Below are 112,443 nucleotides of genomic sequence, written 5' to 3' on the forward strand. Positions count from 1 at the left end.
CCTCGTTCACGTCCACACCAACGACCGTCCGCGAGTCCTGCTTGTCTCGAACGGTCTGTTCGGTGTTGGTGACGTTGACGTGCAACTCGGCGTTGTCGTTGTGGAATAGGGCTTCTGCTGTCCCAATCTTCCACTCGTCACTTTCGAGCGCGGTCTTGAGAATGTCGAGGTGAGCGTCACTCCCTTTGAGAACGCCCTTGACGTGCTTGTAGGGCTTCGCGCTGATTCGGAACGTCACGTCACCGTCGTCGGTGAGCGACAGGTTGTACCCTTCCTCGTAGTTCGCTCGAAGCGGGTACGCACCGCCCTTTGTGTGGCTCGGCTGGCCGAAGTCGTCGTACTCGTAGTAGTTCTCCATCGCGCCGAGAGCCTTAGCGACGACACGCTGGGTCGTGTTCTTCACGAGGTTAGCGTCGGCGGCCACGCGGTCAGGAATCACATCCCAGTCCACGCCTTGTTTAGCGAGGCGGATGCTTTCGTTGTACACCGAGCGGGCTTCGAGCGTGGCGTCGTACAACAGACCCTCGTTGTCACTCTGAATGTCGAGTTGGAAGTCAAGCGTCTTGACGAGGGTCTGAGTGTCGGTCATTCTTCGGAGTCGTTGAGCCAGTCGTTGACGAGTCCACGCACTACGTCGGACTTGGTTTCATCAGCCTCGATGCATTTCTTCGAGAACTCCTTGTACACGTCGTCCTCGAAGTCCACAGACAGTCGTTTCGTCATCTCACACCCTTACTCAGATACTGAAATACTTAAGACTTGTCCACGTACTGTCTGTATGGGTGAGAAGCGGTCGAACCACACGGTGTACAACGTCAACTACCACTTTGTGTGGTGCCCGAAGTACCGCCACGCGATACTCGAACCAATCGAGGAATCGCTGGAAGCAAGTTTCCGCGACGTGTGCAACGGGTACGGCTACGAGATACTGTCGCTAAACATCTCGCCCGACCACGTGCATCTGTTCCTCTCCGCTCACCCGAAGCACGCGCCAAGCAAGATTGTGCGGACGGCCAAGAGCATCACGGTGCGGGAGATGTGGGAACAGCACGAACCATTCTTGGAGGAGTATCTGTGGGGTGGTGGGTCTTGGGAGGAATCGTACTACGTTGGGACAGCAGGCGATGTTTCGACTGACACGATTGAGCGGTATATCGAGCGCACGGAACACGTTTAGCGGAGCGTACGGCCTTCACCCTCGGAGTCAAGCCCCGAGGCACTCGGCCTGCTCCGCCCGTAGATCCCGGCCGGGTATGGCGAGTCCGAAAGGAAACACCCTTAGTGACCCCCCCGCTACAGACGGGTGCAAAGCGCGCGCCGGTGTCCAGTCGGGCACTGGTGAGCAGAGTGAACGAGTGCCGGTGGTGAGCAAATCCGGAGGATTTGCGAGCCTCGGCGCACGAGCGAACAACGTGAGCGATGTGCGCCGGTGTTGAGACGGACGCAGTCCGTCGATGCACGGCGTGATGTGAACGAAGTGAACGAGCGCCGGTGGTCTAGTGGTATGACAAGGGCCTTCCAAGCCCTCGACCCGGGTTCAATTCCCGGCCGGCGCATTTCTGGCGCTTGCAAACCCGCGAGCGCCGAATGCGTTTTGAGGGAATTGAATTACGGCAGACCGAACGGAGTGAGGTCTGGCATCGGGTTCAATTCCCGTAGCGAGTTTCTCCGGCATGCCGCCAGAGACGCGGTGAACATCGGCGATGGTGATGGAGGCGATACACCTTTTCGACAACCATCCGTATTGTAGTTATGGCAATTGAAGCGACGTTCACTGCGACTGACGGTGAATTTCCACTAGCTGCCGTCTTCGCGGAGTTTCCCACCGCCGAAATAGAACTAGACCGCGTCGTTCCGACGGATAAATTCATCATCCCGTATTTTTGGGTTCGGGATGTCGATATCGAGACCATCTCGATGGAGAACGTCACGCACCCGGGCATCCACGATATTCGGGCGGTCGATAACGTGGACGGGGCTGCGTTTATTCGCATCGACTGGGACTTGGCCTACGAGAGCGTCTTAACCGCAATTATCGAAACCGACGTAAACCTCATCTCCGCGCTCGGGAGAGAAAACCGATGGTCGTTCGAATTTCGGGCTGAATCACGACAGGCTCTGGCCGACTTCCAGTCGTACTGTCGAGACCACGACATTCCGCTCGAACTGACGCAACTTCACGCCCTCTCGCCGCTAGAGTCGGGCCAGGAGTACGACCTGACCGACGCACAGCGCGAAGCAATGACAGTCGCGTACACGCTGGGCTATTATGATTCTCCACGAGAGGCGACTCGACAGGACGTAGCGAACGAACTCGGTATTTCACCGCAGGCTGTTGGGTCTCGGCTTCAGAGAGGAACTCGACGATTGATCTCAAGCACACTTAAGCGCCACGATGAATAGTATAAAAATACATTTCTAGCGAAAAAGTCAGTAGCATCCCGCCGACCCTCATATTCAAGGTATGGAATATACACTGAGAGGTGGCGATGAAGAGGAAGAGTTCGAGGACGAGGATCTGATATACAAAATTATCCATCTTATTGCTGAAGAGACTGATACGGATATCTGTGAATTACCCCCCGTGTACGAAACCATCGATCCAGACGCTCTCAATGCATTTCTCCGATGCTCGGACAGCTCCGACACTCGTCCAAAGCGGTCGGTCGAGTTCTCGTACTGTGGCTATCGCGTTATGGTTGATTCGACCAGACAGGTCACACTCCACCCGGAATCTGGGCCCACGGATTCAATACCGGCTATCTGAGGCTGAGACAGATCCATGTCTACAACAGATGCCAGAAAATTGTACGCCGAGGACGAAATCCTGCTGAAATTAGAGAACGCGATGGCAGAGGCGTCAGGTGCAGTTAAATCTGACATCCAAGCTGCAATCGAAGAGAGAAAAAAGGAACTACGCGATAACTGATGCCACCCTCGTCCTCTCAGCAAACCGAAGAAGGAACGTTCCGCGTCCTTCACGTCGATGATAAGCCCGATCTCTTGGAGATGGTCAGTATCTTTCTCGAGCGTGAAGACGATCGATTCGAAATCGTACAGGCGACCAGCGCTAGCAACGGTTTGGACCAACTTTCCGAGCAAGCGTTCGACTGCGTTATTTCCGATTACGATATGCCCAGCTGCAATGGGATCGAATTCCTTCAAGAGGTTCGAGAGGATTCTCCTGATCTCCCATTTATTTTGTTCACTGGGAAAGGCATCGAAGAGATTGCGAGTGACGCGATTTCGGCAGGAGTCACCGATCTCCTCCAGAAGCAAGGGGCTACAGATTGTTATACCGTCTTGGCGAATTCCGTTTCGAACGCCATCGAGCATTACCCGGACACTCCAGACAATCCGACACCGTGAGGAACAGCTTCAGGCCGTCATCGGGCGCGTAACTGATGCAATCGTCGAGGTGGATGCGAATTGGCGTTTCATTCTCGTCAATCAGCAGACTGAGTAACTCTACGAGATGGACGAGGAACCCCTCCTTGGCCGGAACTTCTGGAGGTCTTCAGCGAGGTGCTCGACACTCGATTCGAAGATGAGTATCGACAGGTCATGGAAACACGAGAACTTACCTCGTTCGTCGAACACCGAAGCGGCGCGTACACCGCTGACGACTAACCGCTATCGCACGGCGTCCGTCGCCGCGTCCATAATCTCGATCGCTTCCTTCAGGTCCTCCATCCCGGTGGCATACGAGATGCGGGCGTAGCCTTCGCCGTGTTCGCCGAAGGCGTCGCCGGGGACGACGACGACGCCGCGGTCGATCACTGCATCGACCCAGCCATCGGGAACCTCCGGCATCGCGTAGAAGGCACCCTTCGGCGTCGGGTACTCGAGCCCCATATCGTCTAACCCGTCCAGCAGCACGTCACGCCGACGCTCGAAGGCCGCGACCATCTCCCCGACGGCGTCCTGGGGTCCCGAGAGTGCGGCCTCGGCGGCGTACTGTGCGGGCGCGCTGGCGCAGGCCTGGGCGTACTGATGGACCCGGAGCATCCGTTCGATCCGGTCGGTACTCCCGGTCACCCAGCCCAGCCGCCAGCCGGTCATCGAGTAGCTCTTCGAGCAGGCGTTGACGACGACGACGTTGTCACTGTCTGCAAACTCCATCGGCGAGCGGTGTTCGCCCTCGAAGACGATGTGTTCGTACACCTCGTCGGAGATGCAGAGCACGTCGTGTTCGTCGGCGATGCGGGCGAACTCCCGCATATCCTCGGGCGACTGGACCGCACCCGTCGGATTTGCAGGGCTGTTGACCACGAACGCGGCGGTGTCGTCAGTAATCGCCGCTTCGACTGCGGCGGGGTCGAGCGTCAAGTCATCGCGCAGCGGGATCGGCTTCGGCGTTCCGCCGGCGAGGTGGGTCAGCGCCTCGTAGGAGACGAAGCCCGGATCCGGGAAGAGCACCTCGTCGCCCGCGTCGACGTGGGCTTCCATGGCGATATGTAGCGCCTCGCTCCCACCGGAGGTGGCGATGACGTCCCCGGGGTCGACATCAAGGTCGTTGTCTCGGGCGTGCTTCTCGCTGATGGCGTCCCGGAGCTCCGGAGTCCCCTTGTTGGAGGTGTACCCGTCGGCTTCGCCCGCACGGATGGCCTCGACGGCGGCCTCGCGGGCGTGTTGGGGCGTCGGGAAGTCCGGCTGTCCCAGTCCGAGGTTGATCGCGTCCTCGCTTGCGGCCTCGAACACTTCGCGGATCCCCGAGATCGACACCTGTTCGACTCGCCGTGAGAAGTCGGTCATATCTCCGTTCGAGAGTCCAAGGGCGATAACTATTGATGATCGCGTCTACGAGAGTTCCCGGTCCGGCTCGCGGTCGTCGGCTGTTGTTCCGCGATCCGACGCGGTACGGGATCGGTCCTCGACATCCTCAAGCGTCTCCGTTTCGAGCAGTCGTTCGACCTTTCGCTCGAACTGCTCGTCCGTGAGTTCCCCGCGGGCGTATCGCTCCCGGAGCGTCTCCAGCGCGTCGAGTTGTTCGTCGGTGTGCGCGTCCGTCGTCGCCTCGACCTCGTCATCGTCGTCCCACCACTCCTCGATATCGTCCTCGTCGCCGAACAGGAGCGCAGTCAGCGGGACGATGACGACGTATCCGACCAGCATGAACGGGAGCCACCAGCCCTGCCCGGTGAACATCGCAGCGAGCCAGACGCCGGTCACAAGTACGGAGACAATTTCGGTGAGGTTCTCCCGGGCACGTCCCAGCGCCGAGCGCTCGTTCATAGGCCGGGATTCGGCGACCACCGACAAAAATCCTACAGTTCGTCCTCGATGACCGCGCGCAGTTCGGACACCTCGGTCGCGTCGACGGCCAGCGACGCGTCGCCGGCCTCGATCGAGAGCGTCCCGTCGGCAGTCGCCTCGCCCAGTTTCCGGACGGGTGCGATCCCGTCGAAAGCGTCCCGGACTGCCACAGGGTCGGTCGTCTCGACGACGACCTGCCCGGGCTGTTCGTCGAAGGCCGCGAGCGGACTCTCGACGGTCACGTCGGCGCCGGCGTCGTGCGTGACCATCTCCGCGAGTGTGACCGCGAGCCCGCCGTGGCTGACGTCGTGGGTCGCCAGCGTGCTCTCGAAGTCGGCGACTGCGGCGATCGTCTCGATCAACTCGCCCGACGATTCGGGGAGTGCCGGGAAGCGATCGCTTCCGCCGAGTCGGGCGAGCAACTCGGAGCCACCCAGCGCCGGTTCGTCGTCGGTCCCGCCGACCAGCACCACCGTCCCCTCGCCGGAGAGGGTCATCGACGGGGCGTCGTAGCCGTCTTTCGTTCCGATCATCGTGAGCGTCGGCGTCGGCGGAATCGGCCCCTCGACGGAATCGTTGTACAACGAGACGTTGCCGCCGATCACGGGCACGTCGACGTCCCGGCAGCCGTCAGCGAGTCCGTCGACGATCGCCTTGAAGTTCCCGTAGACGTCGGGTTTCTCGGGGTTGCCGCCGTTGAGACAGTCCACCGCGGCCAGCGGCGTCGCGCCCTTGGCGGCGATGTTGGTCGCGTTTTCCAGCCCGACCGCTCGGGCCCCCTCGTAGGGGGCGGCGCTGGTCCAGTTGGGATCCGCGCCGGCGGAGATCGCCAGGCCCTGCTCCGCCTCCCTGATGGCCAGCAGCGCCGCGTCGTCGCCCGGAGGCGTCGCCGTCCGGACCTGCACCTCGTGGTCGTACTGGCGGTAGACCCAGCGCTTGCTCGCAGTGTTGGGCGACCCGACGACGGCCTCGAAGGCCGTTTCGAGATCGAACTCCGGCAGGTCACACTCGGGCTGGTCGGGCTGGACGTACTCGAGGTCGTTCATCGGCGCGCCCTCGCCGAGGAACTCCGCGTCGGCTTCGACGACCGTCTCGCCCTCGAAGGTGCAGTGGTAGATCCCGTCGTCGGTGGTCTCGCCGATGACCGAGGCCTGCAGGTCGTAGCGCTCGGCGATCTCGCCGACGCGGTCGACGTTTTCGGGCTCGATCTCGTAGACCATCCGCTCCTGGGATTCGGAGAGGAGGATCTCGGTCCCGTTCATCCCGGGCTCGCGCTGGTGGACCTTCGAGAGTTCGATCTCGGCACCGAGGTTGCCCTTCGCGACGAGCTCCGAAGACGCGCCGCCGAGTCCGGCCGCTCCGAGGTCACGGGCCGACTCGACCAGGTCCTCGTCGAGCAGTTGCTCGTTGCACTCGATCAGCAGTTTCTCGCTGTAGGGGTCGCCGACCTGCACCGCGGGCCGATCCTCGGTCTCGGCGTCCTCCGCGAGGTCCTCGCTGGCGAAGGAAGCCCCGCCCATGCCGTCCCGGCCGGTCTCCCGACCGACGAGGACGAGCTTGTTGCCCGCCTGTTGGGCCTCGGCAGTCACGAGCCGATCGGCGTCGGTCACCCCGACGCAGGCGACGTTGACCAGGGGATTGCCCTCGTACTCGTCGTGGAAGGCGACGCTGCCGGCGACGGTGGGGACGCCGATGCTGTTGCCGTAGTGGGAGATCCCCTCGACGACCCCCTCGAAGAGATAGCGGGGGTGTTCGTCCTCGAAGGGACCGAAATAGAGGCTATCGGTCAGCGCGATAGGGTAAGCGCCCATCGAGAGGATGTCCCGGACGATGCCGCCGACGCCCGTGGCCGCGCCGTCGAACGGGTCGACGTAGCTGGGATGGTTGTGGCTCTCGATGCCCATCGCGATGTACGTGTCCTCGCTGCCGTCGGACGACGGGATCGCCACGACACCGGCGTCGTCACCGGGCGGGACGATCACGTTCTCGCCGTCGGTCTCGAACGCGCCGAGTAGCGGGCGCGAGGAGCGATACGCACAGTGTTCGCTCCAGAGGTTTTCGAACAGGGCTGTTTCGGCCTGCGTCGGCTCGCGACCGAGGTGCTCGGTCACGAGCTCGTGATCCGAGTCGCTGAGGCTCATTACCGGACCCTCGCGCAGGCCCACCAAAAGCGCTTTCTATCCCCTCACGCGTCCTCGACGACCTCGACGCGTTTGGCGACCACTTGCGCGACCGGCTGCCCGCGGTACGTCCCGGGTGCGGTTGCCACGACAGCGCGTTTGATCCGGTCCTCGAGCGTCCGGATCCGGAACTCCACTTCCGGGACCGACTCGTTCGTCTCGAAGAGCGTCTCGAACCGCTCCAGGGCCTGTTCGCGGTGGATATCGTCGACGAGATCAGGCATCCTGACCTCGTCCAGGACTTTCCTCTCGTCGGCGTCGAGGAACTCGACCGCCGCGTCGTTGGCATAGACGATGACTGCCTCCCGATCGAACAGCAGAATCGGCACCGGTGACGTATCGACGAGGTTGTGGTAGCTGCGGTCGGCCGCGGCGGCCGCTGACTGGGCGCGCTGGCGTTCGACGACGTTCCGGATCTGGTTGGCCAGGACCGTGTACTGTTCGGTGTGTGTCTCCTTCTGGAGGTAATCGTCGACCCCGGCGGAGATCGCCTCGCTGGCGATCTCTTCGCTGCCCTTGCCAGTATACAGGATGAACGGCAGATCCGGGTGCTCCGCTCGAACGTCCCTGAGGAAATCGAGACCGTCCAGACCGGGCATGTCGTAGTCGCTGACCACGCAGTCGATACCGCCCGCGCGGATCCGTTCGAGGGCGCTCTCGGCGTCCGGTGCCGTCTCGACGGAGAGCCACTCGTGTTCGCGTTCCAGAAACGACGCGACCAGATCGCACAGTTCGGGCTCGTCGTCGACGTGGAGGACGGTCACGGGCGCGGAGCGATCCCGCTGCATCGTCCGATATGGGACGTTCCAGACCGAAAGCCCTTCCGCCAGCGGAAATCCGGACGCAGACCTCGCGTGCTCGATAGCGGGTCGACCGATCGCACCTGCAGCGTCCGGTTCGGGACGATCGGCGTCATCGAACGCGACTGGCCGCTCCCGGATTTATGTCTCCGGAGCCCCTCTCTCCGAGTATGGAACTGACGCTGCGTTTTTTCGCTAACTTCCGGGAGGTCGTCGGGCAGAAGACGATCGTCCGGAAGTACGAGGGCATCTCGACTGTCGGGGACGCCCTCGCGGAACTCAAATCGGAGTATCCCACTCTGGAACTGTACGACGAGGACGGCTCACTCCGGGAGTACATCACCGTCATGCGCGACGGGAAGGACGTGATCCATATCGAGGGGCTGGAGACGGAACTCGCGGGCGGGGAGACGCTCAGTCTGTTCCCGCCGGTCGCAGGCGGGTGAGTCCCGGCGACCGTCGGAGGTGAATGGGGACCGAATCTGAGAGAACGATCGCCGTACGTCGCTGCCGAAGCTATTTGACGCCGCCGGCTGTACCCCCAGTATGGATACCGTTTCCCTCGGCGTACCCCAGCAGATTCTCGAAGCGCTCCCGGAGGAAGGCGTGGATGCAGGTTCCGATATGAAACGCGTCGTCGCGTCCTGGCAAGAGCGGATCAACGAGGCAATCGAGACGGCCGATTCCGACCGAGATGCCGCAAGTAGCGTCGCCGACGCCGTCGAAGCCCTCGAAGACCGTCACGAGCGCTACGACGAACACGTCGTCGAGCTGCGCGCCTGGGGCCAGTCGCCGATCTACGCGATCGCGTGGCGAAACCTCTATGCGGATCTGGTCGCGCAGCTGTACGACCACGACGAACTCGCCGATCGGATGAATCGCGAGCGAAACGCGCGGCTCGTCGAGGACGGGATCCGGTTCAACGGGTAACACTCTCAGAGACGATGGAACGGATCGAACGGTCTTTCCGCGGCATCTCCGCCCGGCTGGCGCGTCACTACCTCTCGGGGCTCGGCGGCGAGGTTCTCGACGAGACAACCGTCGAGGGGTCGGACTGGACGGCGACACTTTCGACGGAGACGGTCGAGATCGGTCCCTCGATCGAACTCACCGAAGTGACCGTCGTCGTCGAAGGCGACGAGGAGACCGTGCCGCCGCTCGTCGAGTCGTTCGCGCAAAAGGCGATACGAGCGGGCGGGTGACCTCCTCCTCGCCGTAAACGGAGAGGGATCGAAGATCCCTCAGGCAGCGGGCTACGCCCGACGACGGCGAGGCTTCCCGAACCGCACCGCAAGCGTTGGGAGATTTACTGGTTTGCAGACCGGTCGGCACGACCAGTCTGCTGGCGGGGCCAGACCGCCGTTACTCCTATCCCTGATATGGGATTCAGAGTTACCGTACTGTTGGGAATCCAGCGACCCGAAGGTAATTCCTTCGAATGTAGATTCTCGTGAATCCGATATTATCCGTTTAATTGGGCGAGCAGACCGCCTCGGTGTACATTATAATATGTATTCAAGAAAAATAAATCTTAGGATGGAGAAAGAGTAGTGAATGGTTCCTGAAGTGGGCGCGATTCACGCCCGCCGTGAACAGAGAGGAATCGAAGATTCCTTAGGCAGTCGGCCGTAGGCCGACGACAGCGTGGCGTCGAAGACGCCACGAGCAGACGGCGCGAAGTGCCGTCGACGACGGGATTCTCTCGCTGAATCAAGATAGGTGACGATCGACGCGGCCCTCGGCAGCTGAGCGAAACGCGACGACGATCCCGATCAGTCGTCGGCCGACGCGCCGGCCGAGACGCCGGTCCCAGGACCGATCGCGATGCCGAGTTCGTCGAGGCGCTCGTCCGGGACGACACCGTCGACCCACTGACGGGCCTCGTAGTACTCGTCTTTGAGTTGATCGAGCTCGACGAGCTGTCCCTCGGCGGCCCCCATGCCGGGGATGGCGTCCTCGTGCCCTTCGACGAATCGGTCCGGCAGCGAGTCGTCCTCGCCGTCGAAGCCCACGAGATTGTTGTAGTACCGTTCCAGCGTGTAGATGCGCTTGCCGGCCTCGATGAGGTCCTCTTCGCTCACGTCACGCCCAGTCATCCCGTTGTACTGCAACACGTACTCCTCGATGCCCTCCGCGAAGGCGTTGAACTTGCAGATGTCGAACGAATCGGAGATAGCGTGCAGGTCCTGGAAGGTGACCTGCAGTTCGCCCTTGCCCTCTGGATCGGCGGGATCGACGGCCTCCGGGATGCCGAGGATCTCGGCCGCGGGCGTGTACCCGCGCAGGTGACACGCACCGCGGTTGGAAGTGGCGTAGCCGATAGCCATACCCTTCATCGAACGCGGGTCGTAGGCGGGGATCGTCTGGTTTTTGACGTCCAGCCGGGAGTCCTCGGCGTCGAACCGCTCGGCCGCGCCCGCCGCCCCCTCCGCGAGGGCGTCCGCGAGTTCGCCCTCGCGTTCGGCGATCTTGCGCAGCATCTCGTACATGGCGTCGTGGTCGCCCCAGTCGATGCCGTCGTCGACCTGCCCCTTCTCGGTCATCTCCATGGCCATCGCGAGCATGTTGCCCGACTCGATGGCGTCGATGCCGTACTTGTTACAGCGGTCGATCAGGACCGCGGTCACTTCGGCGTCGTCGTTCATCGAGTTCGACCCGAAGGTGAAGGCCGGCTCGTACTCCAGCGATTCCATCCGGACGCTCTGTGTCTCGCCACCGAGTTCCGTCTCGACTTCGACTTCCTTCTTGCAGGCGACCGGGCAGGAGTGACAGGTCGGCTCGTCGACCAGAATGTTCTCCCGGACCCACTCCCCGGAGGTGTTCTCGGCGTCGATGTTCGGCTCGCTCGGGTCGTCTTCGCGTTCCGCGGACGTCGAGGTGTACCGGCCGTTGCGGGTCGGCAACCCGTCCATCTCCTCGGTCAGGTTCGTCAGGACGTTGGTCCCGTAGACCGACAGTCCACCCTCGTTGGGCGCGGTCACGTCCGATTCCTGGATGACCTTCATGGCCTGTTTGTGGCCCTCCGCGAACGTCTCCTCGTCGGCCGGTTTCGGCATATCGGTGCCCGACTTGACCACGACGGCCTTGAGGTTCTTCGAGCCCATGACCGCACCCGTCCCGCCGCGGCCGGAGGCGCGGTCGTCCTCGTTGATGATACAGCCGAACCGGACCTCGTTCTCGCCGCCGGGGCCGATCCCCATGAAGCTCAGGCTCTTGCCGTACTCGCCGTCGAGTTCGTCCTCGATGATCTCGCGGGCCTCGTGGGTGGTCTTGCCCCACAGGTGCGAGGCGTCCCGCAACTCGACCTCGTCGTCTTCGACGTAGGCGTAGACCGGCTCGTCGGCCTGTCCCTCGAACAGCAGGGCGTCGAAACCGGCCCACTTGAGCCGGGCGGCCGACCAGCCGCCGTGATGGGAGTCGGTCACTGTATTGGTCAGCGGCGACTTGGTGACGACGGCCATCCGGCCGCTCATTGTCGTCTGTGTGCCCGTCAACGGGCCGTTCATGAACGCCAGCAGGTTCTCGGGGCCGAGCGGATCCACGTCCGGACCCTGCTCGAAGACGTACTTGACGCCCAGGCCACGCCCCCCGATGTACTTCTTGGCGTCCTCCTCGTCGATGCCCTCGTACTGTACGTCCCCCTCGCTCAGGTCGACGCGTGCGACGCGATCGCGATAACCGCCGAGTTCCGTCATGTATATCCCTCATGATTAAATACGGTCGCCAGCGAGTTAGCTCTACGTCCGTCGATGTAATCGTCATCGGTTACGGTCGCGCTGGTTCGATCTGTCTTGCCGATCCCATCCGGAGCCACCGACGCCTGTGGACGGTACGTTCTTGGGGACGGGCAGCGAACGTCTCGAAGATGGCGTCACAGGAGTCCGAACCTGCCGTGACGGTCGCGGGAGACAGCGAGGTCGTGCTCGCTGACACGCCGGCGACCCGCGAGCGGTTCCCGTGGCAGACCCGCGGGTTCACAATCAACTGCCACTCCGGGCGCGAGATCGAGGGGCGCTGGAGCGGGGTCCCGATCGCGCCGGTGGCCGAAGCCGCACAATTCCCGCCCGAGACCACACATCTGCTGCTGACCGCGGACGACGGATATCGAGTCTGCATCGACGCCTGGTTCGGCCTCGATGGGTTCGTCGGGTTCGTCTGCGAGGAACTCACCGTCGAAGGTGGCGAGGCGTACGCCCTGCGTGAGACGCCGCGGTTTCTGGCCCCGGAGATCGACTCCTCGCGGACGATCCGGAACCTCTCGGCGATCAAGGCGACCAAACTGCAACCCGGAGAGGACGCTCGTGACTACGAGACCGGTCATTGATCGGTGTCGAGGGTGACCGATCAGTAGACCAATTCCCCTGCAATAAACTTCCGGGTGCGCGGATCCGACGGCTCCTCGAAAATCGTCGCCGTCGGGCCGACCTCGGTGATCGTCTCGCCGAGCAGGACCGCCACCCGGTCGGCGACGCGCTCGGCCTGATGCATGTCGTGGGTGGCCACGACGACGCCGATACCTCGGTTTCGCGCCTCGGCGATCGCCTCCTCGATGACGGCGGTGTTTCGCGGATCGAGGTCGGAGGTCGGCTCGTCGAGCAACAGCACGTCGGGGTCGTACGCCAGCGCGCGGGCGAAGGAGACGCGCTGGGCTTCCCCGCCCGAGAGCGACTCCGCCTGCTGGTCGGTCTTGTCCCGTAACTCGACGACGCCGAGCGCTTCGTGGACGGCCTCGGCGGTCCCGTTGGCACTGAGTATCGACTGCAGGCCAGCACGGACCCGTTCGGACCAGGACCGGCGGACTCGAAGTCCGTACTCGACGTTGCGGGCGACCGAAGTGTCGAAGAGATTCGCCTCCTGAAAGACCATCCCGATGCGCCGGCGCAGCGAGAGCCGTTCGGACGTGCCGACGCCCCAGGCCTCGGTCCCGTCGAAGGTGACAGTCCCGGCGTCCGGCTCGAGCGCGAGCGCGAGCGTCCGCAACAGCGTCGACTTGCCGACGCCCGAGGGCCCGATGACAGCGACGACCTCGCCACTGCCGATGGCGAGTGAGAGGTCGCGAAACACCGTTTCGTCCCCGTAGGACTGGGCGAGGTCTGTCGCCCGGAGCGTTGCGTTTCGCGTGTGTGACTGTACGCGTTCAGGTTCCCGGAGCATCATCGGACCCCCTGATCGCCGAGTCGGACGACGACGGCGTTGATCACCAGCACGAGCGCGAGCAGGATCGCCCCGAGCACCATCGCCGTCTCGTATTTCCCCTGCCGGGCCTCGAGCTGGATGGCGGTCGTCAGCGTCCGGGTCTTGGAGACCCCGTCCGCGCCGGTGATGTTGCCCCCGACGATCAGCACGGACCCGACCTCGCTGATCGCGCGGCCGAACCCGGCCAGGATCGCCGTCGCGATCCCGTAGCGCGCCTCCTTGAGAACGACCAGCGCCACGTCGAGGCGCGTCCCGCCGAGGACGTGGGCGGCGTCGCGAACGCGATCGTTCACGCCGGTGATGGCGGCGAGGCTGATCGCGGTGATCGGCGGCGTCGCGAGCACGAACTGCGAGATTATCATCGCCTCCTTGGTGAAGATCAGCTCCAGCGATCCCAGCGGTCCCTGATTGGAAACGAGAAACAGCACGGCAAGTCCGACGACCACGCTGGGAAAGCCCATACCAGTGTTGATCACCGATTTCACGAACTGTCGACCGGGGAACGCAGAAAACCCCATCACGATCGCAACCGGGACGCTGACCAGCGTGCTCAACGCGACGGCGGTGAGGCTCACGTACAGCGAGACGTAGATGATGCTCCAGACATAGCCGTCTCTGAACGGGAGATCGAAGACGGCCGCCAGCGGATGTTCGATCAGTTCCAGTAGCACGATCACTCCTCGGTCGAGTCGCTGCTCCACCCCTCGGGAACGTACTGCTGGAAGTTCGGGTTCTCGGAGATCGCCTCGGGATAGAACAGCTGTTCGCCGTTACTCTCGTAGTCCGAGATCGCGTCCTGTGTGTCGGGGCTGGTGAGCCAGCCGATGTAGGCCATCGCGAGGTCGTAGTTGGCGTTGTCGTGGATCGCGGGATTGACCGCCATGACGCCGTAGGGATTGGCGAGGATCTCCGGCCCGTCCTCGATGGGGCCTTGCACCAGAATGACCAGGTTGGTATCCGCGCGCCGAGAGAGGAAGGTCCCGCGGTCCGAGAGGGTGTACGCGCTCTGCTGGTTGGCGATGTTCAGCGCCTCGCCCATCCCGGACCCGGTCTCCTGATACCAGCCCCCGCCGGGTTCGGTCCCGGCGGCTTCCCAGAGGTTCAGCTCCTTGGTGTGGGTGCCGGAGTTGTCCCCGCGCGAGACGAACGTCTCCCCCGCCTCGGCGATGGCGGTGAGCGCCTCGGTCGCCGAATCCATCCCGTCGATCCCCGCCGGATCGCTCTCCGGGCCGACGATGACGAAGTCGTTGAACATGAGGTCCCGACGGTTGACGCCGTACCCGTTCCGCATGAACTCGTCTTCGAGGCCGCGGGCGTGGACCATCACAACGTCGGAGTCGCCGTTGCGGGCCGACTCGAGCGCGGCTCCCGTCCCCTGTGCGACCGGGTCGACCTCGACGCCGTACAGCCCCTCGAAGTCGGGGTGGATCGCATCGAGCAACCCCGTGTCGTAGGTGCTCGTCGTCGTCGTGAGCGTCAGGGTTTCGCCGGCGACACCCGGCCGGCCAGTATCGTCATCAAGTCGGCCACAGCCGGCGGTGATCGCCACGGCGCCTGTACCCGCCGCCGCGAGAAACTCCCGGCGGGTGTGCTCGTCGTGACTCGTGTGCTCGGCACTCATTACTGTCTATCGTTATGTCTAACACGACATAACTATTGCTGTTCATTTTTACTGATGGATGGGTGGCGCTGGCGGTCTGTTCCCGACACATGTCGAAAGGCACTTTTCAGGTCCCGAACAGAGTTCGGGTAGTGAGTCGCACTGTCGGTCTCGTGGTTCCGGCATACGAACCGGATGTCGATCGGCTCCGGGGGTATCTCGAATCGATTCGGGAAACGGGGGTTACGGACGAGATTCACGTCGAGCTGGACGATCCGACCGCCTCGACGCCCGAGATCGGAGTCGCAGACAGCATCAATCGGGTCAGCGAGCGGCGCGGCAAGGGTGCCGCGATCGCCGCGGGTTTCGACACGCTCTCGACGGACGTGCTTGCGTTCGCCGACGCCGACGGCGCGACGGACGCACCGTCGCTCGTGGACGTCATCGAACCCGTCCGGGACGGGTCGGTCGGTCTCGCGGTCGGCTCCCGTCGCCACCCGGACGCGACGATCACGTCCCACCAGACCGTCATACGGCGACGACTGGGTGACGTGTTCGCGTGGCTCGCCCGCCGGCTGTTGGCGGTCCCGTTGTACGATTACCAGTGCGGTGCCAAGGCCGTCGGCGCCGACCAGTGGGACGAGATTCGGACGCACATGCACGAGAGCGGCTTCGCGTGGGACCTCGAGTTCGTCGCGGTCGCGGACGCGCTCGGATACGATATCAGGGAGGTGCCGATCACGTGGGACGACAGTTCGGACTCGACGGTCGATCCGATCAGGACGCCGATCGAGATGGCTATCGCGATGGGTCGGATCCGACGGCACGTCAAGCCACTCCAGCACCACCAATCCGGATCACAGACTGCTACCTCGTCGGAAAGCGAGAGCTCGACACCCGTCGGTGACAAGTGATGCGGGCGGTGCTGAGAGCCCTGCTGTCGCCGCGTCGGATCGCGCAGTTCACCTCTGTCGGCGTCGTCGGCGCCGTCAGCGAGACGCTCGTGGTCGCCGCGCTGACGGCGTGGGGAACGGCCGACCCACTGCTGGCGAAGGCGGTCGGCGCCGAAATCTCGATCTCGCTGATGTTCGTGTTCAACGACCGGGTGACCTTCGCGACGGAGGGCGTCTCGGACCTCCGACATACTCTCTATCGCTGGGGGCGCTCCCATCTCGTCCGGAGCGGTGGGATCAGTATCGCCTTTATCGTCCTCTGGGTGCTGACGACGCAGACCACGATCTCGCTGGTCGTCGCCGGCGCGAACCTGTGGCCGACCGTCGCGAATCTCATCGGGATCGGTGTCGGCCTCTCCGTCAATTACGTCGCCGAGAGCGTCTTCACCTGGCAGGTCCATCGGTGACTGTCTCCGCTGTGGCACACGGATTGACGCTACCGGTGGCTCTTTTCCGATCGAAGCCGAAGGCCATCTATGAACGAGAAAGCGGGCGTCAGCGATCGCTACCTGATGGCCAGTCCCTGGCCGGTGTTCGTCGCGCTCGGCTTCGCGTTGACCGAGGTTGGACTCGTCCTGGGGCTGTTCCCGGTCGCGGTCGGCGGCGGGTTGCTCTTCGGTGCCAGCGTTGCCGGGATCCTCACTGAAGCCGACTACGTCGCCAGCCTCTGGCAAACCACGGCGTACATCGGAGTGGCACTTGTGGTCGTCGGCGCGGGGCTGATGGCACTCGGCGGCCAGATCGGGATCGATCTCGTCGTCGCGTCGATCGACCGCCCGAACGTCGCCGGACACCGACTGCTCAGCCGCGGGCTAGCGGTTGCCGTCGCGGGCGTGCTGCTGATCGCGACCGGCCTCGCCGGCCGGTTCGGCCAGCACCCGACAGCTTAGCCGGTACCAACAATCTATTTAGCGCACTACCCCACATCGGTGGTATGACAGAGCGTATCTTCGACCGGGACACGCTGCTCGATCTCACCGTCAACGTCATCCCGCTGGCCATGCTCGGCTTTTTCCTCGTTGCCTTCCTCGTCTACGCGCCCGGCCCCTTTGCGTTCGATTCGGTCCTCTCGACCGTCCAGCTGGCGATCGTGTTCACGACGTTCGTCCTGCTCGCCGTGCTCACCTACTACGCCGGGAAGGCCATCGCCGGCGCGGAGAAAAAACACGGCATCCACGCCGAAACGGCGACCGTCCAGCCCGACGAGGACGACGACTCCGGCACAGCCTAGCGGTCCGCAACTACTCTCGAAATCGACCCGTCCAGTGCGGCTATTTTAAACCACCCACTATATCAGGGGTAGTGTTTCAAGGCAAAACCGGAACTGACCCTAACATTTCTTTACCCCCCAGTCCCGAATAGCGAACATGGCAAGCGGACAGATCGCGATCACCGTGCTCATGGGGATCTTCCTCGTCGCCGTCACGGCACTGCTCACGCGTATGGAAAACTGGCGCTCGTATGCGCCGGCGTCGAGTGGGGCCAGTGGTCTCACCGGTGAGGAGACGTCCTACGGACACAGCGAGAAACCAGGTGGCATCGCCCGCTGGCTCACGACAGTCGATCACAAGGACATCGGGATCCTCTACGGCGCCTACGCGCTCGTCGCGTTCGCCGTCGGTGGGATCATGGTCATCCTGATGCGGACGGAACTGCTGTGGGCGGGCGAAGACATCATGTCGGCGTCGATGTACAACTCCCTGTTAACCAGCCACGGCATCACGATGTTGTTCCTGTTCGGGACCCCGATCATCGCGGCGTTCGGGAACTACTTTGTGCCGCTTCTGATCGGGGCCGACGACATGGCGTTCCCGCGAATCAACGCCATCGCCTTCTGGCTGTTGCCGCCCGGGGCGCTTCTGATCTGGGGCGGCTTTTTCATCCCGGGTATCGAGGCCGCACAGACCTCCTGGACGATGTACACGCCGCTATCGGCCGAACAGCCGATGATCGGCGCGGACCTGATGATCCTCGGGCTGCACCTCACCGGCGTCTCGGCCACGATGGGGGCGATCAACTTCATCGCGACCATCTTCACCGAGCGCGACGAGGAGGTTACCTGGGCCAACCTCGACATCTTCTCCTGGACGATGCTCACCCAGTCCGGGCTGATACTGTTCGCGTTCCCGCTTCTGGGGAGCGCGCTCGTGATGTTGCTGCTGGATCGCAACGTCGGGACGACCTTCTTCGCGACCGAGGGCGGTGGTGCGATCCTCTGGCAGCACCTGTTCTGGTTCTTCGGCCATCCCGAAGTGTACATCCTCGTGTTACCGCCGATGGGGCTGATAAGCTACATCATCCCGCGGTTCTCGGGCCGGAAACTGTTCGGCTTCAAGTTCGTCGTCTACTCGACGCTGGCCATCGGTGTTCTCTCATTCGGCGTGTGGGCACACCACATGTTCTCGACGGGTATCGACCCACGTCTGCAGGTCTCGTTCATGGCGGTATCCTTAGCGATCGCGATACCATCCGCAGTCAAGACCTTCAACTGGATCACGACGATGTGGAACGGCAAGGTCAGGCTGACGACGCCGATGCTGTTCTCGATCGGCTTCGTCGCGAACTTCATCATCGGCGGCGTCACCGGGGTGTTCCTGGCGACGATCCCCGTCGACTACCTGCTGCACGACACCTACTACGTGGTCGGGCACTTCCACTACGTGATCATGGGCGCGATCGCGTTCGCGGTCTTCGCCGGGATCTACTACTGGTTCCCGATCTACACCGGCAAGATGTACCAGAAGGCGCTGGGCAAGTGGCACTTCTGGCTGACGATGATCGGCACGAACCTGACGTTCTTCGGGATGCTCATCCTCGGCTACCTGGGGATGCCACGCCGGTATGCGACCTATAATCTGGTCTCGGTCGGTCCGATTGACCTCTTCACGATCCTCCACCAGTCGGCAACCGTCGGGGCCTTCATCCTGCTTGCCGGCCAGCTCATCTTCGTCTGGAACGTCGTCTCCTCGTGGCTGTACGGACAGCGCCTCACCGACGGCGATCCGTGGGACCTCAAAGACGACGGGCTCTACAGCCGGGAGTTCCGCTGGCACGATCGCCGGATGGACGACGATCTCGTGCTCGCGGACGGCGGGGAATCCGGCGACGAGTCCGACGAGCAGTAGCGGCGCGTTCCCCATACCTAGTTTTTTCCGGTCGACAGCTGTAGATTCAGGGCATGTCCGGGCAGCAGCCGAGCGATACGATGCGCGAGCGGGCCGGCGAGAGCTCGCGGCTGCTCTTGGTGTTACTGGACGCCAACCGCTGGCTCGTCACCGCCTTCCTCTCGGTGGTCCTGTTCGCTTCGATCGTCGTCGGTGGCGTTCTCGTGCCCAACCCGGGTCTCTCGACCGGCGATCCGATCGAGACGCTCTATCAGGCACTGATCACCTCGACGGTGACGGGCGTGACGCTCGTGTTGACGCTGAGTCAGCTGGTGCTCTCACAGGAACTCGGTGCGGTCGGCGACCAGCGCGAGCGGATGGACGGCGCGATGTCGTTTCGCCGTGACGTGGCCCAGGCGATCAACACGGACGTGAGCCCGGCCGAACCGTCGGCGTTTCTCCGCGTGCTCGTGACAGAGACACGGGACCGCGCTGTGGCAGTCGACGACGCGCTCGCGAACGGCGACCTCGAACCGGACGTCCGTGATCGGGTCACCTCGTATCTCGACGCCGTGATCGAGAACGCCGACAGCGTGATCGAACAACTCGATGGTGCCACCTTCGGCGAGTTCGACGTCATTCGGGCTGCGCTGAACTACAACTACTCCTGGAAACTCTACGAGGGGCGGTCTATCACCGAGACGCAGGGTGACGACCTCTCAGACGGGGCTGTAGCGGAACTGGACTCGTTGCTCGCCACTCTGGAACTGTTCGGACCGGCACGCGAACACTTCAAGACGCTGTCTTTCCAGTGGGAGCTGTCAGACCTTTCGCAGGTGTTGCTGTACACAGCGATCCCAGCGCTGTCGGTCGCAATCGCCTCGCTGCTGTTTCTCGACCCGTCGACAATCAGTGGCACGAGTGCTGGCCTATCCCACGCGCTCGTTCTCGTCGCCGCGACGACGACGGTATCGCTACTACCGTTCACCATTCTGCTAGCGTACATGCTCCGGATCGTGACGGTGACGAAACGGACGCTCTCGATCGGGCCGTTCATCCTCCGAGAGACCGATCGATCGGGTGGACAACCGTAGCCGGATCTAGCCGATCACGAGCGCGAACCCGGCGGCGAACATCATGATCCCGACTACCGCCAGCACGAGCAGGAGCAATTCTTTCTCTGACATACCCCGACGTTATCGCCGGAAGTGAAAAGCATAATCGCTCCCGGCACCAATCGAGGGTTGTGCCACGACGCTGGTCCGGGCGGCGGGTGATCTACGCCGTCTACGCCGTAATCGTCTCGATCGCCGCGCTCATGGGGTTCGTCCTCGGCGCGATCAACCCCGAGGGGATGGACCCGACGTTGTTCTTCGTCGTCGACTTACCGGCGACACCGGTCGGGATGGTGATATTCGGCGTCTCGACGATCGGCGTGGGTCTGGGTGCGCTGCTGTTGCTCGTCGCGTATATCGCGGATCGATACGACGACGCCGCAGTATGACATCCTCCCCGTCGGAGACAATTGTGCGTTTTCGCCGGGAGTTGTCACACGTCTTCGTCGCTTTCGTCCATCCGTTCGGTCGTCTCGACCAGCGGGTGGCGGGCGTAATCGACGATCGTGATGTCGCCGATCGACTGCAGGCTTTCCGATTCGGCGGTTTTCGCCATCTCGAGGTCAACACGCTTGTCGACGCTAATGACGTACGCCTCCATCTCCTCGATGCCGAGCTCGTTGGCCGCGGTCGTCCGGTGGTGGCCGTCGACGAGCAAGAGCTCACCGTCGTTGTCGACGACGACCAGCGGTTCCGCCAGCCCGCGTTCCAGTTCGTAGCTCCGCCCTTCGAGTTCGTCGGCGTAGACGCGGGTCTGAGTGGGGCGAAGTTCCGATAGCGGGATCTGTCGGCGGTCCCGCTCGGTCTCGGCACTGTGGACCTCCTCGATCGTCTCCTGAAGCTCCTCGACTTTGTCCGGCGTGGCCCGTTCGATCTGACTGCGGATCACGTCCGTGTTCGAGATGATTCCCACCAGGTCACCGCCGTCGTCGACGACGGGCAATCGCTGGATCCCCGACCGCAGGATGACGCGCGCGGCGTCGTCCAGGTCCATATCGGGATGCGCGACCAGCAAATCCGAGCTCATGACGTCCCGAATCGGCGTCTCGTCGTCGGCCAGCAGGAGATCGCTCGCGCTGACGAACCCCTTGACGTGGCTGTCGTTGGTGACCGGGAGTCCACTATGGTCGTCGCTGTCCGCGATCCGCCGGGCGACATCTCCGACTGTCGCCGTCGGCGTGACTGTCGAGACCTCGTGGGTCATGTACTCCTCGACCGTCAGCGACTCATCGGAACTGGCCATCAACGACAGTGACGGCGCCGTGATTGAAAAACCCCACGTCAGACGACCACTCGTCCCGACGGTGCGCGTGGCTCATAGTGATTCTTGTAGCGATTTACCGCTCCGACTGACGCTTTCGTGCGTCGATGCGGAACAGACCTACAAGCATCACTATCAGTCGTCGATCGATTCGCCTTCGGGCGGGAACACGAGTACGTCGCGGTCGCTCGGTTCGCCTTCGATCCGATACTGATCGCCGGAGTCGGCCCGGATCGGTCGGTTCCAGCGCGCCTCAAGTACGTTGAGAAACCTGTTCGTGATGACTTCGTCGACGATCTCGACGAGCGGTCGACCGTCACTTTCGGAGCCGCCGTACTCGAAACTCCCCGCTTCGATCTGCGCGCCGGCCATGTCGGCGTGGCCCCCCGCGCTACCGATCGGCCCGAACGCGTCCCGGAGCGCCTCCCCGATGTCGAGATCGGCACCGCGCGTCCGCGCGGACACGTGGATCGTCCCGTCCTCGATCCCGTAGACGACCGTCGTCGTCACGTCTTCGATGTTCAACAGCCGGTCGGCCGCCTGGGCCAGCGCGTCCCGACTCCGCAATCCGTCGACGCCGGTGATCACGACCGGGCCGTGTCGGGCGCGATTTCGAATCGCACAGCCGATCGTCTCCAGGGTCTCCGGGGACATGCTCGGGTTCTCGATCCGCTGGAGGGTTCCGAGGTTCGCGGCCGGAAGCAGGGCCGCAGCCGCCTCGAAATCGGTCTCACAGACCTCCCGCCGGAACTCGTCGGTGTCGACCCGGATCCCGAACAGAAGCGCCGTCGCGACGGTCTCGTCGATACGGAGCGCGGACTGTTGCAGATACTCGACCAGCAGGGTGCTCGTCGCGCCGACGTCGCTTCGGAGGTCGACGTACGCCGCCTCGACCGGTTCCCGGGGCGGATGGTGGTCGATGACGATGTCGATCGGCGTGTCCGCGGGCAACTGATCGTTGACGCCGGGTCGGGAGTGATCGACCAGCGCGAACCCCCCGAACTCCGAGAGGTCTGCCCCCGATTGCAGGTTCGTCAGTTCGATCCCGAGGAGGTTGACGAACGCGCGGTTCTCCTGGTGGGCGATCGAGCCGAAATAACACAGCTCCGTCGAGATATCGGCCAGATCCGCGAGCCGTCCGAGTGCGATCGCGCTCGCGATCGCGTCCGGATCCGGGTTGTCGTGCATGACGATCGCGAGCGGCCCGTCCAGTTCCGCGAGCACGCGCTGCAAGGCACGGAAGCGACTTCCGGCCTCGGTCAGCCGATCCGTGATCGCAGCTGCGGTCACCGACGGCCGGTCGATGATGTGATCGGCGTGTCGTTCCACCGCTTCGCGGGTGTCAGGATCGCTCTCGGCGAGATACGCGACGTTCAGCGCGTCCGGTAGTGCTCGCCCGGTCGCACGCAGGATCGCGGCTGTTTTCGAGGGGGCGTCCGCGACGGCGAGGACACTCTCGACGTCGGCTTCGACGTCTTCGAATGCGGCGGGCGTCGTCGGGTCGCCGTGCGTCGTTGTCGCTGCAGGGACGTGCTCGGTCACTTCTTCGAGCAGTCGCTCGTCGTCGGTCACGACGACGAGCGGTCGGCTGCCGTCACCGAGTCGCTCGATGAGCTCGTACGCGAGTGTGCCTGATCCCACCACCAGCCGCGCGCGCATGATCCCGATGTGTGATCTACAGCGTCAAAAGAGCGTCGTTGCCGCCCTCTGTCCCCCCGCAGTTCATTTCAGCCGTTCCTGGAGGAACGACGGATGTGCGGCCGTCACGCCGTCGATATTCAGGACCGACTCCTCGATGATGTCGCCCAGTTCCTCACCGTCCCGGCCTCTGACTTCGGCCATCAGCATGTGATCGCCGCTGGAGGTGTACAGCGCCTCGACCGCATCTACCTCCCGGAGCTCGCGCGTGGCCTCGACGTACTGTTCGCTCTCGACGTCGATGCCGACCATGGCGATCGACTGGCTCGAGAGCTTCTTCGGGTCGACCTCGGCCGAGTAGCCGACGATCACCCCTTCGTCTTCGAGTTTGTCGATGTACTTTCTGACTGTGGGCTTCGAGACGTCCGCCCGTTCGGCGATCTCCGCATAGGACGCCTGGGCATCTTCTTCGAGGACGGCGAGGATACGATCCGCTGTAGATTCCGCGCTCATGGACGTTTCTTTCCGGTGCTCGAAAAAATACCTTGCGAAGGGGGAAACGGCCTTGTTCTCGTCGAACCCTTATTTGTGCTTCTCGAGGAGCTGGTAGGACCGGTCCCACTCGGTGTCCTCGTCGAAGTAGCGCTCGGCAAGCGGCTGCTCGGGCATCTCGCCGATCGCCTGCTTCTCTTCGGTGTAGGAGGGACGCTCGTCGTCGACGTAGAAGCGACCGGTGAGGATCTCGCCCTCGTGGAGCTTGGACTCGGCGTCGTACATCGCTTCGGCGGCCTCGGCCCGATCGTTGATGTCGTGGCCGTACTCGTCGGAGTCCTGGATGTCCGTGTAGGGGACGTACTGCTTGGCGTCCTTGTTCCAGGTCGGACACTGGGTCAGGAAGTCCACGTGTGCGAAGCCGTCGTGCTGGATTGCCTCCGCGAGGATTTCCGCGGCCTGGTTGGGGTTGACCGCCGCGGTACGGGCGATGTAGGACGCACCGGCCGACAGCGAGAGGGTGAGTGGCCGGATCGGGTCTTTCGCACTCCCCGAGGGCTGGGTCTTGGACTTGTGGCCCTTCGGCGAGGTCGGGGAGGTCTGGCCCTTCGTCAGCCCGAAGATCTCGTTGTTGAACACGATATAGGTCATATCGTGGTTCTCACGGGCCGTGTGGATGAAGTGGTTGCCACCGATGCCGTAGCCGTCACCGTCACCGCCGGCCGCGATGACCTCGACGCCGGGGTTAGCCAGTTTGGCCGCCCGTGCGACCGGCAGCGAACGGCCGTGGATCGTGTGGAAGCCGTAGCTCTCGAAGTAACTGTTCAGCTTGCCGGAACAGCCGATCCCGGTGAAGACGGCGACCTCGTCGGGGTTGCGGCCGACCTTCGGCATCGCCTGTTTCAGCGCGTTGAGCACACCGAAGTCACCACAGCCCGGACACCACGTCGGCTGGGGCTCGATTCCGGGTGTGAACTCCTCGTCTTCGATCTCTCGGTCCGCTCCGATTGCGTTGAATGCACTCATGGTTAGTCACCTGCCGCGGGTACGTACTTCATTCGCGTGTGTGGCAGTTCCCCCGTATCGAGACTCGTCTCGAAGCCCTCGACGATGTCGCGGGGTTCGAAGGGGTTGCCGTTGTACTTGAGGAGACTGGACATCTTGTCGCCGTATTTGCCCAGCTCCTTCTGGATGTGGCCACGCAGCTGGCCACTGGCGTTCATCTCCGCGACGACAGCGTGCTCGACGCTGTCGAGGAACTCGGTCATCTCGGCCTCGGGGAACGGCATCAGATCGGAGACGCCGACGGCCTTCACGGAGTGGCCGGCCTCGTTGAGGTGGTCGACGGCCTCGAAGACCGTGTCCTGCTGGCTGCCCCACGTGATGATCCCATAGTCGGCGTCTTCGGGGCCGTGATAGGTCTGGTGGGACTCCTCGGCGTCCAGTTCCTCGCGGATATCGTCGAGCTTGCCCATCCGGCGATCCATCTGGATAACCCGGTTTTCAGGGTCCTCGCTGATGTGGCCGACTTCGTTGTGCTCGTTGCCGGTCGCGAGGAAGCGTCCGCCCTCCTGGCCGGGCACCGAGCGCGGGCTGACGTTCGAACCGTCCTCGGGCTCGTGGAGGAAGCGCTTGAACTTGTCCGAAGCGTGGTGTGCGGCTTCGGCGATCTCCTCTTCGGTCAGCACCGATCCGGGATCGGCGTTGGGCTCCTCGTCGAAGAAGCTCTCGGGGACGTTGCGCAGTTCGCCCTGGAGCTTCTGGTCGTAGGCGACGATCGCCGGGATCTGGTACTCGTAGGCCAACTCGAAGGCCTTGCGGGTCTGGGTGTAACACTCCTCGACGTTGGCCGGCGCGAACACGACGCGCGTCGAGTCGCCCTGGCTCGTATAGAGGATGTGCTCGAGGTCGCCCTGCTCGGGCTTGGTCGGCATCCCGGTCGAGGGACCGGCACGCATCGCCTCGACGAGCACGAGCGGCGTCTCGGTCATCTCCGCGAGTCCGAGCGGCTCGGACATCAGCGCGAAGCCACCGCCCGAGGAACCGGACATGGCCTTCACGCCGGCGTGTGAAGCACCGATCGCCAGCGCCGCGGCGGCGATCTCGTCCTCGACCTGCTCGGAGACCCCGTCGAACTTCGGCAGGTTCTGGGACATGATCGTGAACACGTCGGTCCACGGGGTCATCGGATAGCCCGAGATGAACCGACAGCCCTCGTCGATCGCGCCATACGAGATGGCGTCACTGCCGGACAGCAGCACCTGCTCCTCGTCGTGGCCATCGCCTGCCGGCGCGGACCAGTCGTGGGTGTGCTCGACCTCCTGGCCGAGCTCGTAGGCGTCTTCGAGGACCTTGAGGTTCGCCTCTTTCATCTCCCCGGACATGCCGTTGGAGATGATCTCCTCGAAGTACGCCGGATCGATGTCCATCAGCGCCGCCGTGAACCCGACGCCGGCGGTGTTTCGCATCACGTCGCGACCGTGTTCGCGGGCGATCCCGCGCAGGTCGACGGGGTAGACGTGCCAGCCGTTCTCCTCGGCACGCTCCTCGAGGTTGATCGCTTCGACGTCCTCCTCGTCGAGCAGGCCCTCGTCGTAGATGACGATCCCGCCCTCGTTGAGGTCGTCGAGGTTCTCCGTCAGCGGTTTGGCCTCCTCGTTGCCGTAGTAGGCGTCCTCGCCCGGATTGCGGGCGAAACTGTCCCCGAGCGTGAGGAGGAAGTTGTATCCGTCGCCACGCGAGTTGACCGGGCCGTTGCCGGCACGTACCTCGACGTACGTGTGGCCGCCCCGGATCCGCGACGGATAGTGTCGGTGTGTGAATACGTTAAGTCCCGAACGCATCAGGGCCTTCGCGAAGTTCTGGCTTGTCGAGTCGATCCCGTCGCCGGAACCGCCTGCGATTCGCCAAATGAGGTCTTCTGGCTCTGGCATGTGTAAATCATCGGCCCCCTGCGGGCGCCGTATACCAACCACGATTCGCCCGGACAAAAGCGTTGTCACTGACTTATTCGACAATGATTATTATAATTCTGTCGTGTCTGGTTAGGGAATTTACCGGATTTTATTGCCGGTTCAGCTATATCAAGGTTGTGATCAATAGGTGAGAGAGTGCTGTGCTGTAGCGGCAGGTCGGGTGCCCGCGTGGCGGCCAGATGTGTCGTCGCTATCGTGGCTGCTGGCGATAGATCAGATTGCGCTGGATGTCGTTGGCCCCCTCGTAGATGACCGGGATTCGGACGTCCCGGTAGACGCGCGCGATCCGCCGGTCAGCCAACACGGATCGGCCGCCGTGGAGTTTCATCCCCTGTTCGGCACATTCGGCCGCGACCTCCGTGGATTTTGTTTTCGCGAGCGCAGCCCAGAAGCCGGCGTCGTCACTCGCTTTGACTTTGCTCGCGGCCCGCCAGGTCAGCGCGCGGGCCGCCTCGAACTCCAGACGCATCTCCGCGAGCGTGTGCTGGACCGCTTGGAAGTCGGCGACATCCCGGCCGAACGCCTCCCGGTCGTGAACGAAGTCGTTGGCCTCTTCGATAGCGGCCGCCGCCAGTCCCAGACCGTGGCCGCCGACGATCACGCGGCCGTGATTGAAGAACTCCGCGAGCATGAAAAATCCCGCACCCTCCGCCCCGATCAGGTTCTCCTCGGGGATCCGGCAGTCGTTGAACTCGATGTGGGCCTGTTTGCTCGCGCGAAAGCCCATCTTCTCGGGGATGTGCTCGGCGTCGTAGCCGTCGGCGTCGGTCGGGACGACGAACAGCGAGTAGTTGCCGTAGCGGTTGTCCGGGTCGTCGTCGGTCTTTGCGTAGACGGTTACCCAGTCGGCCTCGACGCCGTTGCCGATCCAGTACTTCTCGCCGTTCAGCACCCACTCGTCGCCGTCCTGCTCGGCGGTAGTCGTCATCCCCGCGAGATCGCTGCCCGTCTCGGGTTCGGAGACCGCCAGCCCGGTGAGCTGTTCGTTCTCGGCGACCGGCCGGAGGTACTCCTCTTTCTGGGCCTCGGTGCCGTGATCGGCCAGGATCTCCGCCCCGAAACTCGCGAGTTGCAGCGTCAGGGCGATCCCGGCGTCCGCCCGGTAGAACTCCTCGGCGACCGCGAGTACCTCCTCCAGGTCGAGTCCTTTCCCTCCGTACTCCTCGGGGATGTCCTGAGCGATGAGCCCGGCATCCATCCCCGCTTCGAGGATCTCCCAGGGGTACTCCCCACGGCGATAGTACTCCTCGGCGTTGGGCTGGATGTATTCGGCGGCGAACTCCCTGGCCTCCGCTTTGACCTCACGTGCGTGTTCCGGAACGATCCCGTCGTCGAGCAACTCCATGATTTATCGTGTCGTATCGGGCCGATAAATACGCGATGGAACCGGAAGAAACGACGCCGGAGTTTCGGAGCGAGAGTCGAACGGCGGATCCAGGGTGCTACGCGCTCTACACTTCTATTTCCTGCATCAGGTCGACCAGTTCTTCGAGTTGTGGGAACGTGTAGACCGTCACGTCGATGTTGGCGTCCAGCGCGTGGATGCGCGAATCAAACATTAACGCCATATCGGAATCGCGATTGCCGACAAGTTCATCGACCATCCCACTGCCGGGGCCGTAGGTGAAAGTCGGGGTCCCCATATCGATAGTCGTGTCGAGGACGTTCGCCCACCCGTCGATGAATCCCGAAGTCATGATATTGCCGATCTCTTCGATCGCCGACCGTTCCATATCGGTGAAGCCGCTCTGTTCCGGATCCGCCCCGCCCATGTCTCCCAGCATCCCCTGTGCGAGGGTCTTGGCGTTTTCATAATCGAGCAGAAAGAGGATGTGCCCGTGCGGTGGTTCCTGGAGTTCGATCGAGATGCCGATCAGCTTCTCGTCGCCGACGTGGGTCTTGATGTCCGGGATGTCGATGAAGTTGATCTTGGTGATCTCCATCTCCGTCTCCATGCCGGTCATCTGGCTGAGGTGGTCCGCGACGGTGTTCCCCCCTTCTTTGGCCATCTTGTTGAACAACGCGAGCTTCCGGATGTCGAGCATCAGACTCATGGTAACGATCGGATTACCGCCCTGTTTCGACCCCATCCTCTTAAGTCATAGTCCCGCAGTTTTCGCTGGCGAGAATCGGCTCGGGTCGGCGATCATCGACGCTGAAACGTCCCCGGCTCGCCGGCTGGGTATCGACCGTTTCGGCCATCGCAATTACTCGACGCGATAGCTCACCGCGACACCTTCGCCGACTGGCAACAGCGAGGTCCGGAAGTCGGGATCGGCCCGCACGGCCGACAGGTACTCCGCGATCCCCTCGGTCGGCCCGGTCGCCTCGATCGACTCGCCGTCCAGAAGCCGCCGGACGTCCTCGTGATCGATCGTGCTCCCGGCGACGGCGTTGTCGGCCACGACGATCCCGCCAGGGGCGACCTTCTCGCGAACGCTCTCGAACGCCTCGCGGTAGCGGTGTTTCTCGTTGTCGATCAACACCACGTCGAAGGGGCCGTCGTAGGACTCGATCGTCTCGATAGCGTCGCCGAGTTCGAAGTGAGCGGTCGCCCCGAAGTCCCCGCGGCCGAGATACTCACGTGCCAGGTCGAGTTCGTCCGCGTCGATTTCGGTGAGAACGATCTCGCCGTCATCCGGAAGTACCCGGCAGAACCAGTAGGCTGAGTAGCCGTACCCGGAGCCGAACTCGAAGACCCGTTCGGCGCCGGTCATGCGCGCGAGTAGTTCGAGCCAGCCACCGACGGCGGGCCCGACAGTCGGAAAGCCCTCTCGGTCGGCGTACTCGTCCATTTCTGCGAGCACGTCGTCGCCGTCCGGGCCCACGACGTGTGCGAGTTGTTCGACGCTCTCGGGAATCGGATTCGACATGGGCACCTTTCGACCGCCACCGGGTAAAGTCTGATTCACCGATTTCGGCTGACCGGGAACTTCACCCGCTCGGGGTGATCGTTGAACGCCGCGAGCACCCGCTCGTAGAGGGCGTTTTTCGTCCGCTGGCCCCGGCGCGGGTGGACGAGATACCGCAATCGAAGCGTCACCCACGACTCCTCCTGGACGACGTTCACTGTCGGTCGGTCCTGTACGTCCAGTTCGACCGGCGTCTCGGCCAGCCGGTCGCGATACTGTTCGATCCGGCGGGCCATCTCGTCGCCGAGGTACTCGTCGGCCACCTCGGCCATGGTCGCGCGGGCAAAATCGAGGTCAGTCTCGTACGCCACCTGCACCTCGATCTCGTTCCAGACGAAGGGAAACTCGTCGCGCGTGTAGTTCTTGATGTGACTGGAGAGAACAACGCTGTTGGGAACGGTGATAATCCGCCCGGAAGGCTGGTTGGAGGCGACGAGGTCGCCGTCGATCTCCCACAGCGTCGTCACCAGGTAGTCGACGTCGGCCACGTCGCCTTTCGACCCCTCGATAGCGATCCGGTCGCCGACCTGGTAGGGACGCTTGATCATGATGTAGAACCAGCCCAGGAACGAAAAGAGGGGTTGCTGGAGCGCGAACGTGACGGCGAACCCGACCACACCGAGCGAGAACAGCAGACCGAGCCACTTCTCGGTCAGCGCGCCCAGCACGCCCGCGACCGCCGCGATCAGGAACGCCAGTCGGAGAACGTTCCGGACGTCGTGCTGGCGGCGTTTGCTCTCGATCCTCGTCTCGACCGCCCGGTAGACGAACAGGTAGACGGCGGCGGACAGAAACGCCACGGCAGCCGCGGCCAGCAGCCTGATCGCCACCGGCGCGACTGCGACGCCGCCGAGCTGTGCGGTGTAACCGACGGTACCGATCCAGCTCGCGGCGACGACGCAGGCGAGTCCGAGACCGATCAGGACGGTGCCGAGGTGCCGAACCACGACGGGGGTATCGAATGGCTGGGTGAAAACCGTTTGCACGCCTGGTCCTGCGTACGTATTCGAAGCTGAGACGTGACGCTGTGGCCTACACGTTGAAGTAGTCGGGCTCGTTGCCCGCTTTCCACTTGATCGAACAGCCACGGGAGGGCTTGTCCTCGGCCTCAACGGACTCACCGGCGAGCACCGTCTCGACGTACTCGCGCATCTCGTACTCAATGGGCTCCTCATCAGGGTTGAGCGCGTCGTCGATCCGACCGTGATACGCCAGCCGGAACGTCCCCTCGTCGCTGGTGAAGAGGAACGGATCGGGTGTACAGACCGCGCCGTAGGCCGCCGCGACTTCCTGATCGTCGTCCCGGAGGTAGGCGTCGTAGGCGACGGTGCCGTCCTCGACCAATTCCTGCATTCGCTCGAAGGAATCATCTGGATACTCCTCGGCGTCGTTGGGGTTGATCCCCACCACGGCGAGGTTGTCGTAGGTCTCAGCGAGGTAGTTCAATTCGTCCATCTTCGCCTTGGCGTACGGACAGTGGTTGCAGGTGAACACGACCAGCAGCGCCTCGAAGTCCTCGAAGTCGGCCAGGCTGTACTCCGTTCCGTCCGTCCCGGGCAACTCGAAATCGGGCGCTTCGCTGCCGCGTTCGAGTCGGTAGCTGTCGGTATCAAGTGCGACCATAACGGGCGATACTACGGACGGAACGGGGAAGTCAGTGTCGACGGCGGCGGGATTGAGGAGAAATTACTGATCGAGCGTTGCAGCGATCGCCTGCTCGAAATCGGCCGCGCGTTCATAGGCTGGAGAGCGATCGTCGATCGCGTACGTCGATTCGCCGTCGTTGTCAATGCGCTCAAGCACGCCGATATCGGCCAAGGCCGAAAGCGTGTCCGCGAGATACAGGTCTTTCAGCGGGACGCCAGCGGCATCAGCTAACTCCGAGCGCGTGTAGGTCCCATCAGTATCCAAGTGGACGATGGCGCCGAGGACAGACGCCATTTGCTCGTGTTCGGCAACGAATCGCCACCCTCCAGGGGTATCGATCGATTCAGTCATTGCTGGCGGGTATGGATCACACGGTGTTAAGATTGCCTACCCCATCTTTGTGGAGAATCAGATATGATATCATTTACATAAAGTTTTTCCCGGATAACCGCCGAACAAGGAACTAATGGCAATCGATGACACTGACGGGGGAGAGGGTGAGGCGACTCACTCCGACGACGATCGGTTACTACAGGACGTCAGTGCCGGAGGGGAGTACGACTGGACTGATTTCAGACGGGAGTTCCACGACGGTGGACGGTTCGACCGAAGCAAGTATCTCGGATTCGATCCACAGCATACGGGCGACCGTCTCGAAGACGGGGCAACGGCTGGCAAGACACTCGATCGACACTGGCAGTCGTTTCTCGATCTCGACACGACCCCGGTCGCCAAGGGCGAGTATTTCTGGGAACACTTCAAACGGGAGTATTACTACGAGAGCGGCGACGAGCCCCCGCGCGACGGCGACGGGAACAAGATCCCGTTCGAGCCCGAGGAGTACCTCGGATTCGATCCGGACGAGACCGAGTCGCGGCTCAGTGGCGCACAGGACGACGCCGCGACGCTCAAATCGCTCGTCGACGAGCGCACGGTCGACGTCAACGAAGAGCTCGACGAGGACAGCTTCTTCTCGACGATGGAGGGCCATACGACGGTCGTCAACCGCTATGACCTGGAGAAGGCCGTCCCGATGGAGAAAAAACAGCACTTCGACGAGGTCGAGCGCTACTGGGTGAACAAACCCTACGCGTGTGCGATCGTCTTCCATTCGCGAAAGGAGAACGAGCGGAAATACTACGTCGTCCAGCCCCACCTGAATCCGATTGAGGAGGACCTTCGTGACTTTCTCTCCAGAAAGCTTCGAACGGCGATCAAGTACGCCGACGACGAGATCGCAGTCGACGGCTCGCAGGCCGAGCGCGCGAACGTGATCCAGCGCGAGACGGAAAAGCTACTCGAGCGCTACGACCTCTATAGCGGCCCGACGTCTAACGGTACCGGCCAGCTCGGGAAACTGAAGAAGTTCCTCGGGATGGACCTCGATGTCGAGGCGTCCTCCGGCGAGCTCGAGGGGATCAAAACGCGGCCCGAGCCGGCTGTTCTCGCTGACGACCCCAAGACGCTCACGGAGTACCAGATCGAGAAGCTGCTGTACTATCTCAAGCGCGATTTCATCGGCTACGCGAAGATCGATCCGATCAAACACGACATCAACGTCGAGGACGTCTCCTGTGACGGGTACAACTCCCGGGTGTTCGTCTATCACACCGAGTACGAGAACATCATCTCCAACGTCGAACACGGCGAATCGGAACTGGACGACTTCGTCGTGAAACTCGCCCAGCGCTCGGGCAAGGGCATCTCCAAGCGCCAGCCACAGGTCGACGCGACGCTGCCGGACGGCTCGCGCGCCCAGCTCACGCTCGGCAAGGAGGTCTCCGATCACGGGACCAACTACACGATCCGCCAGTTCAAGGACGTCCCCTTCACCCCGATCGACCTCATCAACTGGAACACCTTCTCGCTCGACGAGATGGCGTTTCTCTGGCTGTGTATCGAGAACAACAAATCGATGATCTTCGCCGGGGGGACCGCCTCGGGGAAGACGACCAGCCTGAACGCCATCTCGCTGTTCATCCCGAGCAACTCCAAAATCGTCTCCATCGAGGACACTCGCGAGGTCGAGTTGCCCCAGCGAAACTGGGTCGCGAGCGTCACTCGGCCTTCATTCGGGCAGGACGATACCGGCGACGTCGACGAGTTCGACCTGCTGGAGGCCGCACTGCGTCAGCGTCCCGACTACATCGTCATGGGCGAGGTCCGTGGTGAGGAAGGTCGGACGCTGTTCCAGGTCATGTCGACCGGCCACACGACCTACACCACGTTCCACGCCGACTCGGTGGGCGAGGTCATCAAGCGATTCACGACCGACCCGATCAACGTCTCGAAGACGCTGTTCACCGCGCTGGATCTGGTCAGCATCCAGACTCAGACCCGGGTCGACGGGTCGAAAGTTCGCCGGAACAAGACTCTGACCGAGATCAACGAGTACACGCCCGAAAACGACGAGATCAACGTCCGGGACGTCTACCAGTGGCAGGCCGATACCGACCAGTTCATCCAGATGGGTAACTCGAACACCCTGGAGGAGATCAAGTTCGACCGCGGGTGGGGACAGGACCGGCTGGACGAGGAGCTGTTCAAGCGCAAGGTCGTGCTGGCGTATCTCATCGAGCAGAACCTCAACACCTACACGGAGGTCGCCGCGACGCTGCAGGCGTTCATCAACGACCCGAACACGATCATGACGCTGATCGCCAACGACCAGCTCGAGCGGAGCCTCGAGGACCTGCGGGAGATGGAATCCGTGCAGATCGAGGTCGACGCCGAAAAGGAGGAACTCGTCCCCCGGCCGGATCCGGGCGAGGAGATCCTCGGGGAGGCCGAGGAGATCCTCGACAACGCGGATCCGCTGTTCCGTCAGCTCCGCTCGGAGGAAACGTCGGATATCGTCGAGGCGCTCACCGGCGTCGAACCGGACGACGATATCGAGGTCGACAGCGAGACGACGGAGGAGACTGATTTCGGCCAGTTCGTGCCCAAGGCCGGCGCGGAGGCGTCTGAGGAAGAATGAGTCTCGACACGCGCACCTCGGAGGCGACACTCGGCAGTTCCAGTACCCTCGGAGACACGTTTTATCCGCTGTACCAGTGGCTGTTCGACGAGGAGGGCGATTTCGTCGCCAACGTCGAAGACAAGCTCGCGGAGGCGCGGATGGCGGACAACGTCGAGATGTTCCTCTCGCGTGCGCTCGCGGTCGGCGTCATCTCCGGGTTCGCGCTGTGGCTCGTCGGTTCGCTGCTGGGCTATCTCATCGTCTCGATGCTATTGCCCGAGGACTGGCTCATCCTCGGTATCGACCTGGGTCAGTACAACCAGCTCGTGAACACGCTAAAATTCCCGGCGATCATTCTCGTAACGGGCCTGTTTTTCGGTGCGATCGGCTTTACTATCGGTTTCGGCTCGCTGGTGTCGATCCCGTACTTCCGGTCGAACGCCCGCAAGCGAGAGATCAACGTGCTGCTCTCCGATTCGATTTCGTTCATGTACGCGTTGTCGGTCGGGGGGCTCAACCAGCTGGAGATCCTCGAAGCGATGGCCGCGGCCGAGGACACCTACGGCGAAGTCGCCCAGGAGTTCCAGTCGATCGTTCTCGAAACCGAATACTTCGACACCGACTACCGGACGGCGATTCGCAACCAGGCGCTGCAAACACCGAGCGACGAGCTCAGTCAGTTCCTGACGGACATGCTCTCGATCATCAACTCCGGCGGGGACATGACGAGCTTCCTGGAGGATCAAAAGAACAAGCACATGCGGACTGCCAAGCAGGAACAACAGAAGCTGCTGGAGACGCTGGAGCTGTTCGGCGAGATGTACATGACGATCTCGCTGTTCCCGCTGCTTTTGATCATCATTCTGGTCATCATGAACATGATGGGCAACGGGAACCCGATGCTCATGTACGGGACCGTCTACGGACTGATCCCGTTGACGAGCATGGCGTTCCTGGTGTTGGTGTCGACAGTGACACAGGACACGGTCGGCGACGGTTACCTCGAAGCGACACGTGGTGACGGTGGCCAGCCGACGAAATCCGGCGTTCTCAATCTGGGACTGGTCAAGCAGTTCACCGGCGAATATAGCGTCTTCGACCGGGTCAAGAACCGCGAGGGCTCCTATCAGGTCGGGGAAATCGTTCGGCAACCGCATATCTTCTTCCGGGACAACCCGCTGTACGTACTCGGACTGACCGTCCCGATATCCCTGCTCGCGCTCGGTCTGTCGATCGTCGCCGGGTGGGCGGCACTGCCGTTCCCGTTTCAGACGGCCGACGGCACCGGATTCTTCTCCGCGATGGCCGAGGACCCGATCCAGCAGACGTTCTTCTGGGTCTACCTGCCGATGTACATCAACTTCATTCCGCTGGCGATCTTCTACGAGTGGAACCAGCGATACCGGAAGTCCGTGATCGGCAAGCTCTCGGAAAACCTCCGCAAACTCGCCAGCGCGAACGACACCGGCATGACGTTGCTGGAGTCGATCAACGTCGTCGCCGACACCTCGACGGGCCGGCTGGCCGACGAGCTCGATACGATTCACGCGAAGACGAACTACGGGACGAGCCTCAAGCAGAGCCTCCGGGAGTTCAACAACAAGTTCCACGTCCCGCGGATGGCCCGGACGGTGAAGCTGATCAGTGAGGCACAGGAGGCCTCCAGCCAGATCCAGGACGTTCTCTCGACGGCAGCACAGGCCAGCGAGAATCAGGACGACATCGAACGCGATCGCAAGTCCCGCACGCGGATGCAAGTCGTGATCATCATCATGACGTATCTCACGCTGCTGGGCGTGATCGCGCTCCTGAAGATGCAGTTCCTGGATACGATGCAGGGGCTGGAATCGGCGTCGTCCGGCAGCGGCGCACAGGGTGGCCAGTTCTCGGTCGATTCGCTGGGACCGCTATCGATGCTGTTCTTCCACGCGGTGACACTCCAGGCGATCCTCTCGTCGTTTATCGCAGGCTATATTAGGGATGTCAACCTGGTATCAGGCGTCAAGTACGCGGTGATCCTCTCGACCATCGCGCTGGTGGTCTGGATCGCCGTCGGTGGCAGCGATACGGCTGTCGGATCGAACGAGACGGCCGAGGCAGCACTCGCACTGCTGGTGGTGGGCCCGATCGGTCACGATCTGCGGCGACTTCGAACACGGGTAACTCAGCTATGGGACGGGGACGATTCCTGACGGACGAGCGGGGACAGACACTCCAAGACTATGTCGTCGGCGTGGTCGTCGTCCTCCTCGCGACGTTTTTCGTCATCGCGTATCTGCCGAACGTGTTCGCGTCTTACGACAGCCCGACCGACGGGATCCGTTCGAGCCAGGCCGATAGGGTGGCCGAATATATCCTCACGAACTACAGCGTCGAGGACCAGTCACACGAACTCAGGTACGATGGCCCGGGGGGCCTTCACGACACACTTTCGACCGAAGCCGGAATGAACGCGCTTCGCGATCAGACGTCGTTGAATACGAGTACGGATCGACGGCTCCCACCCGATATCCAGGTGTTTCTGGTCAATGCGTCCACGCTGTCCGACCGGGACGAACTGGTTCCGGCAGTCCATCGGGGAAACACGCTATCGTACGGTGATACGTACCGTGGTCAGGCTGCTGCACGTTCGATCAGGGTGGTTACAATGGACAACGAGACAATCTGTGATCCGAGCTGCTGGCTCGTCGTGAGGGTGTGGTGAGACGATGACTGACAGACGTGGACAGGCGTATACGCTGGAAGGCATGTTCAGTGCGATCGTCGTGCTGACTGCCCTCCTCTACGGGTTACAGGCAGTGGACGTCGGCCCCTGGACGAGCGAAGCCGCGAGCGAAACGAGTTCGCTCGAGACCCGGGCACAGGACGCGCTGGATATCGCCGCTTCGGAGGGAAGTCTCAGCAACGTCACGCGGTGTTACGGCGTCAACCCCGAATCGACTGGCGGGTACGTTTTCTCCGGACAGATAGCGGGGCCGGATGCGACCACGTTCGAGCGCCTGTTGAACACAACCTTCGACGAGCGAAACCGCAACTACAACGTGTATCTCTACTACTGGGACGAGGAGACCGGGCAGAAAGAGCGAGAACTGGTCTCGATGAATCGAACGGCGGCCGATTCCGGCGTCGTCGCTCCGACTGATTCTTCGGTCGTTGCGAGCCGAACTGTCGTCCTCTACGACGATATGCCGACGCGGTTCGGCAGCGATCCGAAGTGTGGACGGACGGGGGCGACGTTGGAAGACTACTCGGAGAGACATGGCTGGTACGTCGAAGACATCGCTCCGAACTCCCCGGTTTACAACGTCGTCGAAGTGCGGGTGGTTGTATGGTGACTGGGCCGAGCGACGAGCGAGGGCAGTTGCTGTTGGTCGGTGCAGTCGCGATCGCGCTCGTGGTCGTCGGCGGCGTCGTCTTGCTCAACGGTATGAAGTACACTGATACGGTCGGCACGTCGGGTACCGACGACGCGATTTCCGATTCGGAACGGACCGTCGAGATGGCCGAATCCGACCTTGACGGGCTGGTCGACCGTGTGGGTAGCGATACGTCGCTTCTCACCTTCGAGGAGCATCTCCAGCGGAACGTCTCCCAACTGAGCCGCGTTTACACGCGGCTGGCCGCTGACCGGCGATCAGCGTACCTCAACATCTCCGTGAACACGACCGCGTCCGGAAGCGGCTGGTTGTTGAATCAGTCTACTGAGGGACAGTTCGAAGGCGAGGACGGTGCCCAGAACTGGACTGTCGTTTCCGATGCTACCGTTACCGAGCCGTTTCGGATCATCGTAGACGAGTGGCCGGACGCGACGGGGAACGGTTCCGACGCCAAAGAAAGCCCGTTGTATATCAATGTGACCGACGACAATGGTCACTGGTGGTCGCTCAAACTGAACGATTCTGGAGGGGGATCTGCTGAGGGGAAACAGGTGTCCGTTTACACGGATCGAGGACTCCAGGAGGCCTACCGAGAAGACGACGTGTCGTGGATCGGCGACGACGGTCCATACGAGATCGACGTGACAGCGGGCCGGATCGACACAGCAGCGACAGCGGAACCGGTGACCGGGCTGTGGACGTTCGCTGCAAACGTCTCAACACCGTACGATATCTCCTTCCGGGACGGGTTCCCGGGAAGTGGCGAAGGCGGTGGTGAAAAAAGTGCGACGGGCCGGTACCGGATCGCAACGGACGGTGTGGCAGCCGCTGAGATACCCGACAGCGTCAACGCGACCGAAATTCCAGTCTTCCATCCGGCGTTCGATATCTACTACCACCAGCCGGAAATCCAGTATACCCGGACGATATCCGTCACGTACCATCCGGGAGGGGATGTGGAATGACTGATCGGCGATTTCACGGGGACACGCGAGCGGCATCGATCGCGATCACACACGCGCTCACCCTCGGTATCACGGCGTTGTTGATCACGACCCTGCTTTTCAGCACTGGATCGATGCTCGACCAGCAAAAAGAGCGTGTCATCCGTGCCGGCCTGCTCGATGTCGGCGATAGCGTCGTCACTGAACTCCACGAGATCGATCGAACCGTCGCGAACGGAAACGTTTCGAGTGACGTGAACACGACAGTCACGTATCCCGACCGCGTCGGAGGGGTCGTCTATACGGTCCGGCTGTCAGTCGCGTCGGACGGGACAGTCACTCTGTATGCCAACTCTTCGAACCCGAACTACGATATGTCGGTTCCGACCAAACTCGGCAATACCACTGCAGTCTGTGAAGGGTACAAAAGCAGCGGTGAGATACGGATCTACTATGACGCCGGTCGGGAATGTCTGACTATCGGGGGTGTGGATCGATGACTGACGAACGTGGCGTCTCCGATCTCGTGGCCTTCGTCCTGACGTTCGGGATCATCATTCTGTCCGTCAGCACGGTGTACATGCTCGGATTCGACAGTCTCGAAGAAGTCCGTGACGACGAGCAGATCCGGAGCGTCGATCGGACGATGGAAGGTGTGTCCGAAACACTCGCAGACATCCATCGAGAAGACGCGCCGAGCCGATCGGTCGCGGTCGGTCTCGACGGCGGCACGATTTCGGTCGTCGAGGAGTCACAGGTGAGAGTCATCATCGAGACGCCGAACGAGACGATGACGCGATCCATCGACGTCGGGGCACTCGTTCTCACCCCGAACGACAACGCCGAGATGGTGTATGAAGGTGGAATCGCATACCGAACCCAGGGCGACGGGCAGTTCGTCCTGTCGGATCCGGCGATATCGTGTGATGGTCGGACCGCAGTCGTCGACATATCGAAGGTGACGGGTCAGCTCAGTATCTCCGCGCCCGGCACGGTCGAGTTGTCGGGGCGGCATACCTCGGAGCGTGCGCTGTACCCGGTTGCTGGCCAATGGCGGAATAACGCGACCGCCGTCGAAATCGAAATCGACGACACCCGCAATCCCGATGCCTGGCGGCAGTACTTCGAGACGAGTCCCGACGGCTGGACAGAAACGGGCGATGGGTACCGGTGTAGCGGCCTCGATGGGGTATCCGTGCGGACGACGACGATCACGCTCGACGTGGTCTACTGACCGAGACGTGGATGGACGGTGTTTGCGCTGTGCCCCAGCCGGCGCTCACAGAAGTCCCTGAACAGAGCAAGCCGACGCTCGAACGGTCTCCGTTCCGGCAGGGCCGGAAGCCATCGAGCGCCGTCAATTTTGTCAGGTGGGTAAATATCTGGTCGGCACCAATCAAAACTGTCGCTGCAAGTGCTTACACAGTCATTCGAAGGTGATGACGTTCATATCGATGGAGATGTATTCCGGGTTCTGGGCATCGGGGTAAGCCTCGGCAGCGGGCACGATCTGGATCGTCCCGGTGAACCTGTCGTCTTCGGTCTCGATCTCGTAATCGTAGTAGCCGGTCGCGTTCGACCACGATCCTAGGCCGAACCGTTCGAACGTCGCGCTGGTACCGTCCAGCGAGACGTCGGTAGTTGCCGTCCTCGTCTCGCCGGTCGAGCGATTCGTTAGCGTGAAATCGACCTGTTGCGTGCCCGCGACGGTAGCCGTGTTCTCGATGAGGCCATCGAGGTCGGACAGACTAGTGACGAGGATCAGTTCGTCTTCGTCGTAGCTCTCCGTTCCGACTCGGACTCGGTTGACGACGAACGTTTCGGTTTCGACGGTGATCGTCCCGCGTTGACTGCTGTTGTCCGCGTCGTATCCGGTGTTGTCCGCGGTGGCTTCGACGCTGATCGGTCCCGTCTCATCGGTCGGAACGCCATCGAAGGTGACAGTCGTGGATTCGCCGGCCGGGAGCGTGATCGCTTCGCTGCTCCGGGACTCACCATCGACGAACCAGCGAACCGGCATCGTCGCGTCTTCGTCACCGACGTTCGCAACTGTCGCCGTCACGGACGCGTCCGAATCTAGCGGGACGCCCCGCGGGTACGCTCGCTCGAAGCCCTGTACGATGAATCGAGGTCCGCGATCGGAACCGACGTAGACGTTTCCGGAGCGGGTCTGGTTCGGATTCGCAGTCAATCCGAGTTCGTACTCGTAGGTGCCCGGATCGTAGCCTGCGTTCGGCGGGATATCGAACTCGATCCAGGTGCTCTCGTTGTGCTCGAGTTCGCCTGTCGCAGTGCTACCGGCTGCAGCCCCATCGAAGTGATACGTAACATCGGTCGATCCGACCTGACCGCCCCTGTTGGTCACCTCAACACGAAGCGTGTCGGTTTCACCTTCTTCGACGACGGCCGGTGTCTGCAGATCGCTGATCACCAGACGGGCCGGTGTCTTTACTGTTCGAGTCCGATTGACGACTTCGAACAACACGACTGCGTCGTTGTAGTCGGGGTCGCCGCTAGTCGATGGATCCGCGTCGTCCGGATCAGCGTCCGGCTGGGTGAGTTCGAACAGCATCACCAACTGATCGTCTTCGAGGTTGAGCCGCCCCGTATCGGGATCGAACTTGTCTTCGAGAATGTCACCGATGCTACGCTGATCCGGACTCGCACTACCCCACGATGGCACTGTTTCGTTGTCACCGAGGATGACGACATTTTCAGTGTTCTGGTTGCTGTTGGTCGAAACCAGCTCACTGCCCCAATCAGTACACCGGTTTCGATCGAACCAGCCGTATGGATCGACGTACCTGTCGAGTCCGGTGTCCGTGTATCCGTACCTCTCACACCCGTAGGTGGTTGCGGAAACCCACAGCGACGATGCCTCCGAGACAGTCACGGTCCGGTTGAAATACGGATTGCGATCGACCTGCCTCTCCCAGTTCCTGGGACGGTTCAGATCGTCCCCGCTCCACACGTTGTGTTCGACGCGTCCGGCAGTCTCGTTTTCCGTGACGATGTCCATCACTGTGGGAGCACGACTGATCTCGCCGCCGTCGATCCGGTAGTTCCCGTCGTTCGGGTCGTATATCCACCCGCCGTCGCTGTCCCACCACCAGTCCCCGTTCGACCAGCCGACGTAGTCATAATCGTACGATGTCGCAGTCGGCTCCGTTCCGAGCACCTGCAGCCGGGCAGTCGTATCACCGTCGATCTCTATCTGCCCATCATCACCCGATTCGAACGCACCTGAGAGATTCGCGGCCACACGGATCTGGTCGGTCGCCGAGGAGTTGGCCGTCGACACCGTGTACTCGTAAGCCCCGGCCGGAAGCGCCTCCGGGACCTCGTAGTCAAACGTGACGGTCGTTCCGGAACCGGGAGCAAGCGATACGGTATCAGTCTTGCTCGTCCCGTCCGCGAAGGCGAATTCGATCGTCTGTTCGGCGCTGCTCGCCCCTGTGTTGTTGATTACCGCCGTTACCGTCGTCGTGTTACCCTGTTCGACTGGGTTCGGAGTGGCTCGCACGCTCGAGACCTGGAAGAAATCGGTCGCTTTCTCCCCTACGTAGAACGTCCGCGTGACGTTCTCGTCCCCCGTCTGGACGGTGTAATTGTACAGGCCTGGCGTGGCGACCCCATCGACCGTCAGCGTGAGTTCGCGGCTCTCTTCTCCGGTCTCGGAGAGATGCCCGTCGAGCGTGGGTTCCCATTCACCCCGGTCGACGACTGTGCCTGTCGAAGCGTTTTGCACCCGGATTTCGACCGACTGCGTACCGTCAACGCCACCTGTGTTTGTAATCGACGCGTTGATTTCGAACGTCTCCTCCGCGTCGATACCGGTTGGCGATCCCGCCTCGGAGATATCGAAATACGCTGCGCTCCCGATGTCGATCAGCGTCGTCGCGAAGTCGTCGTTCGAGGTGACGTTCAACGGTATGTCAGTTCCACTCGACCCCGTTGGAATATCGAACGTCAACGTCGCCTCCTCCTCGCGACCGAGGCCGACCGTGCGAGTGGCTTCCCGGTCGCCGTCGAAACTGAACGCGATCGTCTGGTTGCCGAGCAAGTCTCCCTCGTTTCGAACTGTCACGTTGAGCTGTGGGTTGCCGGATAGGTGCGCACTATCGGGCGCATCGAGTGACGTGATCTCGAAACGCGGCCAATCATCGTCTGTATCCCCAATATCGATCGTATCGGAGTACACGTCATCTCCCGTCTCGATGCGGTATTGATACCTGCCAGGGTCGCTCACGGCGTCACCGGGGATCGTAAACTCGTAGTCGACTGCCTCTCCCCCGGCGAGCCTCTCGGTTTCGACGTGCTGGGGCGCCGCTCCGGAGACCGGATCCCATCCTCCGCTTGCCGTCTCCTTATATATCGAAAACGAGATATCGTTCGTTTTCGTCAGATCGCCCGTGTTCTCGACTGTCGTGTTCACGGATACGTCTTCGTCTGCCGGTGCACTCGGAACGGCGTCCACGCCCGTCACCTCGAAGTTCGCGAACTCGGTATCCTGGACCGTATACGTGATTTCGACGGTATCGCCCGATCCGACCTGGGTGTCTTCACCGGGACTGACATCGACCAGCCGGTCGTCGTAGTTACGAAGCGCGTAGTTGTGCCAGGCCGTCGCGAATCGGCTGTTCTCGACCACGACAGTGATGTTTTCCACACCCTGTGGGCGACAGCTCTCGAGTTGCCCGACCGGTGTCGATGGTCCCTCGCTCAATGCAACTGCTGTCTTGTTGACGAACAGCGAGCGAGTGAGATTGGCCGTCATGCGACGACTCTCGCTCTCGTTGAGACGGGCATCGATCGTACTCGATCCGTGCATCCCCGTCTGCATCTGAGACAGAGAGACGGCCAATCGTCCGTCTCGGTATTCGATGTTCGGTGCCCGGACCATCGAACTGCTGTTCGGTCCTGTCTGCTCCCACACACCACCGAATTCGTACCCGACAGCGTCACCGTCCGCCGATTCGTAGACGAGCGACTGCAATTCGATCTCGCCGGTCGTACAGGAAGCGTTTCCGTTCGCATACAACGTAATTCGGGTCCGAGATTCAGTCGTTACGTCGTTCGCTATCTCGTCCGGCAGTTCGAACGCGACGGACTCCGATTCGGACTGTCGTATCGCTTCGATTTCGGACGCGAACTGCTGGAACGACTGGGTCGCGGACTGGACCCGGTTTTGCTCTTCGACTTGCTCGACAGTGTTCCCGCCCATCACCAGCAATAGCACCGCCGCTGTGACGACGAATCCGATCAACAGCGCAGTGCCGAGTACTTCAGAGACACCCCGGTTGTCGCCCCCGACAGACCCCTCTTGTATCCGGCGCATAGTTTCGTATGTCTCCCACGTCGAGAAATGTGTTTTGGTACACGGGCCGAGTGTGTTGAGATTACGATCGCGATCGCTTAGACGCGAGAAATATTGGGATTCAGTCAGTACTGGCCGACGATACCCGCGTCGGTTTCGCCCTGTGCGTCGAACTCCGCGACGAACTCGTCGAGTCGCTTGGGATCGTCGCTCCCGGGCAACGGCCGGTCGGCCGTCACGCACTCACCGTCGACACCGAGTCGCTCACAGACGAGATCGGTCGTCGATTCGGCCATCTGTCGGTAGGTGGTCAGCTTTCCCCCGACGACGCTGACGGCGTTTTCGACCCCGTCGTCGGCGTGGTCGAGTTGGAAGAAGCCCCGTGAGATCCCGCGGCCACCCCGCTCGTCCTCGTCGGGCGCGTACAGCGGGCGTACGCCCCACCACGTGCGAACCGTCGGGGCGTCGGCGACCGGCGGCAGCATCGCCGCACATTCCTCGACCGTTCGCTCGATCTCCCAGTCTTCACGCGCGTACTCGTCCGGATCATCGACCTCGACGCTGGTCGTCCCCAGAACCACCTCGCCCTCGTGGGGGACGATGATGTCCCCGTCGTCGGGATCACGAGCCCGGTTCAGGACCGGTCCGAGACCGTCGTATTCGACCGAGAGCATCACCCCGCGCGTCGGCCGCATCGCGACGTCGAGATCGGCCATGTCAGCGAGCGCCTCGGCCCAGGCGCCGGTCGCGTTGACGACGTACTCGGCCTCGATTCGCTCGTCGACGCTCCCGCCGACGGTGACGTGCTGGACGCGGCCGTCGTCGATTGCGATATCCTCGACCGGCGCGTGCGTGTGAATCGTCGCTCCGTGATCACGGGCGTCGGCCGCGTTTGCGGCGACCAGCCGCGACGGGTAGATCACGGCGTCGGGCACTTCCATCGCCCGCTCGACGTCCGACGCGATTTCCGGAATGCGTTCGCGAACAGCCTCATCGTCGAGCGTCGTCGTCGGAATCTCCGCGGTCTCACAGGCGTCGCGCTTCCGTTCGAAGTACTCCGGATCGTCCGCTGTCAACTGGACGAACAGGCCGCCGGTGTCGCGGATGCACTCGCCCGCGATGTCCTTGAGAACCCGGTTCTCTTCGATGCACTCTTCAGCCCCGACTCGGTCGGATTCGGCGTAGCGTGCGCCGCTGTGGAGCAATCCGTGCGAGCGGCCGGAGGTGCCACTCGCCAGACCGTCTCGCTCGACCAGTGTCACGTCGACGTCTCTGAGTGCGAGGTCGCGAGCGACGCCGACACCGGTCGCACCACCGCCGATCACCAGAACTGTTGTCGTTCGCATACCGTCTATTCGGCTCTGGGAACATGTACGTGCGGTTGTCGGGGATATTGGCCGAGAGGCGATCGGCGTACCGACTCGGTGTCGACTGTCGAACTCGTCACTCGTCGACGATCCCGCCATCGAGGTAGTGTTCGATCCGGTCGTTCGTCGAGGCCGCGACCTTCGTGAACGTGACCACGCGCTCGCCCTCGAGGCGCCGATCCGACTCGATATCGATAGTCAACTGGAACTCCCGAAGGTGGCCCAGCAGGGCGTTGATCGTCTCGGGATCGCCCCGAACCGTATGCCGTTCGCCGACCGTCTCGCCGTCGGCGACGGCTTCGATCGTCTCGGCGAACGGTAACAGGATCGACTCGCCGAGATCGTGAGCACGCTCGCGGCGTCGATCGGGCGAGTCCTCGAATTCGACCGTCTGAAAGGCCTCACGGAGCAGTCGCGAGAACAGAAAGTCCCGTCCGTACTCGAATGGTAATGCGAACGCGTCCGCCAGTTCGGCGTGGTGGGTCGCTTCGGTGGTGTACTTCAGGAGTGACTGCCCGTCCTCTGATTTCAGCACGACGCCTTCCCGACTCTCGGTGTCCAGGGTCTCGATGGCGTCACGGACAGCCCCAGGAGCATCGTCGATAGTGTGCCAGCCGAACGTCTGGGGCTGTTCGAACCCGTACTCGGCACAGAGTTCACGCCGCCGCTCGGGCGCGAGCGGGCGGCCGCTCGTCCGATCGCGGACGTCGAAGATCCGGAAGGCGTTGGTCTCGGTCTCGTCGTAATCGTGTACTGTATAGGGGTTTTCCGGGCCGATCAGCTCCGCACAGAGCATCGTCTCGGGATGGTCAGCAAAGAAATCACCCGGATCGAGCAGCTGGCGGGCGCGCTCGGTCGTGTACGGGCAGACGTAGCCGCCACGGGTGAACGCCGTCGTACCGTCGACGTCCGCGATCCTGACGTTGAACCCGTTGAGTTTCTCCTCGATCGTCACGCGGTCGCTCTCGAAGTAGTGCCGGACGCCGGGATCGAGCACGAGCACGCGCGGGACACTGGGGTAGCCACGGACGACCGCGCCGGTCGTCTCGACGAGGACCGTCCCGCGTTCGAGGCCGTGGCGGGCGTCGGGCAGGTGGTAATACTCCAGCCCGTGGTCGGTACGGGCCTGGAAGTGCTCGAACAGTTCCGACGGGGTGTCGGCACTCGTCTCGAGTCGCTCGTGCCAAGCGTCTTTGTCCATAGTTATCACTACACTTGATTCGGACAAAAGCAGCGGGGGTGGTTCTATAGGTTTCGACGTACAACTCCCGGACATGCCCCCGGAACTGCCGCGACAGCAGTTCGTGCTCGACACGTCGCTTTTCATCACCGAGGAGATACGCGAGCCCGAGGAATCCCTGGAAGAGGCCGTCCTCAGGCTCCTGGACCGGATCGCGACGGCGCGGCTCGAGCTCAACATCTCCTGTCACATGCCGCCCTCGATTCACGACGAACTCGTGACGATGCTCCGTGAGCGCGACGTGAGCGAGGAGGTCTTCGAGCGGCTGGAAACGTGGGTCGTCCGCAAGAGCCCCGATCGCTACGGCGTGAACATCCCCGCCGACATCGTCTACCAGTTCGTCGACGAGATGAGCGATCGGGTCGATCGGGGACTCCGAGTCTCCGAGGAAGCACTCCGGGAGGTCGAACAGCTCGACCCCGACAAGCTGGGCTCGGGCGAGGAATACATGACCGAGGCCGACCGCGTCCTCTCGAACCTCCGGGACAAGTACCGTCAGGCACTCCGTCAGGGCGTGCTCGACTCCCGGGAGGACTTCGATCTGCTCGTGCTCGCGAAGGAACTCGACGCTGGCGTCGTCACCGAGGACCGGGGCATCATCGCGTGGGCCGATCGCTTCGGCCTCCGGTATGTCCGTGGCGGGCAGTTCCCGACGCTGCTGGAGGAGTACTTGCGGGCCACGGGCGTCGAGGGGTAGCGACACCGCACAGCACATGTGGGACGATAACACGGATCCCTAGTAGGCGTATACAGACTCTAGGCTGTCCGAGCCCGTTTCAGGGAAGCGTATTTGTACCTCGATTCGCCAGACACACACGATGACTGACGGCGAGATCGAGGCCATCGAGTTCGAGCAGACCGACGGGGTGATGGGCGTCTACATCGAGAGTGTTGGCGTCTACGAGGACGGGAGCACGGAAGTCCTCGACAGCACGACGGTCGGCAGTCCACGAGAGTTCGAACGCATTCGGGCGTTCGAACAACGCTGCAAACGCCAGTACAGCCAGTGAACCGCTTCGGGGTCAAGTGGTTCGAGACGCGAAGCGTCTCGTCATCACGGAAGACAGAGTCTTCCGTACGACCCCGAGGCACTCACCTTGCTTTCTCTGTAGATATCACCGAGCGACCGCCGGATCCGCGGAGGGGGAGTCATCGTGCTTATCAGTCTCGGTCGCCCAGATCAGGCATGGACGTAGTACCGGACACGAGCGTGGTCATCGACGGCCGCGTGTCCGAGCAGATCGCCGACGGCGACCTCGCAGGGGCGACGATTGTCGTCCCCGAGGCGGTCGTCGGCGAACTCGAAGCGCAGGCCAACGACAGCCGCCAGCAGGGCTGGGACGGCCTCGAGGAATTGCAGAAACTCGCTGATCTCCACGACGCGGGCGACATCACTGTCGAGTACGTCGGACGACGCCCGGATGCGGTCGAGAAACGCGAGGCCGGCGAAGGAGAGATCGACGCGCTGATCCGCGATCTCGCCGCCGAACGCGACGCGACGCTTCTGACCAGCGATGTCGTCCAGAGCGAGGTCGCACGGGCGAAGGGGCTCGACGTCATCTATCTCGAGCCCCACGGCCGGGACATCGAGCGACTCTCGATCGAGAACTTCTTCGACGAGTCGACCATGTCGGTCCACCTCAAGGTCGGCGTCGCCCCGAAGGTCAAGCGCGGCGACATCGGTGACATGCACTACCAGCGGATCCGCGACGAGCCGGCCACCGAATCCGAACTGACGGAGTACGCCCACGAGATCGAGGAGAGCGCTCGGGCCAGCCCCGACGGGTTCCTCGAACTTGACGAGCCAGGGATGAGTATCGTCCAGTTCCGCGAGTACCGGATCGCCATCGCCCGGCCCCCCTTCGCCGACGCGCTGGAGATCACCGCAGTCCGGCCGATCGTCAAGACCGACCTCGACGACTACGAGTACGCCGACGAACTCCGCGATCGCCTCGCCACCCAACAGCGCGGCGTCCTCATCTCCGGGTCACCGGGGGCCGGCAAGTCCACGTTCGCCCAGGCTGTCGCGGAGTTTCTGACTGACAACGACTACGCGGTCAAGACCATGGAGAAGCCCCGGGACCTCCAGGTCGGTGACGACATCACCCAGTATACGGCACTGGGCGGGGAGATGGCCAAGACCGCCGACTCGCTGTTGATGGTCCGGCCGGACTACACCATCTACGACGAGGTCCGCAAGACCGACGACTTCGAGGTGTTCGCGGACATGCGCCTTGCAGGTGTGGGGATGATCGGCGTCGTCCACGCTACTCGCGCGATCGACGCCCTCCAGCGACTCGTCGGACGGGTCGAACTCGGGATGATCCCCCAGATCGTCGATACCGTCGTCTACATCGAAGCCGGCGAGATCGCCAAGGTCTACGACGTACAGACGGAGGTCAAGGTTCCGGAGGGACTGATGGAGGAAGACCTGGCACGGCCGGTCATCACTATCAAGGACTTCGAGACCGGCCGCCCGGAGTACGAGATATACACGTTCAACCGCCAGGTCGTGACGGTGCCGCTGAACGAAGGCGAGAGCGACGAGAGCGGCGTCGACCGGATCGCACGCCAGGAGATCCAGCGCGAGATCCGCTCGGTCGCGGATGGCCACGTCGAGGTCGAACTGCAAGGTTCGAACCGTGCGGTCGTCTGGGTCGAAGAACACGACATCAGCCACGTCATCGGCAAGGGCGGCGGTCGGATCTCCGACATCGAGAACCGACTCGGCATCGAGATCGACGTGCGCACCTTCGACGAACGGCCCGGCGGAAAGTCCGGATCGAGTGCCGAGAGCAATGACGCCGGATCGACCGGTTCCACCGGCGACGTTGTCACTCCGGAAATCACCTCGCGACACGTGATCGTCCCGGCCCACGAGTACACGGGCGACACCGTAGAGGTCCAGGCCGACAGCGAGTACCTCTTCACGGCGACGGTCTCCCGCGGCGGCGAGATCCAGGTGTCCCGGGGGAGTGCGATCGCCGAAGAACTGGAGCAGGCGATCGACCGGGGCAAACAGATCACTGTCGTCCCCTCGTAGCGGTTCGGTGGGTTCCCGTGTCCAGTGCCCCGGGATGTCACTGTGTCGCTCCGAGTGTGTGATTACTACAATTGAGAACTGCTCCCAAAGGCCTTAACGCCAGTAGGCGTGTGTCTCGCGTAATGGACGCACAGATCCGCAACCGAACGGCGTGGACGGGAACACTCGATAGCACGAGGTGAGAGTATGCACGTAGATGCCGACTCGCTCGAACAGCTCAATCTGCGGACGAGAGACGGGGCGGAACGAGCGGGCCAGCGATTCTCGGACGCGGTCGGTATCGAGACGAAGATCGGCGCGACACGGATCCAGATCACCAGCCAGCAGGATCTGGTAGCCGCGTTGCTGACGGGCGAGGAGGAGTGTCTCAAGTTCGAGGTGAACGGACTGCCCTCGGGAACCGCAATCCTGACCTTCGACGACGGGGCACGGTCGCTGATTCGCGAGCACTGTGCCGGTGACAGCGGCGTGGACGATCTGGCCGGAGAGTTACTCGACGCGTTCGTCGAGAAATGGGAGTCCTACGTCGGCGACGATCTGGGAGTCGGGACGGTCACGTACGTCCCCGATCCGGCCGCGCACGACTTCGGTTTCGAATCGGTGAGCGAGGACGCCGAGAGCACACCGCTCTTCCAGGGCAGTATCGACGCTGTCGATCACTCCGGCCGGGTCAAACTGTATCTCGTCCCCGACGCAGCGTCGCTGGAGACGCTCCTGGCCAGTGACGCGACCCCGGACGACTCGGCGGACACTCTCGTAGCGGACGGTGCGTCCGAGATAGACGACGCCGCGAGCGCGTCCGACACACCCGGATTCAGCGACGATGGAGCGGATACAGCCGGCGAATCCGGTCTGTTCGGCGATGACGGCGACAGCGACCGCTTCGAGGCGGGATCCAGCGCATCCACACCACTTCCGCTGGACAAGCTCTCGGTGTTCAGCGATCTCACACGAGCGGGCACGAAGGCTGCAGCCGATCGCGTCACGGCGTTTACTGGTATCGAGACCGACACCAAGATCTCCGGGATCAACTTCACTCCGATCGACGATATCTCTACGAGTCTGGACGCGGATTCCTACGTCGGGACGACGCTGGCGTTCGAGGGTAAACCCAGCGGCCATCTGGCGATCATGTTCCCCGACGAGTCGGCCCGCCGAGTGGCCGACGAAATGCTCCCGACGGATCCGGACGGCGACGGGCTCACGGAGATGCACAGGAGTGCACTCGAAGAGCTGGGTAACAACATGGCTTCGGGGTTCATCGACGGGTGGGCAAACGTCCTGGGGACCTCGGTCGACCACACCCCGCCGGCGTTCAGCGACGACATGGAACTGACCCTGATCGACCTGGTGACCGAGCAACTCGGTCCGTTCCAGACCCACGCGTACACGATCGAATCGAGGATCACGACCGAATCGGTCGCGTTCGACTGTGAAATCCACGCGCTACCCAACGAGGCGCAGTTGAGTGAGGCGCTCGATGACCTGCTCGTCTCCCGCCGTGACCGCACGGAAGCCGACCCCGACGAGATCTTCTGATCCCCAAACTGCTCGTTCACCGCGCCCCCACTCGACGAAGCGGGCGTTTTTGTCGCTCCGTTCTGTAGCGGTTCCATGACCGTCCTCGTGCTGGGCGATCAACTGAACGCCAGCGTCGGCCCGCTGGCCGACCGCCCCGACGACCGCGTCTTGCTGATCGAATCGATGGGTCTCGCCCGGAAGTTGCCGTATCACCCGCACAAGCTCACGCTCGTGTTCAGCGCAATGGCCCACTTTCGGGACCGGCTTCGCGAGTCGGGGCGGGCCGTCGAGTACCGGCAGGTCGAGCGCTTCGCTGACGGGATCAAAGCACACCTGGACGCCCATCCCGGAGACGAACTCGTCGTGATGCGGCCACCGAGCTATCGGGCCGGCGAGCGGTTGCGCGAACTCGTCACGGACCACGGCGGCCGACTCACCGTCGTCGAGAACGAACTGTTCCTCTGCTCGCCCGAGCAGTTCGACGACTGGGCCGGCGATCGGTCGAGTTATCGACACGAGGAATTCTACCGGTTTATGCGCCACCAGACTGGCTATCTGATGGACGGTTCGGAGCCGGTCGGGGGCGAGTACAACTACGACGAGGAAAATCGCCAGACGCCACCGGAGGATTACGAACCGCCCGAGCCGCCCGTGTTCGAGCCCGATGAAACTACTCGCGACGTACAGTCGTGGGTCGCCGAGACGTTCGACGGCGCCTACGACGAGCCGCCATACGGTGGTGGGTGGGCTGATCCCGGGCCGTTCCGCTGGCCAGTGACCCACGAGCAGGCCCTGTCTGTGCTGGAGTCGTTCGTGACCGACCGACTTGCTCAGTTCGGCCCGTATCAGGACGCGATGGTCGCCGACGAGTGGGCACTGCACCATTCGCTGCTCTCGCCCGCGATCAACCTCGGGCTTCTCCATCCGCGGACGGCGATCGAACGGGTGATCGAAGCCTATCGCGAGCGGGGCGTCCCGCTGAACAGCGTCGAGGGGTTCGTCCGGCAGGTGCTGGGCTGGCGGGAGTTCACCCGCCACGTCTACCGCCGGGAGATGCCTGAGCTTGCCGGGGCAAACCAGCTCGGACAGACCGAGCCGCTCCCACCGTTTTTCTGGACCGGTGAGACCGACATGGCCTGTCTCGCGGACGTGATCGACGGCGTCCGAGCGCGGGGGTACTCACACCACATCGAACGGCTGATGCTCCTCTCTAATTTCGCGACGCTGCTCGGCGTCGAACCCCAGCAGCTGAATCGCTGGTTTCACGCGGCCTACGTCGACGCCTACCACTGGGTGACGACCCCGAACGTCGTCGGTATGGGAACGTTCGGCTCGGACACTCTCTCGACGAAGCCCTACGTCTCTTCAGCCAACTACGTCGACAAGATGGGCGACTACTGCAGCGACTGTCCCTATTACAAGACCAAGACCACCGGCGAGGGAGCCTGCCCGTTCAACGCGCTGTACTGGGACTTCCTGGAGCGCAACGCCGAGCACCTCGCTGACAACCATCGGATGGGGCTGGTGTACAACCACCTGGAGAACAAAGACGAGGGCGAACGTGAGGCGATTCGGGAGCGTGCCGAGGCGCTTCGCGAGCGCGCACAGCGGATGGAATTGTAGGTATCGTCCACCTTTTGTACGCGTACACTAACTATCGGTCGATGACCGACTTCGATCCAGAGCGCTTCGAGGACAAGTACGAACACTATTTCACCGAACTCCAGCAGGCGTACAAGAGCGCCTTCGACGTGATGTCCGAACAGTACGACTCCGGGTTGATCCACGCGATCGACCAGTACACCCTGGCCGAGAGCGAGCCGTTCTACGAGGGCGACGGCGAGTTCCGGATCGAGCTGCCTGCGGACGCGGTCGAGCGTGTCGCTCCCGAGACGGAACTCGATGCGACGGAGCTCGAAGACATCTACGCGGAGTACACGGACGAACTCGAACGCCAGCTCCGACAGGTATTCGACCTGGTTGGCTCCTGATCTAGCATCAACGACCGTCCGGAATCAGGACGAACAGCTGCCGTATCACCCGTTTGCGACTGTCACGAACCAAAGGTTCAAACGCGGCGCTCACGTACCCGAGCACATGAGTGCTGAAACCGACGACGGTGGGAGCGACCTCGAGGATCGCATCGCGAACTTCCTGCGACGGAACTTCCCGCAGATCCAGATGCACGGCGGCAGTGCAGCGATTCAGGAACTCGACCCCGAAGCCGGGGAAGTGACGGTCGCGCTGGGCGGCGCCTGCAGCGGCTGTGGCATCTCGCCGATGACGATCCAGGCCATCAAGACGCGCATGACGAAGGAAATCCCCGAGATCGAGACCGTCCACGCCAACACCGGTGCCGGCGGCGGCATGGGCGGCGCCGACGACGGTCCGACCCTGCCCGGTGACTCCCGAGGCGGCAGCATCGACGACGGCGGCGACGACGAAGGCCCGCAGGCCCCGTTTTAACTTCGCAGGTTTCGCCCCCGTTCCCACGTCTCGATTAACGCCGTGAGCGTCTCGTTTATCGGGACTGGCTCGCTCGCCCGCTCGCAGACAGCCCCGTTTATCGCGTCGATCTCGGTCCGTTGCCCGGCTTCGAGATCCTGATACATCGACGAACGGTTCGGTGCCGTCGTCTCGACGACTGCTTCGAGCCTGTCGATCGCGCGTTCGTCGGGCAGTTCAACCCCGCTGTCGCGCGCGACGCGGGCGGTCTCAGCGGCCGCCCGCGCTGCGACGTCGCCGGCTGCCCCCTCGGCGAGGGCGCCGTTCTCGACGCGAGCCAGCGCCGTGATCGCGTTGATCCCGGCATTGATCGCGAGTTTCTCCCAGAGCCGCCGCGGCATGTCGGCCGCGACGGTCGTGTCGACGTCGGCGCTCTCGAAGGCCCCGGCTGTCCGCTCGGCCACGGCGGAATCCCCGCCACCTCTCGCTCCGAGCGTCACCGTTCCCACGCCGGTACAGCCCACGATGCCGGGTTCGACCAGCCGCGCCCCGTAGGTACAGGTCCCGGCGAGGACCGCCCCATCGAGCGGTTCGGACAGGCTCTCCTCGTTGCCGAGCCCGTTCTGCAACGAGAGGACGACGTCTGGATCGGCCGCTCTCAGGGCCTGCGCCGCTTCGCCGGTGTCGTAGCTTTTGACCGTCACGATCGCCAGCTCGGCCGAGTCGGGCACAGTCGTGTCCGCGTCGGGATACGTCGTCGTTTCGATCTCGCCAGTGATCTCGAGGCCCTGGTCCCGGACAGTACTCACGTGTGGCTCGCGACCGACGAGCGTCACGTCGTGTGTGGCTGCGAGCAATCCGCCGATCAGACTGCCGAGGCTTCCGGCCCCGAAGACGAGTATCCGCATTCAATCTTGTATGTGGTAGTAGATCGCTTCCTGGGGCGCCCCACAGTCGGGACAGCCGTCGTCCGGTAACTCCTCGATGTCCCCGATCGCGCCGCACTCGTAGCACCGCCAGGTCAGCTCCGCCTCGCCGGGGATCCCCGAGGCGACGTGCTCGCTCGACATCGCCGTGATCCCTTCGTCCGTGCTGACGTAGAACCCGTGTTCGTCGAAGCCACGGACGGTCCCGAGTCGATTGCCCGTCTCGTCGTAGATCTCCGTGCCGAAGGCGACGTCGATGTCGTTGCTCTCGATCATGTGTGGTAATACCACGCCAGGGCCTTTGAATGTTCCCCGCGCACGGTGGCGCGGGGAATCCTGCTCTCACGAGACGAGGCTTCCTGTTTCGACGACGTGACTTGCAGACACAGACTTAAACTGAGTCGTGTCCGTAGCGGTCACAGTCTCCACAGGCGTTTCTTCGGGCCATCCCAGCCCTAGTGCAGCAAAACCACGCTTGAGGACGTTCATCGCCGCATTCGCATCTCGATCTGTTTCGAACCCACACGATGGACAAGAGTGGTCCCTGACCCAGATCGGCTTTGCCGTCTCCACGCCGCATCGAGCGCACTCGTTGGTTGTCGCCTCGGGTTCGACCTGCACGACGTGACACCCGTACAGGTCGGCCTTGTATTCGAGAAGTGTGATGAACTGTCGCCACGCCGCATCCTGCTTGTTCCGAGCGTTGTGCGACTGCTCCAACATCTCCTTCACGTCTAAGTCCTCGACAAACACCGCATCGTACTCACGGACCAGCCACGTCGTTATCTTGTGCTGGTAGTCCAGCACTTTGCGCCGGATGTGACGCTTCACCTTGGTGACCTTCTGGCGTTGTCTCTCCCAGTTGTTCGACCCGTGTTCTTTCCGCGAGAGTTTCCGTTGCTCGCGGCGCAGGCGCTCGTATTCGTCTTCGAGATCGAGCCACTCCACGGTTGTGCCGTCACTGGTGTGGATGTAGTTGAGAATGCCGAGGTCAATCCCAACGCTGTTGCTCGCGTCCAGCGAATCCACGTTGGGCTTCTCGGGCAGAACGGCATCATCGGTTTCCAGCCCGAAAGAGACGAACCACTCGCCAGTTGTCTCCTTTTTCATCGTGACTTCGTTGATGGTGGCGTGGTCAGGGATTGGGCGTGAGTATCGGATTTTTACCCAGCCGATCTTGCTGAAGCGGACGTAGGCGTCCGTGTCGTGGCCCCTCTTTTCATCGAGGTCGAAACCAGACTGGTTGTACGTCACGCTCCGGTACTCACTGGGCGCTTGGCGTGTGAGTCGACCGACGTTGTCCCCCTTCTCTTTGAGTTTGCGCAGGACGGTGAGATTGTGGTGGAAGCGTGCGACGGTGGCTTGGGCGGCTTTCGAGTGTAGTTCAGCAAATATCGGCCACCGTTGTTTCCACTCGGGGAGCTTGTTGTTCTGGTCGTACTCGCTCGGTTTGTCGTCCACTGGGCTGTTCTCGTAGTCCCAGCGGACGTGGTTGTAGAGTTGGCGATGCACATCGAGATGGTGTTCCAGTCGCTCCGCTACCTCGTCTGTCGGGTAGGCGCGGTAGCGGTGACTGTATTCCATCACCATCTATCGATTAGCGATATGTCGACTTAATGGTTTGTATCACGAGTTGTCGGCCTCATCCCCGACCACGGTGGGTCCGGGTATTCGCCTCGATATTTGTATAAATCTCGACCACCGTGCGGGTAGCGGTTCTCGATAGTTCTGTCTCCCGTCGAGAGCGCCAGCGTCACGTCACCGTCGGTCGGCAACTCGATCGTCGCGACCGATGCAGTCGCGTTCGTGTCGACGACGACGTCCGTCTCGCCCGACGACGCCGACGACTCCCAGACGAGGGTGCCGGTACACCGCGTGTCGAGGTCGTTGTGAACGAGGACATCACTCTCGGCGGCGCTCGGATCGGCAAGCGTCGCCTGCACCGGCTCGAATGCAGTCTCGAGCGCGTCGAACGCTTGCTTGGGATCGCCCTCGGCGCCGAGGACACCCATCCCCGCGTCGCTGGTGTCCCGGAGCGCGTACACCGCCAGAATCGACGTCCCCTCGTTTCGGAGCCCTTCCGCGACGCGCTTCAGGGTGTGTGCCTGGTACCGCTGTGAGGCCTCGGCCCCGCCGTCGACGTGGCTGTCGTGGATGCGCCGGTCGAAGCCAGCGAGTTCCGTGGGGTCGTCGATCGCGAGCGCGCCGGCCCCGAACTCGGCGACGACGTCGCTGTTCAGGAACCGTCCCACGTCGTCGGCGCGGCCGTAGCGCCAGCCGGGGTACAGCGTCGCGGCGTCCGTTTCGATCCCGGGCGGACCGACTACGGGAAACGCGAGTACCGACGACGGGAGCGCCTCGGCGATCTCGCGAGCGTTCGCGTCGTCGTAGCTCGCTCGCCAGGCCCGCCAGCGAAACCGCAGCCGGTCGAGTAATCCGGAGCCGAGTGGCGTCTCGAACGGATCGACCGGATCGTCGTGGACGCCGACCGCCGCCAGCGACGCCGCGTGACCGTAGTGTTCGATCAACGCCGACGCCAGTGTTTGGCCGCGTTCGACCGCCGGCGTCACGTCGCCCGTCAGCGGCAGATCCGCCCACAGCAGGACGCCCTCGCGCTCGCAGGCTTCGAGCACCGCTCGTGAGGGGACGTGTGCGTGTGTCCGGACGAGATTCGCGTTCGCCTCGGCCGCGCGGGTGACGTCGTCCGTGGTGGCATCGAGCAGGTTGACGCCGCGCAGCGTCGTCTCCGTTCCGTTGACGGTCAGAGTCTCGTCGACGTAGCGAACGTCGGCGAAGCCGGTCGTGACGGTCGTCTCCATTCCCTCAATTTTTGCGACCACGTCGTAGCGATTCTGGGCGCCGAGATCGGCCGGCCACCACAGCGACGGATCGCGCATCTCGACGGTGTGTTCGACCGTGACACGCTCGCCGGCGTCGGCTTCGATCGGCGTCCGTTCCATCATGCCCCGGCCACGGCTCCTGTCCGCCGGGCGGACGGAGACGGTCAGCCGGTCGTCGATCGGTTGGTCCGCGACGATCGTCGCACGAACGTCGATCAGCCCCCGATCGTCTTCGAGTCGGGGCGTCACATCGACTCGGTCGATGTAGGTGCCCGGATAGCGTCTGAGCGTCGCGTCCCACCAGATCCCGGGGACGGATTCGGCCGCTGGGATCGCGTCCGTCCCGTATATCCCGCCGAACCCGTCGGCGGGACGGCGACAGACGACCCGTACGTCCGTCTCGCCGTCCGCATCGAGCCGTTCGTCGAGGGGGATTCGAAGCGGCACGAACGGTGCGTCGTGGGTCGTGACTCGCTGGCCGTCACACCAGACGGTTGCTTCGCCGTAACAGCCGCGCAACTCCAGGACGGCGTGAGCCATCGGCCCCGAGAGAGGGTCCTCGATGACGGTCCGATAGGCGACTGTGTCAGCTCCGGCGAACCGTGCGGGCCGCCCGGGCACGTCGACTGGCGTCCACGACTCCGGCTCCGGATAGGTTCCGTCGGACTCGACTTCGGCACCACGCCATTGCATATCCCCGACAGCGGTCGCCGATCGTATAAAAGAAACTGTCGGCCCCGACGCCAGCAGTGGATCCCCTTCGGGGACACACATCGGCTATCCGTCAGGTACCCGGTGCGATCCGGTGGCGGTATCCGGGCGGCCCCGGGACTTCGGAGCTACTGGAAACCGATCCGGCCCGAACCGCGCTGGCGGTCCATCTCCCGGCCGCCGCCGCGGAACTCGTCTTCCATCTGCTCGAAGTACTCCCTGATGTCGTCGTTGACCGTCGGGCGGACGCTTTCCAGTGCCGACCGGAAGTGTTGCATCTCGACTTCTTCGGCGTCGTCATCGTCCCGGAGCGCCTCGATAGCGGCCTCGCGGGCGATCGACTCCAGGTCCGAGCCGACGTAGCCTTCGGTGATTTCGGCGATCTCCCGTAGGCTGACATCCGGAGCCAACGGCGTGTCGTCGGTGTGGATCTTGAGGATCTGTTCGCGCCCGTCCGTGTCGGGCTCACCGATGTCGATCAGACGGTCGAACCGACCCGACCGTATGAGGGCGGGATCGATCATGTCCGGACGGTTGGTCGCGCCGATGACCATCACGTCCTCCATGTCTTCGAGGCCGTCCATCTCGGTCAGCAGCTGGTTGACCACGCGCTCGGAGACGTTCGAGCCGACGTCGCCGCCGCGCCCGGGTGCGAGGCTGTCCAGCTCGTCGAAGAAGATCACCGTCGGTGCGACCTGCCGGGCCTTCCGGAAGGTCTGACGGATGGCCTTCTCGCTCTCGCCGACCCACTTGCTGAGCAGCTGCGGCCCGCGCACGGAGATGAAGTTAGCGTCGGTCTCGTTGGCGACGGCCTTTGCCATCAGCGTCTTGCCAGTTCCAGGCGGCCCGTACAGTAAGACGCCGGCCGGCGGTTCGATCCCCATGCGCTCGAACTTCTCGGACTGGTTCATCGGCCACTCGATGCTCTCTTTGACCTGGCCTTTCGCGTCTTCGAGACCGCCGACGTCGTCCCAGGAGATCTTGGGCAGTTCGACCAGCACCTCCCGCATCGCGCTCGGGGAGACCTCGTTCAGCGCTCCGCGGAAGTCCTCACGCTTGATGATCATCCGGTCGATCAAACTCGGCGGGATGTCCTCCTCGTCGAGATCGATCTCCGGCAAGTAGCGACGCAACGCCTTCATCGCTGCCTCCTTGGTGAGGCTCTCGATGTCCGCGCCGACGAAGCCGTGCGTCTCGGCCGCGAGTCGTGGCAGTTCCACGTCATCGCTGAGGGGCATCCCGCGGGTGTGGATCTGCAGGATCTCCTCGCGACCGACCTCGTCGGGGACGCCGATCTCGATCTCCCGGTCGAACCGGCCGGGCCGCCGGAGGGCGGGATCGACGCTGTCGACCCGGTTCGTGGCCGCGATGACGATGACCTGGCCGCGCGATTCCAGCCCGTCCATCATCGTCAACAACTGGGCGACGACGCGCCGTTCGACTTCGCCGGTGACGTCCTCCCGTTTGGGCGCGATCGAGTCCAGTTCGTCGATGAAGATGATCGAGGGCGACTCCTCGGTCGCGTCCTCGAAGATCTCACGTAACTGTTGTTCGGACTCGCCGTAGTACTTCGAGATGATCTCAGGGCCAGCGATAGAGAAGAAACTGGCAGACGTCTCGTTGGCGACTGCCTTTGCAAGTAAGGTCTTGCCAGTCCCGGGCGGCCCGTGCAGCAGCACCCCCTGGGGCGGCTCGATCCCCAGTTTCTTGAAGATCTGGGGGTGCTTCATCGGGAGTTCGACCATCTCGCGGACGCGCTGTATCTCGTTCTGGAGGCCGCCGATGTCCTCGTAGGTGATGCCGCCGCCGGTCTTCTCGAATCCGGAGATCGGCTCTTCGCGCAACTCGACGTCGGTATCCTCGGTGATCAGTGCCACCCCATCGGGTTCGGTCTCGACGGCGATCAGCGGGATCGCCTGCCCGGGCGAGCGCATGAACGGATGGTTCGTCGAGGACATCACAGGGACGATGTCGCGCTCGACGACCGGCCGCTTGAGGATCTGTCGTTTGACCATCCCCGCCGCGTCCGAGCCGAACTGGACGCTGGCTTCCTCGGGCGGAGCGAGGACGAGCTTCTCCGCCTTCTCGGCCTCAGCCTTGCGGATCGTGACGCGCTCGCCGATCCCGACATCCGCGTTCTGACGGGTGAACCCGTCGATGCGCACAGTGTCGGTGTTCCAGTCCTGGCGGTCGGCCCGCCAGACCTTCGCGGCGGTCACGTCTCCGCCTTCGATCTCGATGATGTCACCAGGGGAGAGTTTGAGATGCAGGAGCGTATCAGGGTCGAGGCGCGCGATACCTCTACCCGAGTCGTTCGGGTATGCCTTCGCGACCTCTAGTTGGACTTCGTTCATAGTCGAGGGTCGATGTGTGACTCTGGGGCATGCCCGGAGATATGCTTTTTGCTCCAACGGGCTGATTCGCGGATACGAGACGCTTTTGCTGGTCGAGCTGACTCCGGTTTTGCTGTATCTGTCTCCCGAATGATCGTAAATCGAGTCGAAACCGTTGATCAGGATTCCGCATCAATTATTACGTCGGCGAGTAAACGCTGAGCCGGTGACAACAAATGCCGTTCTACGGCGGTAACGAACTCAGTCAGGTGTACGACGAGGCGCTGGAGGATGACTTCGGGCTGGTGGCCAGTAACGTCGCCGAGCCGGACGTGGCGATGGGACTCATGGACGGGGCTGCGTCCGTCGACTCGGACCTGCTCATCCAGATGAGTGCCGGTGCCTGTCGGTTCGCGGGCAACGGCGATGCCGAAGCCGGACTCCGGGCGATGGGCAACTACATCGAGACCATGGCCGAGCAGTACGACATCGGTGTGTTCCTCAACATGGACCACCAGACGGACATGGACTTCATCGAGATGCAGATCGAGAGCGATATCCCCTCCTCGATCATGATCGACGCCTCCCACGAGGACTTCGAGGAGAACATCCGCCAGTCCAAGCAGGTCGTCGACATGATCGAAGAGAAGGACGCCGACATCCTCGTCGAGGCGGAACTCGGCCAGATCAAGGGCGTCGAGGACGAGATCGTCGCCGAGGAGGCCTTCTACACGGACCCCGAGGACGCCGTCGAGTTCGTCGAGCGCACCGGCGCGGACCTGCTGGCGATCTCTGTCGGCACCCAGCACGGCGTCGCCAAGGGCAAGGATCTGGAACTGCGCCCGGACCTCGCCAGCGAGATCAGCGAGACGCTGGCCGATCACGGCCTGGAGATCCCGCTCGTGCTGCACGGCACCTCCGGGCTCCAGCCGGCCCAGGTCGAGGACATGATGGGACGGGGCATCTGCAAGATGAACAAGGACACCCGCTACCAGTACGAGTACACGCGGACGCTGTTCGACCACTACCTCGATCACAAAGACGAGATCGTCCCGCCGGAGGGCGTCGAGGACCAGCGCGACAGCTTCTACAACGACACTGAGTGGTCGCCCAACAAGGACCACTTCGACCCGCGCGTCGGCGGTCGACTCGTCCGCGAGCGCATCGAAGAGGTCCACGCCGACCTCGCGGAACTGTCGGGCTCGGCCGGCAATTCGATGTTCCCCGAGTAGAGACCTAGAAGAACTCCCGCAACTGCACGTCTTCTTTCGGCCACAGCGCTTCGAGCGTCGCGGCTGTCTCTCCCTCGCAATCCAGTCCACGCCCACGCACGTCTGCAACCGGGCGATAACCGACGAGTAACTGCGCGAGCGTCCCCGCGTCGACGGTCGCGTCCGGGTCGGCTTGGGTCGGTTCGCACGTCCCCGCGCCACCCTCGACAGACAGCTCGATCCGCGAGTGCACGTCGTCCGAATCCGGGAGTCGATCGTCGCCCATCGGATCAGTGACCTCGAAGACGACGCGAGCGGTGATCCCGTCGGGATAGGGACACGACTCCAGCGCGAGTGCCGGGTCCGTGACCCGGATCATCGGCCCGGCGTGGATCGAGCACGAGACGGCGTCCGGATCCGTGACCCTGTCCAGCAACGCGGCCTCCTCGGCGAGCGTGAGTTCGACCCGAGCGACCTGTGAGTCGTGGGTTCCGAGCAGGCCGAGCAGGTGATCCCGCGCGTCCCGATCGGCCGCCGAGAAGTCCTCGGCACGGAGCACGTCGTTTCCGCCTGCCGATTCGAACGCGTACGTGACGTACCCGCGAAGGTCGCTGCCGTCGCGCCAGGCGTAGGCCCACGGCGGATCGTCGCCGAAGGTGCGGTCGCGCCACCACTGTTCGCTCCGCTCCATCGACAGCGTCGTTCCCTCGCCGTGCGCGCGCTGGGCGCGTTCGAGCCGTTCCCAGTCGTCGGGACCGACGCGTTCGTAGGTGCCGCGGGCGGTCGTCCCCGCGGCCGCGAGTTGCTCAGGCGGGAGTTCGTAGGTAGTGTAGCGATCTGCGATCGCCCACCCAAACTGCCGGTAGAAGGCGTGTTCGAACGGCCACAGCGCCGCGAGTCCGAACCCGCGATCGCGCGATTCCGAAAGCAACCCCGCGAGGAGCCGCTTGACGTTACCAGAGCGGCGGTGCTCCGGCGGCGACGAGACGGCGGCGATCCCGCCGATCGTCGTCCGCGTCCCTCGAAGGCGAACGTTGAGTTCGTACAGCGCGCCCGTCGCGAGGAGTCGGTCGTTCTCGTAGAGCCCGTACCGATCCGCGATCCGGTCGGGTAGCTGATCGTCTAGCCCTGGACCGTCTTCAGGATTGAACGCGTATTCGATGAGTCGTCGGTAGCGATCGAAATCGGATTCGGGAACACGGCGAACGACCGGCATGCCACGTCGATGGTGTGGCTCTTACAAGACACTTCCCAACGCAGCGTACCGGTCACAGGAAGAAGAACGCGATCGCACCGCCGATCGTCGGAACCGCGCTCGCGATCCAGACCGGCCGGCTCCAGCGCATGACCTTCTTGCCGTCAAGCGGCCCGAACGGCAGCATATTGAACCCGGCCAGCAGGGCGTTGATGATCACGCCGAGATAGCCGATCGTGCCCAGCAGGCCGACTCCGGCGGCCTCACCGCCGATCCAGACGCCGGCGAAGACGGCGACCAGCGCGACGTTGACCGCCGGGCCGGCCAGCGCGATCAGTCCCTGTTCGCGGGCCGTGATCCGGCCACGGTGATAGACTGCGCCCGGCGCGGCAAACAGAAAGCCCGCGAAACCGGCCATCACAGCCAGAAAGAGCATGCTGTAGTCGGCTCGGAACTCCGCCAGCTGGCCGTAACGGACCGCGACGACCTTGTGGGCGAGTTCGTGCAGCAGGAACCCGATTCCGGCGGTGAGCATGCTGAGGACGAACCCGATACCCAGGACCGGGAGCACGTCTGCGGACGGCGTCCCACCGAGCAGCGACCGAAGGGCGCCGTTGAAATAGAAGGCGGTGAACGCCACGCCGAGAGCGACCCAGGCAACGGCGAGATCGCGAATCTCGCGGTCGCTAAATCGAATGTCCATCAGGAGATCACGTCCAGCACGATCCGGGCACCGTTCTCGACCCCGTCCAACATGAGGTCGACGATCCCGGTGATCCCGCCGACTTCCGCGGACATGTACGGGAGCACGACGAACACGAAGCCGTAGCTGGCGATCATGCTCCCGACGTTGGTCATCGCGACGATCGCGATCAATCGGAAGAGCGGCACGTCGGTCAACCGGTCGTACAGTTCGCCGATCGTGGCGTCCTCGTCGCTGACGATCTCGTTCAGCCTGGAGATGTCCCCGATGTTGACGTCGATGTATCGCAGTTCGACGTAGCCGGCAAACCAGCCCGGCGCGAGCAGCGGGTTGACGCTTGTCAGCCAGGCGATGCCGCCCCCGACAATCGCCGAGGGCCAGTGGGCACCCGCGAGCTTCGCCAGACTCAACGCGGCGATGCCGTTGACGAGGAACCAGGCGACGAACAGCCGGATCACCCACCCCTCTTTGGCGCCACCGAGCAACAGAAGTCCGAAGAAGACGGCGAACCCGACAGTAAAGAGGTAGCCGAAGGCCTTGTACAGCGAGAAGCGTTTCTGTTTGAGCGTCCCGGTGATCGACTCCATCGGCGGGAGCCGTTCGGGGTCGTCGAGATACGACTGGATGCCTGCGCGGTGACCGGCGCCGACGACGGCGACCACGTCGTAGCCCGCCTCCCGGAGTGCGACCAGCCGATGGGCGATAAAGGCGTCGCGCTCGTCGATCAGCGCCTCCGCACCGCCCGGCGAGAACTGGCGGAATTCCTCCATCATCGCCGAGACGACGTCCGTGTCGGTCAACTCCTCGATGTCGAACTCCTCGTACTCGGTGTCCGTATCGAGCGCGTACGCGAGTAGCGCGGCGATCGGCAGACCGACTACCAGCGCGACCGCTCCCGCGAGTAATGCCCCATCAGCCAGCGTGAGTAACGACCCGCCGACGAACGGGACCGCGTCCGCGAGACCGGGGGAGAGCAAGAGCGGTCCGGCGACGAGCTCAGCCCCGAGCGCGAGGAACGTTCCCAGGAACAGGCCGATGCCGAGTCCGGCCTGGAGAGTTCCGACCATACCGGCCAGCAGCCCGCCGAACATCGTGGCTTTCTCCCTCGTCGAGAGGCGCTGCCAGAAGCGCTGGATCGTCGTCTGGATGTCCCGATCGACCAGGGCGACGCCGATGTCGTGTGCTTCGGCGGTCTCGACGGCGGCCATCATATCCGCCCCGGGTTCGATGTCGAAGCGCTCGCCTAACCGGGTCTGAACGTACGACAGCATCCAGTACGCCAGAAACTGGAAGACGGTGTTGCCGTGCAAGAGGTCGCTGGCGTCGAGATCGTCGGGCGTCCCGCCTTTCATCTGTCGGTAGCGGCCCTCGTCGAGTTCGACCGCGACGATGTCCGGCTGTCTGTCGGCGATCGTCTCCTCGACCTCCTCGACGCTCGCCGAGGAGACGTGGGCCGTCCCGACGAGTTCGACGCTTCCGTCCCCGTCGGACGGCTCAGGCCGGCGGGCGCCAGTCTCACTGTCCGATGACAGTGAGCCAGTGGCTCCGGACTCCTCCGAACCCACCCCCGAGGTACCGTAATCACTCATCGACCCATAGTAGTGGGTCTGACTCTCTTACGGTTGTCGGAGTCGGCGGCTACGGCGACCCGCAGTATCACTCTCGCGGGACTGCGATGTTCCGCATCGCCGCCCCGCAGGACGGACACCGGAGATGGCTGTCCGTCGTCGTGATGCGCTTGCCACAACTGCAGCATTCGTATCGCGATTCGGTCGGAGTGTACGGGTCTTCTTTCAACACGCGTGTGACTGACTTACATGGAGATATAACCGTTTTGTGGAAACACTTGCCCAGATTACGGCAAAATATTAGGAATAATACGTTATTCAAGCCGAGAAGAAACGACGAACGTTTCCCGACGGTCGTCTGCACGGTCGGTCTCGAAGCCAGCTGACTCAAGAGCAGTCGCTGCCTCGTCGGCGTCGAACCGTTCGCCGAGTGGCGGGCCGCGTTCGCCCGTGCCAGCACTGCTCCAGTCAGCGATCCCGACGCGGGCACCAGGTCGGCAGACGCGTGCCAGTTCAGCAAGTGACGCCTCGCTTGCGAACTCGTGGTACGTCATTGTCGAAAAGACGCCATCCAGGGCGTCGTCTTCGAACGGAAGGTCAGCGACCTCCGCGGTCACCTGTTCGACGTTCGCGGGCAATCCTTTCTCCCGGTAGTGTTCGTGCATCGCTTCCTGGATGTCGACCGCATAGACATTCTCGACGTACGGGGCCACCTCGTCGGTGTAGAACCCGGTCCCGCTGCCGAGATCGGCGACGACTGCGTCGTCGTCCGGTCGAAATAGCGCAAGCAGTTCGTCGACTGAGACGTATTTGAATCGGGACTGGTCTTCGAGCCCGTCGGCCTGACTGCTATCGAACGTGTGAAATCCCATATCGAGCTAGCAGGGACGAGCGCGTTTATATGGGTTGATATCGGGAAATTTCGGAGATACTGAACTCACGTAGGCTCTCGGAGCACTCAAACAGGACACCAGTTGAAGTACGTGCAGCACGAGGCTCAGCCGGCAATCTGAAGAGGATGCCTTGCCATAGGGTACCTATGGCGACGATCGTGCCACCGACCAGGCGAGAATGTGAACGGTGTGGCCGTGTGGATGTCTGGGACGACGAGCAGATGAACTGGACGATCTCCGGGGAAGACGACGAGAAACGCGTCGGCAATCCCCAGTGTCTCCACGAGTGGGACATCAACGGCGAATACAACCCGTTCGATCCAGACGAATGAGCAGGGCTTACTTGTCGCTACAGTAGAACATACGCCGAACCGATAGATAGACCGCAGATCCACGTGGTGCAGTGTCGTGAGAATGGTAACCGTGCTTGTGGGTCGTGCTACCACGAATCTCCAATCACTTAACCGTGCCGGGGGGCTACACAGTGTATGAGCAACGACTCACAGCGCAACAACCTGCGGATGCCCTCGAGCGATGAAGTATTTGCTGTCGTGACACGACACGAAGGCGGCAACCACGTTCGCCTCCAGTGTCAGGACGGCGAAACGCGAATGGGGCGAATCCCCGGGCGGATGAAGTACCGGACCTGGATCAACGAGGGCGATGTCGTCATCGCGGAACCGTGGGACTGGCAGGACGAGAAAGCGAACGTCGAGTGGCGGTACGACGAACAGGACGCCCAGCAACTCCGGCAGGAAGGCCACATCGAGTGACGCTAGCTATCTGACTGCAACTCTTCGACCAGTTGTTTGATCGCGGCGTGGTGTTTGCGAAGCAACTCGTTCTGTTTGTTGACCGCGGTCGTCAACTCCTCGAGTTGTTCGTCGATGCGCTCCAGATCATCCCCGGTCGCATCTGCTGTCGACTGGCTCGGCTGGTTGGTCGCCTCGACCCCGTCCGGCTGGTTGGTCGCCTCGACCCCGTCCGCCGTGCTACCTCTGGTCGTTTCTGGGTCCGGCGAGCGTTCCTCCGACGGTGAATCGTCCGTCGAGTCCGCTTCGGCGTCGGCGATCGAAGCCGTCTCCGTGTCGGACGGGGGAGCTACATCGGTCGCGTCGCTATCACCGACCGCTTCGGGCGTCAGATCTTGGTCCGGGTCGATACTCTCGGTCTCGGCGTCCGACTCGGGCTGGCCACCGAGTGGGCGGATCTCGTCGTCCAGGAACGTCTCATCCGACTGGCTGGTACCTGCATCGCCCGTTTTATCCGAATCGTCCGCGTTCGATCGGAACTGTGCCTGTAGCTCGGACAACGAGGTGACGTCGAAGAAGTCAGTCAGCGCGCGTTCGAGAGCGCGTTCGACGAGTCGGGCGTCGTCGTTCGGCGTCTTGATCCGTTCAGGGTGGCCATCGATGTGCAGGACGACTTCGGTCGCGACGCGAGCCTGTTCGAAGTCGATGCCAGTGAGATCCTCGTAGGCGAACGCCTCGTACTCCCCGTCCCAGACGGTGTTGCCGACGTACTTGACGATGCGTCGGTCGGCGACCACGAGCGTGAGTTCGCTGAACCGAAACGCTTCGACGACGCTTTCGTCTGGATCGAGGATGCGTTCGGCGCTGAGAATGCCTTCGAGCACGAGGGCAAGTGCGTCACGCGTCGCACCGGCCGGGACTGTCAGCGATCGCTCATCCTCGACGTACTCGAAGTGGAACTTCGTCTTCCGGCGTCCTTCCGACAGCGCAAGCTGTTCGACCTCGTGGGGATATTCGGCGACGCGCTCGTCGCTGAGCAGACCGTCAGCACGATACAGTAACGTCCGGGTCGGCGTCAGACAGAGCAGGTCGTCGTCACCCAGCGCGAGCCCGGCCAGCACGTCCTCCTCGCCAAGGTGTTCCCTGATCAGTTCCGGCAGTTCCATACCGCGTGTGTGACCTTCCCGAGCCATAAATCCGCGGGGTGTGGCAACTGGCCCCGCAGCCCTCGTGCGAAACAGATGAGAAGCTTAAAGAGTACCACCCCGCTATCACCTGGTGCGCCCGGGTGGCTTAGCTGGACATAGCGCCGCACTCATAGGGTTTCACTCTGAACGCGGCACCCATCCCGGCATGCCCGTCGAGGCGCTGTCGAGCCTCGGACCTGGGTCATGCGGAGATCGAGGGTTCGGAGCCCTCCCCGGGCATTCTACTAAACATTGTCATGCCCAACAGCCACGGGTGTGGTCACGTGGGTGTCTTTAGCCGGCCCCGTCATACGGGAAGCACCGCGTTCACTGCCCGTCCGAGATAGAACGCGAGCAACGCGGCCGCGCCGCCGAGTGCGAGCAGACCGTAATTCCCGAGCGTGTTGTCGGCTCGACACACGTCGTAGGTGATGTGCGGGCCGTCGTCGCCGAGCGGCTTGATACCCATCGGTGTCAGAGCGTCCGCCCCGATATGTGCCAGGATCGCCACTGCGCCGGTCGTCCCGCCGAACACTGCCGCCCCGACGACGACCAGCGGGTTCACGCCCGGGCTCGATACTGACGCCCCAATCCCTGCACCGAGCAGGGCCGTTCCGATCGCGACTACAGCTGCGAAATGAACCGTGTGCATTATGCCACGGTGGGCAATCCCCGGAATTCGTTGGTCCCAGTCGGGCACCATCGCCAGCGCTACTGCGAGCAGCGCACCGCCGACGGCGGCGGCCGGGAACCCGAGTGCGATCACGACGAATCCCAGCGGTGCGTAGGCCAGCAGCGACGCCCCATAATGGCCTTCCCTGTGCATAGCTACAGCGTCCGAATCCGGTTATCGCCCGTGAGGGCGGTACTCGTCGAGGTGCGACTGTGGTGGTCCCCTCGCCTCGTGACCTGCAGGCGTTCCCGCGTTGAGGCCTCTGATCGGGCTCCGGTTCGAACGACGAGAGCCGTCGAAATCGCACTCGGTTCCCTGGGGCATACGCTCGTTGTTTGTAGCCCGTCCGAAGAATGCTTTGGGTAACTGGGGATCCCGTCGATTTGTTTCAGCCCGTAAGCGGCACAGAGCCGCAGCTATTTCCGAGCGCGCCTCGGAGAACGGATCATGAGCGGTGACCGATTCGCGGATGGGCCGCAAACGAACTCAAGTGCGCTCAGCGCGGAGGTTATGGCAGTCCTCGCCGCGGGGGTCGGAATTGTCGGATCGTTCGTCTCCGCGGCCCTGTTCGCACCGATCGCGATCGCTTTGGGATATCTGGCGATCCGAAAGCCGACATCGAGCCGCTGGCCCGCGTGGGTCGGCTGGATCACAGCCGCTGTCAGTACACTCAATCTCGTCGCCTGGCTGTTTATATTCGTGTCCAGCTCCACCTAATGACCGCAGAAGAACCGTATATATGTGCTATGGGACCGATCGACCATAACACGAGGACGAACAGACACCGATGACTGGCGAAGACACGACCGTCAAAGCCGAGGAATCGAGTGCCATTGAGACGCTCAGGCGGTTTTTCGCCCTCCGCCGAGACGTGCTGGTGCTATCGCTGGCGATGTTCGCGTTCAGTCTGGCCTTCCAGATGACCAATCGGTTCCTCCCGGACTACATCGTCGCACTGGGAGGGTCGGAGTTTCTCGTCGGCGTCTTCGGAACGGTCGGCAATATCATCGCGGCCGTCTACCCGTATCCCGGCGGCGCACTGTCCGACCGGATCGGCTCACGGTACGCGCTGACGCTGTTCGGCGCACTCTCGACGGCCGGCTTTCTGCTGTGGTTGCTCGCGCCCGGTCTCGGAACGATCGGTATCGCCGGCGTGACGATCCAGCCGTGGGTGTGGATCTTCGTCGGACTGCTGCTCGCACAGGCCTGGAAATCCTTCGGGCTCGGGGCGACGTTCGCCGTCGTCAAGCAGGCGACCGACCCCTCGCGGCTGGCCGCCGGGTTCGCCTCGACGGAAATCTTCCGGCGGTCGGCCTTCTTCCTCGGCCCGGTCCTCGCCGGGTTGCTGATCAGTCTCCACCCGGATTTCACGGTGAGCTTCCGATACGTACTCGCGGTCGGGGTCGTTGCAGGGATCCTCGGGACGGTCGTCCAGCACGTCCTCTACGACGCCAGCGACACCATCGGCGACTCCTTCGAGGGGCTCGCCCGGATCCGTCAGGACCTCCAAGAGATGCCGGAGCCCCTGCGACCGCTCCTGATCGGCGATACCCTCGTCCGATTTGCCAACGGGATGGTCTACGTCTACTTCATCATCGTCGTCACGCGGTTTTTCGAGGTCGGGCTGGAAACCTCGGTATCGTTGCCTACCATCGGGACGGTAGCAGTCGACCTTTCGCCCCAGGCCTTCTTCGGTTACCTGCTTGGCGTCGAGATGGCGGTCGCCCTGCTCGTGATGATGCCCGCCGCGAAACTCGCCGAGCGGGTCGGTCTCAAGCCGATCGTTGCGCTCGGATTTGCCGTCTATGCGATCTTCCCGGTCGTATTGATCAACGCGCCCGGGACGCCGCTGTCTATGATACTGCTGTTTGCGTTCTCCGGACTCCGATTCGCCGGCCTTCCCTCGCACAAGGCGTTGATCGTCGGCCCCGCCGAGCGGGACGCGGGCGGGCGCGTGACGGGGACGTACTACCTCCTCCGGAACACGATCGTCATCCCGAGCGCAGCGCTGGGTGGGTTCCTGTGGGCCGGGATCCCGGCGTGGCTCCCCGGGAGCGCCCTCTACGACGGCAGTCCGACGCTCGCGTTCGCCGTGGCGTCGGTCGTCGGCATCGTCGGGACAGTCTACTTTCTACTCCGGGGCACGGAGTTCGAGGCATATGCCTGACCTATCTGTGGCCCCAGCGCTCGCCGTCTCCGGCGTAGCGGGCATCGACGATGCGGTTGAACTGCTCGTCGGACAGCGAGATGTCGACCGCGCCGACGTTCTCGTCTAACTGTCCAGTCGTACGCGCGCCGACGATGGGAATCGTCGTGAAATCCGGCTGCTCGATCAGCCAGCGCAGCGCTACCTGGGCGGGTGTGGCGTCCAGTTCGTCGGCGATCGCGCGGATCTCGTCCAGCACGTGCCAGCCCCGCTCGGACAGGTAGTAATCGTCGAAGCGGTCGTCGAGGCTGCCGCGTGCCCCGTCCGGCCCTTCGAAGGCCGTCGGATCGTCGTCGCTGGTGCGCTCGTATTTGCCGGTCAGGAACCCGCCGGCCAGCGGCGAATAGGGACAGACCGCGATATCCTGGTCGGCACAGACGTCCAGGTAGTCTTTCACGTCGTCGCGATATCCCGCGTGGAAGAGCGGCTGGGCCACGTCGAAGCTGGCCAGGTCCTCGACATCGCTCTTCCAGAGTGCTTTTGTCAACTGCCAGGAGGCCATCGTCGAGGCACCCAGGTAGTTGATTTTCCCCTCGCGAACGAGGTCATCGAGCGTCCGCATCGTCTCCTCGATCGGGGTGTCCTCGTCCCAGCGGTGGATGTAGTACAGGTCGAGGTAGTCGGTGCCGAGCCGCTCCAGCGTCCCCTCGATCTGAGCGCGGATGTGCTTGCGCCCCAGTCCGCGGTCGTTCGGGCCGGGTTCACCCCAGCCGTCGAAGGGAAAGTACACCTTCGAGGCGATGACGACATCCTCCCGGTCGTGGCTTGCCAGCCACTCGCCAATGTACTCCTCGCTGGTGCCGTTGGGCGTCCCGTAGACGTTGGCCGTGTCGATGAAATTGATGCCGTGGTCCCAGGCCGCATCGAGCAGTTCGTGGGCCTGCTCGCGGTCGGTCTCGACGACACCGCCGGTCTCCCGTCCGAACCGCCAGGTGCCGAAACACAGCTGTGAGACGCGCGTGCCCGTGGATCCGAGTGTCGTATACTCCATACGGGCGGCGCTACGGCCGGGCTGCACCTATAGCTACTGGGCACTACGACTGGAATCCGTCTTCCCAGCGGAAACGGCCGTCCCGCTGGATCACCTCGCCGTCGACCAGCAAGCGCGACCCGTCGTCCATGTTCGTGATCAGATCGACGTGGACGGCGCTCTCGTTGCCCTCCTCACCGTCCGGAAGACAGGCGTCGTAGGCCCGACCCACGGCGAGGTGGATGGTCTCGGCCATCTTCTCGTCGAAGAGGATCGAGTCAGTCGGTCGATCGATCCCGCGGTTCATCCCGATCCCGAGTTCGCCCAGTCGCTTCGCGCCGTCGTCGGTATCCAGTATCTCCCCGATGACAGCTTCGTTCATCGACGCGTTGTAATCGACGACGACACCGTCTTCGAACTCCAGGCGAATGTCCCGAACGCGTTTGCCCCGAACCGTCATCGGAACGTCGAACGTCACGTACCCTTCGGGGGACGCCGGCGCGGTAAAGACCTCGCCGCTGGGGAGATTGTGTGAGTCGTACGCGACCGACGCCGCGCTGTTGACCGCGGTTCGACCCTCGATCGACATCGTCAGATCGGTGTCCTCGCCGACGATCCTGGCTTCGCTTCCGTCGTCCAGAATCTCCTTTAGCGTATCCATCTCCTCGGCCAGCTCCTCCCAGTCTCGGAGAACCGCGTCGTACACGAACTCCTCGTATGCGGGGTGACTCATGCCGGCCTGCTGGGCCAGCGACCGAGTGGGGTGGACCGTCGAGACCCAGTCGGTGTCCATCCGCGCCTCACGAATCGCCTGCCGAGCGCGGCTGTACGCGTTCTGTCGATCGCCCGGCACGTCCGCCGTCGCAGCCGTATTGCGACCGCCGCCGAGATACAGCACGCTGTCCGCGTTTTCGTATAGCTCGAGCTGGTACTCCGGGTCGCGGTCGAATTCGCCACCGTGCCCCTGGAGATATGCCCGTGAGATCTCGCCGGATTGATATAGCGATATGAGATTTGCGTCTCGTTCACCCAACACTCGGGCGGTCGCGACTGCGAGATCGTGAGCGCCGTCATCGACGGCCAGTACGACGTCGTCACCGGATTCGATGCGTGCGCTCCAGTCGACCAGCGTCTCCGCGTGCTCGTGGATTCGATCGTCCATACCCCCGGTTCGGTCAGCGTCGGTAAAACCGCTCCGACGAAACGACCTTACAAGCGGGCCGTGACCGTGACGTATGGAGATCACACCCCGGGTTCGGACCCGCGCCATCGATTGGTCTTACGGCAATTACGAAGAGCCGCTGTCTGTCCACGTCGCTTGGCCTGCCGAGACGACGGTTCTGGTCGGCGGTGGCGACGAATCGATCGATTCGGCGGTCGTCGCGTTCGCCCGTGAACACGACGTCGAGGCCGTCATCATCGAGCACGCGCACGTCGATCACTACGGCGCGGTTCCGGCGCTCGTTGACGAGCTCGGCGTGACCGTCGCTGCCCCGGCACGTGATCGCGCTGCACTCCCGGGGATCGACGTCGACGTACCCCTGCACGACGGCGACACCCACTGGGGGATCGAGTCGATCGCGACACCGGGTCACACGCCGGGGAATATGGCGTATATGTCCGGTAACGTGTTGTTCGCCGGCGATACGGTCGTCGGGAGCGATTCACAGTTCGCAGCGGACGACGACTGGAGCGGGCCGCTTGCGGTTATCGAGTCACGATTCAATCACGACGACACTCGGGCCCGCGAGAGCGTTCGCCGGCTACAGGAACTGAACGTCGAGACGATCCTCGTCTCACACGGCTCGCACGTTCGTCACAGCGCGACAGACGCCATCGAAACGTTGCTCTCCGACCTTCGGTGATCGGGGGACGATATCCCCGTCAGTATCAGAAAGCCTTTGGATGGAAGCGCCGATTGTGGGGGTATGATCGACCAGACCATCGAAGAGATCGAGGAGATGCAGACGCATAGCTCCTCGATCGTGGCGGTCAAGGCGGCTGCCGCGCTTCGGTCGCTGACTGACGGCGATTTCCCGACAGTCGAGGAGTACGTCCGTGCGCTCGACCGCAACAGCAGTGCGCTTCGCCGGGCCAAACCCTCTCACGCCTCGCTGTACAAGACCCAGCGACAGATCGTCACGACGGTCTCCGACGCCGACGCCGACACAGTCGAGGAGGCACAACAACTCACCGAACAGGTCATCGACAAGGTGATCGAGACGGTCGAATCCGCGAAAGAGCAGGCGGCCGAACGGGCCGTCGAACTCATCGACGATGGAGCAACGTTGCTCACACACGATTACTCGACGACGGTCCTTCGCACGATCGAGTTGGCCCTCGAAGAGGGATACGAGCTGACTGTCTACATCACGGAGGGGCGACCGCGGTATCTCGGTCGCAAGACTGCACGGGCGCTCGCGGAGTTCGACGGTGTCGACCCGCATCTGATCGTCGACAACGCCAGCGGCCACTTTCTGTCGAACTGTGACCGGGTACTCGTCGGGATGGACAGCGTCGTCGACGGACACCTGCACAATCGCATTGGCACGTATCCGATCGCGGCGACGGCGGCGGACGTGGGTGTTCCAGTCACGGCCGTGGGCGCGAGCGCGAAGATACCCGAGGGCGGCTTCCAGTTCGAAAACGAGTTCCGTCCAGTCAGTGAGGTTATGCGCGAACCCGCTGAAGGGTTCACCATCGAGAACCCGAACTACGACGCTACCCCTGTCGAACTGCTTGATTCGATCGTCACCGACGACGGAATCCGCCAATACGAGTAAGTGTGGCATCCGAACTGATGTCCGTACTTGTTCACCTGCTTGTCGGGTCAGTATTCCGTAATTGGAGCCGGATTCTCAGAGACTACGTCGCTGCCGGCGTAGGTGAGCTACTGCAGGTCGTTGCCGTGTTCGGTGTAGCGTACGTCCTCGCCCAGTTGTTTGTCCGACTGTTCGGCCCGCGTATCTCCACACGCTTCGAGCGCCCGAGTCTCGCTCGCGTGACGGTCCGTGGCGGCACCGTGGCAATCTATCTGATCGCGTTGTTCTCCGTGCTGCGTATCTACGGGTTCCGGCTCAGCCAGATCGCGCTGACGGTGACCGTGTTCACTGCCGTACTCGGTGTCGTACTCGCACCGATCGTGGGGAGCTTCATCAGCGGCATCTTTCTGCTGGCCGACCAGCCCTACGAGATCGGCGATATGATCGAGATCGCTGACACGGGCCAGCGCGGTTTCGTCGAGGACATCACGCTCCGGTACACCAAGGTATTCACCCTCGAGAACACCTTCGTCGTCGTCCCGAACGGAACGATGCGAGACCGGGACGTGATCAACTACTCCGCGGAAGACAGGCGAACACGCCAGTCACTCGACTTTGTCGTCACGTACGAGGGCGATCTCGATCAGGCGCGAGAGCTGATCGAGAACGCCGCACGGTCGGTCGACGGCGTCATTCGAGGTGGTCCGAGTATCCGTATTGGACCGAGCGGATACCCTGCGAATCCGACGTGTCATGTGGCTGAATACGGCGATCACGGGGTGCATCTGACTCTCCGATACTGGGTCGAAGAGCCATACAAGCTCGCAGCTATCAAGTCGAACGTCTTGTCCGAGATCTGGGAGCGACTCGAAGGCGCTGACGTCGAAATCGCGTATCCCCACTCGCACATGGTCTTCGACGAGACGAGCGGCGAACTTCCAGTCTCGATGCGTTCCGGCGAAGGCGATACTCCGCGAGAGCATTGACCTTCTCCCCGCGCTGAGGCGCTGAGGCTTTCTCCTCGATTATCCGTACCGGTCTCGAGCAGTTACTGGACACATTCGTTCGACGCACATTTGGGCGAACTGTGACGTAATCCTTCCTCGGTGATAATAGTATAACCACAATGCAATCGCCTCTAGGGCTGTATGAGATAGGATCAAGATTAAACGCATTAGACAGAAGAATATTATGTGTTGCGTAGGGACACTAACACGAGATGGCCGCACCTGGCCCTCGGTCGAACGATCCCGAGACGGCGGACGAATCGGCCTGTATTACCACTATTGTCGACACGATCGCGGACATCGTGCCGAAGCTACGCACAGCTTTCGAGACACATCGCAGTTACGAGGGCGACTACAATCCGAGTGGGGAGGAAATGCTCGCTGCGGACGTCTACGCTGACGAGCTACTCGAATCGAGACTGGGCGGGCTCGACTGTATCGGGACCTACGCTAGTGAGGAACGAGCCGATCCGATACAGGTCGGCACCGGTCTGTCAATCGCCGTCGATCCGCTTGACGGCTCAAGCAATCTGGGGTCGAACAACGGTGTCGGAACGATCGTCGGTATCTACGATGGGGATCTGCCAGCCAGTGGCCACGACCTCGTCGGCGCGATGTACGTCCTGTACGGACCGACGACGACAGCAATGGTCGCCACCGACGACGGTGTCACCGAATATCTTTGTTCTGACGGTCAGCGCGAGGTGTTGACGCCGTCGGTATCACTTCCAGAGACGGGTACTGTCTACGGGTTCGGTGGCCCCGTTCCCGAGTGGCCGAGTGCGTTTCGTCGATACGCCATGTCGGTCCAGCGGCGGCTGAAACGACGCTATGGTGGCGCACTCGTCGCTGACGTCAATCAGGTCCTGAGTCACGGCGGTGTGTTCGCCTATCCGAGTCTGGAGACGCGCCCGTCCGGCAAGCTCCGACTGCAGTTCGAGGCGAACCCGATCGCATATATTATCGAGCAGGCGAACGGCCTATCGTATCAGGGAAGCGGTTCCGTACTCGAAACGGAGCCTGAGCGCCTCCACCAGCGGACGCCGTTGTTCGTCGGCAGCCCCGAACCGCTGGCCGAACTCATCGAAACACTGGGTGGCAAGGCTACTCCACCCACGATAACGACCCGCCACTCTCCCTGGGAATAACACATAGCAGAGTCATACGCGTGGCAATCGCTGTGTGTAATCCTGGCCCTGACCATGCTTTCGTACGAGAACGATGGGGTCGATATTCTATATAGCTAGATGCAGTTTATGAGTTTGAGATAGAACGAGAATATGACCCTCTGTATACCCACTTGGGTAGATATCTGGCCGAATTGCGAACCTATTGGAAGCGATAGCGTATGCGGGAGTCCGTCACAGCAGCTGATAGATGTGTTGTTCGTATACGTCCCGAACGCGGGATCCCCAGTCGTGAGTGTACGTGTCGATGATGTCCTGTGCAACGTCACCACGGAGATACTTGACGATCCCACGATCACCGGTTCGATCGCGTAGATGGGTCGTGAAAAAGTGGCGGAAATAATGTGGCGTGACGTTATCCGCTGCACCGGCACCGTCGTGATACCAGCCGGCATCGCTGGCGTGGCTCGTCACCGTATGATGGACCATATCGGTCGTGATTCGCCGCCCCCAGTTGTCTGCCGTACCCGTGAAAAGCGGATTTGCATTGGAGATAGAGTCGGGTCGAACAGCAAGCCACCGTGTAAGGACATTCCGCAACTCGGAATCAACTGGGATGACAGTGTCGCGCTGGCGCTTGTTCGACGCTCGCCGGTGTTCTCCGTTCGTCTGTGATCCCCGTGTCGGTGTCGCTGACACGTACAGTGAGTCGGGCCGCCCCTCCAGTTGCGGGCGTACAGTCACGCCATTGCGAGGATCGTCCGTGAGATTGAGATCGCGCTGGTCCAAATTGCAGAGTTCTCCGGCACGAATCCCGGTCTTGAGTAATGTCACGACGATCGCCCGATCGAGCGGATGAGTCAATCGATCAAGAAACGACCGCATTTCCATCAGCGATATCTCACGTCGCTGTGGGTCCGTGTCGATCGACTCGTCGATCTCTTCGACGACGAGTGCCATCGGATTCGAATCGAACGTCCCGACTTGCGTCATATAGCCGTAAAAACGGTGCAGATAGGACGCATATGTCGCCACCGTACTCTCGGCGACTGTCCCGCGGAGGCTGTGAATATAAGCCATACAGTCGCGGTGTGTGGCCGCAGCGAGTGTCGCTACGGCCGTCGCATAGTTGTCACCCTCATCGTCCAGGAACCGCGCAAAATCCCGTAGCACGCGCTCGTAAGCGGCCTGTGTACGCTCGCTTTTGCCCTGATACGCGATGTCCTGCAGGAAGTACGCGATCGGGTCCTCCTCCGGATCGTCTGTCCGGCTCATGTGACGAGAGTGTAGCCACCGTTTCGCCCACTGTAGCGGACGACGTTCTCCTCTTGCAGGTCAGCCAGTGTCTCATCGAGGCGTTCCTCGATATTGTCGGTAATCGCCGCCAGCAGTTCGTCCCAGCTGTAATACTCGCCCGCCGTGAGCACGGATTCGACGCGCTGTTCGAGCCCGTCAGAGGTATCCGTTCCGTCGCTCGTTGTCGTTTCCTCGGTCGATGTCTCCTTGCTTTCGTCCGGAGTCGGTTGCTCCGGAAAGCCGCGCCGACCTGCCTGCACCATCGTACGGACGAACTCGCTTTGGCTCATGTCGAGCTCGTCAGCGTGTTCGCGCCATTCGTCTTTTTGATATGCGGGAACGTACGTTTTGACGACAGTCCGCGACGTATCGACCTGTTCGTCCGACATGGGCGTGTCGTGAACCCCCTGGCATATCAATTTGTCCCAGTCTCGGGGATAAGGCCACTTATCCTGTTTTCTAGCCCCCTATATAGCGTCAAAAATGACAACGAACCATCTCGACTCCGGAAAAGAGATTGTATAGTACTACAATACCATATAAAAATTGAGAGCGCGATCTGGCCTCCCGTCATCGCCGATCCTGTAAACCGACGTTCTCCACCTCCAACCCCTGGGGCTATCGGCGGAGAAACCCGTATAAATCAACCATCACTTTCACGGCTGAACGGTAGCGTCCAGGTCGTGTTACTACCGACTGTAGCGGTTGAACGAATTCGACACGACTGGCTGCAAATACCCATGCAAGCCACCGGCCATACAATCGAGTAGACCACTCGCGGTGTCAGCAATCAACCGATGGTCTCCCGTCCGATGCCCACAGTATCTCGAAAGCAATCGTTGAGGGATGTGTCGAACGCGGTGTCGGGATGCGTGTCGCTGGCGACCTTGGCGGCATCCGGGAAGATGACGGGAGCGGCGAACCTCTGGGGCGACCCCGATGATCTCGATCGACACGGATGGGCGTTTGACCGCTTCACGACGCCACTTGACTACAAGGCAGGAGTTGAGGGTATCGACGTGGAGTTGGTGTCGGAATGCTATACGTCGAAGTCGTGTTCGGTGTGCAGCCACACTGACGACAATCAGCGCGTTGAACGTGGACTGTACGTGTGTGAGAAGTGTGAGACGGTTGCGAACGCGGACGTGAAGGGCGCGAAAACAATTCAGCAAAAGGTACTCCCGAGCCTCGCCACGGATGTCGATGATCGGGATAACGGCTGGTTGGCACAGCCAGCGGTTCACCTGTTCGATCGTAGTGCGGGGTATTTCGCCCCACGAGAGCAGGTTGCTAACCGCAAATCGTAATATCCCAATCCAGCGGTGCGGGGCTGTGGAATACCTGCGCATTCAGTCGCGGGAAAATTTCTCAGTGAGGTTGTCAGTGAGTTATCTACTGCCAGCAATCGGAGCCTCACTCGGGCTGGTATGGCTTTTTCAGCAGTCAGTCATCCGGCGGCGACAGATGACTTCGATCCCACCGCAGTCGAAGCTAGCTGATCTCGGCAAAACTGTGTCGTCAGCTCCGTAAACGCCACCAATATCACTCCGGGCAGGTATCAGGACCCAGGGGCCACACCGTAAGACCACTTGAGCAGTGCCCAGTATGCTGGCCGTCTCAGTCACTTCGGCGCCGGTCGTGGCTCGAAGACCACAGACCCCGTGTGGCCTGTCATTCAGCCGCCTCAACTATCCGAGACAGTGAGGTGATGTACAATCATGTTACCACAGGTCACATGTGAACTGCTCTGATACTGCGTTCACCATCGAACGTATAAATCACATATCGCTATATATAATTCGGTGCCTGACCCGCAGCCGGAAAATACACGAGAGGAGCCAGATTTTTAGTGCTACCGGAGCGAGAGGGGTGGTATGCGGGACGTGCTTGCTGACTGGCAGCCAGTCATCGACGATGCGATCGCCGAGGTATTGCCGCGCGAGATCGACGAGCAGTATCTGGCGGACTTTTTCGGAGCGCCGACGTACGCATACGACCCGGATGCGATTCAACAGGCGCTGTCCGATCCAATCTGGGAGCTTCTGGATCGTGGGGGAAAGCGATGGCGAGCCGTACTGGCGGCCCAGCTGTTCGAGGGATTCGGTGCCGACCCGACGGACTACCTTCAGTACGCGATCATTCCCGAGATCCTCCACAACGGGACGATCATCGTCGACGATGTCGAAGACGGAGCAAGCAAGCGCCGTGGGGGACCAGCCTTGCATCTCGAGTATGGGACGGACATCGCGTTGAATGCAGGTAACGCGATGTACTTCTTGCCGTTGAAGATCATCACCCGAAACGGTGGCGATCTCGACGCGGAAACTCGCCTGGAGATATACGAGATGTTGATGTACGAACTCAATCGGACCCATCTCGGCCAGGGAATGGATATCTGGTGGCACAATGAAAAGGAGATACAGGCCACCGAAGCGGAATACTGTGAGATGGGTGCGTGCAAGACTGGCTGCATCGGTCGGATCGTCGCCAGATTGCCTGCTATCATTACTGGGCAAACGAACGAGGTCGAGCAACGTGTCGCCGAGTACGCCGAACAGATGAGCATCGCGTTCCAGATCGGCGACGACATTCTCGACATCGAACACACGCTCGATCAGGCAGGCGAGTTCGGCAAGGAGTTCGGTAACGACATCCGGGAGGGCAAAAAGACGCTAATGGCGATCCATGCAGCAGAACACGCCTCGGCGAGTGACACTGCCCGCCTCGAAGAGATCCTCTGGGCGGATACCAACACGGACGAGGAGATCATGGAGGCAATCGAGATATACCAGTCCGCGGGTAGCATCGACTACGCACGCGAGCGTGCCGAAGCAATGGCCCGACAGGCCAGAGAGCGCCTTCCGGACGAACAGCTTGATCCCGCGATTGCCGAGCGACTGGCGGCGTTCACGCGGTTCGTCATCGAGCGCGACAAGTAGACCAAGCAATAACCGCTGGTTTCGCTATCTTCAGTAGTCGCCACCGGAAAGCGACTGTCATGACGAACTCCGAGACGTCCCGACGTGACTTTCTCAGGGCAGCAGCTGGCGGTACCGCCAGCGGTGCTGGCGCACTCGCGGTGAGCGGATCGGCGGCCGCGCAGGCGAGCGTCCAACCGGACTACGGCGGATACTTGAGCAGTGCTAACGGGTTCAACGGCTCGACGACTGATCTCCGTGGCCAGGACGCGGTCACGATCGAAGTCGGGGCCGGCAGTGACGGCTACGCGTTCAACCCGGCCGCCGTCTGGGTCGATCCCGGCACCACGATCACCTGGGAGTGGACCGGCAACGGCGGTGACCACAACGTCGTCGGCGAAAACACCGACTTCTCCTCGGGCGATCCCGTCGGCGAGGAAGGCTACACCTACGAACAGACCTTCGAAGAATCAGGCATCGTCACCTACTACTGTGACCCCCATCAGAACCTCGGCATGCTCGGCGCCGTCGCCGTCGGCGACGACATTGCCACCGTCGAGGTCGGCGGCACGAGCGGACCAAGCCTTCCGGGGAGTGCAAAGACGATCGGTGTCGCTTCCGGCGTCGCGATGGCCTCGACGCTCGGGCTCGCATACTTCTTCATGAAGTATGGTGGCGACTACGGTGAGCCAGAGGTCTGACCTGTTTCACTCCGGCTCGTGTGGATTTCGAGGTCGACAGGTCGGGACTCACCTTCGATCTCAGTGACCAGTCGCTCGACGATTCGTTCGGCCTCGTCCCGGATGAGCGGCTTGACTCGTTCGATCACCCAACCGAGCGAGACAAAGCGGGGGAGATCGATCGACCCTGCACCGGCTGACTGAGGGTCATAGTGGACGATAAACCGAATCCGTGTTGCAGCGTCTCGTTCCCCGGGAGGTGATTCGGATTCGAGTACCCAGGACCCACGAGCGTCGATATCCTTCGTGAGCCGCCAGTCAATCCGTTCCGGCGGCGTGAGGTCAGTCACAGTCGACCGAGCGGTATAGGTGAGTTTCCACCAGGCGAATTCGAGGCGATAGGTAGTCCTCGGAGACCCATCGCCGTTCTGGTGGACCGTCCGAAGGTGTTCGGACAGCTCCGCGTATCGTGGAAAGTCGACGAGAAACTCGTACACGTCGGCTTTCGGGCGGTACACGACAGTGGTGACTTCGATCGTGTCCACATCGGCATTGCGGTCGCGTGCGTCAAAAGGAACCGGGCTCACGACAAGGGCCACAGTTATGGGCACCAGTCCCGATATTCCAGGCGATGTCAGAAGACACCGGTGATTTCGAGGGATACGGGGGCAGGCACGTCCCCGACATGCTGGAGGAACCGCTCGAACGCCTCGCAAACGCGTTCGACGAGATCGTACAGACGGAGACGTTCCAGGACGAATTTCGCTCGATACTCCGACAGTACGCCGGCCGGCCGACGCCCCTGTATCACGCCGAGAACCTCTCCGAGCGGTGGGGCGGTGAGATCTATCTGAAACGCGAGGATCTGCTGCACGGTGGGGCACACAAGATCAACAACGCGGTCGGACAGGGACTGCTCGCGAAAAAGGCCGGCAAGGAACGGCTGATCGCCGAGACAGGAGCCGGCCAACACGGTACGGCGACGGCAATGGCCGGCGCGCTGTTCGACATGGACACCGAGATCTACATGGGCCGGAAAGACGTCCAGCGCCAGCGGATGAACGTCTTCCGGATGCGGCTGATGGGCGCGGATGTCACGGAAGTCACCCAGGGCGGTGAGGGGCTCGCCGATGCAGTCGACGTGGCGCTCGAGGACCTGGCGCGGAACATCGAGGACACTCACTACCTGGTCGGGAGCGTCGTCGGACCGGACCCGTTCCCGCGGATGGTTCGGGAGTTTCAATCGGTCATCGGCACGGAAGCACGCGAACAGATCCTCGAACAGGTGGGCGAACTGCCAGATGCCGCAGTCGCCTGCGTCGGCGGCGGTTCGAACGCGATCGGGCTCTTTCACGCGTTCCGCGACGACGACGTTGCCTTCTACGGCGGGGAAGGCGGCGGTGAGGGGTCGGGGTCGGACCGACACGCCGCCCCGCTCGACGACGGGACTGACGACGTGATCCACGGCATGAAAACGCGCGTGATCGACGACGATGTCGACGTGCACTCTGTATCGGCCGGACTCGACTATCCCGGCGTCGGTCCCGAGCACGCGATGTTCCGCGAGACCGGTCGCGCACAGTACCGTGCGATCTCAGACGACGAAGCACTAGAGGCGTTCCGAACGCTCAGCGAGACCGAAGGTATCATCCCCGCACTGGAGACCAGCCACGGGCTCGCGATGGCCAAGCAGGTGCTCGAGGAGACCAGCCACGAGACGATCATCATCAATCTGAGCGGTCGCGGTGACAAGGATATGGAGACTGCAGCCGAGCATTTCGATCTGGCGTAGAGCTAGGCGACGATAACGTCGATATCGGTAAGCTGATGGACTGGTGTTTTGTCGAAGTCGCTGGAATTGTGGGTGACGAACGTCCCACCGGCCTCTGAGGCGGTAGCGAGATGTAGCAAGTCAAGCTTGTCGAGTCCGATACCCTGCGAGAGAAGACGATCGTTGATTCGCCACGCTTCGACGGCGACATCGTCGGTGAGAGGGAGAATTTCGTCGAAAACGTCGTGCAGCCGTTGCTGAGTCTGTGCGACGATAGCCAGTTCGTCGTAGTGTTGGAAGAACTCGAAGGCCACCAACGACGGGATCGCCCAGGTCTCAGAGCTGTACTGACGCAGATGAGATGTCACCGCTGCATCGCCTTCGCGAAGGATTTTGACCGCGGTATCGTTATCGAGTACGATCATCGCCTAGGTCGCTCCGTCCGGTCGTCGAGAGACTGGTTTAACGTCTCGTATGCCTGGCTGACAGATTCCGCTAGACCGTCATCTTCCGGCCTGTCGAAACTTCCGGCGATAGCGTCGATGTCTTTTTCGGCCCGACTCAGACGGTCAAGCAACTCGTCATACGTCTCGTCATCGCGTTTCAGCCGCTCGAGTCGGTCTTTGATCTCATCGGAAACGCGGATTGTCGTGGTCACACATATACATTGTATATCTCTTCCTGTAATAGTTTCGTCAGCCGGGAGCACTCTGCGAAACGCCAGTCGCCTTGAGATGGAAACGCGACCCCCCTCAGTCCGAACCGTCAGCCGCTAGCGTGAGGCTGACCACCGATCGATAGAGATGGTTTCAAACCCCCGGCCAGCGAAGGTAGACGTATGCTGGAGGGCGTCAACGTCGCACTCGGAATCACGGGGTCGATCGCGGCCGTCAGGGCCGTCGAGTTCATCCACGAGCTCAGACGGCGCGGCGCGAACGTCCGCGCCGTGATGTCTCCCGAAGCGACGAACATCATCCATCCGTGGTCGATCGAGTTCGCGACCGAGAGAGAGGTCGTGACCGAAATCACCGGCAGCGTCGAGCACGTCGAGCTATGCGGGGTCGAGGGTTGGGCGGACGTCTACCTGATTTCGCCGGCGACGGCCAATACTGTCGGGAAAATGGCCAGCGCCGTCGACGACACGCCGGTGACGACGTGTGCGACGACCGCACTCGGCTCCGGGCTCCCGGTCGTCGTCGTCCCGGCGATGCACAAGCCGATGTACGACCACCCGGGCGTGCTGGAGGCTATCGAACAACTCGAATCGTGGGGCGTCCACTTCGTCGAGCCACGGATCGAGGAGGGCAAGGCCAAGATCGCCAGCGACGATGCGATCGCGACCGGCGTCGCCCGCGCCGTCGGCGATAGACCACTTGAAGGGGACCACGTCGTCGTCACAGCGGGCGCAACCACGGAGTCGATCGACCCGATCCGGCTCCTCACGAACCGCGCGAGCGGGGCGACTGGTCGAGCGGTCGCACGAGCCTGTTACGCCCGGGGAGCCGACGTGACGCTCGTCCACGACGGGCCGGACGTGCCATACGCGACCGTCGAGTCCGTCGAAAGCGCTGCGGAGATGCTCGCGGCCGTCGAGGACAGCGTCGAGGACGCCGACGCACTCGTCTCGGCGGCCGCGATCGCCGACTACACCGTCGAAGCTGCCGACGAGAAGATCCGATCGGGACAGGGGTCGCTGACGCTCGACCTCGAACCGACGCCGAAGCTCCTCGATACCGTTCGGGACGCACACCCGGATCTCTCGATGGTCGGATTCAAGGCCGAGACAGGCAGTGACGACGAGACGCTGGTCGAGCGGGCGCGCGAACTCCGTGATCGGGTCGATCTCGAGTTCGTCGTCGCCAATGACGCCAGCGTCATGGGGGACGATGAAACCCGCGTGCTGTTGGTCGACGACGACATCGAGACGGTCAGTGGGGACAAACAGGCGGTCGGAGCGGCCGTTGCTGGGCGACTGGCCGACGATGCCGTACGCTCCGAATAGGCTAATCGTATCGTAGAGTGCTCTGAAACGGGCGTCAAACGAACCGCAAAACGAGGTCGCTATGACTCGTCGTTCACGTCGTCGGGCCAGTCCGCGTTCCCGTGGAATGGAACGCCCATCTTCTGGGCGGCCCGGGAGATGACGTGTGCGCCGGTCGGAGCCGTCAGAAACAGAAAGACGATCCCGACCAGCGACACCAGCCCGGGTCCTTCCGGGCCGAAGTAGACCGCACCGGCGAGAAACAGCGACGCCGCACCGAGGGTCGTCGCCTTGCTCGTCGCGTGCATACGGTTGTAGATATCGGGCAGTCGGAGTAGCCCGACGGTCCCGATGATGAGGAAAAACGACCCGATAGCGAGCAACGCGGCCAGGACAGCGACGCGAAGTACGTGCATTGTCATTCGATGATGTCACCTTCCGTGATGTACCGTGCGGCGGCGATCGTGCTCACGAACCCGATTATCGCGAGGACGAGACTCACCGTCACGAACAGCCCTTCACCGGTCTGAAGGGCATAGAGGATAGCGATCGCGACGACGTTCGTCCCGATCGTGTCCAGCGCGACGACGCGATCCGGCGTGGTCGGCCCGACGATAACTCGATACCCCGCGAGCAGCGTGACGCTGCTGGCGAGCACGAGCGCGGCGAACACCATCGTCTCCAGCAGGGCCGGCAGTTCACTCGCCATCGGTCTCACCTCCGAGCGTGTCCGGATCCGGGACCGGATCGCCCGGGGAGCGCTCCTCGTCGAAGATCCGCAGCGCGTAGTCCTCCCAGCGCCGGATGGGTTCGACGACGGCCCCCCTGTTTGCCCCCGTGATCCCGTGGACGTACAGCGTATTTCGGTCGCGATCGTAATCCATCGTGAGCGTCCCAGGCGTGAGTGTGATGCTGTTTGCGATCGTCGTGACGGCGAGATCGGACTCCACGCGGAGCGGGACCTCGACGACATCCGGCTTGATCGGCATCGACGGTGCTAACACCCGCCAGGCGACGTCCAGGTTCGCGACGAGCAGCTCACGGACGAACAACAGAACGTACAACACGCCGAACGGAGCCGCCAGCAGCCCGCCGCGGACGTTCATCTCCGCAGTGTAGAACCGCCGGAGGACGTACGCGATCGGCAGTCCGACCAGGAGACCGACCAGCAGTGTCGTCGCGATTCCGGTCGGGGTGAGCGGTGCTCCGTTGACGAAGACCCACAGGACGGCGAGGGTCAGTCCGATAACTGGCCAGCGTTTCATCGTTGCACCTCCGTGTAACTCGGATCGACGGCGTCGATGTATGCACCGCGGTCCAGTGCCGCGTTCGCCGCGCCGTGAGCCCCCTCGTACACCGGATCGAGGGCGATCCCGAGCACGACCAGGGTCAGTGCAAGCACGGCGACGACCGACAGCAGGGCCACCGGCTGTGCCGTCGCTCGCAGAACGGCGTCACTCTGGGTGCCCCAGAAAGCGTCGCTCCAGACTTTCGAGACGTACGCGATCGTGAGTATCGCGGCGCCGAGTGCGGCGATGGCGGCGATCTCTCCGATTGGTCCGCTCGCGCTCATCGCCGTCGCTGCCGTCTCGAACACGGTGAGCTTGCCGAAAAAGCCCATCAGCGGGGGGATTCCGACCAGACTCAGGCCGCCCAGCAGGAACGCGGTCGAGAGATACGGCCGGCTGCGTGTCAACCCGCCGAGATCGTCGGTCGATATCGTCCCGACGGCCGCGTTGATCGTGCCGCTCACCAGGAACAGCAACGACTTCGCGACGGCGTGATTCAGCGCGTACAGCAGCGCGGCGACGATCCCGAGGACCCGGAGCCCGTCGGTCGCGGACTTGCCGGCGGGAACCACGTACTCGCCGCCCAGCACAGCCACCGATCCGGCGTCACCCAGCGGAATCGTTGCGACGACCGCCAGGGGCAGCACGATGAACCCGACCTGCGCGATCGAAGAGTACGCCAGCAGGCGATCCAGGTTAGGTTGGCCCACGGCGGCGAACCCGCCGAGGAACGCACTCCCGATCGCCATCACGAACAGGATCGGGCCGAAGAACAGCAACATCGATCCGTCTCCGAACGGCCCGAGATCGAGGTGAGCGGCCCCGAAGACCGTAAAGAGCAACCGGATGATCGCGTAGACGCCGACTTTCTTCGTCACGCCGGCCAACATTGCCGAGACCGGTGCGGGCGCCGCCTCGTAGGCGTCGGGCACCCAGAAGTGGAACGGGACGATCCCAGCCTTGAGTGCGAACACCGCGAACAACAGGGCGGCGAGGCCGACGACCGGCTCGACGGCGATACCGAACGCCCCGGGATTGGACAGCCTGACAGCCAGATCGGCCATGTTAAGCGTCCCAGTCGTGGCGTAGATGCCACCGATGGATAGCAGCATAACGGCGCTGCCGATCAGATTCAAAACTGCGTACTGCAGGGCCGCGCGGGTGTGCTCGGGGCCGCTGTAAAAGACCACCAGGACGTAACTGGGCATGAGCATGACTTCGAACCAGACGAAGAGGTTGAAGATGTCGCCCGTGAGAAACGCCCCGGTGACGCCGACAACCATCAGATGGAACAGCGGATGGTACGCGAGTTGCTGGCCGAACGTCTCGATGTAGTCCGCCGAGAACACGAGCGCCGCGATCGTCACCAGGGCACTCATCGCGAGCATAAACGCCGCGAGTTGATCGGCGACCAGCGTGATCCCGTACGGAGCCGTCCAGCCAGAGAGCTGATACGTCAGGATCGACTCCGAGAAGACCTGCCACACGAGCGCACCGACGGCGCCGACGTATCCGGCCCCGCCGAGCAGGCTGATCGCCCGCTGGACGCGCGGACGCGAGCGCGTGACGAGCGTTAAAACGGCCGTGACCAGTGCGACCAGAAGCGGCGCGACGACGACGTTACTCATGTGTATCACCCAGTTCAGTGAGATCGAGTGTTCCGTGTTCCTCGTACACCCGGTAGGTAAGCACCAGCGCGAACGCGGTCGTCCCGAACCCGATGACGATCGCCGTCAACACGAGCGCCTGGACGAGCGGATCGGTCGTCGCCGTCGCCCCGTGACTGCCGTGGCCGACGAACGGGACCGAGCCGGCGAGACCGCCCATCGTCACGAGATAGACGTTCGCAGCCTGGCTGAGAATCGAGATGCCCCAGACGACCTGTACGATGTCACGCCGGAGGACGAGGAACGTTCCCAGCGCGAACAGCAGGCCGAGGACGACCGCCAGCAGGAACTGTGGGTCCCGGGCCGGGACGTACGCTCCAGCACCGCCAGCGGCGAGAACGCGTGCGATCATTCGGCACCCACCACCGCGACGACCGTCAGCAGTCCACCGACGACGACAAAGTACACCCCGAGATCGAACGCCAGCGCCGACGCGACCTCGATCTCGTGGAACAGTGGAACGCCCTCCACGAAGACGACGGCCTGGCTGAGGAACGGATAGCCGAGTGCGATCGCGACGATCCCGCTCCCGGCAGCGAGCGCCAGTCCGATCGCCAGCACTTCGCTGAACTCCTTCGTCACGCCGGGCCGTTGCTGCTTCCCGTCTTCGACGGGTTCACCGGGAATCGCACGGGGCAGGGCCGCCCGGTCGAGGATCTCCGTCTCGAAGTAATCCAGCCCGAAGATGATGTAGACGAGCACGAACGCGACGGCGGTCAGGACGCCGCCGATAAAACCACCTCCGGGGGCGTTGTGACCCTGCAGCAGCAGCGACACTGCCGTGATCAAGATGATCGGTACGACGACTCTGACGACTGTTCGAGCGATGACAGTCGGCTCGTTTTCTGTCACTGTGTCTCACCTCGTTCGCGCATCGCGACCAGCGTGATCACGGACAGCGCGGCCATCGCGATCACCGATATCTCGCCGAGTGTATCGAACGCACGGAAGTCGACGAGGATGACGTTCACGATGTTGGCACCCCCGCCGTGATCGAGAATCCACGTCCCGTGTTCGGCCGGCACGCCGCCGCGTTCGAGGAAGAAATTCGCGATCCGCTGATCGGGGTTTGCGCCCGTCGTCACCAGCACCGTCAGGAAGACCGTGATCCCGACGATACCCGACGCGATGGCGTCTCTCGCGATGACCGACCGACGCGCCTCCCCGTAGAACGGGGGTAGCTTGTCGAGCACCAGCAAAAAGAGCACGAGCACGAGCGTCTCGATGAGCAGTTGCGTCAGCGCCAGATCGGGGGCGTCTCCCAGGATGTAGAAGATCGCCACCATGAACCCCAGGATCGAGAGCGTCAGCACGCCCACAATGTGCGAGGGCGCGCGCGTCAGTGCCAGCGCAGCCACGACGGCGACGCCGAGGACGATTGCCATCGGGACGGGCGTGACGATCCCCGCGAACGACGGCAGCGCGACGGCCGTCACGGCGTAGGCCAGCAGTGTCATCACGCTTACCGCGAGCAACAGCATCATCGCGTACGTGCGAAGCAGCCCCGTCTGGATCGTCGACTCGACCACGCGAAGACGATCGAGGCCGTCGACGGCCGAGTCGTAATACCAGTTCGCGCTGAGCACCGGAACCGACCGCAATCGGACGATCGTCGTTCGGAGCTGGCTATAGAACGGATACGCGACGATGCCGAGTCCGACCGTCGTCGCGCTCATCGCCACCGGAACCGTGAGCTCAGTCGGCAGGTAATACGAGAAGTGTGCACCGTGCTCGCCACCCTGGTCGATCGCGGTCGCGCCGACGACCTGCCGGACGAACTCCTCGAGCGGGTCGATGTGGACGCCGGCCGTCGCGGTGATCCCGCCGATTCCGATGATCCCGGCGACGACGGCCAGCACGACCGCCGGCAGTCGCATCGACCACGGCGGCGTGTGGACGTGGTCAAGCGCCTCGGGCTTCTCGCCGAAGAACAGCATCAAAAAGCGGATCGAATACAGGAACGTGAACACGCTCCCGAAGACGGCGACGACCGGCAGGATCCACCACAGCCCGCCCGAGGCGTGTGCGAGTTCGTAGGTCGCCTCGAAGAGGAACTCCTTGGAGTAGAAGCCGTTGAACGGTGGGACGCCGGCCATCCCGAGCGCGGCAACGACCGTAACGCCGGCGGCGACTGGCAGATCACGCCACAGCCCGCCGAGGTCGTCGATCATCCGTGTCCCGGCTTCGTGGGCGATGATCCCGGCCACGAGGAAGAGTGCGGCCTTGAACGCGGCGTGGTTGAGGATGTGAAACGCCCCGGTCTCGGCCCCGTACGCGCTCGCACCGCCTCCGACGACGCCGAACCCGGCGATAATCAGCCCCAGGTGCGAGGCCGTCGAATACGCCAGCAACTCCTTGATATCGCTCGCTCCGACAGCCAGGATCGCCGCGACGGTCATCGTCACCAGTCCCATCGTGACGAACAGCAGTTGCCACTCCTCGGAGGCCAACAGCGGTCGGAAACGGCCGACGAGATAGACGCCCGCCTTGACCATCGTCGCCGAGTGCAGGAACGCCGAAACGGGTGTCGGTGCCTCCATCGCGTTGGGCAGCCAGATGTGCAGCGGGACCTGCGCGGACTTCGCGGCGGCGCCGATCCCGATCAATACGAGCGCGGGCACGAACAGCCCGTCTGCACGGAGCCCCTCACGGATCGAGTCGGCCTGTGCGAGCAGCGCCTGGTCGGTGCCGAGCAACTGGAGGGTCCCGCCCTCACCGGCCACGAGCAGAAATCCGAGTAGCATGAACAGCCCGCCGGCGACCGTGATGAGCATCGACTTGCGGGCGGCGTACTGCGAGGACGACTGGCCGGTGTAGTGGCCGATCAGAATAAACGACGAGATACTGGTCAACTCCCAGAAGACGAACAGGACGATGAGATCGGCAGCGAAGGCGACGCCGAGCATCGACCCCATGAACGCCAGCAGCGTGGCGTAGAACTTCATCTTCCCCGGCTCCTCGTGCATGTATCCGCCGGAGTAAGTGAGAATCAGGACGCCGATCCCGCTGGCCAGAAAGCCGATCAGAAGCGAGAGCCCGTCGACGTAAAACGACAGCGCGACCTCGAACCCGGGCGCGTCGATCCACGTCCAGGAGACGAGCCCGCGCGCGCCGGTCATCGCAAACCAGCCGACGAGGCCGAACGTGACGGCCGCAACTGCCGCAGACGCGTAGGCAGTTCGCTCGCCGAGCAGCCGGTAGACGAGCGGCGTCAGGGCTGCAGCGAGGAACGGCAGTCCCACGATAACCGCCATGACCCACTGGTTCGGTTGCACGTCGGAGGTTTTGCCCCAGTCCGGATTTAACTCTTCTCAAATGCGAACACAGCCGGAGTATAACCGGTGATCTTCTGTTGAGAAATCCGGCTACCCGTGCGTGCTGCTCGGGTCACTCCCACTTCGCTGCCGGGTTCGTCACCGCACCGTTCGCCGCCGAGCCGAAGTCGCGGTGGTACTTCGCCAGGAACCCACCCTCGTAGTTCGGTTCGGGTTCGTCACGCGCTTCGAGCCGGCGTTCGATCTCCTCGTCGCTCAGGTCGATCGACAGCTCGAGGTCGTCGATGTCGATCGTGATCCGATCGCCGTCCTCGAGTGCGGCGATCGGGCCGCCGACGTACGCCTCGGGCGCGACGTGCCCGATCGAGAACCCGCGAGTCGCGCCGGAGAACCGGCCGTCTGTCAAAAGCGCCACGTCCTCGGCGTGGCCCTGGCCGGCGACCGCCGACGTGACGCCGAGCATCTCGCGCATGCCGGGTCCGCCGCGTGGCCCCTCGTTGCGGATGACGATCGCGTCACCGGACTCGACGTGCCCTTCCTGGACGTATTCCATCGCCTCGGATTCCTCCTCGAAGACTCTGACCGGCCCCTCGTGGTGGAGGTGGTCCGACCCGGTGATCTTGATGACCGCACCGTCGGGCGCGAGGTTACCCGAGAGGATACGGATGGCACCGCGCTCGTGGAACGGATCCTCGACCGGCCGGAGGTACTCGACGTCGAGTTCCTCGATCGTCGGCAGGTCCATCGCGGCCAGTTCCTCGCCGATCGTGTTGCCCGTGACCGTCCGGGCGTCGCCGTCGATCAGGTCGGCGTCACGCAGGGCCTCCAGTACGACCGGGACGCCGCCGACCTCGTAGAGGTCGTTCATAACCTTCTCGCCGCCGGGCTGGAAGTCCGCGATCTTGGGCGTGCGTGCGCTGATCCGGTTGAAGTCCTCGATGTCGAGGTCGACGCCCGCCTCGGCGGCCATCGCCAGCAGGTGCAAGACGGCGTTGGTCGAACCGCCGACGGCGACCTGCAGCGCGATCGCGTTCTCGAAGCTCGCCTTGCTGAGGAAATCCGACGGGCGGCGCTGCTCCTGGACGACCTCGACGGCGAGTTCGCCGCTCTCGCGAGCGACGGTGTAGCGCGACCACTCCTCGGCCGGCGGCGCGGCACTGCCCAGCGGCGCGAACCCGAGCGCCTCGGAGATCGAGGCCATCGTGTTGGCCGTGAACATCCCACCGCAGGAGCCGGCCCCGGGACAGGCGTGGCGCTCCATCTCGTCGAGTTCCGCCTCGGACATCTCGCCCTGTGCGACCGAGCCGACGCCTTCGAAGACGTTCTGGATCGTCACCTCGCGGCCGTCGTGCTCGCCGGGCATGATCGACCCGCCATAGAGGAACACCGAGGGGAGATCCGTCCGGATCGAGGCCATCATCATCCCCGGCATGTTCTTGTCACAGCCGCCGATCGTCACCAGCCCGTCCATCCGCTCGGCGAAGCTCACAAGTTCGACCGAGTCGGCGATCATCTCCCGGGAGATCAGCGACGCCTTCATCCCCTCGGTCCCCATCGATATCGCGTCGGAGACGGTGATCGTCCCGAACTCGATCGGCATGCCGCCGGACTCGTCGATGCCCTCGTAGGCCGACTCGGCGACCTCGTCCAGGTGGACGTTACACGGCGTGATGTCCGCCGCCGGGTTGGCGATCCCGACCATCGGCGAGGAGAGGTCCTGGTCGTCGTATCCCATCGCGCGGAACATCGCTCGATGGGGGGCGCGTTCTGTTCCTTCCGTGACCTCCGCGCTCCGGAGATCCGGATCTTTCGCGTTTTCGTCCTCCATGTACACTCCGTGCGCGTCCGCGGTCTTAAGCACGAGGTCCACGACAAGGCAGGGATCCACGACAAACGTCCTCTCGTGAAGTTTGTATGACTATCTCATCCCAGGTCGTCAAATTTAATAATGAAGATTCTGATATCGAGGTGCGTGCCACTAGGACACAATCGGTGTCACGTAGCGAGGTTGACTATCCATGCGCGAAACCCCTCGAACGAGCAGACGTAGCGTCCTGAAAGGCATCGGTACAGCAGCGCTCGGTGCGCTCGGTTTCGGATCGGCAGGAAGCTCGCCCGCCGAGGCGGCAGGCGAGCCCATCATGATGCAGTACTTTCACGAGCCGTGGAGTACTGTCGAGTCCGACATCCCGACTATTGCTGATATCGGTTACGACGCAATCTGGATCCAGCAACCGGCAGAGGCGATCCTCACGTGGGACGACCAGGATGGGCGAAACGACCCGCCGCTGGGGTATCAGCCGGTCGATCTTCGAAACTTCAACAGCGAGTTCGGCACCGAGTCGGAGTTGCAGTCACTGATCGATACTGCACACTCCCATGGAGTCGAGGTGTACCTCGACACGGTTCTCAACCACATGGCGGCGGCCAGTTACGACACGTTCCCGCAGTTCGAATACGAACACTTCCACCACGACGTCGGAGCGATCGACGACTGGAGCGACCCGCATCAGGTCAAACACGGCGAGTTCCTCGGGCTGAAGGACCTCGGCCAGCTCAGCCACACCGACGGCGATCCGGCCTACGTCCGCCAGCAACTCAAAAACTACATGGACAAGATGGCCGAGTTCGGTGCGGACGGCCACCGGTTCGACGCGGCAAAGCACATGTACACCGATTTCTTCTCGGACTACGCGAACCAGTGGGCCGACGACAACGGGATGTTCAAGGTCGGCGAAGTCTACGACGGGAACGTCGACTACGTCCAGAACTACGCGGATACCGGGATGAACGTCTTTGACTACCCTCTCTTTTTCACGATGCACGATGCCTTCGAGTACGGCGATATGAGTGCGCTCGAAGGCGCTGGCATCACCGGACAGGACCCGTGGCACTCGGTGCCGTTCGCTGATAATCACGACGAGGACGGACCGAGCCAGTACGAACTGGCCTTCGCGTACGCCTCGACGATCGAGGGATACCCCGTACACTACAACCTCTATCCGAGCTGGCTGCTCGACAACGACAACATCAACAACATGGTCTGGGTCAAGAAGAACCTGGCCGGCGGGGAAACCTACTATCGCCACTCCGGCAACGACTTGCTGGTGTACGAACGGTACAACAACCTGCTAGTTGGACTGAACAACAACACCAGCAGCTGGCGTGACGAGTGGGTCTACACGTCCTGGCGTGACGAGACGCTCAACGACTACTCCGGGAACGCCAGCGACGTGACGGTCAACAACGACGGCTGGGTGAAGATCAGCGTCCCGCCGGAAGGGTGGGTCTTCTACGCACCGTACTAACCACACAGCTACGTTGGAGAAGGATTGGGCAACTAACCACCACACTGCACGACAGTCTCGTCACTCGTATATTTCGTTGCAGCGCTGAGCGAGTTCGATGTCCTGCCCGGTAATGCCGCCCGCGTCGTGGGTCGTCAGCCGCACCTCGACTTCACCCCACGTGATCGTGATCTCTGGATGATGCCAGGCGTCCTCCGCGAGGCCCCCGACTCCGGACGCGAACCCCACGCCCGGGAGATACGAGTCGAACTCGAAGGTGCGAACGATCTCCTCGCCGTCGTGGCTCCATCCGCCGGGAAGTCGATCGTCGATCTCGTCGTCGGAAAGTACGTCGCCCATACCCACGTGAACGACTGCCAGTCGAAAATAGGTTCGGCTCCCGGCAGTGCAGGCGTCCGGTCGCTCCGTTGCGAGACGGCGGAATATATGGTGCTATCGCGCGCCTGAAGTGGCTGGGCCCCCTTGCTGAGAGCAATGAGCGATAGTGGAGGCCCGCTGTCACCGGATCGACCGGAGGCCGAGCGTCCGTTCGAGGTACAGGCGCCGTTCGATCCCGCAGGCGACCAGCCCGAGGCCATCGAACAGCTCGCCGACGGATTCCGGCAGGGGATGGACGAGCAGACGTTACTCGGTGTCACTGGGTCCGGCAAGACCAATACCGTCTCGTGGACCATCGAGGAGCTCCAGCAGCCGACGCTGGTGATCGCCCACAACAAGACGCTGGCCGCCCAGCTCTACGAGGAATTTCGCGAGCTGTTCCCGAACAACGCCGTCGAGTATTTCGTCTCCTACTACGACTACTACCAGCCCGAGGCCTACGTCGAGCAGACGGACAAGTACATCGAGAAAGACGCCTCGATCAACGAGGAGATCGACCGGCTTCGCCACAGTGCGACCCGGTCGCTCCTGACCCGCGACGACGTCATCGTCGTCGCGTCGGTCTCGGCGATCTACGGGCTTGGCGACCCGCAGAACTACGTCGATATGTCGCTTCGGCTCGAACGCGGCCAGCGGATCGACCGGGACGAACTGCTCGGACGGCTGGTCGATCTGAACTACGAGCGCAACGACGTGGACTTCACACAGGGTACGTTCCGCGTGCGCGGGGACACCGTCGAAATCTACCCGATGTACGGGCGATATGCGGTCCGGGTCGAGATGTGGGGCGACGAGATCGACCGGCTCGTGAAGATCGACCCCCTGGAGGGAGAGATCAAAAGCGAGGAGCCGGCGGTCCTGTTACACCCGGCCGAACACTATTCGATTCCCGAACAGCGCCTCCAGCGGGCGATCGACGAGATCGAACGGCTGATGGACGAACGCGTCTCCTACTTCGAGCGCCAGGGTGATCTCGTGGCCGCCCAGCGGATCGAGGAGCGAACGACGTTCGATCTCGAGATGCTGAAGGAGACCGGCTACTGCTCGGGTATCGAGAACTACTCGGTCCACCTCTCGGATCGCGAGTCGGGGGACGCGCCGTATACGCTGCTCGACTATTTCCCCGATGACTTCCTGACGGTCATCGACGAGTCCCACCAGACGATCCCGCAGATACGCGGCCAATACGAAGGTGACAAGTCGCGCAAGGACTCGCTGGTCGAGAACGGCTTCCGGCTGCCCACTGCCTACGACAACCGACCGTTGACATTTGAGGAATTCGAGAGGAAGACCGACCGGACGCTGTACGTTTCGGCGACGCCCGGCGACTACGAGCGCGACGTCAGCGACCGGATCGTCGAGCAGATCGTCCGTCCCACGCACCTGGTTGATCCCGAAATCGAGGTCAGTCCTGCTGACGGACAGGTCGAGGACCTGCTCGAACGGATCGGCGATCGGGTCGAACAAGACGAGCGCGTGCTCGTGACGACACTCACCAAGCGGATGGCCGAAGACCTGACCGAGTACCTCGAAGAGGCGGGCGTCGCCGTCGAATACATGCACGACGAGACCGACACGCTGGAGCGACACGAACTCGTTCGCGGGCTCCGCGCGGGTGAGTTCGACGTCCTCGTGGGAATCAACCTGCTACGAGAGGGGCTGGACATCCCCGAGGTGTCGCTCGTCGCGATTCTGGACGCCGATCAGGAGGGCTTTCTCCGGAGTGAGACGACGCTGGTGCAGACGATGGGACGGGCCGCTCGCAACGTCAACGGACAGGTGCTGCTCTACGCTGACGACTCGAGCGACGCGATGGAATCCGCAATCGAGGAGACCCGCCGCCGCCGTCGGATCCAGCGGGAATACAACGAGCAACACGGTTTCGAGCCGACGACCATCGAGAAGGAGATCGGCGAAACGAACCTGCCCGGCAGCAAGACCGAGACGCGCGACACCGCCGGAATGGAGCCCGAAGATGCCGACGCCGCAGCACATCTGATCGAGGAGCTACAGGAACGGATGGATGCCGCCGCCGACAATCTCGAATTCGAACTCGCAGCCGACATCCGTGATCGGATCCGGAAACTCCGGGAAGAATACGAACTGGACGGCGGCGAGGAAGACGGCGTCGTTCCGGAGCCAGGACTTGAAGAGCAGTAGCTACCGACGGAAGTGCGAGGAAGCGACTGTCGCGATCACAGATCGATGTACTGCTGTTCCCACTCGCGTCGCGCTTCGATTTCACGCCGGCCGCGCCGTGTCAGACTGTAGTAGTTCGTCCGTCGATCCCGCTGACCCTTCTCGACGAGGCCCTTATCGACGAGCGTGTCGAGGTTCGGATACAGTCGACCGTGGTGGATCTCTTTCTCGTAGTACTCTTCGAGTTCTTCTTTGATTGCGAGTCCGTGCGGCTCCTCTTTCCCAGCGATGACATATAGGAGGTCACGCTGAAATCCTGTCAAGTCGTACATCGGTAATGTCCACTTTTACATTACTATCGGAATAGCATAAATATATCGGAGCGAAAAAAGCGTCCAGTCGATAGACACGGCGTTCGTCCATGTCAACTCGATCCGTCACAGATAACGACGCTGATGGGAAACGGCACATCGTGTTGTCGATTACTGACGAGCCACCAGGTGTCAACGACTGGAATATATGTATGACCGCCGCTGTCGGGAACGAGACATACGATAGTGGGGCCGGTCAGTAGACACTATCCAACAGTTATAACGAGTGGAAAGCGAACCGACCGGGCAAAACATGCCCGGTCGGACGCTTGCCGCCCTGAATTGGTCCCCGCTGACGCTTCGGCCCTCCAAGCGAAGCGTCATCCCGATTTTGGGGTATAGATTGACTTAAAAGTACCGACCTCTGCCGGGAATACCACCAGCGAATACAGCAACTGCGGCTCGAATTGGGAGACAAGCGGCACAGATACGGGTGGCTGTACGTTCGGATAGATATTCAGCAGTCGTGGCGAATCATTTCGAGATGGGATAGCTGCAGGACGAGTCATAGTGATTACTGTAGCGATTTACCACTACGACCGCACGGCGTCGTGCGGTCGATATGGAACAGACCTACAGTAATCACTATCAGGCGTCGAGATTGCTGGCGTACTGATAATCTGCCTGTGCAGCGACCGGACGGGTGTCATCGAGCGGAATCTGCCATGCCTCGATCGTCGCCGGGTCAGCGAGTGCGTTCGTGAGTGTAGTGCGGACCTCAAGGACGTCGACGCCGTAGTAGTCTCTCGGGATGCCATGTAAATACTGCAGTGCCGTCTCGAAGAGACTCACCATTCCGGCGTCGTTCTCGAAGTCGAAGTGCTTGTACGCGCCTGCTGCAACCTGCACCATCCCGTGCGCGAACGCACTTTCGGTCGTTCCCCGGCCGTAGTTGAACCACTCCGCTTCGAAACAGTCGTGGCTCTCGTGGTATGCACCGCTGTTGAACAGCCGGACGCCGTGGACGACTGCTCGCCGAAGTGTTGCATGCTCCCAGGCAGATCCGGTCCAGCCAGTCGGTGACCCCGATGGTGGCGGAACGCTCTCGTCGCGCGTGTGTTCGTCCATAGTTCTGATTAGGGGAGACGACGGGAAATACCATTGCCCGGTCTACAGAACCGTCCCGCACTCCGGACAGTGCGTCGCGTCCGGTGGTGACAGCACGGACAGATCACGTCGTCGCCGGCACTTGAGCCACGCCTGGTGGACAGTGATCTGCTCACGCGGTCGGTTGCAAATGCGACCACTGCAAGGAGGATGGCCACTGCGAAAACGCCGCCCAAGAGCATCGTCCCGACCGAGATCAGAGGCACGAGTGTACCATAGTGATAGTCGGCATCCGAGAGAAGTTAAATCGTCGCCAGGCGAGGAGTTCTCCGGCGCTGATCGCTTCCGTAGGAGGTTTAAACGTCCTCGAATAACCACCAACCGCACAACACGGGTGCGAGGGTAGCCAAGCCTGGAAACGGCGGCGGACTCAAGATCCGCTCCCGTAGGGGTCCAAGGGTTCAAATCCCTTCCCTCGCATCGCTGTGAGGCCCACATCGGGCCGAGCAAGATGCACTCGGAAGGGTTTGAACGAGAGAACGTCTGCGTTCGCGTAGTTCAAATCCCTTCCCTCGCATCGAAAGATGCGGAAGACTGGCCGGAGCGGTCTTCCCTCGCAAACTTCTCACGTCACAACCGGTACACAGCTCAGGCTCCGAGATGTGATCGGACACTCTCGATCACTGCTCTTGAGCGGAGCCACAAGATCGGCGTGGGATTGTCATTAATAGTCTTCGTCCCAGGTAGTCCGGATGTCTTCAGCCGCATCCTGAAGATCGCTCTCGAGGCCGTCGGTGCCGCTGTCCCATGCTTGCGTCAGCACGTTGGAGTACGGCCCCCAGACAGCAGCAAATCGGGGGTTCTGCGGCATCAAAATCGCTTCTTCGGTCTGTTCGCTGAAGCCCCGGACGTTGGGGGACAGCTGATCGCTACCGGAGAGATTGCTCTTTGCGGGCACCATTCCGGCATTTAGAGCCAGGTTGAGCTGGCGTTCGTTGCTCGTCGCGTACCACTCGACGAAATCGCGGGCCGCAGTCGCCGTTTCGCCATCCGGCGAGTCGAGCATACTCGTGAAGTAGAGCATTCGCACGCCCATGTACGGTCGCGCGGTGCCGTCGCCGAACTCGCTGTGGCCCGTCTTGTCCGGAATCGTCGTGACACCGACGTTGAAGTCGACGTCCTCGATGAAGCCGGTAATCTCCCAGGGACCCGTGACGATAAATGGTGCCGCACCGTCCGTGAATGCGGCCGTCTGTGCACCGTAGAAGCCGTCAGTCGGCATGTATGGTTTGAGTTCATCGAGGATGATCCGAAGTCCTGCGGCGAACGCCGGATCGTCCAGGCCGAGTTCCTTGCCGTCGTACATGGCCGATCCGAACATGTGGCCGGCCCAGGTCACGTGGTAGGTGTCGACCGGCTGAGCGAAGCCGTAGTCGCCGTCCCAGTCGTCCATGATGGACTTCATCTCCCCGATGGTCTCGGGCGGCTCGACGCCCATGTCGTCCAGCGCGTCCCGGTTGTAGATCAGCGCCGGCGCTTCCATCGTAACTGGGAGTCCGTAGATACCACCGTCGTATTGGACGGCGTCCCACGCTGAGTCTGTGAACATACACCCCCCGACGCGGAGTTGATCGGACATGTCCGTGAGCATATCGTTTTCGACGAACTCGCCCATCAGGTCGTGCGCCCACTGGAACGCGTCGGGTCCCTGTCCGGCGGCGATATCCTGGCGGAGCTTGTCCTGGAATGCGGAGGGAATTCGCTGGAGCTTCGCCGTCGGCCCCTCCATCGCGTTGAACATGTTTTTCGTCCCGTCAAAGAGCTGGGACGCAGCCTGAGTGCGATTGTGCCACAGTGTGAAGCTGCCGTTCGTCGTCGACGGCATCACCGTCGAGCAATCACAGCCGTCCGGACAGTCGCCGACGTACGTCGCGGTCGTCTCTGTCTCGGGATCTGTGGGCTCCTCGTCGGTTTCGGTAGCTGTCTCCGTCGGTCGGTCCGTCTCTGTCGAGGGATTGTCCGTCAGTTCCCAGTCGTCGTTCTGTTCGGAGTCGTCACCGAGCAAGTCTGACGAACAGCCCGCCACGAGTCCCGCGAGTGCGGGCCCACCGATGCGAAGGATTCGCCGCCGGGTGAGTTCATCGTCCATGAATAGTGAGTGAAATCTACCACAAATAAAAGTACTCATATCTCTGATCAAGTAGGTAAAACGAATAGGGGACATTGCATATGGAACACAAACACAGCGGCTATCACGTTCCCCTACAGAGTAGCACGTATGACCGATAGCCGACAGCGGACTGCGCTGGTCGAACGGGCGGCCCGTGCCGGCGGCGCAGTCGCGCGGGACGCGTTCAGGGGGCCGCTGACAGTCGAAACGAAAGCGAACAAAAACGATCTGGTCACTAACGCCGATAGCGAGGCACAGCGACAGATCGTCCACACGATCGCGGACGCGTTCCCCGACGAGCCGTTCGTCTGTGAAGAGGAGATCAACACGCGCACAGCCACTGACGAAAGTAGCGATACCGCCGCGGAACCGGCCACACGGCAGACCGGACCGATGGTCGAGAGGGTCCCCGACACCGGTCCGTGCTGGGTCGTCGATCCGATCGACGGCACGGCGAACTTCGCCCGCGGAAACGTCCTGTGGGCGAGCAGCGTGGCTTCGGTCGTCGACGGCGAGACCGTTGCAGCGGCGACGTATCTGCCGGCCGTCCAGGACATCTACACGGTCGGTCCGGAGAGTGCAGCCAGGAACGGACAGCGACTCGCGGTCAGCGATCGGGCCGATCCCGAGACGTTCGCAGTTGGGCTGGTCGCTGCCTGGCCCTCGGATCGAAGCGATCGACTCGGGGCGCTCGTCTGGGCGGTCAACGAGCGATTCGGGGACAGCCGTCGATACGGAACGTTGCAGGCGACGCTCGGATTCGTCGCCAGCGGCGAGCTCGAAGCGGCCGTCACGACTGAGCCGACGACGCCGTGGGATACGATCGCCGGTGTCGAGCTCGTCCGGTCCGCCGGGGGGACGGTGACAGATGTACACGGCAACCGCTGGACGCGCGACAGCGACGGTCTCGTGGCATCGAACGGCAACGCACACGACGAGATCGTCGCGGCCGTCGAAGTGGCGAACTAGCTGTCTTCGAGGGCCCGCCAGGACAGGCGGGGTGATCGGGCAGCTTCGACCTGATCGATCCGCCGGGCAGTCGTCCGGTGGGGGGACGATTCGAGCGTGTCCGGATCCGCGTTACTCGCGGCGTCGAAGGCGTCGGCCAGCAACTCGAGCGTCTCCTTCGATTCTGCCTCGGTCGGTTCGACCATCAACGCCTCGTCGACGAGTTCGGGCCACTTCGTCGTCGGCGGATGGACGCCGCGATCGAGCATATGCTTCGCGACATTAGCGGCGTCCCGGTCGCCGGCGCTGGCGACGAACTCGTGGTGGAACGGGCCATACGGTATCTCGAAGTCGATCCGTTCGGCCAGGTAGTTGGCGTTGAGCACGGCTTTCCTGCTGGTCTCAGCCAGTCCCGCGTCGCCGAGCCGCCGGATGTACGCGTAGGCCTTCAACAGGACCAGCCAGTTACCCTGATAGCCGTGGACCTTCCCGATCGATCGCTCGGGGTCGTACAGTTCGTATTCGCCCTCGGACTCCCGGACGTGTGGCCTGGGCAGGAAGGGCGCGAGATCCGCGGTCACACCGACCGGGCCAGCCCCGGGTCCCCCGCCACCGTGTGGCGTCGCGAAGGTCTTGTGGACGTTGTAGTGCATTATGTCGAATCCCATATCGCCGGGCCGAGCCTGTCCGAGCAGGGCATTGAGATTCGCACCGTCGTAGTACAGCAGTCCGCCGGCGTCGTGCACGATCTCGGCGATCTCGTCGATGTCACGTTCGAAAAGCCCCAGCGTGTTGGGATTCGTGAGCATCAGCGCGGCCGTCTCATCACCGACGGCAGCCGTCAGCGCGTTGAGATCCACGCGACCGTCCTCGCCGCTCGGGAGCTCGACGACCTCGAAGCCGGCCATCGCTGCGCTCGCGAAGTTCGTCCCGTGGGCGCTGTCGGGGATCAGCACCTCCGAACGGTCCTCGCCACGGGACTCGTGGTAAGCCTTCGCGATCAGCAGGCCGGTATACTCCCCGGCTGCCCCGGCCGGCGGCTGCAGCGTCACGGCGTCCATCCCACCGATTCGGCCGAGCCAGTCCTGCAACGTCGCCATAATCTCTAAGGTCCCCTGGACGCTTTCCTCAGGCCGATCAGGGTGGACCGCGGCGTTTTCGTCGGCCGCGACCGCCTCCAGCAGCGACGGATTGTACTTCATCGTGCAACTGCCAAGCGGGACGGGGCCGCTGTCGACCCCGTAGGTCTCCTGAGAGAGACGTGTGTAGTGACGCGCAAGCTCGGGTTCGGCGGGCGAGGGCATCCTGAGTTGCTCGCGCGTCAGGTCGTCGGGTAGCGGCGAGTCCTCGATCTCGACGGTTTCGGAGCGCTTCTCGATCAGCAGCGGCTCGTAGTGGTCCGCCTCGCTCCAGCGGGCCTGGTCGTAGCGCATTCAGGCCACCTCCGAGAGCGCCCCGACGAGTCCATCCGTCGCGTGCTCGTTCACGTCGGTCACACACAGTTGCAGGTGGTCCCCGTCGAGCGCGTGGACCGCGTACCCCCGGTCGCGGAGGTCGTCCCGAACGGCCGGCGCCGGCCGGTCGGTCCGGGCGAGGAACTCCCGAAAGTGGTGGCGATCGTGGACCGGCGCGTCGACGCCGTCGATGTCGTCGACCCGCGCTGCGAGTTCCTTCGGGGCTCTGACGGCCTCTTCGGCTAGCTCGACCAGCCCGTCCGCACCGAGCCAGGCAGCGTGGATCGCCGTCCGGAGCGCGACCCACGCCTGGTTGGTGCAGATATTCGAGGTCGCTCGCTCCTGTCGGATGTGCTGTTCGCGGGTCTGGAGGGTCAGCGTGTAGGCCCGCCGTCCGCTCCCGTCGGTCCCCGCCCCGACCAGCCGGCCCGGAACCTGCCGAAGGAACGACTCCCGCGTGGCGAACAGGCCGTGGCTCATCCCGTAGGCGTGCCCCAGTCCGAGCGCGCCCGCGTCGCCGACGACGACGTCCGCGCCGACGCTCGCCGGCGCTTCCAGCAACGCCAGCGCGACTGGGTCACTGCCGAGACAGAACAGCGCGTCGTGACCGTCCGCAAGGTCGCCGATCTCGGCCAGCTGTTCCTCGATAGTTCCCCGGACAGTCGGGTTCTCGGCGTACACCATGACGACGTCGTCGTCGATCGTGGCGGTGAGCGCCTCCAGATCGGCGTTGCCGTCGTCGCTCGGGTAGGCCTCGACGTCGAGTCCGGCCCCGATCGCGTAATTCTCCAGGACCTCGCGCTGCTCCTCTCGGAGCAGTTCGGGGACGAGGACCCGCGAGCCGCTGGTCTCCCGGACCCGAGTGGCAAGCGTCGCTGCCTCGCCGAGGGCTGTCGCCCGATCGTACATCGAACTGTTGGCGACGTCCAGTCCCGTGAGCTCGACGAGCATCGATTGGTATTCGAACAGCGCCTGGAGGAATCCCTGGGCGACCTCCGGCTGGTACTGCGTGTAGGAGGTCAGAAACTCCGAGCGTGCGGACAACCTCTCGACGACCGCCGGGACGTGGTGGGCGTAGTGTCCACGGCCTAGAAATGACGCCGTCTCGTCGTTGCGCGAGAGTACCTGTTCGATTTCTCTGGCCGTTCCACGCTCGTCTTGGGAATCGATCCCGAACGCCCCCTCAAACCGGATCGACTCGGGAACGTCGAACAGTTCCGATTCGTCTTCGACGCCGATCGTCTCGAGCATCGCGGCCGTCTCCGCGTCCGTGTGGGGGACGTACGGACTCCCGCCCCGTCGCCCGCTCATCGGGTGAACACCGTCCGAAAAGTCATGTGATGAACGGGGCTAACGACCGCGAGTATAAGATTGTACCGAGAGGGTGTTCGGCCCTACTGCTAGCCATTCCTGCCTTTTCGACTCTTTCGGTCGCCACAGAAAAGTCCGGGTGCGAGAATCGAACCGGAACCAGACGTGCTCGCTTCGCTGCGCGCGACTGGTAGGGCTCGATTCTCTGAGGACTTCTGCGGCTCGCGGGTTGCTCGCGGCAAGAAAGTCCGGGTGCGAGAATCGAACCACGGTCGGACGTGCTCGTTGCACTGCGCGCGACCTCCCTGATTAGGTTCTCGACGGACTGCTGTCGCTCACGAATTGTTCGCGACAAGACAGGTCCGGGTGCGAGAATCGAACCGGAACCAGACGTGCTCGCTCCGCTGCGCGCGACTGGTAGGGTTCGATTCTCTGACGACTTCTACGGCTCGCTGTTTGCTCGCCGCAAGAAGGTCCGGGTGCGAGAATCGAACCCGCGTCCCAGCCTCCACAAGGCTGGAGGATAACCACTACCCCAACCCGGACACGCGTTGGGCACCTCATTGTAGCCGGAGTGCGATTGATATAGGTTACGTTCCCGAGCGGGTACGCTATGCCGTCACGCGATCCCGGAGAAACCTCTATACGGTACCAAGACACACATACGAGTATGGTAACCACGACCGAGCGAGACGGAGAAACGTGGTACCAGTGCGAGAAATGCGAGATGCTGTTCGACAACCAGTCGGACGCCGAACAGCACGAACAGAACTGCGACGCGGAGGACCCGTCGTACATCCAGTAGCGATACGCGAGGCTAGTCGATCATCGAAAGCCGAAAAACGACCGGTCGTTACTTGCCGCGGCCTTTGCCGCTGTTGTTCGAGGGACGCGTGTGTTCGGTCCCTTTGCCCTTCTGCTGGAGCCCGCGGTTGGACTGGCCGGCACTGGTCAGCCCGCGCAGCGCGCGGTCGTCGTGGGTGTCGTCACAGATCCAGTTGAGATCGTCGTCGTTCTCGATCGCGGGGTGATTCGGATCCAGCAGGATGACTTCGAACCACTTCTGGCTACCGTCCTCGCCGACCCAGTAGGAGTTGAGCACGCGCAGGTTCCGGTACTTGCGGGTCGCGCGCTCCTCGGCGACGCGCTGGAGGTTCTTCCGGCGCGTGATCCGGGTAACGCCCTGTCGCTTCGACCGTCGGCCGGCCTTGTGTCGAACCTTGCGGGCGCTGCCCTTGCGGACGCTGACGCGAGCGACGACCACGCCCTGCTTGGCCTTGTAGCCGAGCGAACGGGCCTTGTCCAGACGGGTCGGGCGCTCGACGCGCTCGATCGCGCCCTGCTGGCGCCACTCCTGCATGCGCTGCCACTGTAGTTCCGCGACTTTGCCGTCGTCCGGGTCCTTCCATGCGTCCCGGATGTGTGAGTAGAAGCTCTTTGCCATGGTTTCACCGCGGGCGTCGAGTGGTTCAGTCGGTCGCCCGACCACATTCCAGCCTGCGAGTCGCCGACCGCTCGATGCGGCCGCCAATAGCAGGTGCCCGCTGGAGCCCGCCACCAGCGAGTTGTCGAACCTTTCCCGCTGGAGCGCTTAAGGGCTTCGAACCCGATCGCTCACCCCTGGATTACAACCGGGTCCACGTCCCATCGCTCGACGAACGCCGCCAGTTCCTCGGCGTTCTCCCGGAGGCTCTCGGGCGTGTGGGCGTCCGTCCCGAGGGTGAACTGCACGTCGTATTCGGCCAGGATTTCGCGAAAGGCCGGTCCCGGATGGAACTGCCCGTAGTCGTCGGTGACGCGGCCGGCGTTCAACTCGGGGACCGTCCGAGACGTCTCCAGAGCCGACGCGATCCGACGGTAGTGGTCTTCGGAGAACAACCCACGCAAGGCCTCGTTGCGCTGCGGGAGATCGACGTGTCCGGCGATCGCGAACAGTTCGGAGTCGATCATCGACACCACGCGATCGACGTACGTCTCGACGACGTCTCGGCGCTCCTCTCGCGATTTCGCGCCGAAATACGTCTCGTCGTGAAGGTTGTGCCCCTCGACGGTGTGCACGCTGCCGATCGCGTAATCGAACGTCGCCGTGTCGAGGAAGTCGGCGATATCGGCCTCGTCGGCCGGCCGGTAGTCCATCTCGACCGCGTCGAAGATCGCGATGTCGTATCGCTCCCGGAGCGATTCGATCGCGTCCCGGCGACGCTCGTGGGTCAGATCGAGGTTGAACCCGAACTCCTTCGCGAACTGCTGCTGTGACGGGTCCGCGGAGACGTTGCAGTGGTCGGCGAACCCGATTCCGTCGAGCCCCTGGCGCTGTGCGGCCGCGAGCATGGCAGCGAGGAAGTCCCCGTCCGAGTAGTTCGAATGGGTGTGGTAATCGTACATACTGGACCTCAGGTATCGCTCGGATTACGGGTTTCGGACTGCGTCCCGGCCCCGGGAATGGAGCCGGTCCCGTGCAGGAACGTCTGGACTTCGAACGACCGGCCGTCCGGATCTGTCCCGAAGAAGTTGTAGATCCGGTATTCGGTATTCTCGGTGGGCGGTCCCTCGGCCACGTCCGTCAACCGGTCGTACCACTCGTCGACGGCGTCTCGATCGTCGAGGACGACCGTGACGATGCCGCCGGTCTCGGTCTCCTCGCGCTGGCAGAATCCGACGAGCAGTGTCCCGTGTCGGAGGATCGTACAGGCCGGCTGTTCGAGCCAGACGTCGAAATCAAGCCGTTCGGTGTAGAAATCGACGACGGCGTCGTGGCGGTCCGTACCGAAGAAGACGATTCCGGACATGGCCGATCGAACGGCCGCGCGTGACAAAAGCCCCCGGTCAGAAGGTCCCGGGAGCGACGACGTACACCAGTAGCATGCCGACGGCACCGGTAAACAGCGCGAAGATGATCGTCGGGAAAAGTACCTTCCGGAGGATGTCACCTTCACGGCCCGAGATGCCGACGACACCACAGATCGCCGCGATGTTCTGCACCGAGATCATGTTCCCCACGCCGCCACCGACGTTCTGGATCGCGACGACGATCGACCGGGAGATCCCGACGTCGCCGGCGGCGCTGTACTGTAGCTTCGCGAACAGGATGTCCGAGACGGTGTTGGATCCGGTGACGAACGTCCCGAGCGCGCCGATCCAGGGGGCGACCGCCGGCAGCGCCCCACCGGCGGCGCCCGCGACGGCCTGCGAGAGCGCCCCCATCATACCGGGAGTGAGAGACACGAACTCCGCTTCGCCCGACTTGATCATGATCTGAGTCAGCGAGACGACGATCACCAGCGTCAGCGCGGCGGGCGCGACCTGTCGGACCGACTCGCGCCAGGCCTCCCTCGTCTCCTGGCCGTTCATCCGGAAGAGCAGCCCCGTGAGTATCGCGATCGGGATGAACGGCATCGTCCCGGGCAGATAGAGATACTGGAGCTCCCAGGCCAGGTCGCTGTATCCCAGGATACCCGGTAGCGTGACTGCGAAGTCCTTCAGGAGGGGAACGAGATCGAGCGTCGGCCAGCGCGTCACCAGCAGGATGGCACCGACCAGCAGGTACGGCGTCCAGGCCAGCCACACCGGCATCTCCTGCTGTGGATCGTCGTCCTCGATACTCTCGAGGCTGAGCCCGCCGAGCCACGTGTCGGACCACGATTCACGGTCCGGAAACGTCCACGTCGACTCGGGGACGAGCACGCCCCGGGAGGCCATGACGAGCCCCAGGCCGAAGACGACGAACCCGGCGACGATGGAGGGCAGCTCCGTCCCGACGAACCACGCGATCGCCCACTGGGTCACGCCGGCGACAGTCCCGAGCACGAGTGCGAACGGAGCGACGGGGGCGGTCGCGCGCGCGGCTCCGCGCAGGGTGCGTTCGTCCTCGCTTCCGAACCAGTAGCTGAGCAGGAAGATCCCGAGGACGCCCCAGAAGACGAACGTGAGACCCGTCATCACGCCCGAATAGGCCGAGACCAGACCCTGGAACTCCGCCTGGGTGATCGGATCTGACGCGGCCGCGAGTTCGTCAGCCCCAATGACCGAATTCACACCGCCGAGAATCGGTGTCCCGGCTGCCCCGAATTGCGGGTTCGGCGCGTTGAAGAACAGCGCGAACACGGCCGCCCCGAGCGGCGGGAACCCGAGGCCGATCAGCAGCGGCGCGGCCAGCGCACCGGGCGTCCCGAAGCCGGCTACGCCCTCGATAATCGTCTCGAAACCCAGCCCGATCAACAGCAACTGGATCCGCCGGTCGGTCGAGATGCCGCTGAAGTGCCACCGGATCGTCGAAATCGCGCCGCTGACCTCCAGGTAGTTCATCAGCAAGATCGCGCCGAAGACGATCAGGATGATCGATACCGCTTCGAGCGCGCCGTAGAGCGCCACTGCGGCCCACCACGACGGCTCCATCTGCCAGTAGGCGAGCCCGAGCACTGTCGCAATTGCCCATCCGACTCCCATCGACCGTGCCGCTGACCACCGGAGCCAGACCAACAGTGTAAACGCAACTGCGATCGGCAACGCGGCGAACAGCGCTAGAACCGCTGTACTTGTCATCTGTCAGTCCCGTTTGGCTACGGGAACTTATCGGTTCGCATCTGTCACGCCGAACAATCACAAATATTACCTGAAATAGCAATTTTCCTTCGGTGGGTTACCCCATTTCCTGAAAAAGATCATTCACGTATTTCGGCCGGATGGAGTTCACTTACTCCGGCGCGTAGTAGTACTCACCGGCCTGTTTTTGCTCGCGGTCGAGATTGCTTCCGGGCTTGTTGATCCGCGGGCGGCCGGTGCGCTCGTCACGACGGAACGTGACATCGAGGTTTTCGAGGAACTCGTTCATACCGTCGCGCATGCCCTGGGGCTGGGAGGCGGTTCCGTGAACGGCGGGTTCGCCGTCGAACACCAGCAATCGATCGCTCAGGAGATCGATCATGTAGATGTCGTGGTCGATGACCATCGCCGTCGCGTCGTGGTTCTCCGCGTACCGGCGGATCGCACTGGTCGCGAGCACGCGCTGTTCGACGTCCAGGTGCGCGGACGGCTCGTCCAGCAGGTACAGGTCCGCGTCCTTCGAGAGACAGGCCGCGATGGCGACCCGCTGGCGTTCACCGCCCGAGAGGTCGTCGAGATTTTGTTCCATCACCGCATCGAGCTGTAGCGGCTGGGCGATCTCGGTGTTCCAGTAGGAACTGCCGAACTCGTCGGTGATCGAGGAGAGGAACGCGTCGACGCGCATCGGCTGGTCGATATCGATGTACTGGGGTTTGTACGCGATGTCGAGCTGTGCGTCGACCGTTCCCGCGTCGGGTTCGAGTCGGCCGGCCAGCATCTTCGCGAAGGTCGATTTGCCGATCCCGTTGGGACCGACTACGCCCAGCACCTCGCTCTCGCGAATGGTGCCCGACTCGACGGCGAGCGAGAACTCCCCGTCGCCGTAGCTCTTCTCCAGGGCCGGGTACTCGATGGCCACGTCGCCGCGAGTCACGTTCCGCGGGGCGTGCTGTTCGAACTCGATCGCCTCCTGGCGGATCCGCATGTTCTCGTTGTCCAGGTACCCCTTGAGATACTCGTTGATCCCGTTCTTGGTCGATTTGGGGTCGGTGATGACACCGAAGGCCCCGGGTTCACCGTAGGCGACGTGCAAGGCGTCAGCAAGCAGGTCCAAAATTGCGAGGTCGTGTTCGACCACGAGCATCGACCGGTCGCCTTCCTCAGCCAGTTCCTGAATGATCCGGGCAGCGGTCATCCGCTGTCCGATGTCCAGGTAGGGCGTGATTTCGTCCAGGAAGTAGAACTCTGCGTCCCGGGCCAGTGCCGCCACGAGCGCGACGCGCTGGAGTTCACCGCCCGAGAGCGTGTCGATGTCCTGATCGACGACGGGTCCGATGCCGACGCGCTCGATGAGGGCGTCCAGCTCGCCGCGCTCGTCGGTCCGTTCGAGCAGCTGGCGGGTCGTGCCGTCGAACTGGCCGGGGATCTGATCGACGTACTGGGGCTTGCGGGCGACGCTGACGTCGCCGTCGATCAGCGCTTCCAGGTAATCCTGGAGGGCGGTCCCGCGATACTCGTCGAGTACCGCGTCCCAGGACGATTCGTCGTTGTACGCCCCGAGGTTCGGCGTGAGCTCGTCGGCGAGGATGTGGACGGCCGTGGTCTTCCCGATCCCGTTCGGTCCGAGAATACCCGTCACGCGCCCCTCGCCCGGAGCGGGCAGACCGTACAGCGAGAAGGCGTTCTCGCCGTACCGATGGATCGGTTCGTCGTTCAGTTCCTGGGGGAGGTTGATGATCTCGATGGCGTCGAACGGGCACTTCTCGACGCAGATCCCACAGGACTCGCCCAGGCAGATCTCTTCGGAGATGCGGACCTGATCGGGTCCGCCCTCGAACGGTTCGTCTTCTTCGTAGGCGTCGCCGCGCTTGACGATACACTCCTTGCCCGTCCGGTTGGGCGGGCAGAAGTTCATACACTCGTAGTTACAGCGGTCGGGCTGGCATCGTTCAAGATCGACGACGGCTATACTGTCATCAGCCATTGTGAGTCACCCGGCTATACGGTCGACGCGGTGAGAAGCATCGTCCAGGAGATGAACCACAGGGAAAACGTCATAAACGCGATGTAGAGATGGTCCTTCGTACTGAAGTCCTGCGTGTCGACGCCCAAGGCCTGGAGAATCGGTATCTGAACCAGGACCGCGCCAAGAATGACGAAGACGTTGATCCGTCCAGCGGGCGCGGCTTCGAGACCGTACTCGGAGATCAGCGCCGCGACGATCCCCATCAGGGAGGCCAGCGTCGTCACGGTCACGCTTCGGGCGTGACCGGTCAACCCGTCGGCCGTCTCGGTAGCCATACGTCACTCTGGGCTACCCGAAGTGAAAAACCGTTCGTTACGGGTCGGCTCCGATACGGACTGCTGTAACGATTTACCGCCCCGACCACCCAGAGTCGGCGGTCGATACGGTGCTGACTGACACCGGCCCCTGTCGGACGCTCCGCCGCCAGCGGATGAAACCGTTCACGTCGGCTGCGCGACGGCCGAATCCTCGTCGGTCGCCGTCGCGAACCGTTCGTCAACGGCGGCGATGACCCGCTCGAACCGCTCGCCGACGTCGGCTGCGGTCGCAGCGAGTTCCGAGTTGCCCGTCACACCGATCAGGCGCTCCGGATCGACCGCGTGCACGCTGACGGCACCGCTCTCGGTCTCGTAGACGACGACGTTACACGGCAGCAATGCTCCGAGTTCCGGCTCCGTGTCGAGCCCGTCGCGAGCTAGCGACGGGTTGCATGCACCGAGCATACGGTACCGCCTGAACTCCGTGTCGAGTTTCTGTTCCAGTGTCGATTGTACGTCAATTTCAGTCAACAGCCCGAATCCCTCGTCCTCAATGGCTTCGGCCGTCGCTTCGAGAATGTCTTCGAACTGACCGTCGACTGTCGTGGTGATCGTATACGTCATCGTCACCCGATCGTACGTGAGTACGGGCGATATGCTCCTGGATGAAAACGGGCGTACGAAACGGACGTAGAGCGTGTATCGTCCGATCTAATCGTGTACGAGTGTCAGATTCGTTCATGGCGGCGGTGTGCCCGGTCTATCGAGACGATATAGCATACGACGTGGTTCGAAAGTTCGGGGCAAGTACTCGCTCGTTCGAATCGAAACCGCGACCGTGAATCCCGTTGCCTCAATATTAGATCGCAATACAAAGGCCTCGACCAACTATATCCAGAATGAAGACAATAATTCTATCCCAAAAATTAAGTTATAATAGTGCCAATCAAGGGGTGGCGATGGAATACAGCCACCGCTACCGAGCATACCCGACAGACGAGGTAGCGGAGCGACTGGAATACCAACTTGATGTCCATCGCCAACTCTATAACCATATCCGATGGGACTACACGAACAGTCCCGAAGACGAGAAGCCGAGCGAGTACGACCAGAACAACAAACTTCCAGAGTGGAAACGTAAGTGGCCGATATTCAGTAAACTGCACTCCAAGGCCGCCCAAGCTACTGTCGCTCGTTTCCACTGGAACC

At 62.7% G+C, this 112,443-nt stretch carries 112 protein-coding genes, 4 tRNA genes and 1 pseudogene (2 of these 117 cut by a window edge); 52 read left to right on the forward strand and 65 right to left on the reverse strand.

Going from position 1 to position 112,443, the window contains the following annotated elements; genetic code table 11:
* Window positions 1–589, reverse strand: the beginning of a protein-coding gene (locus HSEST_RS06555; RefSeq protein WP_229122893.1) for an RNA-guided endonuclease InsQ/TnpB family protein. Its footprint begins 686 nt before the window's first position; 589 of the gene's 1,275 nt are visible here — the first part of the coding sequence; it begins with the start codon at window positions 587–589; its stop codon lies beyond the left edge, outside the window.
* Window positions 586–723: a plasmid partition protein ParG gene (locus HSEST_RS06560; RefSeq protein WP_229122894.1), complete on the reverse strand. Its 138-nt coding sequence runs from the start codon at window positions 721–723 to the stop codon at window positions 586–588. The genes HSEST_RS06555 and HSEST_RS06560 overlap by 4 nt, the downstream gene beginning before the upstream one ends.
* A gap of 55 nt (window positions 724–778) precedes the next feature.
* On the opposite strand from HSEST_RS06560, the gene tnpA reads away from it, so the two are divergent.
* From tnpA to HSEST_RS06590, 6 genes are all read left to right on the forward strand, one after another.
* Entirely contained in the window at window positions 779–1,177 is a 399-nt protein-coding gene (tnpA, locus tag HSEST_RS06565) for an IS200/IS605 family transposase (RefSeq protein ID WP_229122895.1), read from the forward strand.
* A gap of 308 nt (window positions 1,178–1,485) precedes the next feature.
* A tRNA-Gly gene (locus tag HSEST_RS06570) sits at window positions 1,486–1,556 on the forward strand.
* Window positions 1,557–1,752: 196 nt separating this feature from the next.
* Window positions 1,753–2,403 carry a helix-turn-helix domain-containing protein gene (locus HSEST_RS06575; protein ID WP_229122896.1) on the forward strand — a complete coding sequence of 217 codons (651 nt, stop codon included), beginning with the start codon at window positions 1,753–1,755 and terminating at the stop codon, window positions 2,401–2,403.
* Between the two features lie 61 nt (window positions 2,404–2,464).
* On the forward strand, window positions 2,465–2,767 hold the full coding sequence (locus HSEST_RS06580; RefSeq protein ID WP_229122897.1) for a HalOD1 output domain-containing protein: 303 nt from the start codon (window positions 2,465–2,467) through the stop codon (window positions 2,765–2,767).
* Window positions 2,768–2,782: 15 nt separating this feature from the next.
* Window positions 2,783–2,929, forward strand: coding sequence for a hypothetical protein (locus HSEST_RS06585; RefSeq protein ID WP_229122898.1), 147 nt, complete (start codon window positions 2,783–2,785; stop codon window positions 2,927–2,929).
* Window positions 2,929–3,369 (forward strand): response regulator, encoded by a 441-nt coding sequence (locus tag HSEST_RS06590; RefSeq protein WP_324254844.1) that lies wholly within the window; start codon window positions 2,929–2,931, stop codon window positions 3,367–3,369. Before HSEST_RS06585 ends, HSEST_RS06590 begins: the two co-directional genes overlap by 1 nt.
* Before the next feature lie 264 nt (window positions 3,370–3,633).
* On the opposite strand, the gene HSEST_RS06595 is transcribed toward HSEST_RS06590, so the two are convergent.
* Genes HSEST_RS06595 through HSEST_RS06610 form a run of 4 tightly spaced genes read right to left on the reverse strand, consistent with a single transcriptional unit; the run spans window position 3,634 to window position 8,224 of the window.
* The gene (locus tag HSEST_RS06595) at window positions 3,634–4,755 is read right to left on the reverse strand and encodes a pyridoxal phosphate-dependent aminotransferase (RefSeq protein WP_229122899.1); all 1,122 of its coding nucleotides are present in this window, start codon (window positions 4,753–4,755) and stop codon (window positions 3,634–3,636) included.
* Window positions 4,756–4,800: 45 nt separating this feature from the next.
* Complete coding sequence (locus HSEST_RS06600) at window positions 4,801–5,235, reverse strand: SHOCT domain-containing protein (RefSeq protein ID WP_229122900.1); 435 nt, start codon at window positions 5,233–5,235, stop codon at window positions 4,801–4,803.
* 32 nt (window positions 5,236–5,267) lie between these two features.
* On the reverse strand, window positions 5,268–7,397 hold the full coding sequence (purL, locus tag HSEST_RS06605) for a phosphoribosylformylglycinamidine synthase subunit PurL (RefSeq protein WP_229122901.1): 2,130 nt from the start codon (window positions 7,395–7,397) through the stop codon (window positions 5,268–5,270).
* A 44-nt stretch (window positions 7,398–7,441) separates the two neighbouring features.
* Window positions 7,442–8,224 carry a response regulator gene (locus HSEST_RS06610; protein ID WP_229122902.1) on the reverse strand — a complete coding sequence of 261 codons (783 nt, stop codon included), beginning with the start codon at window positions 8,222–8,224 and terminating at the stop codon, window positions 7,442–7,444.
* Between the two features lie 182 nt (window positions 8,225–8,406).
* Here HSEST_RS06610 and HSEST_RS06615 point away from each other — a divergent pair, with 182 nt between their 5' ends.
* From HSEST_RS06615 to HSEST_RS06625, 3 genes are all read left to right on the forward strand, one after another.
* A complete protein-coding gene (locus HSEST_RS06615; RefSeq protein WP_229122903.1) occupies window positions 8,407–8,682 on the forward strand; it encodes a ubiquitin-like small modifier protein 1 in 276 nt (91 codons plus the stop codon).
* 100 nt (window positions 8,683–8,782) lie between these two features.
* Window positions 8,783–9,166, forward strand: a complete 384-nt coding sequence (locus HSEST_RS06620) for a hypothetical protein (protein WP_229122904.1) — start codon at window positions 8,783–8,785, stop codon at window positions 9,164–9,166.
* A gap of 14 nt (window positions 9,167–9,180) precedes the next feature.
* Window positions 9,181–9,438, forward strand: coding sequence for a hypothetical protein (locus tag HSEST_RS06625; protein ID WP_229122905.1), 258 nt, complete (start codon window positions 9,181–9,183; stop codon window positions 9,436–9,438).
* 570 nt (window positions 9,439–10,008) lie between these two features.
* Here the strand turns inward: HSEST_RS06625 and HSEST_RS06630 are convergent.
* Window positions 10,009–11,931 (reverse strand): aldehyde ferredoxin oxidoreductase family protein, encoded by a 1,923-nt coding sequence (locus HSEST_RS06630; protein WP_229122906.1) that lies wholly within the window; start codon window positions 11,929–11,931, stop codon window positions 10,009–10,011.
* A 170-nt stretch (window positions 11,932–12,101) separates the two neighbouring features.
* On the opposite strand from HSEST_RS06630, the gene HSEST_RS06635 reads away from it, so the two are divergent.
* Window positions 12,102–12,560 carry a hypothetical protein gene (locus tag HSEST_RS06635; RefSeq protein WP_229122907.1) on the forward strand — a complete coding sequence of 153 codons (459 nt, stop codon included), beginning with the start codon at window positions 12,102–12,104 and terminating at the stop codon, window positions 12,558–12,560.
* A 20-nt stretch (window positions 12,561–12,580) separates the two neighbouring features.
* Here HSEST_RS06635 and HSEST_RS06640 read toward each other — a convergent pair whose 3' ends face one another.
* The 3 genes from HSEST_RS06640 to HSEST_RS06650 are packed head-to-tail and all read right to left on the reverse strand — an operon-like array spanning window position 12,581 to window position 15,053.
* Window positions 12,581–13,390 (reverse strand): phosphate ABC transporter ATP-binding protein, encoded by an 810-nt coding sequence (locus HSEST_RS06640; RefSeq protein WP_229122908.1) that lies wholly within the window; start codon window positions 13,388–13,390, stop codon window positions 12,581–12,583.
* A complete protein-coding gene (locus tag HSEST_RS06645; protein WP_229122909.1) occupies window positions 13,390–14,103 on the reverse strand; it encodes an ABC transporter permease in 714 nt (237 codons plus the stop codon). Before HSEST_RS06645 ends, HSEST_RS06640 begins: the two co-directional genes overlap by 1 nt.
* A gap of 2 nt (window positions 14,104–14,105) precedes the next feature.
* Window positions 14,106–15,053, reverse strand: a complete 948-nt coding sequence (locus HSEST_RS06650; RefSeq protein WP_229122910.1) for a substrate-binding domain-containing protein — start codon at window positions 15,051–15,053, stop codon at window positions 14,106–14,108.
* A 131-nt stretch (window positions 15,054–15,184) separates the two neighbouring features.
* Between HSEST_RS06650 and HSEST_RS06655 the strand changes: the two genes are divergently transcribed.
* From HSEST_RS06655 to HSEST_RS06685, 7 genes are all read left to right on the forward strand, one after another.
* Window positions 15,185–15,946, forward strand: a complete 762-nt coding sequence (locus HSEST_RS06655) for a glycosyltransferase (protein ID WP_229122911.1) — start codon at window positions 15,185–15,187, stop codon at window positions 15,944–15,946.
* Window positions 15,946–16,392: a GtrA family protein gene (locus tag HSEST_RS06660; protein WP_229122912.1), complete on the forward strand. Its 447-nt coding sequence runs from the start codon at window positions 15,946–15,948 to the stop codon at window positions 16,390–16,392. The genes HSEST_RS06655 and HSEST_RS06660 overlap by 1 nt, the downstream gene beginning before the upstream one ends.
* 69 nt (window positions 16,393–16,461) lie before the next feature.
* Window positions 16,462–16,875, forward strand: a complete 414-nt coding sequence (locus HSEST_RS06665; protein ID WP_229122913.1) for a DUF7541 family protein — start codon at window positions 16,462–16,464, stop codon at window positions 16,873–16,875.
* Between the two features lie 44 nt (window positions 16,876–16,919).
* Window positions 16,920–17,216, forward strand: coding sequence for a DUF6684 family protein (locus HSEST_RS06670; protein ID WP_229122914.1), 297 nt, complete (start codon window positions 16,920–16,922; stop codon window positions 17,214–17,216).
* Window positions 17,217–17,352: 136 nt separating this feature from the next.
* Window positions 17,353–19,110 carry a cytochrome c oxidase subunit I gene (ctaD, locus tag HSEST_RS06675; RefSeq protein WP_229122915.1) on the forward strand — a complete coding sequence of 586 codons (1,758 nt, stop codon included), beginning with the start codon at window positions 17,353–17,355 and terminating at the stop codon, window positions 19,108–19,110.
* Between the two features lie 53 nt (window positions 19,111–19,163).
* Complete coding sequence (locus HSEST_RS06680) at window positions 19,164–20,183, forward strand: hypothetical protein (RefSeq protein ID WP_229122916.1); 1,020 nt, start codon at window positions 19,164–19,166, stop codon at window positions 20,181–20,183.
* Between the two features lie 152 nt (window positions 20,184–20,335).
* Complete coding sequence (locus HSEST_RS06685; protein ID WP_229122917.1) at window positions 20,336–20,593, forward strand: DUF7520 family protein; 258 nt, start codon at window positions 20,336–20,338, stop codon at window positions 20,591–20,593.
* Window positions 20,594–20,637: 44 nt separating this feature from the next.
* On the opposite strand, the gene HSEST_RS06690 is transcribed toward HSEST_RS06685, so the two are convergent.
* The 11 genes from HSEST_RS06690 to HSEST_RS06740 form a co-directional block, all read right to left on the reverse strand.
* Entirely contained in the window at window positions 20,638–21,447 is an 810-nt protein-coding gene (locus HSEST_RS06690) for a CBS domain-containing ParB/RepB/Spo0J family partition protein (RefSeq protein ID WP_229122918.1), read from the reverse strand.
* Between the two features lie 153 nt (window positions 21,448–21,600).
* Complete coding sequence (locus HSEST_RS06695) at window positions 21,601–23,124, reverse strand: DHH family phosphoesterase (RefSeq protein WP_229122919.1); 1,524 nt, start codon at window positions 23,122–23,124, stop codon at window positions 21,601–21,603.
* A gap of 63 nt (window positions 23,125–23,187) precedes the next feature.
* Window positions 23,188–23,616: an HTH-type transcriptional regulator LrpA1 gene (gene lrpA1 / locus HSEST_RS06700; RefSeq protein WP_229122920.1), complete on the reverse strand. Its 429-nt coding sequence runs from the start codon at window positions 23,614–23,616 to the stop codon at window positions 23,188–23,190.
* 69 nt (window positions 23,617–23,685) lie between these two features.
* Entirely contained in the window at window positions 23,686–24,621 is a 936-nt protein-coding gene (locus HSEST_RS06705) for a thiamine pyrophosphate-dependent enzyme (RefSeq protein ID WP_229122921.1), read from the reverse strand.
* 2 nt (window positions 24,622–24,623) lie between these two features.
* Window positions 24,624–26,528: a 2-oxoacid:acceptor oxidoreductase subunit alpha gene (locus HSEST_RS06710; protein ID WP_229122922.1), complete on the reverse strand. Its 1,905-nt coding sequence runs from the start codon at window positions 26,526–26,528 to the stop codon at window positions 24,624–24,626.
* A gap of 232 nt (window positions 26,529–26,760) precedes the next feature.
* Window positions 26,761–27,915, reverse strand: a complete 1,155-nt coding sequence (locus HSEST_RS06715; RefSeq protein WP_229122923.1) for an acyl-CoA dehydrogenase family protein — start codon at window positions 27,913–27,915, stop codon at window positions 26,761–26,763.
* Window positions 27,916–28,021: 106 nt separating this feature from the next.
* Complete coding sequence (locus HSEST_RS06720; protein ID WP_229122924.1) at window positions 28,022–28,624, reverse strand: chemotaxis protein CheC; 603 nt, start codon at window positions 28,622–28,624, stop codon at window positions 28,022–28,024.
* 153 nt (window positions 28,625–28,777) lie between these two features.
* Window positions 28,778–29,443 carry an O-methyltransferase gene (locus HSEST_RS06725; protein WP_229122925.1) on the reverse strand — a complete coding sequence of 222 codons (666 nt, stop codon included), beginning with the start codon at window positions 29,441–29,443 and terminating at the stop codon, window positions 28,778–28,780.
* Between the two features lie 35 nt (window positions 29,444–29,478).
* Window positions 29,479–30,429: a mechanosensitive ion channel family protein gene (locus HSEST_RS06730; RefSeq protein WP_229122926.1), complete on the reverse strand. Its 951-nt coding sequence runs from the start codon at window positions 30,427–30,429 to the stop codon at window positions 29,479–29,481.
* 85 nt (window positions 30,430–30,514) lie between these two features.
* The gene (locus tag HSEST_RS06735) at window positions 30,515–31,105 is read right to left on the reverse strand and encodes a thioredoxin family protein (RefSeq protein ID WP_229122927.1); all 591 of its coding nucleotides are present in this window, start codon (window positions 31,103–31,105) and stop codon (window positions 30,515–30,517) included.
* A gap of 63 nt (window positions 31,106–31,168) precedes the next feature.
* Entirely contained in the window at window positions 31,169–31,480 is a 312-nt protein-coding gene (locus tag HSEST_RS06740; protein WP_229122928.1) for a hypothetical protein, read from the reverse strand.
* Between the two features lie 115 nt (window positions 31,481–31,595).
* Between HSEST_RS06740 and HSEST_RS06745 the strand changes: the two genes are divergently transcribed.
* Genes HSEST_RS06745 through HSEST_RS06775 form a run of 7 tightly spaced genes read left to right on the forward strand, consistent with a single transcriptional unit; the run spans window position 31,596 to window position 39,643 of the window.
* The gene (locus HSEST_RS06745) at window positions 31,596–34,106 is read left to right on the forward strand and encodes a type II/IV secretion system ATPase subunit (protein WP_229122929.1); all 2,511 of its coding nucleotides are present in this window, start codon (window positions 31,596–31,598) and stop codon (window positions 34,104–34,106) included.
* Window positions 34,103–36,280: a type II secretion system F family protein gene (locus HSEST_RS06750; protein ID WP_229122930.1), complete on the forward strand. Its 2,178-nt coding sequence runs from the start codon at window positions 34,103–34,105 to the stop codon at window positions 36,278–36,280. Before HSEST_RS06745 ends, HSEST_RS06750 begins: the two co-directional genes overlap by 4 nt.
* Entirely contained in the window at window positions 36,259–36,792 is a 534-nt protein-coding gene (locus HSEST_RS06755; RefSeq protein WP_229122931.1) for a DUF7287 family protein, read from the forward strand. Before HSEST_RS06750 ends, HSEST_RS06755 begins: the two co-directional genes overlap by 22 nt.
* A gap of 4 nt (window positions 36,793–36,796) precedes the next feature.
* The gene (locus HSEST_RS06760; protein WP_229122932.1) at window positions 36,797–37,423 is read left to right on the forward strand and encodes a DUF7288 family protein; all 627 of its coding nucleotides are present in this window, start codon (window positions 36,797–36,799) and stop codon (window positions 37,421–37,423) included.
* Window positions 37,417–38,430 (forward strand): DUF7261 family protein, encoded by a 1,014-nt coding sequence (locus HSEST_RS06765; RefSeq protein WP_229122933.1) that lies wholly within the window; start codon window positions 37,417–37,419, stop codon window positions 38,428–38,430. The genes HSEST_RS06760 and HSEST_RS06765 overlap by 7 nt, the downstream gene beginning before the upstream one ends.
* Window positions 38,427–38,909, forward strand: coding sequence for a DUF7266 family protein (locus HSEST_RS06770; protein WP_229122934.1), 483 nt, complete (start codon window positions 38,427–38,429; stop codon window positions 38,907–38,909). Before HSEST_RS06765 ends, HSEST_RS06770 begins: the two co-directional genes overlap by 4 nt.
* Window positions 38,906–39,643: a DUF7289 family protein gene (locus HSEST_RS06775; protein WP_229122935.1), complete on the forward strand. Its 738-nt coding sequence runs from the start codon at window positions 38,906–38,908 to the stop codon at window positions 39,641–39,643. The genes HSEST_RS06770 and HSEST_RS06775 overlap by 4 nt, the downstream gene beginning before the upstream one ends.
* A 192-nt stretch (window positions 39,644–39,835) precedes the next feature.
* On the opposite strand, the gene HSEST_RS06780 is transcribed toward HSEST_RS06775, so the two are convergent.
* The 3 genes from HSEST_RS06780 to HSEST_RS06790 all read right to left on the reverse strand — a co-directional run bounded on the left by HSEST_RS06780 (window position 39,836) and on the right by HSEST_RS06790 (window position 46,294).
* Entirely contained in the window at window positions 39,836–43,747 is a 3,912-nt protein-coding gene (locus tag HSEST_RS06780; RefSeq protein ID WP_229122936.1) for a DUF7289 family protein, read from the reverse strand.
* Between the two features lie 104 nt (window positions 43,748–43,851).
* Window positions 43,852–45,072 carry an FAD-dependent oxidoreductase gene (locus tag HSEST_RS06785; protein ID WP_229122937.1) on the reverse strand — a complete coding sequence of 407 codons (1,221 nt, stop codon included), beginning with the start codon at window positions 45,070–45,072 and terminating at the stop codon, window positions 43,852–43,854.
* A gap of 97 nt (window positions 45,073–45,169) precedes the next feature.
* Entirely contained in the window at window positions 45,170–46,294 is a 1,125-nt protein-coding gene (locus tag HSEST_RS06790; RefSeq protein ID WP_229122938.1) for an RNA ligase, read from the reverse strand.
* 73 nt (window positions 46,295–46,367) lie between these two features.
* Between HSEST_RS06790 and HSEST_RS06795 the strand changes: the two genes are divergently transcribed.
* The 7 genes from HSEST_RS06795 (at window position 46,368) to HSEST_RS06825 (ending at window position 53,363) form a co-directional block, all read left to right on the forward strand.
* Entirely contained in the window at window positions 46,368–47,030 is a 663-nt protein-coding gene (locus HSEST_RS06795) for an RNA ligase partner protein (RefSeq protein ID WP_229122939.1), read from the forward strand.
* Between the two features lie 121 nt (window positions 47,031–47,151).
* The gene (locus HSEST_RS06800; RefSeq protein ID WP_229122940.1) at window positions 47,152–47,343 is read left to right on the forward strand and encodes a hypothetical protein; all 192 of its coding nucleotides are present in this window, start codon (window positions 47,152–47,154) and stop codon (window positions 47,341–47,343) included.
* A gap of 176 nt (window positions 47,344–47,519) precedes the next feature.
* Window positions 47,520–49,376 carry a PINc/VapC family ATPase gene (locus HSEST_RS06805; RefSeq protein WP_229122941.1) on the forward strand — a complete coding sequence of 619 codons (1,857 nt, stop codon included), beginning with the start codon at window positions 47,520–47,522 and terminating at the stop codon, window positions 49,374–49,376.
* Between the two features lie 186 nt (window positions 49,377–49,562).
* Entirely contained in the window at window positions 49,563–50,915 is a 1,353-nt protein-coding gene (locus HSEST_RS06810; protein WP_229122942.1) for a chemotaxis protein CheC, read from the forward strand.
* A gap of 75 nt (window positions 50,916–50,990) precedes the next feature.
* Complete coding sequence (locus HSEST_RS06815; RefSeq protein WP_229122943.1) at window positions 50,991–52,520, forward strand: cryptochrome/photolyase family protein; 1,530 nt, start codon at window positions 50,991–50,993, stop codon at window positions 52,518–52,520.
* A gap of 41 nt (window positions 52,521–52,561) precedes the next feature.
* The gene (locus HSEST_RS06820) at window positions 52,562–52,888 is read left to right on the forward strand and encodes a DUF5783 family protein (protein WP_229122944.1); all 327 of its coding nucleotides are present in this window, start codon (window positions 52,562–52,564) and stop codon (window positions 52,886–52,888) included.
* 106 nt (window positions 52,889–52,994) lie between these two features.
* Window positions 52,995–53,363, forward strand: a complete 369-nt coding sequence (locus HSEST_RS06825) for a NifU family protein (protein WP_229122945.1) — start codon at window positions 52,995–52,997, stop codon at window positions 53,361–53,363.
* Here the strand turns inward: HSEST_RS06825 and HSEST_RS06830 are convergent.
* From HSEST_RS06830 to HSEST_RS06850, 5 genes are all read right to left on the reverse strand, one after another.
* Complete coding sequence (locus HSEST_RS06830) at window positions 53,360–54,250, reverse strand: ketopantoate reductase family protein (RefSeq protein ID WP_229122946.1); 891 nt, start codon at window positions 54,248–54,250, stop codon at window positions 53,360–53,362. The two genes, HSEST_RS06825 and HSEST_RS06830, sit on opposite strands and share 4 nt — an antisense overlap.
* Window positions 54,251–54,544 carry a DUF7130 family rubredoxin-like protein gene (locus HSEST_RS06835; protein ID WP_229122947.1) on the reverse strand — a complete coding sequence of 98 codons (294 nt, stop codon included), beginning with the start codon at window positions 54,542–54,544 and terminating at the stop codon, window positions 54,251–54,253.
* A 66-nt stretch (window positions 54,545–54,610) separates the two neighbouring features.
* Window positions 54,611–55,852, reverse strand: coding sequence for an RNA-guided endonuclease InsQ/TnpB family protein (locus HSEST_RS06840; RefSeq protein WP_229122969.1), 1,242 nt, complete (start codon window positions 55,850–55,852; stop codon window positions 54,611–54,613).
* 29 nt (window positions 55,853–55,881) lie between these two features.
* The gene (locus HSEST_RS06845; protein WP_229122948.1) at window positions 55,882–57,801 is read right to left on the reverse strand and encodes a hydrolase; all 1,920 of its coding nucleotides are present in this window, start codon (window positions 57,799–57,801) and stop codon (window positions 55,882–55,884) included.
* Window positions 57,802–57,947: 146 nt separating this feature from the next.
* The gene (locus HSEST_RS06850) at window positions 57,948–60,173 is read right to left on the reverse strand and encodes a CDC48 family AAA ATPase (protein ID WP_229122949.1); all 2,226 of its coding nucleotides are present in this window, start codon (window positions 60,171–60,173) and stop codon (window positions 57,948–57,950) included.
* A gap of 215 nt (window positions 60,174–60,388) precedes the next feature.
* Between HSEST_RS06850 and fba the strand changes: the two genes are divergently transcribed.
* Window positions 60,389–61,384, forward strand: coding sequence for a class II fructose-bisphosphate aldolase (gene fba / locus HSEST_RS06855; protein WP_229122950.1), 996 nt, complete (start codon window positions 60,389–60,391; stop codon window positions 61,382–61,384).
* A gap of 4 nt (window positions 61,385–61,388) precedes the next feature.
* Here the strand turns inward: fba and HSEST_RS06860 are convergent, their stop codons facing one another.
* The 5 genes from HSEST_RS06860 to HSEST_RS06880 all read right to left on the reverse strand — a co-directional run bounded on the left by HSEST_RS06860 (window position 61,389) and on the right by HSEST_RS06880 (window position 65,701).
* Window positions 61,389–62,579, reverse strand: a complete 1,191-nt coding sequence (locus HSEST_RS06860) for a GNAT family N-acetyltransferase (RefSeq protein WP_229122951.1) — start codon at window positions 62,577–62,579, stop codon at window positions 61,389–61,391.
* A 52-nt stretch (window positions 62,580–62,631) separates the two neighbouring features.
* Window positions 62,632–63,261: a metalloprotease gene (locus HSEST_RS06865; RefSeq protein WP_229122952.1), complete on the reverse strand. Its 630-nt coding sequence runs from the start codon at window positions 63,259–63,261 to the stop codon at window positions 62,632–62,634.
* Entirely contained in the window at window positions 63,261–64,850 is a 1,590-nt protein-coding gene (locus HSEST_RS06870; RefSeq protein WP_229120175.1) for a TraB/GumN family protein, read from the reverse strand. The genes HSEST_RS06865 and HSEST_RS06870 overlap by 1 nt, the downstream gene beginning before the upstream one ends.
* A 67-nt stretch (window positions 64,851–64,917) precedes the next feature.
* Window positions 64,918–65,061: a rubrerythrin-like domain-containing protein gene (locus HSEST_RS06875; protein ID WP_229120176.1), complete on the reverse strand. Its 144-nt coding sequence runs from the start codon at window positions 65,059–65,061 to the stop codon at window positions 64,918–64,920.
* Between the two features lie 82 nt (window positions 65,062–65,143).
* Window positions 65,144–65,701: a class I SAM-dependent methyltransferase gene (locus HSEST_RS06880; protein WP_229120177.1), complete on the reverse strand. Its 558-nt coding sequence runs from the start codon at window positions 65,699–65,701 to the stop codon at window positions 65,144–65,146.
* 167 nt (window positions 65,702–65,868) lie between these two features.
* On the opposite strand from HSEST_RS06880, the gene HSEST_RS06885 reads away from it, so the two are divergent.
* Window positions 65,869–66,054, forward strand: coding sequence for an HEWD family protein (locus HSEST_RS06885; protein ID WP_229120178.1), 186 nt, complete (start codon window positions 65,869–65,871; stop codon window positions 66,052–66,054).
* A gap of 156 nt (window positions 66,055–66,210) precedes the next feature.
* Window positions 66,211–66,495: a translation initiation factor eIF-1A gene (locus tag HSEST_RS06890; protein WP_267491834.1), complete on the forward strand. Its 285-nt coding sequence runs from the start codon at window positions 66,211–66,213 to the stop codon at window positions 66,493–66,495.
* A gap of 2 nt (window positions 66,496–66,497) precedes the next feature.
* Here the strand turns inward: HSEST_RS06890 and HSEST_RS06895 are convergent, their stop codons facing one another.
* Window positions 66,498–67,640: an MSCRAMM family adhesin SdrC gene (locus HSEST_RS06895; protein WP_229120179.1), complete on the reverse strand. Its 1,143-nt coding sequence runs from the start codon at window positions 67,638–67,640 to the stop codon at window positions 66,498–66,500.
* A 116-nt stretch (window positions 67,641–67,756) separates the two neighbouring features.
* Between HSEST_RS06895 and HSEST_RS06900 the strand changes: the two genes are divergently transcribed.
* Window positions 67,757–67,901: transfer RNA gene (locus tag HSEST_RS06900), tRNA-Met, on the forward strand.
* Window positions 67,902–67,968: 67 nt separating this feature from the next.
* On the opposite strand, the gene HSEST_RS06905 is transcribed toward HSEST_RS06900, so the two are convergent.
* Window positions 67,969–68,487, reverse strand: coding sequence for a metal-dependent hydrolase (locus HSEST_RS06905; RefSeq protein WP_229120180.1), 519 nt, complete (start codon window positions 68,485–68,487; stop codon window positions 67,969–67,971).
* Between the two features lie 294 nt (window positions 68,488–68,781).
* Here HSEST_RS06905 and HSEST_RS06910 point away from each other — a divergent pair, with 294 nt between their 5' ends.
* Both HSEST_RS06910 and HSEST_RS06915 read left to right on the forward strand, forming a co-directional pair.
* On the forward strand, window positions 68,782–69,051 hold the full coding sequence (locus tag HSEST_RS06910) for a hypothetical protein (protein ID WP_229120181.1): 270 nt from the start codon (window positions 68,782–68,784) through the stop codon (window positions 69,049–69,051).
* A gap of 70 nt (window positions 69,052–69,121) precedes the next feature.
* Window positions 69,122–70,501: an MFS transporter gene (locus tag HSEST_RS06915; RefSeq protein ID WP_229120182.1), complete on the forward strand. Its 1,380-nt coding sequence runs from the start codon at window positions 69,122–69,124 to the stop codon at window positions 70,499–70,501.
* 1 nt (window position 70,502) lies between these two features.
* Here the strand turns inward: HSEST_RS06915 and HSEST_RS06920 are convergent, their stop codons facing one another.
* On the reverse strand, window positions 70,503–71,531 hold the full coding sequence (locus HSEST_RS06920; RefSeq protein WP_229120183.1) for an aldo/keto reductase: 1,029 nt from the start codon (window positions 71,529–71,531) through the stop codon (window positions 70,503–70,505).
* 43 nt (window positions 71,532–71,574) lie between these two features.
* The gene (locus tag HSEST_RS06925; RefSeq protein ID WP_229120184.1) at window positions 71,575–72,672 is read right to left on the reverse strand and encodes an aminopeptidase; all 1,098 of its coding nucleotides are present in this window, start codon (window positions 72,670–72,672) and stop codon (window positions 71,575–71,577) included.
* A 73-nt stretch (window positions 72,673–72,745) separates the two neighbouring features.
* On the opposite strand from HSEST_RS06925, the gene HSEST_RS06930 reads away from it, so the two are divergent.
* The 4 genes from HSEST_RS06930 to HSEST_RS06945 all read left to right on the forward strand — a co-directional run bounded on the left by HSEST_RS06930 (window position 72,746) and on the right by HSEST_RS06945 (window position 76,427).
* Complete coding sequence (locus HSEST_RS06930) at window positions 72,746–73,375, forward strand: MBL fold metallo-hydrolase (RefSeq protein WP_229120185.1); 630 nt, start codon at window positions 72,746–72,748, stop codon at window positions 73,373–73,375.
* A gap of 63 nt (window positions 73,376–73,438) precedes the next feature.
* Window positions 73,439–74,293: a translation initiation factor eIF-2B gene (locus HSEST_RS06935; RefSeq protein WP_229120186.1), complete on the forward strand. Its 855-nt coding sequence runs from the start codon at window positions 73,439–73,441 to the stop codon at window positions 74,291–74,293.
* A 2-nt stretch (window positions 74,294–74,295) separates the two neighbouring features.
* Window positions 74,296–75,258, forward strand: coding sequence for a mechanosensitive ion channel family protein (locus HSEST_RS06940; protein WP_229120187.1), 963 nt, complete (start codon window positions 74,296–74,298; stop codon window positions 75,256–75,258).
* Window positions 75,259–75,491: 233 nt separating this feature from the next.
* A complete protein-coding gene (locus HSEST_RS06945) occupies window positions 75,492–76,427 on the forward strand; it encodes a class 1 fructose-bisphosphatase (RefSeq protein ID WP_229120188.1) in 936 nt (311 codons plus the stop codon).
* A 213-nt stretch (window positions 76,428–76,640) separates the two neighbouring features.
* Here HSEST_RS06945 and HSEST_RS06950 read toward each other — a convergent pair whose 3' ends face one another.
* Both HSEST_RS06950 and HSEST_RS06955 read right to left on the reverse strand, forming a co-directional pair.
* Window positions 76,641–77,681, reverse strand: coding sequence for a tyrosine-type recombinase/integrase (locus HSEST_RS06950; RefSeq protein ID WP_229120189.1), 1,041 nt, complete (start codon window positions 77,679–77,681; stop codon window positions 76,641–76,643).
* Complete coding sequence (locus HSEST_RS06955; RefSeq protein ID WP_229120190.1) at window positions 77,678–78,091, reverse strand: DUF5805 domain-containing protein; 414 nt, start codon at window positions 78,089–78,091, stop codon at window positions 77,678–77,680. The genes HSEST_RS06950 and HSEST_RS06955 overlap by 4 nt, the downstream gene beginning before the upstream one ends.
* A gap of 428 nt (window positions 78,092–78,519) precedes the next feature.
* On the opposite strand from HSEST_RS06955, the pseudogene HSEST_RS06960 reads away from it, so the two are divergent.
* The 3 genes and pseudogenes from HSEST_RS06960 to HSEST_RS06970 form a co-directional block, all read left to right on the forward strand.
* Window positions 78,520–79,009 (forward strand): annotated as a pseudogene (locus tag HSEST_RS06960) (zinc ribbon domain-containing protein); the annotation flags it as partial.
* 567 nt (window positions 79,010–79,576) lie between these two features.
* Complete coding sequence (locus HSEST_RS06965; RefSeq protein WP_229120191.1) at window positions 79,577–80,641, forward strand: polyprenyl synthetase family protein; 1,065 nt, start codon at window positions 79,577–79,579, stop codon at window positions 80,639–80,641.
* 59 nt (window positions 80,642–80,700) lie between these two features.
* A complete protein-coding gene (locus HSEST_RS06970; protein ID WP_229120192.1) occupies window positions 80,701–81,321 on the forward strand; it encodes a halocyanin domain-containing protein in 621 nt (206 codons plus the stop codon).
* On the opposite strand, the gene HSEST_RS06975 is transcribed toward HSEST_RS06970, so the two are convergent.
* Window positions 81,300–81,845, reverse strand: coding sequence for a type II toxin-antitoxin system RatA family toxin (locus HSEST_RS06975; RefSeq protein ID WP_229120193.1), 546 nt, complete (start codon window positions 81,843–81,845; stop codon window positions 81,300–81,302). The genes HSEST_RS06970 and HSEST_RS06975 overlap by 22 nt on opposite strands.
* A gap of 86 nt (window positions 81,846–81,931) precedes the next feature.
* On the opposite strand from HSEST_RS06975, the gene trpB reads away from it, so the two are divergent.
* Window positions 81,932–83,092, forward strand: coding sequence for a tryptophan synthase subunit beta (gene trpB, locus HSEST_RS06980; protein ID WP_229120194.1), 1,161 nt, complete (start codon window positions 81,932–81,934; stop codon window positions 83,090–83,092).
* 2 nt (window positions 83,093–83,094) lie between these two features.
* Here the strand turns inward: trpB and HSEST_RS06985 are convergent, their stop codons facing one another.
* Both HSEST_RS06985 and HSEST_RS06990 read right to left on the reverse strand, forming a co-directional pair.
* Complete coding sequence (locus HSEST_RS06985; protein WP_229120195.1) at window positions 83,095–83,496, reverse strand: type II toxin-antitoxin system VapC family toxin; 402 nt, start codon at window positions 83,494–83,496, stop codon at window positions 83,095–83,097.
* The gene (locus HSEST_RS06990; protein ID WP_229120196.1) at window positions 83,493–83,729 is read right to left on the reverse strand and encodes an antitoxin VapB family protein; all 237 of its coding nucleotides are present in this window, start codon (window positions 83,727–83,729) and stop codon (window positions 83,493–83,495) included. Before HSEST_RS06990 ends, HSEST_RS06985 begins: the two co-directional genes overlap by 4 nt.
* Window positions 83,730–83,909: 180 nt before the next feature.
* On the opposite strand from HSEST_RS06990, the gene coaBC reads away from it, so the two are divergent.
* A complete protein-coding gene (gene coaBC / locus HSEST_RS06995) occupies window positions 83,910–85,073 on the forward strand; it encodes a bifunctional phosphopantothenoylcysteine decarboxylase/phosphopantothenate--cysteine ligase CoaBC (protein ID WP_229120197.1) in 1,164 nt (387 codons plus the stop codon).
* Window positions 85,074–85,132: 59 nt separating this feature from the next.
* Here the strand turns inward: coaBC and mnhG are convergent, their stop codons facing one another.
* The 8 genes from mnhG to ilvD all read right to left on the reverse strand — a co-directional run bounded on the left by mnhG (window position 85,133) and on the right by ilvD (window position 93,111).
* Window positions 85,133–85,474, reverse strand: a complete 342-nt coding sequence (mnhG, locus tag HSEST_RS07000) for a monovalent cation/H(+) antiporter subunit G (RefSeq protein WP_418886506.1) — start codon at window positions 85,472–85,474, stop codon at window positions 85,133–85,135.
* On the reverse strand, window positions 85,471–85,761 hold the full coding sequence (locus HSEST_RS07005; RefSeq protein WP_229120198.1) for a monovalent cation/H+ antiporter complex subunit F: 291 nt from the start codon (window positions 85,759–85,761) through the stop codon (window positions 85,471–85,473). Before HSEST_RS07005 ends, mnhG begins: the two co-directional genes overlap by 4 nt.
* Window positions 85,751–86,317: a Na+/H+ antiporter subunit E gene (locus HSEST_RS07010; protein WP_229120199.1), complete on the reverse strand. Its 567-nt coding sequence runs from the start codon at window positions 86,315–86,317 to the stop codon at window positions 85,751–85,753. The genes HSEST_RS07005 and HSEST_RS07010 overlap by 11 nt, the downstream gene beginning before the upstream one ends.
* Entirely contained in the window at window positions 86,314–87,969 is a 1,656-nt protein-coding gene (locus HSEST_RS07015; RefSeq protein ID WP_229120200.1) for a complex I subunit 5 family protein, read from the reverse strand. Before HSEST_RS07015 ends, HSEST_RS07010 begins: the two co-directional genes overlap by 4 nt.
* Window positions 87,962–88,360 carry a sodium:proton antiporter gene (locus tag HSEST_RS07020; protein WP_229120201.1) on the reverse strand — a complete coding sequence of 133 codons (399 nt, stop codon included), beginning with the start codon at window positions 88,358–88,360 and terminating at the stop codon, window positions 87,962–87,964. Before HSEST_RS07020 ends, HSEST_RS07015 begins: the two co-directional genes overlap by 8 nt.
* Window positions 88,357–88,860 (reverse strand): MnhB domain-containing protein, encoded by a 504-nt coding sequence (locus HSEST_RS07025; protein ID WP_229120202.1) that lies wholly within the window; start codon window positions 88,858–88,860, stop codon window positions 88,357–88,359. The genes HSEST_RS07020 and HSEST_RS07025 overlap by 4 nt, the downstream gene beginning before the upstream one ends.
* A complete protein-coding gene (gene mbhE, locus HSEST_RS07030) occupies window positions 88,857–91,283 on the reverse strand; it encodes a hydrogen gas-evolving membrane-bound hydrogenase subunit E (protein WP_418886507.1) in 2,427 nt (808 codons plus the stop codon). Before mbhE ends, HSEST_RS07025 begins: the two co-directional genes overlap by 4 nt.
* A gap of 112 nt (window positions 91,284–91,395) precedes the next feature.
* On the reverse strand, window positions 91,396–93,111 hold the full coding sequence (gene ilvD / locus HSEST_RS07035; protein ID WP_229120203.1) for a dihydroxy-acid dehydratase: 1,716 nt from the start codon (window positions 93,109–93,111) through the stop codon (window positions 91,396–91,398).
* A 190-nt stretch (window positions 93,112–93,301) separates the two neighbouring features.
* Between ilvD and HSEST_RS07040 the strand changes: the two genes are divergently transcribed.
* Window positions 93,302–94,591, forward strand: a complete 1,290-nt coding sequence (locus HSEST_RS07040) for an alpha-amylase domain-containing protein (RefSeq protein ID WP_229120204.1) — start codon at window positions 93,302–93,304, stop codon at window positions 94,589–94,591.
* Window positions 94,592–94,651: 60 nt separating this feature from the next.
* Here the strand turns inward: HSEST_RS07040 and HSEST_RS07045 are convergent, their stop codons facing one another.
* Window positions 94,652–94,930: a 4a-hydroxytetrahydrobiopterin dehydratase gene (locus tag HSEST_RS07045; protein ID WP_229120205.1), complete on the reverse strand. Its 279-nt coding sequence runs from the start codon at window positions 94,928–94,930 to the stop codon at window positions 94,652–94,654.
* Window positions 94,931–95,065: 135 nt separating this feature from the next.
* Between HSEST_RS07045 and uvrB the strand changes: the two genes are divergently transcribed.
* Complete coding sequence (gene uvrB / locus HSEST_RS07050; protein ID WP_229120206.1) at window positions 95,066–97,129, forward strand: excinuclease ABC subunit UvrB; 2,064 nt, start codon at window positions 95,066–95,068, stop codon at window positions 97,127–97,129.
* A gap of 35 nt (window positions 97,130–97,164) precedes the next feature.
* Here uvrB and HSEST_RS07055 read toward each other — a convergent pair whose 3' ends face one another.
* Window positions 97,165–97,440, reverse strand: coding sequence for a PadR family transcriptional regulator (locus tag HSEST_RS07055; protein ID WP_049992552.1), 276 nt, complete (start codon window positions 97,438–97,440; stop codon window positions 97,165–97,167).
* 627 nt (window positions 97,441–98,067) lie between these two features.
* On the reverse strand, window positions 98,068–98,547 hold the full coding sequence (locus HSEST_RS07060) for a DUF309 domain-containing protein (protein ID WP_229120207.1): 480 nt from the start codon (window positions 98,545–98,547) through the stop codon (window positions 98,068–98,070).
* A gap of 375 nt (window positions 98,548–98,922) precedes the next feature.
* On the opposite strand from HSEST_RS07060, the gene HSEST_RS07065 reads away from it, so the two are divergent.
* Window positions 98,923–99,006 (forward strand) — tRNA-Leu (locus HSEST_RS07065).
* 244 nt (window positions 99,007–99,250) lie between these two features.
* Here the strand turns inward: HSEST_RS07065 and HSEST_RS07070 are convergent.
* A complete protein-coding gene (locus tag HSEST_RS07070) occupies window positions 99,251–100,675 on the reverse strand; it encodes an extracellular solute-binding protein (protein ID WP_229120208.1) in 1,425 nt (474 codons plus the stop codon).
* Between the two features lie 129 nt (window positions 100,676–100,804).
* Between HSEST_RS07070 and HSEST_RS07075 the strand changes: the two genes are divergently transcribed.
* The gene (locus HSEST_RS07075; protein WP_229120209.1) at window positions 100,805–101,665 is read left to right on the forward strand and encodes an inositol monophosphatase family protein; all 861 of its coding nucleotides are present in this window, start codon (window positions 100,805–100,807) and stop codon (window positions 101,663–101,665) included.
* On the opposite strand, the gene gcvPB is transcribed toward HSEST_RS07075, so the two are convergent.
* From gcvPB to HSEST_RS07090, 3 genes are all read right to left on the reverse strand, one after another.
* Window positions 101,662–103,077, reverse strand: coding sequence for an aminomethyl-transferring glycine dehydrogenase subunit GcvPB (gene gcvPB / locus HSEST_RS07080; protein ID WP_229120210.1), 1,416 nt, complete (start codon window positions 103,075–103,077; stop codon window positions 101,662–101,664). The genes HSEST_RS07075 and gcvPB overlap by 4 nt on opposite strands.
* The gene (gcvPA, locus tag HSEST_RS07085; protein WP_229120211.1) at window positions 103,078–104,409 is read right to left on the reverse strand and encodes an aminomethyl-transferring glycine dehydrogenase subunit GcvPA; all 1,332 of its coding nucleotides are present in this window, start codon (window positions 104,407–104,409) and stop codon (window positions 103,078–103,080) included.
* Between the two features lie 473 nt (window positions 104,410–104,882).
* Window positions 104,883–104,954 (reverse strand) — tRNA-His (locus HSEST_RS07090).
* 125 nt (window positions 104,955–105,079) lie between these two features.
* Between HSEST_RS07090 and HSEST_RS14530 the strand changes: the two genes are divergently transcribed.
* Window positions 105,080–105,214 (forward strand): DUF7128 family protein, encoded by a 135-nt coding sequence (locus HSEST_RS14530; RefSeq protein ID WP_267491847.1) that lies wholly within the window; start codon window positions 105,080–105,082, stop codon window positions 105,212–105,214.
* A gap of 48 nt (window positions 105,215–105,262) precedes the next feature.
* On the opposite strand, the gene HSEST_RS07095 is transcribed toward HSEST_RS14530, so the two are convergent.
* From HSEST_RS07095 to HSEST_RS07125, 7 genes are all read right to left on the reverse strand, one after another.
* A complete protein-coding gene (locus HSEST_RS07095; RefSeq protein WP_229120212.1) occupies window positions 105,263–105,853 on the reverse strand; it encodes a 50S ribosomal protein L15e in 591 nt (196 codons plus the stop codon).
* A gap of 170 nt (window positions 105,854–106,023) precedes the next feature.
* On the reverse strand, window positions 106,024–106,794 hold the full coding sequence (locus HSEST_RS07100; protein WP_229120213.1) for a PHP domain-containing protein: 771 nt from the start codon (window positions 106,792–106,794) through the stop codon (window positions 106,024–106,026).
* 8 nt (window positions 106,795–106,802) lie between these two features.
* Window positions 106,803–107,198 carry a VOC family protein gene (locus tag HSEST_RS07105; protein WP_229120214.1) on the reverse strand — a complete coding sequence of 132 codons (396 nt, stop codon included), beginning with the start codon at window positions 107,196–107,198 and terminating at the stop codon, window positions 106,803–106,805.
* A gap of 37 nt (window positions 107,199–107,235) precedes the next feature.
* Window positions 107,236–108,951 carry an L-lactate permease gene (locus HSEST_RS07110; protein WP_229120215.1) on the reverse strand — a complete coding sequence of 572 codons (1,716 nt, stop codon included), beginning with the start codon at window positions 108,949–108,951 and terminating at the stop codon, window positions 107,236–107,238.
* Between the two features lie 151 nt (window positions 108,952–109,102).
* Complete coding sequence (locus tag HSEST_RS07115; protein ID WP_229120216.1) at window positions 109,103–110,935, reverse strand: ribosome biogenesis/translation initiation ATPase RLI; 1,833 nt, start codon at window positions 110,933–110,935, stop codon at window positions 109,103–109,105.
* A 14-nt stretch (window positions 110,936–110,949) separates the two neighbouring features.
* Window positions 110,950–111,252 carry a hypothetical protein gene (locus HSEST_RS07120; RefSeq protein ID WP_229120217.1) on the reverse strand — a complete coding sequence of 101 codons (303 nt, stop codon included), beginning with the start codon at window positions 111,250–111,252 and terminating at the stop codon, window positions 110,950–110,952.
* Between the two features lie 165 nt (window positions 111,253–111,417).
* Window positions 111,418–111,858, reverse strand: a complete 441-nt coding sequence (locus HSEST_RS07125) for a DUF302 domain-containing protein (RefSeq protein WP_229120218.1) — start codon at window positions 111,856–111,858, stop codon at window positions 111,418–111,420.
* Between the two features lie 335 nt (window positions 111,859–112,193).
* Here HSEST_RS07125 and HSEST_RS07130 point away from each other — a divergent pair, with 335 nt between their 5' ends.
* Window positions 112,194–112,443, forward strand: partial view of an RNA-guided endonuclease InsQ/TnpB family protein gene (locus HSEST_RS07130; RefSeq protein ID WP_229120219.1) — the beginning only. 992 nt of this gene lie beyond the right edge of the window; only the first 250 of its 1,242 coding nucleotides appear in the window; it begins with the start codon at window positions 112,194–112,196; its stop codon lies off the right edge, out of view.

Source organism: Halapricum desulfuricans (assembly GCF_017094465.1).
Taxonomy (GTDB): domain Archaea; phylum Halobacteriota; class Halobacteria; order Halobacteriales; family Haloarculaceae; genus Halapricum.

Excerpts from the sequence above, each read along its gene's own strand:
- HSEST_RS07120 (WP_229120217.1), bottom strand. The coding sequence starts at position 111,252 with ATGGCTACCGAGACGGCCGACGGGTTGACCGGTCACGCCCGAAGCGTG.
- HSEST_RS06670 (WP_229122914.1), top strand. The coding sequence starts at position 16,920 with ATGACAGAGCGTATCTTCGACCGGGACACGCTGCTCGATCTCACCGTC.
- HSEST_RS06880 (WP_229120177.1), bottom strand. The coding sequence starts at position 65,701 with ATGGGATTTCACACGTTCGATAGCAGTCAGGCCGACGGGCTCGAAGAC.
- HSEST_RS07020 (WP_229120201.1), bottom strand. The coding sequence starts at position 88,360 with ATGATCGCACGCGTTCTCGCCGCTGGCGGTGCTGGAGCGTACGTCCCG.
- HSEST_RS07070 (WP_229120208.1), bottom strand. The coding sequence starts at position 100,675 with ATGGACGATGAACTCACCCGGCGGCGAATCCTTCGCATCGGTGGGCCC.
- HSEST_RS07010 (WP_229120199.1), bottom strand. The coding sequence starts at position 86,317 with ATGAAACGCTGGCCAGTTATCGGACTGACCCTCGCCGTCCTGTGGGTC.
- HSEST_RS06925 (WP_229120184.1), bottom strand. The coding sequence starts at position 72,672 with ATGGACGATCGAATCCACGAGCACGCGGAGACGCTGGTCGACTGGAGC.
- gcvPA (WP_229120211.1), bottom strand. The coding sequence starts at position 104,409 with ATGAGCGGGCGACGGGGCGGGAGTCCGTACGTCCCCCACACGGACGCG.
- HSEST_RS06780 (WP_229122936.1), bottom strand. The coding sequence starts at position 43,747 with ATGCGCCGGATACAAGAGGGGTCTGTCGGGGGCGACAACCGGGGTGTC.
- HSEST_RS06710 (WP_229122922.1), bottom strand. The coding sequence starts at position 26,528 with ATGCCAGAGCCAGAAGACCTCATTTGGCGAATCGCAGGCGGTTCCGGC.
- HSEST_RS06870 (WP_229120175.1), bottom strand. The coding sequence starts at position 64,850 with ATGAGTGATTACGGTACCTCGGGGGTGGGTTCGGAGGAGTCCGGAGCC.
- HSEST_RS06650 (WP_229122910.1), bottom strand. The coding sequence starts at position 15,053 with ATGAGTGCCGAGCACACGAGTCACGACGAGCACACCCGCCGGGAGTTT.
- HSEST_RS06560 (WP_229122894.1), bottom strand. The coding sequence starts at position 723 with ATGACGAAACGACTGTCTGTGGACTTCGAGGACGACGTGTACAAGGAG.
- HSEST_RS06905 (WP_229120180.1), bottom strand. The coding sequence starts at position 68,487 with ATGCACAGGGAAGGCCATTATGGGGCGTCGCTGCTGGCCTACGCACCG.
- HSEST_RS06895 (WP_229120179.1), bottom strand. The coding sequence starts at position 67,640 with ATGGAACTGCCGGAACTGATCAGGGAACACCTTGGCGAGGAGGACGTG.
- HSEST_RS06600 (WP_229122900.1), bottom strand. The coding sequence starts at position 5,235 with ATGAACGAGCGCTCGGCGCTGGGACGTGCCCGGGAGAACCTCACCGAA.
- gcvPB (WP_229120210.1), bottom strand. The coding sequence starts at position 103,077 with ATGCGCTACGACCAGGCCCGCTGGAGCGAGGCGGACCACTACGAGCCG.
- HSEST_RS06635 (WP_229122907.1), top strand. The coding sequence starts at position 12,102 with ATGGCGTCACAGGAGTCCGAACCTGCCGTGACGGTCGCGGGAGACAGC.
- HSEST_RS06955 (WP_229120190.1), bottom strand. The coding sequence starts at position 78,091 with ATGTCGGACGAACAGGTCGATACGTCGCGGACTGTCGTCAAAACGTAC.
- fba (WP_229122950.1), top strand. The coding sequence starts at position 60,389 with ATGCCGTTCTACGGCGGTAACGAACTCAGTCAGGTGTACGACGAGGCG.
- HSEST_RS07060 (WP_229120207.1), bottom strand. The coding sequence starts at position 98,547 with ATGGACGAACACACGCGCGACGAGAGCGTTCCGCCACCATCGGGGTCA.
- HSEST_RS06705 (WP_229122921.1), bottom strand. The coding sequence starts at position 24,621 with ATGAGTGCATTCAACGCAATCGGAGCGGACCGAGAGATCGAAGACGAG.
- HSEST_RS06680 (WP_229122916.1), top strand. The coding sequence starts at position 19,164 with ATGTCCGGGCAGCAGCCGAGCGATACGATGCGCGAGCGGGCCGGCGAG.
- HSEST_RS07095 (WP_229120212.1), bottom strand. The coding sequence starts at position 105,853 with ATGGCAAAGAGCTTCTACTCACACATCCGGGACGCATGGAAGGACCCG.
- HSEST_RS06625 (WP_229122905.1), top strand. The coding sequence starts at position 9,181 with ATGGAACGGATCGAACGGTCTTTCCGCGGCATCTCCGCCCGGCTGGCG.
- HSEST_RS06970 (WP_229120192.1), top strand. The coding sequence starts at position 80,701 with ATGACGAACTCCGAGACGTCCCGACGTGACTTTCTCAGGGCAGCAGCT.
- HSEST_RS06660 (WP_229122912.1), top strand. The coding sequence starts at position 15,946 with ATGCGGGCGGTGCTGAGAGCCCTGCTGTCGCCGCGTCGGATCGCGCAG.
- HSEST_RS06810 (WP_229122942.1), top strand. The coding sequence starts at position 49,563 with ATGCACGTAGATGCCGACTCGCTCGAACAGCTCAATCTGCGGACGAGA.
- HSEST_RS06770 (WP_229122934.1), top strand. The coding sequence starts at position 38,427 with ATGACTGATCGGCGATTTCACGGGGACACGCGAGCGGCATCGATCGCG.
- trpB (WP_229120194.1), top strand. The coding sequence starts at position 81,932 with ATGTCAGAAGACACCGGTGATTTCGAGGGATACGGGGGCAGGCACGTC.
- HSEST_RS06865 (WP_229122952.1), bottom strand. The coding sequence starts at position 63,261 with ATGGACATTCGATTTAGCGACCGCGAGATTCGCGATCTCGCCGTTGCC.
- HSEST_RS06630 (WP_229122906.1), bottom strand. The coding sequence starts at position 11,931 with ATGACGGAACTCGGCGGTTATCGCGATCGCGTCGCACGCGTCGACCTG.
- HSEST_RS07075 (WP_229120209.1), top strand. The coding sequence starts at position 100,805 with ATGACCGATAGCCGACAGCGGACTGCGCTGGTCGAACGGGCGGCCCGT.
- HSEST_RS06640 (WP_229122908.1), bottom strand. The coding sequence starts at position 13,390 with ATGCTCCGGGAACCTGAACGCGTACAGTCACACACGCGAAACGCAACG.
- HSEST_RS06835 (WP_229122947.1), bottom strand. The coding sequence starts at position 54,544 with ATGATCGAGAGCAACGACATCGACGTCGCCTTCGGCACGGAGATCTAC.
- HSEST_RS06860 (WP_229122951.1), bottom strand. The coding sequence starts at position 62,579 with ATGCCGGTCGTTCGCCGTGTTCCCGAATCCGATTTCGATCGCTACCGA.
- HSEST_RS06935 (WP_229120186.1), top strand. The coding sequence starts at position 73,439 with ATGATCGACCAGACCATCGAAGAGATCGAGGAGATGCAGACGCATAGC.
- HSEST_RS06800 (WP_229122940.1), top strand. The coding sequence starts at position 47,152 with ATGACTGACGGCGAGATCGAGGCCATCGAGTTCGAGCAGACCGACGGG.
- HSEST_RS06720 (WP_229122924.1), bottom strand. The coding sequence starts at position 28,624 with ATGAGTCTGATGCTCGACATCCGGAAGCTCGCGTTGTTCAACAAGATG.
- uvrB (WP_229120206.1), top strand. The coding sequence starts at position 95,066 with ATGAGCGATAGTGGAGGCCCGCTGTCACCGGATCGACCGGAGGCCGAG.
- HSEST_RS06585 (WP_229122898.1), top strand. The coding sequence starts at position 2,783 with ATGTCTACAACAGATGCCAGAAAATTGTACGCCGAGGACGAAATCCTG.
- HSEST_RS06610 (WP_229122902.1), bottom strand. The coding sequence starts at position 8,224 with ATGCAGCGGGATCGCTCCGCGCCCGTGACCGTCCTCCACGTCGACGAC.
- HSEST_RS07125 (WP_229120218.1), bottom strand. The coding sequence starts at position 111,858 with ATGACGTATACGATCACCACGACAGTCGACGGTCAGTTCGAAGACATT.
- HSEST_RS06755 (WP_229122931.1), top strand. The coding sequence starts at position 36,259 with ATGGGACGGGGACGATTCCTGACGGACGAGCGGGGACAGACACTCCAA.
- HSEST_RS06885 (WP_229120178.1), top strand. The coding sequence starts at position 65,869 with ATGGCGACGATCGTGCCACCGACCAGGCGAGAATGTGAACGGTGTGGC.
- HSEST_RS06840 (WP_229122969.1), bottom strand. The coding sequence starts at position 55,852 with ATGGAATACAGTCACCGCTACCGCGCCTACCCGACAGACGAGGTAGCG.
- HSEST_RS06725 (WP_229122925.1), bottom strand. The coding sequence starts at position 29,443 with ATGTCGAATCCGATTCCCGAGAGCGTCGAACAACTCGCACACGTCGTG.
- HSEST_RS06890 (WP_267491834.1), top strand. The coding sequence starts at position 66,211 with ATGAGCAACGACTCACAGCGCAACAACCTGCGGATGCCCTCGAGCGAT.
- HSEST_RS06750 (WP_229122930.1), top strand. The coding sequence starts at position 34,103 with ATGAGTCTCGACACGCGCACCTCGGAGGCGACACTCGGCAGTTCCAGT.
- HSEST_RS07040 (WP_229120204.1), top strand. The coding sequence starts at position 93,302 with ATGCGCGAAACCCCTCGAACGAGCAGACGTAGCGTCCTGAAAGGCATC.
- HSEST_RS07015 (WP_229120200.1), bottom strand. The coding sequence starts at position 87,969 with ATGAGTAACGTCGTCGTCGCGCCGCTTCTGGTCGCACTGGTCACGGCC.
- HSEST_RS06575 (WP_229122896.1), top strand. The coding sequence starts at position 1,753 with ATGGCAATTGAAGCGACGTTCACTGCGACTGACGGTGAATTTCCACTA.
- HSEST_RS07055 (WP_049992552.1), bottom strand. The coding sequence starts at position 97,440 with ATGTACGACTTGACAGGATTTCAGCGTGACCTCCTATATGTCATCGCT.
- HSEST_RS06765 (WP_229122933.1), top strand. The coding sequence starts at position 37,417 with ATGGTGACTGGGCCGAGCGACGAGCGAGGGCAGTTGCTGTTGGTCGGT.
- HSEST_RS06595 (WP_229122899.1), bottom strand. The coding sequence starts at position 4,755 with ATGACCGACTTCTCACGGCGAGTCGAACAGGTGTCGATCTCGGGGATC.
- HSEST_RS06920 (WP_229120183.1), bottom strand. The coding sequence starts at position 71,531 with ATGGAGTATACGACACTCGGATCCACGGGCACGCGCGTCTCACAGCTG.
- HSEST_RS06815 (WP_229122943.1), top strand. The coding sequence starts at position 50,991 with ATGACCGTCCTCGTGCTGGGCGATCAACTGAACGCCAGCGTCGGCCCG.
- HSEST_RS06795 (WP_229122939.1), top strand. The coding sequence starts at position 46,368 with ATGCCCCCGGAACTGCCGCGACAGCAGTTCGTGCTCGACACGTCGCTT.
- HSEST_RS06735 (WP_229122927.1), bottom strand. The coding sequence starts at position 31,105 with ATGGTCGCACTTGATACCGACAGCTACCGACTCGAACGCGGCAGCGAA.
- purL (WP_229122901.1), bottom strand. The coding sequence starts at position 7,397 with ATGAGCCTCAGCGACTCGGATCACGAGCTCGTGACCGAGCACCTCGGT.
- HSEST_RS06690 (WP_229122918.1), bottom strand. The coding sequence starts at position 21,447 with ATGGCCAGTTCCGATGAGTCGCTGACGGTCGAGGAGTACATGACCCAC.
- HSEST_RS06615 (WP_229122903.1), top strand. The coding sequence starts at position 8,407 with ATGGAACTGACGCTGCGTTTTTTCGCTAACTTCCGGGAGGTCGTCGGG.
- HSEST_RS06760 (WP_229122932.1), top strand. The coding sequence starts at position 36,797 with ATGACTGACAGACGTGGACAGGCGTATACGCTGGAAGGCATGTTCAGT.
- HSEST_RS06820 (WP_229122944.1), top strand. The coding sequence starts at position 52,562 with ATGACCGACTTCGATCCAGAGCGCTTCGAGGACAAGTACGAACACTAT.
- HSEST_RS07100 (WP_229120213.1), bottom strand. The coding sequence starts at position 106,794 with ATGTACGATTACCACACCCATTCGAACTACTCGGACGGGGACTTCCTC.
- tnpA (WP_229122895.1), top strand. The coding sequence starts at position 779 with ATGGGTGAGAAGCGGTCGAACCACACGGTGTACAACGTCAACTACCAC.
- HSEST_RS07045 (WP_229120205.1), bottom strand. The coding sequence starts at position 94,930 with ATGGGCGACGTACTTTCCGACGACGAGATCGACGATCGACTTCCCGGC.
- HSEST_RS06950 (WP_229120189.1), bottom strand. The coding sequence starts at position 77,681 with ATGAGCCGGACAGACGATCCGGAGGAGGACCCGATCGCGTACTTCCTG.
- ilvD (WP_229120203.1), bottom strand. The coding sequence starts at position 93,111 with ATGGAGGACGAAAACGCGAAAGATCCGGATCTCCGGAGCGCGGAGGTC.
- HSEST_RS06850 (WP_229122949.1), bottom strand. The coding sequence starts at position 60,173 with ATGAACGAAGTCCAACTAGAGGTCGCGAAGGCATACCCGAACGACTCG.
- HSEST_RS06915 (WP_229120182.1), top strand. The coding sequence starts at position 69,122 with ATGACTGGCGAAGACACGACCGTCAAAGCCGAGGAATCGAGTGCCATT.
- HSEST_RS06665 (WP_229122913.1), top strand. The coding sequence starts at position 16,462 with ATGAACGAGAAAGCGGGCGTCAGCGATCGCTACCTGATGGCCAGTCCC.
- HSEST_RS06845 (WP_229122948.1), bottom strand. The coding sequence starts at position 57,801 with ATGCAATGGCGTGGTGCCGAAGTCGAGTCCGACGGAACCTATCCGGAG.
- HSEST_RS06590 (WP_324254844.1), top strand. The coding sequence starts at position 2,929 with ATGCCACCCTCGTCCTCTCAGCAAACCGAAGAAGGAACGTTCCGCGTC.
- HSEST_RS06825 (WP_229122945.1), top strand. The coding sequence starts at position 52,995 with ATGAGTGCTGAAACCGACGACGGTGGGAGCGACCTCGAGGATCGCATC.
- HSEST_RS06805 (WP_229122941.1), top strand. The coding sequence starts at position 47,520 with ATGGACGTAGTACCGGACACGAGCGTGGTCATCGACGGCCGCGTGTCC.
- HSEST_RS06790 (WP_229122938.1), bottom strand. The coding sequence starts at position 46,294 with ATGGACAAAGACGCTTGGCACGAGCGACTCGAGACGAGTGCCGACACC.
- HSEST_RS06930 (WP_229120185.1), top strand. The coding sequence starts at position 72,746 with ATGGAGATCACACCCCGGGTTCGGACCCGCGCCATCGATTGGTCTTAC.
- HSEST_RS06985 (WP_229120195.1), bottom strand. The coding sequence starts at position 83,496 with ATGATCGTACTCGATAACGATACCGCGGTCAAAATCCTTCGCGAAGGC.
- HSEST_RS06785 (WP_229122937.1), bottom strand. The coding sequence starts at position 45,072 with ATGCGAACGACAACAGTTCTGGTGATCGGCGGTGGTGCGACCGGTGTC.
- HSEST_RS07115 (WP_229120216.1), bottom strand. The coding sequence starts at position 110,935 with ATGGCTGATGACAGTATAGCCGTCGTCGATCTTGAACGATGCCAGCCC.
- mnhG (WP_418886506.1), bottom strand. The coding sequence starts at position 85,474 with ATGACAATGCACGTACTTCGCGTCGCTGTCCTGGCCGCGTTGCTCGCT.
- HSEST_RS07005 (WP_229120198.1), bottom strand. The coding sequence starts at position 85,761 with ATGGCGAGTGAACTGCCGGCCCTGCTGGAGACGATGGTGTTCGCCGCG.
- HSEST_RS06695 (WP_229122919.1), bottom strand. The coding sequence starts at position 23,124 with ATGCGCGCGCGGCTGGTGGTGGGATCAGGCACACTCGCGTACGAGCTC.
- HSEST_RS06740 (WP_229122928.1), bottom strand. The coding sequence starts at position 31,480 with ATGACTGAATCGATCGATACCCCTGGAGGGTGGCGATTCGTTGCCGAA.
- HSEST_RS06945 (WP_229120188.1), top strand. The coding sequence starts at position 75,492 with ATGGCCGCACCTGGCCCTCGGTCGAACGATCCCGAGACGGCGGACGAA.
- HSEST_RS06715 (WP_229122923.1), bottom strand. The coding sequence starts at position 27,915 with ATGGAGTTGCTCGACGACGGGATCGTTCCGGAACACGCACGTGAGGTC.
- HSEST_RS06775 (WP_229122935.1), top strand. The coding sequence starts at position 38,906 with ATGACTGACGAACGTGGCGTCTCCGATCTCGTGGCCTTCGTCCTGACG.
- HSEST_RS14530 (WP_267491847.1), top strand. The coding sequence starts at position 105,080 with ATGGTAACCACGACCGAGCGAGACGGAGAAACGTGGTACCAGTGCGAG.
- HSEST_RS06745 (WP_229122929.1), top strand. The coding sequence starts at position 31,596 with ATGGCAATCGATGACACTGACGGGGGAGAGGGTGAGGCGACTCACTCC.
- HSEST_RS06965 (WP_229120191.1), top strand. The coding sequence starts at position 79,577 with ATGCGGGACGTGCTTGCTGACTGGCAGCCAGTCATCGACGATGCGATC.
- HSEST_RS07110 (WP_229120215.1), bottom strand. The coding sequence starts at position 108,951 with ATGACAAGTACAGCGGTTCTAGCGCTGTTCGCCGCGTTGCCGATCGCA.
- HSEST_RS07105 (WP_229120214.1), bottom strand. The coding sequence starts at position 107,198 with ATGTCCGGAATCGTCTTCTTCGGTACGGACCGCCACGACGCCGTCGTC.
- HSEST_RS06830 (WP_229122946.1), bottom strand. The coding sequence starts at position 54,250 with ATGCGGATACTCGTCTTCGGGGCCGGAAGCCTCGGCAGTCTGATCGGC.
- lrpA1 (WP_229122920.1), bottom strand. The coding sequence starts at position 23,616 with ATGAGCGCGGAATCTACAGCGGATCGTATCCTCGCCGTCCTCGAAGAA.
- HSEST_RS06620 (WP_229122904.1), top strand. The coding sequence starts at position 8,783 with ATGGATACCGTTTCCCTCGGCGTACCCCAGCAGATTCTCGAAGCGCTC.
- HSEST_RS06910 (WP_229120181.1), top strand. The coding sequence starts at position 68,782 with ATGAGCGGTGACCGATTCGCGGATGGGCCGCAAACGAACTCAAGTGCG.
- HSEST_RS06580 (WP_229122897.1), top strand. The coding sequence starts at position 2,465 with ATGGAATATACACTGAGAGGTGGCGATGAAGAGGAAGAGTTCGAGGAC.
- ctaD (WP_229122915.1), top strand. The coding sequence starts at position 17,353 with ATGGCAAGCGGACAGATCGCGATCACCGTGCTCATGGGGATCTTCCTC.
- coaBC (WP_229120197.1), top strand. The coding sequence starts at position 83,910 with ATGCTGGAGGGCGTCAACGTCGCACTCGGAATCACGGGGTCGATCGCG.